This is a genomic window from Thermanaeromonas sp. DSM 22490, assembly GCF_056378755.1.
The window spans coordinates 57,672-164,238 of sequence record NZ_JBJHHE010000005.1; the positions used below are offsets into that span (position 1 = coordinate 57,672).

At 50.6% G+C, this 106,567-nt stretch carries 99 protein-coding genes, 3 tRNA genes, 1 other RNA gene, 1 pseudogene and 1 riboswitch (1 of these 105 running past the window's edge); of the genes and pseudogenes, 83 read left to right on the forward strand and 21 right to left on the reverse strand.

The window, feature by feature from the left end; genetic code table 11:
* From AC1BI1_RS05185 to AC1BI1_RS05410, 46 genes are all read left to right on the forward strand, one after another.
* A protein-coding gene (locus AC1BI1_RS05185; RefSeq protein WP_476716221.1) for an MraY family glycosyltransferase crosses the window boundary here: on the forward strand, positions 1 to 622 show its 3' portion. Its footprint begins 422 nt before the window's first position; only the last 622 of its 1,044 coding nucleotides appear in the window; the start codon falls outside the window, past its left edge; the stop codon is at positions 620 to 622.
* 238 nt (positions 623 to 860) lie between these two features.
* Entirely contained in the window at positions 861 to 1,625 is a 765-nt protein-coding gene (locus AC1BI1_RS05190; protein WP_476716222.1) for a DUF421 domain-containing protein, read from the forward strand.
* Positions 1,626 to 1,637: 12 nt separating this feature from the next.
* Positions 1,638 to 3,044, forward strand: coding sequence for a phosphoglucomutase/phosphomannomutase family protein (locus tag AC1BI1_RS05195; protein ID WP_476716223.1), 1,407 nt, complete (start codon positions 1,638 to 1,640; stop codon positions 3,042 to 3,044).
* Between the two features lie 288 nt (positions 3,045 to 3,332).
* Positions 3,333 to 3,815, forward strand: coding sequence for a glycosyltransferase family 2 protein (locus AC1BI1_RS05200; protein ID WP_476716224.1), 483 nt, complete (start codon positions 3,333 to 3,335; stop codon positions 3,813 to 3,815).
* Between the two features lie 32 nt (positions 3,816 to 3,847).
* On the forward strand, positions 3,848 to 4,957 hold the full coding sequence (locus AC1BI1_RS05205) for a GGDEF domain-containing protein (RefSeq protein ID WP_476716225.1): 1,110 nt from the start codon (positions 3,848 to 3,850) through the stop codon (positions 4,955 to 4,957).
* A gap of 10 nt (positions 4,958 to 4,967) precedes the next feature.
* The gene (locus AC1BI1_RS05210; RefSeq protein ID WP_476716226.1) at positions 4,968 to 6,737 is read left to right on the forward strand and encodes a DEAD/DEAH box helicase; all 1,770 of its coding nucleotides are present in this window, start codon (positions 4,968 to 4,970) and stop codon (positions 6,735 to 6,737) included.
* Between the two features lie 7 nt (positions 6,738 to 6,744).
* The gene (locus AC1BI1_RS05215; RefSeq protein ID WP_476716227.1) at positions 6,745 to 7,455 is read left to right on the forward strand and encodes a ComF family protein; all 711 of its coding nucleotides are present in this window, start codon (positions 6,745 to 6,747) and stop codon (positions 7,453 to 7,455) included.
* Positions 7,456 to 7,776: 321 nt separating this feature from the next.
* Complete coding sequence (locus AC1BI1_RS05220; RefSeq protein WP_476716317.1) at positions 7,777 to 7,974, forward strand: cold shock domain-containing protein; 198 nt, start codon at positions 7,777 to 7,779, stop codon at positions 7,972 to 7,974.
* 124 nt (positions 7,975 to 8,098) lie between these two features.
* Positions 8,099 to 8,626: a ribosome hibernation-promoting factor, HPF/YfiA family gene (gene hpf / locus AC1BI1_RS05225; protein ID WP_476716228.1), complete on the forward strand. Its 528-nt coding sequence runs from the start codon at positions 8,099 to 8,101 to the stop codon at positions 8,624 to 8,626.
* A gap of 176 nt (positions 8,627 to 8,802) precedes the next feature.
* Positions 8,803 to 9,534: a hypothetical protein gene (locus tag AC1BI1_RS05230; RefSeq protein WP_476716229.1), complete on the forward strand. Its 732-nt coding sequence runs from the start codon at positions 8,803 to 8,805 to the stop codon at positions 9,532 to 9,534.
* Positions 9,535 to 9,602: 68 nt separating this feature from the next.
* Positions 9,603 to 12,281, forward strand: a complete 2,679-nt coding sequence (secA, locus tag AC1BI1_RS05235; RefSeq protein ID WP_476716230.1) for a preprotein translocase subunit SecA — start codon at positions 9,603 to 9,605, stop codon at positions 12,279 to 12,281.
* A gap of 25 nt (positions 12,282 to 12,306) precedes the next feature.
* A protein-coding gene (gene prfB / locus AC1BI1_RS05240) for a peptide chain release factor 2 (protein WP_476716231.1) occupies positions 12,307 to 13,411 on the forward strand; the annotation gives its coding sequence in 2 pieces (ribosomal slippage) (positions 12,307 to 12,375 and positions 12,377 to 13,411; 1,104 coding nt in all).
* A 151-nt stretch (positions 13,412 to 13,562) separates the two neighbouring features.
* The gene (locus AC1BI1_RS05245) at positions 13,563 to 14,954 is read left to right on the forward strand and encodes a radical SAM protein (protein ID WP_476716232.1); all 1,392 of its coding nucleotides are present in this window, start codon (positions 13,563 to 13,565) and stop codon (positions 14,952 to 14,954) included.
* A 55-nt stretch (positions 14,955 to 15,009) separates the two neighbouring features.
* Positions 15,010 to 15,702: a LexA family transcriptional regulator gene (locus tag AC1BI1_RS05250; RefSeq protein WP_476716233.1), complete on the forward strand. Its 693-nt coding sequence runs from the start codon at positions 15,010 to 15,012 to the stop codon at positions 15,700 to 15,702.
* Positions 15,703 to 15,868: 166 nt separating this feature from the next.
* Entirely contained in the window at positions 15,869 to 16,714 is an 846-nt protein-coding gene (locus AC1BI1_RS05255; RefSeq protein ID WP_476716318.1) for a YitT family protein, read from the forward strand.
* The gene (locus AC1BI1_RS05260; protein ID WP_476716234.1) at positions 16,671 to 17,546 is read left to right on the forward strand and encodes a transketolase; all 876 of its coding nucleotides are present in this window, start codon (positions 16,671 to 16,673) and stop codon (positions 17,544 to 17,546) included. Before AC1BI1_RS05255 ends, AC1BI1_RS05260 begins: the two co-directional genes overlap by 44 nt.
* On the forward strand, positions 17,539 to 18,474 hold the full coding sequence (locus AC1BI1_RS05265; RefSeq protein WP_476716235.1) for a transketolase family protein: 936 nt from the start codon (positions 17,539 to 17,541) through the stop codon (positions 18,472 to 18,474). The genes AC1BI1_RS05260 and AC1BI1_RS05265 overlap by 8 nt, the downstream gene beginning before the upstream one ends.
* An 89-nt stretch (positions 18,475 to 18,563) precedes the next feature.
* Positions 18,564 to 19,250, forward strand: coding sequence for a cell division ATP-binding protein FtsE (ftsE, locus tag AC1BI1_RS05270; protein WP_476716236.1), 687 nt, complete (start codon positions 18,564 to 18,566; stop codon positions 19,248 to 19,250).
* A complete protein-coding gene (ftsX, locus tag AC1BI1_RS05275) occupies positions 19,240 to 20,127 on the forward strand; it encodes a permease-like cell division protein FtsX (protein ID WP_476716237.1) in 888 nt (295 codons plus the stop codon). The genes ftsE and ftsX overlap by 11 nt, the downstream gene beginning before the upstream one ends.
* Positions 20,128 to 20,169: 42 nt before the next feature.
* Positions 20,170 to 21,309, forward strand: a complete 1,140-nt coding sequence (locus AC1BI1_RS05280) for a murein hydrolase activator EnvC family protein (RefSeq protein WP_476716238.1) — start codon at positions 20,170 to 20,172, stop codon at positions 21,307 to 21,309.
* A 68-nt stretch (positions 21,310 to 21,377) separates the two neighbouring features.
* Entirely contained in the window at positions 21,378 to 22,565 is a 1,188-nt protein-coding gene (locus tag AC1BI1_RS05285) for a S41 family peptidase (protein WP_476716239.1), read from the forward strand.
* Positions 22,566 to 22,621: 56 nt separating this feature from the next.
* The gene (locus AC1BI1_RS05290; RefSeq protein WP_476716240.1) at positions 22,622 to 23,851 is read left to right on the forward strand and encodes a PDZ domain-containing protein; all 1,230 of its coding nucleotides are present in this window, start codon (positions 22,622 to 22,624) and stop codon (positions 23,849 to 23,851) included.
* A 61-nt stretch (positions 23,852 to 23,912) separates the two neighbouring features.
* Positions 23,913 to 25,904, forward strand: coding sequence for an excinuclease ABC subunit UvrB (gene uvrB, locus AC1BI1_RS05295; RefSeq protein ID WP_476716241.1), 1,992 nt, complete (start codon positions 23,913 to 23,915; stop codon positions 25,902 to 25,904).
* Between the two features lie 31 nt (positions 25,905 to 25,935).
* A complete protein-coding gene (gene uvrA / locus AC1BI1_RS05300; protein ID WP_476716242.1) occupies positions 25,936 to 28,791 on the forward strand; it encodes an excinuclease ABC subunit UvrA in 2,856 nt (951 codons plus the stop codon).
* A gap of 398 nt (positions 28,792 to 29,189) precedes the next feature.
* Positions 29,190 to 29,744, forward strand: a complete 555-nt coding sequence (locus AC1BI1_RS05305) for a pyruvate kinase alpha/beta domain-containing protein (RefSeq protein WP_476716243.1) — start codon at positions 29,190 to 29,192, stop codon at positions 29,742 to 29,744.
* Between the two features lie 6 nt (positions 29,745 to 29,750).
* Positions 29,751 to 31,556 (forward strand): excinuclease ABC subunit UvrC, encoded by a 1,806-nt coding sequence (gene uvrC / locus AC1BI1_RS05310; protein WP_476716244.1) that lies wholly within the window; start codon positions 29,751 to 29,753, stop codon positions 31,554 to 31,556.
* Between the two features lie 90 nt (positions 31,557 to 31,646).
* Positions 31,647 to 32,456 carry a Cof-type HAD-IIB family hydrolase gene (locus AC1BI1_RS05315; protein ID WP_476716245.1) on the forward strand — a complete coding sequence of 270 codons (810 nt, stop codon included), beginning with the start codon at positions 31,647 to 31,649 and terminating at the stop codon, positions 32,454 to 32,456.
* Positions 32,453 to 33,355, forward strand: coding sequence for an RNase adapter RapZ (rapZ, locus tag AC1BI1_RS05320; protein ID WP_476716246.1), 903 nt, complete (start codon positions 32,453 to 32,455; stop codon positions 33,353 to 33,355). The genes AC1BI1_RS05315 and rapZ overlap by 4 nt, the downstream gene beginning before the upstream one ends.
* A gap of 5 nt (positions 33,356 to 33,360) precedes the next feature.
* Positions 33,361 to 34,716, forward strand: a complete 1,356-nt coding sequence (locus AC1BI1_RS05325; protein WP_476716247.1) for a gluconeogenesis factor YvcK family protein — start codon at positions 33,361 to 33,363, stop codon at positions 34,714 to 34,716.
* 17 nt (positions 34,717 to 34,733) lie between these two features.
* Entirely contained in the window at positions 34,734 to 35,663 is a 930-nt protein-coding gene (gene whiA / locus AC1BI1_RS05330; RefSeq protein WP_476716248.1) for a DNA-binding protein WhiA, read from the forward strand.
* A complete protein-coding gene (locus tag AC1BI1_RS05335) occupies positions 35,632 to 36,105 on the forward strand; it encodes an acyltransferase (RefSeq protein ID WP_476716249.1) in 474 nt (157 codons plus the stop codon). Before whiA ends, AC1BI1_RS05335 begins: the two co-directional genes overlap by 32 nt.
* Positions 36,106 to 36,194: 89 nt before the next feature.
* Positions 36,195 to 36,833, forward strand: a complete 639-nt coding sequence (locus tag AC1BI1_RS05340) for a DUF1405 domain-containing protein (protein ID WP_476716250.1) — start codon at positions 36,195 to 36,197, stop codon at positions 36,831 to 36,833.
* Between the two features lie 52 nt (positions 36,834 to 36,885).
* Positions 36,886 to 38,271 (forward strand): RNA polymerase factor sigma-54, encoded by a 1,386-nt coding sequence (gene rpoN / locus AC1BI1_RS05345; RefSeq protein WP_476716251.1) that lies wholly within the window; start codon positions 36,886 to 36,888, stop codon positions 38,269 to 38,271.
* Between the two features lie 164 nt (positions 38,272 to 38,435).
* A complete protein-coding gene (locus tag AC1BI1_RS05350; protein WP_476716252.1) occupies positions 38,436 to 39,443 on the forward strand; it encodes an ArsJ-associated glyceraldehyde-3-phosphate dehydrogenase in 1,008 nt (335 codons plus the stop codon).
* Between the two features lie 90 nt (positions 39,444 to 39,533).
* Positions 39,534 to 40,718, forward strand: coding sequence for a phosphoglycerate kinase (locus tag AC1BI1_RS05355; protein ID WP_476716253.1), 1,185 nt, complete (start codon positions 39,534 to 39,536; stop codon positions 40,716 to 40,718).
* Positions 40,719 to 40,768: 50 nt separating this feature from the next.
* Entirely contained in the window at positions 40,769 to 41,590 is an 822-nt protein-coding gene (gene tpiA / locus AC1BI1_RS05360; protein WP_476716254.1) for a triose-phosphate isomerase, read from the forward strand.
* Positions 41,583 to 43,115 carry a 2,3-bisphosphoglycerate-independent phosphoglycerate mutase gene (gene gpmI, locus AC1BI1_RS05365; protein WP_476716255.1) on the forward strand — a complete coding sequence of 511 codons (1,533 nt, stop codon included), beginning with the start codon at positions 41,583 to 41,585 and terminating at the stop codon, positions 43,113 to 43,115. Before tpiA ends, gpmI begins: the two co-directional genes overlap by 8 nt.
* 14 nt (positions 43,116 to 43,129) lie before the next feature.
* Positions 43,130 to 44,422 carry a phosphopyruvate hydratase gene (gene eno, locus AC1BI1_RS05370; protein ID WP_476716256.1) on the forward strand — a complete coding sequence of 431 codons (1,293 nt, stop codon included), beginning with the start codon at positions 43,130 to 43,132 and terminating at the stop codon, positions 44,420 to 44,422.
* A gap of 159 nt (positions 44,423 to 44,581) precedes the next feature.
* Complete coding sequence (secG, locus tag AC1BI1_RS05375; RefSeq protein WP_476716257.1) at positions 44,582 to 44,806, forward strand: preprotein translocase subunit SecG; 225 nt, start codon at positions 44,582 to 44,584, stop codon at positions 44,804 to 44,806.
* Positions 44,807 to 44,840: 34 nt separating this feature from the next.
* Positions 44,841 to 46,859 carry a sodium-translocating pyrophosphatase gene (locus tag AC1BI1_RS05380; protein WP_476716319.1) on the forward strand — a complete coding sequence of 673 codons (2,019 nt, stop codon included), beginning with the start codon at positions 44,841 to 44,843 and terminating at the stop codon, positions 46,857 to 46,859.
* 21 nt (positions 46,860 to 46,880) lie between these two features.
* The gene (locus tag AC1BI1_RS05385) at positions 46,881 to 47,432 is read left to right on the forward strand and encodes an HDIG domain-containing metalloprotein (protein WP_476716258.1); all 552 of its coding nucleotides are present in this window, start codon (positions 46,881 to 46,883) and stop codon (positions 47,430 to 47,432) included.
* A 200-nt stretch (positions 47,433 to 47,632) separates the two neighbouring features.
* The gene (locus tag AC1BI1_RS05390) at positions 47,633 to 48,541 is read left to right on the forward strand and encodes an N-acetylmuramoyl-L-alanine amidase (RefSeq protein WP_476716320.1); all 909 of its coding nucleotides are present in this window, start codon (positions 47,633 to 47,635) and stop codon (positions 48,539 to 48,541) included.
* Positions 48,525 to 49,187 (forward strand): coenzyme F420-0:L-glutamate ligase, encoded by a 663-nt coding sequence (locus AC1BI1_RS05395; RefSeq protein ID WP_476716259.1) that lies wholly within the window; start codon positions 48,525 to 48,527, stop codon positions 49,185 to 49,187. The genes AC1BI1_RS05390 and AC1BI1_RS05395 overlap by 17 nt, the downstream gene beginning before the upstream one ends.
* 112 nt (positions 49,188 to 49,299) lie before the next feature.
* A complete protein-coding gene (gene rnr, locus AC1BI1_RS05400; RefSeq protein ID WP_476716260.1) occupies positions 49,300 to 51,411 on the forward strand; it encodes a ribonuclease R in 2,112 nt (703 codons plus the stop codon).
* A gap of 184 nt (positions 51,412 to 51,595) precedes the next feature.
* A complete protein-coding gene (locus tag AC1BI1_RS05405; protein WP_476716261.1) occupies positions 51,596 to 51,955 on the forward strand; it encodes a hypothetical protein in 360 nt (119 codons plus the stop codon).
* Positions 51,955 to 52,845, forward strand: coding sequence for a CBS domain-containing protein (locus tag AC1BI1_RS05410; RefSeq protein WP_476716262.1), 891 nt, complete (start codon positions 51,955 to 51,957; stop codon positions 52,843 to 52,845). The genes AC1BI1_RS05405 and AC1BI1_RS05410 overlap by 1 nt, the downstream gene beginning before the upstream one ends.
* 145 nt (positions 52,846 to 52,990) lie before the next feature.
* Here AC1BI1_RS05410 and ssrA read toward each other — a convergent pair.
* The 3 genes from ssrA to AC1BI1_RS05425 all read right to left on the reverse strand — a co-directional run bounded on the left by ssrA (position 52,991) and on the right by AC1BI1_RS05425 (position 54,166).
* Positions 52,991 to 53,347: a transfer-messenger RNA gene (gene ssrA, locus AC1BI1_RS05415) on the reverse strand.
* A gap of 16 nt (positions 53,348 to 53,363) precedes the next feature.
* Entirely contained in the window at positions 53,364 to 53,831 is a 468-nt protein-coding gene (gene smpB / locus AC1BI1_RS05420; protein WP_476716263.1) for an SsrA-binding protein SmpB, read from the reverse strand.
* 68 nt (positions 53,832 to 53,899) lie between these two features.
* A complete protein-coding gene (locus tag AC1BI1_RS05425) occupies positions 53,900 to 54,166 on the reverse strand; it encodes a YkuS family protein (RefSeq protein WP_476716264.1) in 267 nt (88 codons plus the stop codon).
* A 114-nt stretch (positions 54,167 to 54,280) separates the two neighbouring features.
* Here AC1BI1_RS05425 and splB point away from each other — a divergent pair, with 114 nt between their 5' ends.
* On the forward strand, positions 54,281 to 55,294 hold the full coding sequence (gene splB / locus AC1BI1_RS05430; RefSeq protein WP_476716265.1) for a spore photoproduct lyase: 1,014 nt from the start codon (positions 54,281 to 54,283) through the stop codon (positions 55,292 to 55,294).
* Here splB and AC1BI1_RS05435 read toward each other — a convergent pair.
* Entirely contained in the window at positions 55,291 to 55,731 is a 441-nt protein-coding gene (locus AC1BI1_RS05435; RefSeq protein WP_476716266.1) for a helix-turn-helix domain-containing protein, read from the reverse strand. The two genes, splB and AC1BI1_RS05435, sit on opposite strands and share 4 nt — an antisense overlap.
* 136 nt (positions 55,732 to 55,867) lie before the next feature.
* Between AC1BI1_RS05435 and AC1BI1_RS05440 the strand changes: the two genes are divergently transcribed.
* Positions 55,868 to 56,095, forward strand: a complete 228-nt coding sequence (locus tag AC1BI1_RS05440) for a helix-turn-helix transcriptional regulator (RefSeq protein ID WP_476716267.1) — start codon at positions 55,868 to 55,870, stop codon at positions 56,093 to 56,095.
* Positions 56,096 to 56,188: 93 nt separating this feature from the next.
* On the opposite strand, the gene AC1BI1_RS05445 is transcribed toward AC1BI1_RS05440, so the two are convergent.
* The 3 genes from AC1BI1_RS05445 to AC1BI1_RS05455 form a co-directional block, all read right to left on the reverse strand.
* On the reverse strand, positions 56,189 to 57,277 hold the full coding sequence (locus tag AC1BI1_RS05445) for a murein hydrolase activator EnvC family protein (protein WP_476716268.1): 1,089 nt from the start codon (positions 57,275 to 57,277) through the stop codon (positions 56,189 to 56,191).
* A gap of 86 nt (positions 57,278 to 57,363) precedes the next feature.
* A complete protein-coding gene (locus tag AC1BI1_RS05450) occupies positions 57,364 to 57,639 on the reverse strand; it encodes a ferredoxin family protein (protein WP_476716269.1) in 276 nt (91 codons plus the stop codon).
* A 1-nt stretch (position 57,640) separates the two neighbouring features.
* Positions 57,641 to 58,951, reverse strand: a complete 1,311-nt coding sequence (locus tag AC1BI1_RS05455; protein WP_476716270.1) for an FAD-dependent oxidoreductase — start codon at positions 58,949 to 58,951, stop codon at positions 57,641 to 57,643.
* 230 nt (positions 58,952 to 59,181) lie between these two features.
* On the opposite strand from AC1BI1_RS05455, the gene AC1BI1_RS05460 reads away from it, so the two are divergent.
* The 6 genes from AC1BI1_RS05460 (at position 59,182) to AC1BI1_RS05485 (ending at position 64,687) form a co-directional block, all read left to right on the forward strand.
* Positions 59,182 to 59,257, forward strand: a tRNA-Ala gene (locus AC1BI1_RS05460).
* A gap of 20 nt (positions 59,258 to 59,277) precedes the next feature.
* Positions 59,278 to 59,352, forward strand: a tRNA-Val gene (locus tag AC1BI1_RS05465).
* A 629-nt stretch (positions 59,353 to 59,981) separates the two neighbouring features.
* Positions 59,982 to 60,365 carry a nucleotidyltransferase family protein gene (locus AC1BI1_RS05470; protein ID WP_476716271.1) on the forward strand — a complete coding sequence of 128 codons (384 nt, stop codon included), beginning with the start codon at positions 59,982 to 59,984 and terminating at the stop codon, positions 60,363 to 60,365.
* On the forward strand, positions 60,362 to 60,847 hold the full coding sequence (locus tag AC1BI1_RS05475) for a ribonuclease toxin HepT-like protein (RefSeq protein ID WP_476716272.1): 486 nt from the start codon (positions 60,362 to 60,364) through the stop codon (positions 60,845 to 60,847). The genes AC1BI1_RS05470 and AC1BI1_RS05475 overlap by 4 nt, the downstream gene beginning before the upstream one ends.
* 679 nt (positions 60,848 to 61,526) lie before the next feature.
* A complete protein-coding gene (locus tag AC1BI1_RS05480) occupies positions 61,527 to 63,668 on the forward strand; it encodes an HD domain-containing phosphohydrolase (RefSeq protein WP_476716273.1) in 2,142 nt (713 codons plus the stop codon).
* Between the two features lie 206 nt (positions 63,669 to 63,874).
* Positions 63,875 to 64,687 carry a response regulator gene (locus AC1BI1_RS05485; protein ID WP_476716274.1) on the forward strand — a complete coding sequence of 271 codons (813 nt, stop codon included), beginning with the start codon at positions 63,875 to 63,877 and terminating at the stop codon, positions 64,685 to 64,687.
* Here the strand turns inward: AC1BI1_RS05485 and AC1BI1_RS05490 are convergent.
* Positions 64,677 to 67,478 (reverse strand): diguanylate cyclase, encoded by a 2,802-nt coding sequence (locus AC1BI1_RS05490; protein WP_476716275.1) that lies wholly within the window; start codon positions 67,476 to 67,478, stop codon positions 64,677 to 64,679. The two genes, AC1BI1_RS05485 and AC1BI1_RS05490, sit on opposite strands and share 11 nt — an antisense overlap.
* Positions 67,479 to 67,813: 335 nt before the next feature.
* Positions 67,814 to 68,626 (reverse strand): DUF72 domain-containing protein, encoded by an 813-nt coding sequence (locus tag AC1BI1_RS05495; RefSeq protein WP_476716276.1) that lies wholly within the window; start codon positions 68,624 to 68,626, stop codon positions 67,814 to 67,816.
* 347 nt (positions 68,627 to 68,973) lie between these two features.
* On the opposite strand from AC1BI1_RS05495, the gene AC1BI1_RS05500 reads away from it, so the two are divergent.
* The 21 genes from AC1BI1_RS05500 (at position 68,974) to AC1BI1_RS05600 (ending at position 90,644) form a co-directional block, all read left to right on the forward strand.
* Positions 68,974 to 70,122, forward strand: a complete 1,149-nt coding sequence (locus AC1BI1_RS05500) for an iron-containing alcohol dehydrogenase (RefSeq protein ID WP_476716277.1) — start codon at positions 68,974 to 68,976, stop codon at positions 70,120 to 70,122.
* Between the two features lie 15 nt (positions 70,123 to 70,137).
* On the forward strand, positions 70,138 to 70,890 hold the full coding sequence (locus AC1BI1_RS05505; protein WP_476716278.1) for an SDR family NAD(P)-dependent oxidoreductase: 753 nt from the start codon (positions 70,138 to 70,140) through the stop codon (positions 70,888 to 70,890).
* A gap of 207 nt (positions 70,891 to 71,097) precedes the next feature.
* Positions 71,098 to 72,120: a zinc-dependent alcohol dehydrogenase gene (locus AC1BI1_RS05510; RefSeq protein ID WP_476716279.1), complete on the forward strand. Its 1,023-nt coding sequence runs from the start codon at positions 71,098 to 71,100 to the stop codon at positions 72,118 to 72,120.
* Between the two features lie 17 nt (positions 72,121 to 72,137).
* Positions 72,138 to 73,175, forward strand: a complete 1,038-nt coding sequence (locus AC1BI1_RS05515) for a zinc-dependent dehydrogenase (RefSeq protein ID WP_476716280.1) — start codon at positions 72,138 to 72,140, stop codon at positions 73,173 to 73,175.
* 13 nt (positions 73,176 to 73,188) lie between these two features.
* A complete protein-coding gene (locus AC1BI1_RS05520; protein WP_476716281.1) occupies positions 73,189 to 73,989 on the forward strand; it encodes a class I fructose-bisphosphate aldolase in 801 nt (266 codons plus the stop codon).
* Positions 73,990 to 74,005: 16 nt separating this feature from the next.
* Positions 74,006 to 75,550 carry a xylulokinase gene (locus AC1BI1_RS05525; RefSeq protein WP_476716282.1) on the forward strand — a complete coding sequence of 515 codons (1,545 nt, stop codon included), beginning with the start codon at positions 74,006 to 74,008 and terminating at the stop codon, positions 75,548 to 75,550.
* Positions 75,531 to 75,998, forward strand: a complete 468-nt coding sequence (locus AC1BI1_RS05530) for a hypothetical protein (RefSeq protein WP_476716283.1) — start codon at positions 75,531 to 75,533, stop codon at positions 75,996 to 75,998. The genes AC1BI1_RS05525 and AC1BI1_RS05530 overlap by 20 nt, the downstream gene beginning before the upstream one ends.
* Positions 75,999 to 76,033: 35 nt before the next feature.
* Positions 76,034 to 76,741 (forward strand): TerC family protein, encoded by a 708-nt coding sequence (locus AC1BI1_RS05535; protein ID WP_476716284.1) that lies wholly within the window; start codon positions 76,034 to 76,036, stop codon positions 76,739 to 76,741.
* Positions 76,742 to 76,940: 199 nt separating this feature from the next.
* Positions 76,941 to 78,377, forward strand: coding sequence for an Nramp family divalent metal transporter (locus tag AC1BI1_RS05540; RefSeq protein ID WP_476716285.1), 1,437 nt, complete (start codon positions 76,941 to 76,943; stop codon positions 78,375 to 78,377).
* A gap of 102 nt (positions 78,378 to 78,479) precedes the next feature.
* Positions 78,480 to 79,748 (forward strand): nickel pincer cofactor-dependent isomerase, group 22, encoded by a 1,269-nt coding sequence (locus AC1BI1_RS05545; RefSeq protein WP_476716286.1) that lies wholly within the window; start codon positions 78,480 to 78,482, stop codon positions 79,746 to 79,748.
* Between the two features lie 293 nt (positions 79,749 to 80,041).
* A complete protein-coding gene (locus tag AC1BI1_RS05550; RefSeq protein WP_476716287.1) occupies positions 80,042 to 80,743 on the forward strand; it encodes a FadR/GntR family transcriptional regulator in 702 nt (233 codons plus the stop codon).
* A gap of 12 nt (positions 80,744 to 80,755) precedes the next feature.
* On the forward strand, positions 80,756 to 81,727 hold the full coding sequence (locus AC1BI1_RS05555) for a sigma-54 interaction domain-containing protein (RefSeq protein ID WP_476716288.1): 972 nt from the start codon (positions 80,756 to 80,758) through the stop codon (positions 81,725 to 81,727).
* 86 nt (positions 81,728 to 81,813) lie between these two features.
* The gene (locus AC1BI1_RS05560) at positions 81,814 to 82,503 is read left to right on the forward strand and encodes an RraA family protein (RefSeq protein ID WP_476716289.1); all 690 of its coding nucleotides are present in this window, start codon (positions 81,814 to 81,816) and stop codon (positions 82,501 to 82,503) included.
* Complete coding sequence (locus AC1BI1_RS05565) at positions 82,484 to 83,533, forward strand: Ldh family oxidoreductase (protein ID WP_476716290.1); 1,050 nt, start codon at positions 82,484 to 82,486, stop codon at positions 83,531 to 83,533. The genes AC1BI1_RS05560 and AC1BI1_RS05565 overlap by 20 nt, the downstream gene beginning before the upstream one ends.
* Positions 83,515 to 83,799 (forward strand): MoaD/ThiS family protein, encoded by a 285-nt coding sequence (locus AC1BI1_RS05570; RefSeq protein WP_476716291.1) that lies wholly within the window; start codon positions 83,515 to 83,517, stop codon positions 83,797 to 83,799. The genes AC1BI1_RS05565 and AC1BI1_RS05570 overlap by 19 nt, the downstream gene beginning before the upstream one ends.
* A gap of 39 nt (positions 83,800 to 83,838) precedes the next feature.
* Complete coding sequence (locus tag AC1BI1_RS05575; RefSeq protein ID WP_476716292.1) at positions 83,839 to 85,689, forward strand: aldehyde ferredoxin oxidoreductase family protein; 1,851 nt, start codon at positions 83,839 to 83,841, stop codon at positions 85,687 to 85,689.
* Positions 85,690 to 85,731: 42 nt separating this feature from the next.
* The gene (locus tag AC1BI1_RS05580; protein WP_476716293.1) at positions 85,732 to 86,880 is read left to right on the forward strand and encodes an iron-containing alcohol dehydrogenase; all 1,149 of its coding nucleotides are present in this window, start codon (positions 85,732 to 85,734) and stop codon (positions 86,878 to 86,880) included.
* Positions 86,881 to 86,997: 117 nt separating this feature from the next.
* Positions 86,998 to 88,029: a TRAP transporter substrate-binding protein gene (locus AC1BI1_RS05585; RefSeq protein WP_476716294.1), complete on the forward strand. Its 1,032-nt coding sequence runs from the start codon at positions 86,998 to 87,000 to the stop codon at positions 88,027 to 88,029.
* A gap of 62 nt (positions 88,030 to 88,091) precedes the next feature.
* The gene (locus AC1BI1_RS05590) at positions 88,092 to 88,580 is read left to right on the forward strand and encodes a TRAP transporter small permease (protein ID WP_476716295.1); all 489 of its coding nucleotides are present in this window, start codon (positions 88,092 to 88,094) and stop codon (positions 88,578 to 88,580) included.
* 1 nt (position 88,581) lies between these two features.
* Positions 88,582 to 89,874, forward strand: a complete 1,293-nt coding sequence (locus tag AC1BI1_RS05595) for a TRAP transporter large permease (RefSeq protein WP_476716296.1) — start codon at positions 88,582 to 88,584, stop codon at positions 89,872 to 89,874.
* Positions 89,875 to 89,885: 11 nt separating this feature from the next.
* On the forward strand, positions 89,886 to 90,644 hold the full coding sequence (locus AC1BI1_RS05600) for a 3-oxoacyl-ACP reductase family protein (protein WP_476716297.1): 759 nt from the start codon (positions 89,886 to 89,888) through the stop codon (positions 90,642 to 90,644).
* A 92-nt stretch (positions 90,645 to 90,736) separates the two neighbouring features.
* On the opposite strand, the gene AC1BI1_RS05605 is transcribed toward AC1BI1_RS05600, so the two are convergent.
* Genes AC1BI1_RS05605 through AC1BI1_RS05620 form a run of 4 tightly spaced genes read right to left on the reverse strand, consistent with a single transcriptional unit; the run spans position 90,737 to position 93,434 of the window.
* Positions 90,737 to 91,480 carry an MBL fold metallo-hydrolase gene (locus AC1BI1_RS05605; protein WP_476716298.1) on the reverse strand — a complete coding sequence of 248 codons (744 nt, stop codon included), beginning with the start codon at positions 91,478 to 91,480 and terminating at the stop codon, positions 90,737 to 90,739.
* A gap of 49 nt (positions 91,481 to 91,529) precedes the next feature.
* Positions 91,530 to 91,931 (reverse strand): hydroxyphenylacetyl-CoA thioesterase PaaI, encoded by a 402-nt coding sequence (paaI, locus tag AC1BI1_RS05610; RefSeq protein WP_476716299.1) that lies wholly within the window; start codon positions 91,929 to 91,931, stop codon positions 91,530 to 91,532.
* 41 nt (positions 91,932 to 91,972) lie between these two features.
* A complete protein-coding gene (locus tag AC1BI1_RS05615) occupies positions 91,973 to 92,248 on the reverse strand; it encodes a hypothetical protein (RefSeq protein ID WP_476716300.1) in 276 nt (91 codons plus the stop codon).
* 43 nt (positions 92,249 to 92,291) lie between these two features.
* On the reverse strand, positions 92,292 to 93,434 hold the full coding sequence (locus AC1BI1_RS05620) for a glycerate kinase (protein ID WP_476716301.1): 1,143 nt from the start codon (positions 93,432 to 93,434) through the stop codon (positions 92,292 to 92,294).
* Between the two features lie 214 nt (positions 93,435 to 93,648).
* Positions 93,649 to 93,815, forward strand: a riboswitch (M-box (ykoK) riboswitch).
* A 72-nt stretch (positions 93,816 to 93,887) separates the two neighbouring features.
* Here AC1BI1_RS05620 and AC1BI1_RS05625 point away from each other — a divergent pair.
* From AC1BI1_RS05625 to AC1BI1_RS05650, 6 genes are all read left to right on the forward strand, one after another.
* Positions 93,888 to 95,612 carry an ABC transporter permease gene (locus AC1BI1_RS05625; RefSeq protein WP_476716302.1) on the forward strand — a complete coding sequence of 575 codons (1,725 nt, stop codon included), beginning with the start codon at positions 93,888 to 93,890 and terminating at the stop codon, positions 95,610 to 95,612.
* A gap of 12 nt (positions 95,613 to 95,624) precedes the next feature.
* Positions 95,625 to 96,374, forward strand: coding sequence for an ABC transporter ATP-binding protein (locus AC1BI1_RS05630; protein ID WP_476716303.1), 750 nt, complete (start codon positions 95,625 to 95,627; stop codon positions 96,372 to 96,374).
* Between the two features lie 69 nt (positions 96,375 to 96,443).
* A complete protein-coding gene (locus tag AC1BI1_RS05635; protein ID WP_476716304.1) occupies positions 96,444 to 96,917 on the forward strand; it encodes an AAA-associated domain-containing protein in 474 nt (157 codons plus the stop codon).
* 252 nt (positions 96,918 to 97,169) lie between these two features.
* Positions 97,170 to 97,245, forward strand: a tRNA-Ala gene (locus AC1BI1_RS05640).
* 624 nt (positions 97,246 to 97,869) lie between these two features.
* A complete protein-coding gene (locus AC1BI1_RS05645) occupies positions 97,870 to 98,112 on the forward strand; it encodes a toxin-antitoxin system TumE family protein (RefSeq protein WP_476716305.1) in 243 nt (80 codons plus the stop codon).
* Positions 98,113 to 98,128: 16 nt separating this feature from the next.
* Positions 98,129 to 98,311 (forward strand): DUF2442 domain-containing protein, encoded by a 183-nt coding sequence (locus AC1BI1_RS05650; protein WP_476716306.1) that lies wholly within the window; start codon positions 98,129 to 98,131, stop codon positions 98,309 to 98,311.
* A 199-nt stretch (positions 98,312 to 98,510) separates the two neighbouring features.
* Here AC1BI1_RS05650 and AC1BI1_RS05655 read toward each other — a convergent pair whose 3' ends face one another.
* The 8 genes and pseudogenes from AC1BI1_RS05655 to AC1BI1_RS05690 all read right to left on the reverse strand — a co-directional run bounded on the left by AC1BI1_RS05655 (position 98,511) and on the right by AC1BI1_RS05690 (position 103,634).
* Positions 98,511 to 98,699 (reverse strand): ferredoxin, encoded by a 189-nt coding sequence (locus AC1BI1_RS05655; protein ID WP_476716307.1) that lies wholly within the window; start codon positions 98,697 to 98,699, stop codon positions 98,511 to 98,513.
* A 59-nt stretch (positions 98,700 to 98,758) separates the two neighbouring features.
* The gene (locus AC1BI1_RS05660) at positions 98,759 to 98,995 is read right to left on the reverse strand and encodes an Ada metal-binding domain-containing protein (RefSeq protein ID WP_476716308.1); all 237 of its coding nucleotides are present in this window, start codon (positions 98,993 to 98,995) and stop codon (positions 98,759 to 98,761) included.
* A gap of 55 nt (positions 98,996 to 99,050) precedes the next feature.
* A complete protein-coding gene (locus AC1BI1_RS05665) occupies positions 99,051 to 101,099 on the reverse strand; it encodes a J domain-containing protein (protein WP_476716309.1) in 2,049 nt (682 codons plus the stop codon).
* A gap of 43 nt (positions 101,100 to 101,142) precedes the next feature.
* Positions 101,143 to 101,538 (reverse strand): thermonuclease family protein, encoded by a 396-nt coding sequence (locus tag AC1BI1_RS05670; protein WP_476716310.1) that lies wholly within the window; start codon positions 101,536 to 101,538, stop codon positions 101,143 to 101,145.
* Between the two features lie 142 nt (positions 101,539 to 101,680).
* Positions 101,681 to 102,616: pseudogene (locus AC1BI1_RS05675) on the reverse strand (DEAD/DEAH box helicase); the annotation flags it as partial.
* A 29-nt stretch (positions 102,617 to 102,645) separates the two neighbouring features.
* A complete protein-coding gene (locus AC1BI1_RS05680) occupies positions 102,646 to 102,822 on the reverse strand; it encodes a hypothetical protein (protein ID WP_476716311.1) in 177 nt (58 codons plus the stop codon).
* 103 nt (positions 102,823 to 102,925) lie between these two features.
* Complete coding sequence (locus AC1BI1_RS05685; RefSeq protein WP_476716312.1) at positions 102,926 to 103,411, reverse strand: ECF transporter S component; 486 nt, start codon at positions 103,409 to 103,411, stop codon at positions 102,926 to 102,928.
* 16 nt (positions 103,412 to 103,427) lie between these two features.
* Complete coding sequence (locus AC1BI1_RS05690; RefSeq protein WP_476716313.1) at positions 103,428 to 103,634, reverse strand: MerR family transcriptional regulator; 207 nt, start codon at positions 103,632 to 103,634, stop codon at positions 103,428 to 103,430.
* A 1,312-nt stretch (positions 103,635 to 104,946) separates the two neighbouring features.
* On the opposite strand from AC1BI1_RS05690, the gene AC1BI1_RS05695 reads away from it, so the two are divergent.
* Positions 104,947 to 105,948, forward strand: a complete 1,002-nt coding sequence (locus AC1BI1_RS05695) for a tripartite tricarboxylate transporter substrate binding protein (RefSeq protein ID WP_476716314.1) — start codon at positions 104,947 to 104,949, stop codon at positions 105,946 to 105,948.
* Positions 105,949 to 106,016: 68 nt separating this feature from the next.
* Positions 106,017 to 106,478 (forward strand): tripartite tricarboxylate transporter TctB family protein, encoded by a 462-nt coding sequence (locus tag AC1BI1_RS05700; protein WP_476716315.1) that lies wholly within the window; start codon positions 106,017 to 106,019, stop codon positions 106,476 to 106,478.
* The last annotated feature ends 89 nt before the right edge of the window (positions 106,479 to 106,567 follow it).

Sequence of the window (106,567 nt, forward strand, 5' to 3'; positions counted from 1 at the left end):
CGTGACCAATGCCCTCAATCTGGTGGACGGCCTGGACGGCTTGGCAGCCGGTACGGCCATAATTGCCGCGCTGACCATGGCCATAGTGGCCTGGCTCCAGGGAGAAATGGTGGTGGCCTTTTTAGCGTTGGCCCTGGCAGCTTCCACTTTGGGCTTTTTACCTTATAATTTTTACCCGGCCAGCATTTTTATGGGCGATAGCGGTTCCATGTTTTTAGGTTTCACTCTGGCTTCCCTAGCTGTACTGGGTTTGACCAAGAGCACTACGGTTATTTCTTTATTTGTACCGGTTCTTATCCTAGGGATACCCATTTTGGATACCTTCTTTGCCATTGTCCGCCGCTTTTTAAATCACCGCCCTATCTTTCAGCCGGATAAAGGACATCTGCACCACTGTTTAATGGCCCAGGGTTTTTCCCAGCGGCAGGCGGTACTGGCCATTTACTTTGTAAATATTTGCTTGGGCGCTAGCGCCATATTATTGACGCGCTTAACTACCGAAAGAGGCATGGTTATTTTACTTTTGCTGGCTGTGCTGGTCATTTGGGGCAGTAACAGGGTAGGTGTTATAGGTCATCGCCTCAAACCTACCAAGAGAAGGCGCAATGTATTCTATTTATAGGACTTTATAGGACGCCGGCCCAAAGGCCGGTGTTTTTTATCGCATTTTTGGCTTCCGGTAGGAGATACTAGACTTAAGACTTGGAAGTACAGGAGGGATGTTGTTTGCGCGAATTATTGATAGAAGGGTTGGCTATTTTAGTATTTGTGGTGGCCGGAATAGGGATTTTATTTTACTTGCATAACCGCGAATTACTTTAATCGTGAACGACGCTACCTATCAGAGGAGGTTACACATCTTGATAACAACTCTAGAGGTTATTCTCCAGACTTTCCTGGCCTTTGTTGCTATTCTCATCTACACGCGTATTTTGGGCAAACAGCAGGTAGGCCAGCTTACGTTTTTTGAGTACATTAACGGCATTACCTTTGGAAGTATTGCTGCTGTGCTGGCTACAGATGTGGATCCCAATCGCACTTGGAACCATTTTTTGGGCTTAACTCTTTTTGCTACTCTTACCTGGCTGGGCGGCTACGTGGCTTTAATAAGCAGACCCGCGCGCAAGCTAATTTCCGGTGAACCCACGGTGGTAATTCATAACGGGAAGATACTTGAACAAAATATGCGCAAGATGCGCTATAATGTAGATGAGCTGTCCATGCAGTTGAGGGAAAAAAACGTCTTTGACATTGCTGATGTGGAATACGCCATTTTAGAGCCGGATGGCAATTTGAGTGTTCTCTTGAAATCCCAGAAGAGGCCGTTGACACCCGCTGATCTCAATGTTCCTACTGAATATGAAGGCGTGCCCACGGAAATTATTGTGGATGGCGAAATTCTGTTTCAAAACCTAAAACAAAATAATTTAGATGAAAAGTGGCTTAAGCAGCAATTGGAGGCCCAGGGGATTCAAGATGTGAGCCAAGTGGATTACGCTGTTTTGCGCAGCAACGGTTCCCTCTATGTCAACCTCAAGAAAGATAATCTTACCAACCCGGTGGATATAACTGACGCTCCCGAAAGCCCAATAAAAGTGGACAAGAAAGACCAGCTCAAGCCTTAAGGGGGGATATTTTTGGCTATTAAATTCGGCACTGACGGCTGGCGAGCCATCATGGCCGACGAATTTACCTTTGCCAACGTGCGTATCGTGGTACAGGCCATCGCCGATTATCTTAAGGAGGAAACCTCTAACCGGCAGCTCATAATCGGTTATGACCACCGTTTCTTAGCCGAGAATTTTGCGGAAGCAGCGGCGGAGGTACTGGCAGCTAATGGGTTTACCGTGTTGTTGCCAGAAAGAGCCTTGCCTACGCCGGTTACTGCCTATGCCATTAAACTGTATAGGGCAGCGGGGGCTTTAATGTTTACCGCTAGCCATAATCCGCCGGAATATAATGGTTTAAAGTTTATTCCTGCTCATGCCGGGCCGGCTACACCTGAAATCACTGGCAAAATAGAAAAAAGGATTGCCGGGCAACCGGCCGTCAAGCGTAAAGACCTGGCCACAGCGCGTAGAGAAGGTCTGGTGCATGCTTTTGACCCGAAAGAGAGCTATTTAAATCACTTGTTGACGTTAATTGATGGTGAAACTTTGCGCCGGGCCCGGTTGAAAATTGTGATAGACCCTCTTTACGGTGCCGGGATAGGCTATTTGGAGCGCTTGCTAGAATCGGTAGGTTGTGAGGTTAAGGTGATCCATAACTGGCGCGATCCGCTTTTTGGCGGGGGTCTCCCGGACCCCAGCGCCCGGGGGCTGGAAGAACTGGCGGAACGAGTACGAGCGGAGGGCGCTCATTTGGGGCTAGCTTTGGACGGTGATGCCGACCGTTTCGGTGTAGTGGATGCCGATGGCAGTTACTTGACAGCTAACCAGGTGCTTTTCCTGGTGTTGGCCCATTTGGTGGAGGGGAAGGGTTTAAGAGGACCCGTGGCACGAACGGTGGCTACTACCCACCTTCTGGATAGGCTAGCCCGGGCCCATGGGTTGGGAGTGGAAGAGACACCCGTAGGGTTTAAGTATATTGGACAAGCCTTATTACATAAGGGTTGCATCTTAGGTGGGGAAGAGAGCGGCGGATTAAGTATCCAGGGACATATCCCGGAAAAGGACGGTATTTTGGCCACTGCCCTGGTAGCCGAAATGCGGGCTAGGTACGGCCGGCCTTTGAAGGAAATACTGGCAGAATTGCTTAAGCGTTATGGCCCCTCGGTGAGTGAACGTCTCGACCTGCATGTCAGCTCTGAGGTTAAAGAGAGGGTTTTACAGGAACTGCCAAGGTATGAACCTGAAAAGCTGGGCGGTCAACCCGTTACCGGCCGTGTGACTGTGGACGGCGTTAAATTTTTGCTGGCCGATGGCAGCTGGGCTTTAATCCGGCCCTCTGGTACTGAACCCCTCTTTCGCCTTTATGTGGAGGCTCCCACCAGAGAGAGCCTCCACCAAATTCAACAGGAAATCAGAGCCGCTCTTAAGATTTAAAGAAAGTAAGAATAATATTCTTCAGGGGACAGTTCCTGGTAACAGGTCGGGCACAGGACGCCTTTTGGGGGGACTTCCACAGGTAGTTCTCCCAAAATCCTAGTTATTAAACTGATGGAGGCACCACAGCGCAGGCAGCTATCCGCAGCAGGTTCCACAGTCGTTCACCACCTTTCCTTGTTTTACTTAAGTATGTGTAGCTTTAGAAGGGGCATACCTCCGGTTGGATGGGAACTGCTGGAGCAGGAGAAAGTATTCCGGCATAAGATGGACCAGGAGGGATGCCCCATGCTACTGGGGGCTTTAAGTGTCATTATTATAGCCGCTCTAGTTTTAATATTCTGGAGCGTGTTTTATGAACTACGCGCCAGCACGAAACAGAACCTGTATTGCTTGCTGCTTCTGGTACAAAATCAGGAGGAGTATATTGAGGGGTTGTTGCGGGAAATTCTGTGTTGGCGCTTCTTAAGAGGTCGCCGGGTGGAAGTTATAGCCATGGACTGGGGTTCGACGGATGCCACTCCTGCTATCCTGGATAAGTTTACTTATTCTTACCGGGCCTGTACTGTACTTTATTTAAAGCGGGAGAGCAATCTGAACTTGGCGGAGTTGCTGGCCCCGTACAACTACGGGAACAGAGTGATTGTATGTGACCTAAGATTAAACAGAAATTTGAATATAATGCGCCAGCAGATTTTCAAGTCACTGGAAAAAATATTATATTTTCCTAAAGAGAAGGAGGAAACAAGAGGACTGGCAGCGAATGTTTGAATGGTATTGCAGTAAAGCAGGGAAGATGGATCATGAAGAATGATCGAAATCCGGCTTTAAAGTTTAGCTGGTTAGTAGTGGGAATAGCGATTCTTTTTTTTGCCATTTCTGCCTTCAGCCTTCCCGCTTTCTTTTTTGGTTTAGCCCTGGCGGCTATACAGGTGCAGGTAGCCTTATTGCCCCGGTCTTTAGGGCAAAATTGTCGGCTGTTACGCTGGACTCTTTATGGAGTAGGCTTGCTCCTGGCTGTCCTCTGGCACCATTATAGCGATGGTGCCGCTGAAGGTATCTATCCTGAAGCGATGTTTTTGGTGCCCTTGATGGCCCTTTTTTGGGAGCAACGTATTGAATCCCTGGTCTTAATTCTAATAGCTATTATATCAGGTGGTGCTTTTTTATTCTTCCAGAGGGATGGCTCTGCTCTTTATGGTTCTATAGCTGAGTTAGGAGGGTGGACGGCCGTCAGTCTGGCCGCCTGGTTTCTATTTGGACTCCTCTGGGAAGAGACAAGGTTGGCTGCTGAACGGGAGGAAACACTACAACTTTTAAGGGAAGAGTACATGAAAACTCTTGCCAGGCTTGCCCAGGCGGAATATCTGGCTATAACCGACCATTTAACCCAGCTTTATAACCATCGCTACTTTGAACAGAGTTTAGAAAAAATGCTGCACGAATTCCACTCGCTGTCAACTTTAACAGTACTTATGATAGATATCGATCACTTTAAAGAAATAAATGATAAGTATGGTCACCTGGTGGGGAATCATGTGCTTATTGAAGTGGGAAATTTACTCAAGCACGAGGTACGGGAAAAGGACGTTGTGGCCCGTTATGGTGGGGAAGAATTTGCCCTGCTCTTGCCCGGAGTGGATTGTAAACGTGCGAAGCAAGTGGCAGAGCGCATCCGTAGAGCAGTAGAGGAACACATTTTTGCGCGGGATAAGGGGCTGGAACTGCACCTGACAGTAAGCATCGGTATTGCTACCTGGCCGCAGGATGCTAGGGATAAGACAGAGCTATTGAGCCGGGCCGATGCTGCCCTTTATAGGGCTAAAAGCACCGGGCGCAATACTGTTTGTGCTTACCAGCTACTGGAGAGGAATCCTGTAAGAGAAAGTACAAAATTTCGGACCTTAAATTAAGGAGTGGGCCATGGGTAATCCTCCTTTTTGCTGGAAAGGCTATTTATATGTAGTTCATGAAGGAGAAAGACAGAGGTTGGGTTTAAGCCATCGCCCCACCTTGGATCGCTGTTTTTGGGAGGCCAACGGTGCTCAATATATGGAACTTATTTCGCCGCCCCTTAATTTAGGTACGGCCTTTTTCTTAAAGGATTATTTGCAGAGCCGGTGGCCGCCTAAAAGTACGCCCGGGAAGGTGGAAGAGGTGCTCAGGGCGGCCAGCCGGCGATGGGGCATAAGTTTGGAAAGGCAAGCGGCACCTCCACCCCTTTCCTTTTTGCCGGATGAGGAAGAACTAAATCTTGTGTGCCAAATCATAACTGGGCGCATCCTTTTGCTGGAAGAAGTGGCCCGGGCCCTCCGGGAAAATAAGGTGACGGTGACTGCAAACTTACCCGACCTGCTTCATTACCTTTACCTCCGGGGCGAATGTGAACTTTGGCCGGCAGTCGGCTTTAATTCTCGGGGACAGCCTTTATGCCGGCGTTGCGGCCAAGGAGACAGGTTATTTAAAGCAACATGTGCAGCCTGTGAAAGTTCTGATTGTTATGTCTGTGAGGGTTGCCTGGAATTGGGGGAGGCTCGTACCTGCCGCCCCCTTTATGCTCGCCCAAGCTCAAGGAGCTATGAAATCGAGAACAGCCGGCCAGTACAGCCCCGCCTTTCCTTTTCCCTCACCCGGGCCCAGCAGGATGCTGCGTTACAAGCCCGGGAATTTGTGGCAGAAGGGAAGGTCTCTAGTTGCCTCCTTTGGGCTGCTTGTGGTGCCGGCAAGACCGAAGTAGCCTATTGGGCCATAGCAGCTGCCTTAAGCCGCGGCCGCGAAGTTCTCTATACCTCCCCACGCCGGGAGGTGGTACGGGAAATATACCCCCGCCTTAGGCAAACCTTCCCCGACGTAAAGATGACCATACTTCACGGAGAGAGCGGCCAGAAATATGCCCCGGCGGAACTCGTAGTGGCCACTACGCACCAGGTCTTGCGGTGCTACCGGCGCTTTGATCTCATAATTTTGGATGAAGTGGATGCCTTTCCTCTGGCGGGCGACCCCCGGCTTTATTACGGGCTGGAACGGTGCCGCAGGCCCTCTGGGCAGGTTCTTTATCTTACCGCTACCCCGCCTCGCGAACTGGCACATCAGGCCCGGCGGGGGCAGATACTTGTAATTTACTTACCTGCCCGCTATCACGGCTATCCCTTACCTGAGCCCCAGCTGATAATAGATAGGGCGCTGCGAAGGCCCGGTGGCAGGCTCCCGCGGCCGGTAGCAGAAGCCTTAAGCCTGAGCATTAATCAGGATCGAGCCGCAGTAATGGTCTTTGTACCTGCGGTGAGCCTGGTGCCTCAGGTGGTAGAATGGTTGCTTAATTCCCTAGAAGTAGAGGGGCAAAAAGAGTGGATAAAGGGTTTACATGCGGGCTCACCAGAGCGGGAAGAAGTTTTAACTGCTTTTCGGCGAGGAGATTTTCCCGTACTGGTGACCACTACTCTCCTCGAGCGGGGGATTACCCTGGCGCGTCTGAACGTAATGGTTCTGTTTGCGGATCACCGGGGTATCTTTGACGAGAATACTCTGGTACAGATTGCCGGTCGGGCAGGAAGAACAGCTGAGTATCCCGGGGGTCGAGTATGGTTTGTAGCCAGCAAAATAACTCCGGAAATGGCGGCAGCTTCTTCCCTTATCCGGCGCTTTAATTACCTGGCGGCCCAAAAGGGTTACTTACGGCCCGGGAAGGACTGACTATGCCATGGGCTTTTGGGACTGGATTTTTGTTAGAGACAATCGGTGTTTTTTATGTCGGCGGCCAGGAGCCCAGGGGTACCTTTGCCCTCCTTGTAATGAGCTACTCAGAGCTTGGCAAAAGGATTGGCGCCCTTGCAGGCTTTGCGGTCGCCTGCTGCGCAAAGTCCAAAGCATAGGGCTCTGCCCTCAATGCCAGGAAGAATTACCTCCCTTTCGCCTGGCCAGGGCAGTAGGACCTTATCAGGGGGAACTGCGTCAAGCCATTTTGGAATTTAAATACCGCGGCCGGCGTTCTTTGGCCCGGCCTTTAGGGTATCTTTTGGCCCGGGTGGTAGCAGGTGAACCCCTTTACGGGAGGCCCCAATTGTTGGTACCAGTCCCCATGGCTCCGCCTAGGTTGCGGGAGCGAGCCTTTAACCAGTCAGAGCTCCTGGCCCGGGAATTGGGTCGCCTATTGGGGATAAAAGTGGTGGACAAGGTGTTAATAAAAGTGCGGAATACGCCAGCTCAGGCTGGCTTAAATCGCCATGCCCGCCTGTTCAATCTGCAGGGCAGTTTTAAGTTAGGGGAAACTTTGACGATAGCGGGGCGAGATGTGCTATTAGTTGACGATGTTTTAACTACCGGAGCTACTGCCACAGCCTGTACCATTGCCCTCCTTAAGGGCGGGGCCCGGTCTGTAGCCGTAGTTACGGTGGCTACCGGCCTAAATTAGAGATAATTCGACTACTGCTCCCTGTTATTTATTGCTGATCCGACAAATTTTTTAACGATCCACACTAAAGTCCACAATCAAAAAGTAGGATTCGCAAGTTATTAACAGACTTATCCACTTTATCCACAGAAAATAAGCTTGACTAGAGGCCTGGAAGAGGGTGTTTTCGACAAGACAGCGTATGACACGCCTAATATGCAGCGGCAAAGGTAAGGGTTTGACTCCCAGTATTTCGTGTGTTATAATGAAGGCACTTCAGGTGGGCTGTGTTTGTCCCTGGAGGGAAAGAATTATTTAGGAGGAAGGTTTACAGAAATGAAGATGTTGGGCAAGGTTAAGTGGTTTAGTCCGCAGAAAGGGTATGGTTTTATCGAGAGAGAGGATGGCAAAGACGTGTTTGTCCATTATTCTGCCATCCAGGAAGAAGGTTTCAAGAGTTTAACTGCGGGCCAGGAAGTAGAGTTTGATATAGTGGAGGGGCCCCGCGGTCCCCAGGCGGCTAATGTGGTAAAACTTTAGTCAAGTGAGCCCCGGCTTTAGGTCGGGGCTTTTTAGTATAAAACGGCAGGAGATCTGATTTTGGGCGGGAATAATATTTGGTAAAAAGATGATTTCTTAAAAGTAGCCAGGGGGTGTGCAGCGGATGCGAATGACCCTTCGGGGGAAAAATTTTCAAGTTAGTGATGCTTTACGCCAGTACGCAGAAAAGCGGCTGGGTAAGTTAGAGAAATTCCTGGGTGACAACGTAGAGGTCCAGGTGAATATGTCTGTATCCAAAGAAAGACATATTGTGGAAGTCACTGTTACTTTGGATGGGTACTTATTGCGCGGTGAAGAAGCTACGGGTGATATGTATAGTTCCATTGATCTGGTCCTGGAAAAATTAGAGAAGCAAATAGAAAAATATAAAACTAAGTTGGCCAAAAGGGTGAAGAGCAATGTTTTTAAAGAATGGGCCGACGCAAGCCCTATGAACGAAGAGACAAATGAGCCTAAGATAGTGCGCACTAAGCGTTTTCCTGTCAAGCCTATGACGATAGAAGAAGCCATCTTACAAATGAATCTGTTGGGGCATAACTTTTTTGTTTTTGCCAATGCAGAGACGGAGCAGGTTAACGTTCTTTACCGGCGAAAAGACGGTAATTACGGGCTGATAGAGCCAGAATTATAAAGTAAAATAGATTTCTAAATTATTAAGGAGAAACTGGCACAAAATGCTTAGTTTCTCTTTTTTTCGGCTTTTCTAGTAAGGTTGGAGGGAAATGTGATTGGAAGGCGAAATAACCTAAGTTAAATAAAGAAAGAAAAAGATAATGAAATAAATTTGGAAAAGGGTGGGCAGCAGAATTGCCAGAAGACAGAACTCAAGAAGCAATAGCCATAGCAGAATATGAACGGGTCATTTGTCAGGTCAAGGGTGTACTTTCCGCTCGCATGGTAACCGGTCCTGATGGTCAAATACAAGAAATTCATGTTCTGGCGACACCCAACCGCAACCCCAAACAAGTAGTGCGAGATATTGAAACAGCTGTTTTGGTCCAGCTGGGCACACCTCTGGATCATAAAAAGATTAGCGTGGCTCAGTTAGAAGATGTAGGAGGACAGATGGCTGATAAGATACACGAAGGTGGTAACTCTTATTTAGTAGCTTGTGGCCGCCTGCGGCTGGCACGCCTTAACTTTTTTTCTCAAGGTATTCAGGCTGAAGTTAATGTGGGAATAGAAATAGGCTGGGACGGCTCTGTTTATGAGGGACGCGCAGCAGGGGCCAATTTGCCCGGTCGCGGATGCCACCTGGTGGCCCAGGCTACTCTGGAGGCTGTGGGAAAATACTTGGGAGAAAATTATGCCCTGGTACTGGAAGACTTGATTCAACTGGAGGTAGCCCACAGCCGGGCCATACTGGCGGTTATCGGTTTGGTCGGTCATTTTGGGCGGGAACGCTTGGCTGGTATTGCCTTCCTGGAAGAAACTCCTGATGAACTCCAGACTGCTGGGAAGGCTGTTTTAAGGGCTTTAGCTGCCGCCTTTGCATACATAAGGCATGATTGCTTTGCAGGAGGGAACATGTTAAAATAAAAAAGGTGATAACGATGGATAAATCGAGGGGGTGGCATTCCCCCTCGATTCATTAAGGGGTGATTCCCATGCTAGGTTTTTTGCGCAATATCCTGGATGATAATGCCCGGGAGATCAAGAAGCTATCTCGTCAAGTGGCAGCTATCAATGCTTTGGAGCCGGAAATTAGCGCTTTAAGTGATGCTGACCTACAGGCTAAAACAGCGGAATTCCGCAGGCGTCTGGACCAAGGTGAAACCTTGGATGAGCTTTTGCCGGAGGCTTTTGCCGTAGTACGGGAGGCTTCCAAACGAGTCCTGGGCTTGCGCCATTATGATGTTCAACTGATGGGCGGCATTGTGCTCCACCAAGGCCGCATCGCCGAGATGAAAACGGGCGAAGGTAAAACCCTGGTGGCTACCCTACCGGCTTACCTTAACGCCCTGACCGGTAAGGGTGTGCACATTGTCACCGTAAATGATTACCTGGCTCGCCGGGACAGCGAGTGGATGGGTAAGATCTATCGCTTTTTGGGTTTGAGTGTAGGCTTGATTGTCCATGGCCTCGATGCCAGGGAGCGGCGCCGGGCCTATGCAGCCGACATTACCTATGGTACCAATAATGAATTTGGATTTGATTACCTGCGGGACAATATGGCCTTGCACCCGGAGGAGCTGGTACAGCGCGAACTCTATTACGCCATTGTAGACGAAGTAGACAGCATTCTTATAGATGAAGCTAGGACACCGCTTATCATTTCCGGCCAAGCGGAAAAGCCTACAGAAATGTATTATACCGTGGCTCGCATCATCCCCCGGCTCAAACCCGAGGAGGATTATCGGGTGGACGAGAAGGCCAAGGTGGTAACCCTGACGGAAGCCGGGGTAGCCAAGGTAGAGAAGTTGCTGGGTATTGATAATCTATATGATGATGCTAATATAGAGCTGGCCCACCATGTGCAGCAGGCTCTGAAGGCCCATACCCTTATGAAACGGGATCGGGACTATGTAGTCAAGGACGGCCAGGTAATCATTGTGGACGAATTTACGGGCCGCCTCATGTTTGGACGGCGCTACAGCGAAGGGTTGCACCAGGCCATCGAGGCCAAAGAAGGAGTAAAGATTGAGCGGGAAACCCAAACGCTGGCTACTATTACTTTTCAGAATTATTTCCGTATGTATGAAAAGCTGGCCGGTATGACCGGTACGGCCGCCACTGAAGAGGAAGAATTTAGAAAGATTTATGGGTTGGATGTAGTGGTTATACCCACCCATAAGCCCATGATCCGGGTTGATTACCCGGATGTTATTTATCGTACGGAAAAGGGCAAATTTCAGGCGGTGGTAGAAGAGATTGCCGAAAGACATGCCAAAGGCCAGCCGGTCCTGGTGGGTACTATCTCCATTGAAAAGTCGGAACGCCTGAGTGAAATGTTGAAAAAGCGCGGAATACCGCATCAGGTGCTTAATGCCAAATACCATGAAAGGGAAGCGGAGATTATAGCCCAGGCCGGCCGCCTGGGAGCAGTAACCATTGCCACTAACATGGCCGGCCGGGGTACGGATATCATGCTGGGGGGAAACCCTGAGTTTCTGGCCAAGGAGAGGATGCGCAAGGCAGGATATACCCCGGAAATTATTGCCGAGGCCACAGGATTTGGGCCTGTTTCCTCCCCGGAAGTGGAGGAAGCGCGCCGTGCCTACCAGCAATTTCTAGCTGAAGCTAAAAAAGAGACGGAGGCCGAGCACCAGAAGGTGGTGGCCTTGGGCGGCCTCCATATTATCGGTACTGAGCGCCATGAATCCCGGCGTATTGATAACCAATTGCGCGGCCGCGCCGGTCGCCAGGGCGACCCGGGTTCCAGCCGGTTCTATATATCCCTGGAAGACGATTTGATGCGCCTCTTTGGGGCCGAGAATATTGCGGGGCTCCTGGACCGCCTGGGTATGGATGATAGCACGCCCATTGACCACCCCTTGGTTTCCCGATCTATAGAGACGGCCCAGAAGAGGGTAGAGGCCCATAACTTCGACCTGCGCAAGCATGTGCTGGAATATGATGATGTCTTAAACCAGCAGCGGGAGATTATTTACCGCCAGCGGCGCCAGGTCCTTACCGGCACTGACTTATCCTCTATAATCGAGGACATGATAACCATGGTGGTGGACCGCACCATTGAACGTTTTGCTGGTGACAGCAAGTATCCGGAAGAGTGGGACTGGCAGGGCTTCTTGGGATATGCCAGTAAACTCTTCCTGCCCGGTTGCGATCTTTCTTTAGCTAATGAGCTCAAGGAAATGGATAAAGACGAAGTTTATGCTTTTTTAAGGGAAAAGGCTCTGGAACTTTACCGTCAGCGGGAAAAGGAGCTGGGTGCAGATACTTTAAGGGAACTCGAAAGGTTAATTCTTTTGAAGATCGTTGATGCTAAGTGGATGGATCACCTGGATGCTATGGACCAGCTGCGCCACGGCATTGGCCTCCGGGCCTACGGCCAACGCGATCCCTTAATTGAATATAAGTTTGAAGCTTACCAGATGTTTCAAGAAATGATTGCCTCCATCCAGGAGGAAGTAGTGCGTTATCTCTACCACGTCAGGGTAGTCCATCCCGAAGAGAGACGGCCGCGAAGACTGATGGAAAACCGCTACCAGGAGGAAGCGGTGCGGCAGCCCGTTCGGCGTGAACAAAAGATAGGCCGCAATGATCCCTGCCCTTGTGGTAGCGGTAAGAAATATAAAAAATGCTGCGGGGCAGCCTCAGCCTGAACACTTAGAAGGGGTGAGTTTCTTTATGCTGGAAAATTTAAGACCGCGCTTAGAGAATTTAAAAGAACTCCTGGAAGAATTGAGGGTTTCTCTTTGACCTGGCAGCGGCTAAAGAAGAGATAGCCCGGTTGGAAGAAGAGATGGGGTCTCCGGCTTTCTGGGAAGACCGGGGAAGGGCCGAAGCCGTGACTAAACGGGTTACAGTCTTAAAGGAAAAAGTTGACCGTTTTGAAAGCTTGGTTAATAAATATCAGCAAATATACGAGCTATGGGAGCTGGCTTTAACCGAAGAGGACGAATCCCTGGAAAAAGAAATAAGTGAAGAACTGGAAGCACTAGAAAAAAGTGTAGAACAAGTGGCTCTGGAGACTCTTCTCTCCGGCCGCTATGACCGGAATAATGCCATACTGTCCCTCCACCCGGGAGCCGGCGGTACCGAATCCCAGGATTGGGCAGCTATGCTCCTGAGGATGTATACCCGTTGGGCCGAGGATCACGGCTATGAGGTGGAGATTCTGGACTACTTGGAGGGCGAAGAGGCGGGGATTAAAAGCGCTACCTTACTTATAAAAGGGGAGAACGCCTACGGATATCTGAAGGCCGAAAAAGGGGTGCACCGGCTGGTGCGCATTTCTCCCTTTGATGCTGCCGGCCGAAGGCATACCTCCTTTGCTTCGGTAGATGTGATCCCCGAGGTAGAGTTTGATAATGAGATAGAGCTCAAACCGGATGAACTTAAAATAGACACCTTCCGTGCCCAGGGGGCCGGAGGCCAGTATGTAAATAAAACAGATTCTGCTGTACGCATTACCCACCTCCCCACAGGTATAGTAGTTACCTGCCAGAACGAGCGCTCCCAACACGCCAATCGTCTGGCAGCCATGAAGATACTAAAGGCTAAACTTCTGGAAAGAAAATTGAAGGAACAGGAAGAAGAATTGGCCAGACTGCGGGGAGAGCAGCGGGAAATAGCTTGGGGCAATCAGATACGCTCTTATGTCTTTCATCCCTATAGTCTGGTAAAAGATCACCGTACCGGCGTGGAAATAGGCAATGTCCAGGCGGTCATGGACGGCTGGTTGGATCCCTTCATTCAGGCTTATTTGCGACAGCAGGTGAGCCGTGCTTAGGGGTTAACCTAGCCCCAATTTTTTCCTTGACAGATTGAAGCGGGTGGGCTAACATGGAATTAGATTTTTGGTTTTTTGGGTATAATTTATTTACCTTTTGGGTATTTTGGGTTTAAGCAGAATTGGAAATAAGGAAAGGGGAGGATGGTCTATGGTTTTACCCAGCAATTGGCAGGCGGCCAGAAAATTTGTAACCGAGAAGGCATTACAGGAGGCTTTCAAGTATATAGAGCGCAATCCTGAGGAGAATTTTCCTCGTCTCTTGAATGTGGCCCGCGTGATTGCCCGGAATAAAGCACACAAAGATCAAATTGATAAAGTTTTAGAAGCTTATCAGCAGAATCCGGCCATCCGGACCTATGTGAACCGCCTCTTTACCGAACTTCATCCCAATGTCAAGAAACGCATGGTCTACAATTGGTTTGTAAATGCTATGCTTTTAGGCATTCCCAGGCAGCAGCAGCTGGAAGAGGCAACAGGGATACACATTCCTAATTTCTTCCTTATTGATCCGACCAGCGCTTGTAATCTCCGGTGTTACGGCTGCTGGGCAGGTAAGTATGCCCAACATGATACCCTGGAGTTTGAACTGGTGGACCGCCTTTGCCGGGAAGCCAAAGAGCTGGGCATTTACTGGCTAGCCATGTCGGGCGGTGAGCCTTTCCTGTGGCCTCATCTTTTTGAACTGGCCGAGCGCCACCCCGATATGGCGTTTATGATATATACCAATGGTACACTGATCGATGATCGGGTAGCCGACCGCATTGTGGAAGTGGGTAATATTTCCCCAGCTATAAGCCTGGAAGGCTGGCGGGAGCGGACCGACGCCCGCCGGGGCCGCGGAGTCTTTGATAAGATCGTCGCTGCTATGGACCGCTTGCGGAAGCGGGGAGCTGTTTTCGGGGTTTCCATAACCCTAACCCGTCAAAATGTAGAAGAAGTTACCAGCGACGAGTTTATAGATTTCTTGATCGATCGCGGTGTAGCTTATGGGTGGACCTTCCACTATATACCCATCGGCCGGGATCCCGATCTCTCTTTAGTGATTACTCCAGAACAGCGGGCTTACCTGGCCGAACGCATCCCTTATATCCGCACTCACAAACCTATTCAGATTGCCGACTTCTGGAATGACGGCGAGCTCACTCTGGGCTGCATTGCTGGCGGCCGCCGCTATTTCCACATTACTGCTAGCGGAGCGGTAGAGCCCTGTGCCTTTGTTCACTTTGCGGTGGACAATATTAAAGAAAAGAACCTCAAAGAGGTCTTAACTTCTCCTTTGTTCCGAGCTTTCCAGCGGCGCCAGCCCTTCAGTGACAATCTCCTGCGGCCTTGCCCCATTATAGATGTGCCTGTGGCCTTACGGCAGATTGTAGGTGAAACCGGGGCCCAACCAACCCACCCGGGAGCCGAAACGGTTTTGAACGGCAGCATAGGGTCTTTCCTGGATGCTCATTCTGCCCGCTGGGCCCACGTGGCCGATGCCCTTTGGCGGCAGAGACACCCTGAAGTTGGGGAAAAGGAATTGACAGCGGGCAAATAGGCATGGTATGCTGAACTACGGGCAATTTCCCTAATCTTTGGGGGAGAGAAACCGTATGCTTACCCAGCGGCGCTTGCAATTCTTAAATAAAATAAAGAAGCTCTACCAGGAAACATCGGCACCGGTTCATTATGTTACGGTGGCGGAAACTCTCAAGGTCAGCAAGTGGACAGCTTATGATCTTTTAAGGGAACTGGAAAAGGAAGGGTTCTTACAGCGGGAGTATGTGGTTAACAGTTTAGAAAAGCTGCCGGGTCGCTCCATGATCATGTTCATACCCACCGATAAAGCTTACCAGATAGCAGAAAGTGAAGCGGGCTGGGTAAATAACTGGCATAGCGACTGGCAAGAGGTTAAGGAGAGGCTGTTAAAAATCTTTAATGGGCTCTCCCCCCATGAGGTTAAAGGAGTAGTACATGAGTTGCTCCAGGAGATGCAGGGCAAAGATCACCCCCTTATTTCCAGTGCTTATACCTTGACCGTTTTACTTATCTACCTTAAGGCCTTAGGGGAAAAAGCCCTTAACCTGATCCGTACCGCTTTGCAGCGGGTGGCCCGGCCGGAGATGGGTCTGGCGCTGGTGACGGGTACAGCGTTGGGACTGGCGGCTAATAATTCTCCCCAGCTTCCTTTTACTGCCCAATTAATGAGGTATATTCATTCCCTGCAGGAGCAAATTGAGCATTTCACCAACCGGGAAAAGAAGCTTTTAGCCGATTTCCTGCGCGAAGCCTTAAATCAGCCTTAAAAAGTAATTTCTTGAGCCTGGGATGGACGCCAAAACCCAGGCCTTTTTTGTTAAGGGCGGGCCGCGATTGGCTAATGTTTCTTTAGTAAGCTATGCTAAATTGCGATTATAATTTTAAAAGAATGCCAGAAACTAATAGGCAGGAGTCTCGGCAAAGGTGTCGAAAATGCTAAAACAAGAAATGCGTTCCTATCTGGGTATAACGGCTGGTTGCGGTTTGACGGGGTTGGGCCTCGTCCTTTTTTTGGTGCCCAACAAAATAGCTGCCGGCGGAGTGAGCGGCCTGGCGACAGTGCTCCATTATGTTTTAGGAGTGCCGGTAGGCCTAACTATGTTGGTCTTAAACATCCCCCTCTTTATAGCGGGACTTAAGTTTTTAGGTTTTCAGTTTGGCTTAAAAAGCCTTTATGGAACCCTGGTTCTTTCCCTTTTCACCGATGTTTTAAGCCTGGTGCTGCGCCCTCCCACTTTTGATCCTCTTTTAGCCTCCATCTACGGCGGCATTCTGACGGGAGTAGGGCTGGGTGTTGTCTTTCGCTTTGGCGGCAGCACCGGAGGTACGGACCTGGCAGCCCTCCTTTTCGGGCGGTTCCTTCCTATCAGTGCCGGAGTAGGCCTCCTTGTCGTTGATGCCCTGGTTATCACCCTGGCAGGGATAGTTTTTAATATGGAGATGGCCCTTTATGCTTTGTTGGCCCTTTTTCTTACCAGCCGGGCCATCGATACAGTTCAGGAAGGAGGTGGCTTTGCCAAGGCAGCGCTCATCATTTCCGACCATAGTGAAGAGATCGCCCAGCGCATCTTAACCGAACTGGATCGCGGGGCTACCGGAATCCAGGGTCGCGGCCTTTATACCAACCGGGAGCGGGAGTTACTTCTGGTGGTAGTTCAACGCTCTGAGGTATCCAGGCTGAAAAATTTGGTGGCCAGTATTGACCCGCGGGCTTTTGTCATAGTTAGTAATGTCCATGAAGTTTTGGGTGAGGGCTTTCGCGAATGGAGGGAAACTTAAATTGGAGTTATTAGAACATTTAAAGGGAAAGGCGCGCCTTATTCGTCAGGACATAATAAGGATGATAGGGGCTGCCGGCTCCGGCCATCCAGGCGGTTCCCTTTCGGGAGTGGAGATCGTTACCGCCTTGTATTTTCATTTGATGCGCCTGGAACCTCAAAATCCTAACTGGCCTGACCGGGACCGTTTCATCCTTTCTAAGGGCCACGCTGCCCCCCTGCTTTACGCAGCTCTGGCCCACAGGGGGTATTTTCCCCGGGAGGAACTTTTAACCCTAAGAAAGCTAGGCAGCCGCTTGCAGGGGCATCCCGACCGGAAGGCTCTGCCGGGGGTAGAGATGTCCACCGGTTCCCTAGGGCAGGGGTTGGCAGTAGCCAACGGAATGGCCTTGGCCGGCCGTTTAGACGGCCGCTCCTACCGGGTTTATGTTTTGTTGGGAGATGGGGAACTGGAAGAGGGTATGGTCTGGGAGGCGGCCATGGCCACCGCCCATTACAAACTAGATCAGGTTACGGCCTTTATCGACCACAATCGCCTCCAGATCGACGGCCCGATAACCGAGGTCATGTCGCCGGAGCTCATAGCTGATAAGTTCCGCGCCTTCGGCTGGGAGGTTTTGTCCATTGACGGTCACGATTTTCTCCAAATAATTCAGGCGGTGGAGCACGCCAAAAAAGTTAAGGGTAGGCCCACAGCTATTGTGGCGGAAACGGTAAAGGGTAAAGGGGTATCCTTCATGGAGAACCAGGTTAGCTGGCACGGTGTAGCTCCCAAGCCGGCAGAAGTGGAGCGAGCCTTGGCAGAGCTGGAAGGGGAGGAGCGTCATGAATAAAGTTGCTACCAGGGAGGCTTATGGACGGGCGCTGGTGGAGCTGGGTCGCCAGAATGACCGGGTAGTGGTCCTGGATGCCGACCTTTCCAAATCCACCAAAACCGAATACTTTGCACAAGAGTTTCCCCACCGCTTTTTTAATATGGGCATTGCCGAGCAAAGTCTGATGGGGACAGCCGCCGGGTTGGCTCTTTGCGACAAGATTCCCTTTGCCAGCACTTTTGCCGTTTTTGCTACCGGCCGGGCCTTTGACCAGGTGCGCAATTCCATTGCTTACCCCAAGCTTAACGTGAAGATTGCCGCCAGCCATGCCGGCATAACCGTAGGCGAGGACGGGGCCTCCCACCAGTCAGTGGAGGATATTGCTCTGATGCGGGCGTTACCTAATATGACCGTAATTGTTCCTGCTGATGCTACGGAGACCCGCCAGGCAGTGTTTGCTGCTGCCGCCCATGAAGGTCCCGTATATATACGCCTGGGCCGGATGAATGTTCCGGTACTTTATGGTGATGATTATCAGTTTGAGCTGGGGAAGGCGCACTGGTTTAAGCATGGCAGGGATGTCACCATTATTGCCTGCGGGTATATGGTAGCCTTAGCCCTTGAAGCCGCCAGGAATTTAGAGGCTGTAGGTTTGTCCGTAGGGGTGGTAAATATGAGCACTATCAAGCCCCTGGACGAGGAGACAGTCTTGGCTGCCGCCAGGGAAAGCAGGGCCATTGTTACAGCCGAAGAACACAGTATTATCGGGGGTTTAGGCAGCGCAGTGGCTGAAATTCTATCAGAGGCATTCCCTATACCCCTAAAACGGGTGGGCCTGCGCGATACCTTTGGGGAGTCAGGCAGCCCAGAGGAGCTTTTGGCGAAATATGGGTTAACAGTGGCAGACTTGGAAAAAGCTGTAAAAGAAGTGCTGGTACAAAAATAGAGCTATAAAGAGGAATTTTGCTTACAATGTCGAAAACAACCCTACGGGGTTGTTTCTTTTTGCTTTGGCTTTTGGAGGTAGAATGAGGGTTGATCCAGTTTTTTAACGTTACCAAGGTATACAACCAAAACATTTATGCCCTAAAAGATATTAATGTAAAAATAGACAAAGGTGAGTTTGTTTTTCTGGTTGGACCGAGTGGGGCAGGAAAAACTACCTTTATTCGCCTCCTCTTCCGGGAAGAGTTACCCACCAAAGGCCAAATTTTTGTGGCTGGCCGTAATATAACCCGTTTGCGTCCGCGGGAAGTTCCTCTCCTGCGCCGCAATATAGGCGTTGTTTTCCAAGATTTTCGCTTACTTCCGGATCGTACTGTTTATGAGAATGTAGCCTTTGCCCTGCAGGTGCTGGAAGTGCCCCCTAGGGAGATAAAGGCCAGAGTAGAACAGGTCTTGGCCCAAGTAGGGCTACTACAAAGGGCTCATCTCTTTCCTCACCAGCTTTCCGGAGGGGAACAGCAGAGAACGGCCATTGCGCGGGCTATCGTCAATAAACCGCGTATCCTGGTGGCCGATGAGCCTACAGGCAATTTAGATCCGGCTACTTCCCGGGAAATCATGGCTTTGCTTTTGGAGATTAATCGTCTGGGTACTACTGTTATCATGGCTACCCATGCTTGGGATATTGTAAACAGCATGAAAAAGCGGGTTATCGCTCTGAATAAGGGTTGTCTGGTGCGCGACGACAGGGAAGGAGTATACGGCTATGAAGCTTAGAACTATATGGTATTTCTTTCGGCAAGCTGGCCTTTCCCTGTGGCGCAATGCCTGGATGAGTCTGGCGGCGGCAACTAGTGTAGCAGTGACCTTATTCATCCTCGGCACCTTTGTCCTGCTAGTATTAAATATTAACTTTATAGCCCATACCTTGCAGTCCAGCGTGGAAATTGCTGCCTTCCTCCGGGTAGATACGCCCCGCTCTCAGGTGCAAACTTTGCAGCAGTCCCTCAAAATTTTGCCCGGCGTTACGGAAGTGGTGTTGGTAACCAAGGAGGAAGGCTTAAAAGCCTTGGCCCAGCAGTTCGGCAGTGAAGAAGAGCTCTTGCAAGCTACTGGTGGAGTAAATCCGTTGCCCGATTATTTCCGGATCAAAGTTCAAGATCCGGCCTATATAGCTGACGTAGCCCGGGCTATTGAAAATCTGCCGGGGGTAGAAAAGGTTAATTATGGACAAGCGGTGGTAGAAAAATTATTGGCGGTGGTCCGGTGGGTTCGCTATCTGGGAATCGGTATAGTGGGTTTACTGGGCCTGGGTTCTTTGCTGTTATTGATGATCACCATTCGCCTTGCAGTTTACTCCAGGCGCCGGGAAATTAACATCATGAAATATGTCGGAGCTACAGATTGGTTTATTCGTGGGCCCTTTTTATTAGAAGGTTTCTTTTTAGGCTTTTTGGGAGGCGGTTTGGCAGCAGGAGCTCTAGTGTGGGGATATTCTTTGCTAATCCAGAAAATTAGCTTGAATTTGGTCTTTGTTCCCTTCCTTAAAGATGAACTTATTTTGTGGTACAGCGCTGTGGGCTTGGTGGGGGGCGGAGCTCTAGTGGGCGCCATGGGTAGTCTTCTGGCCGTCCACCGGTTTTTAAAAGTATAGCCCAAGAATTGGCTACTTTTTAGTGAGGGGGAGGGTATGTTCTTGCATTTTCGTATAGCAGCAGGCCTGATAGCTCTGCTCTTTATCTTAAGCTTGTTCCCTGCTACCACCAACGGCTCCACCCTAGACGATCTACAGCGCCAGCAACAAGAGCTCCAGGACAGGATTAAGGAACAAAATGCCCTTCTTCAAAGCAAAGAAAGTGAGGGGCAGGAGCTTTTAGAGCAGCTGGAGAAGCTGGAGGAAGAGATAAGAGCTAAAGAGCAGGAGATTAGAAGGCTGGATAACGAGCTCCAAGCGGCCCAGGCCCGGGTAGCCGAAGCTGCTGCCGAGTTGGCACAAGCAGAAGCGGTACAGGAAAAGCGCATAAACATTTTCCGCCACCGCTTAAAGGAGATTTATGAAAAGGGCCAGGTCTCTTACCTGGAAGTATTGTTGCAATCTACCAGCTTCAGTGATTTCCTGGTGCGCTTGGAACTTTTAGGCAAAATCGCCGAAAATGATATGCGTTTGGTGGCCGAAATCAAAGCAGAACGGGATAGAATTGCTGCTCAGAAAGCAGCCCTGGAAGCGGAACGCGATCGCTTAGCCAAATTAAAACGTCAGGCCGATGGTGAGCGGGCGGTGCTGGCTTCCCGCCAGGCAGAAAAAAGACAGCTGTTGGCCCGGATAGAGGAGGAGAAAAAGCGCGTAGCCCAGGCTTTGGATGAACTGGAAGCGCTCTCCCGCCAGATTGCCGCCAAAATCCGTGCCATCCAAGCCCAAAACAGGCGACAATTAGGCCCGCGGGGAACAAGCCAGTTGCTGTGGCCCCTACCAGGATATACGAGTATTTCTTCTCCCTTTGGCTGGCGAATTCATCCCCTTTTAAGAACCCAGCGCTTCCATTCTGGCGTTGATATACCGGCACCTTCGGGAGTCGAGGTGATAGCTATTGAAGACGGTCAGGTTATCTCTACCGGCTATTTGGGGGGTTACGGTAACCATATTGTAATTGATCACGGAGGCGGCTTGTCTTCCATGTATGCCCACCTTTCTGGTATCCTGGTAAGGGAAGGCCAGGAGGTGAAAAGGGGGCAGGTAATTGGCCGGGTAGGTTCCACCGGCTGGAGCACTGGACCTCATCTGCATTTTGAAATATTATTGGGCGGTGAGCCCACTAATCCTTTACAGTATTACTAAACCCGAGAGTCCTTACATATAATGGACCATAAATATAAGCAATGCTATAAAGGCAGGCGGTGGCAAGTTTGGGAAGAAGTTGGCTTAAAATTGCTTACGGCTTCCTAATTTTTTGTGTGCTGGTAACTGTGGGTTTGGGAGCAGCGGTTGTCTTTCATTACCACAGAATAGAGCAAGCCCTTAGAGTTTACACCCTTATTCGCTTTCAAGCCTTAAACCCCGTGCCAGTAGATAAGTTGCTGGAGGGGGCCATCAAGGGTATGGTGGAAGCCCTTGATGACCCTTATTCTTCTTTTTTGCCTCCCAACGTATACCGGCGTTTGGAAGAACAGGTGCAGGGAAGTTATGGGGGAGTCGGGCTTCTTATTACCCTCGAGGAAAAGGAGAAGCGCCCGGTAGTAGTATCTCCCTTTAAAGGAACTCCGGCTCAGAAGGCCGGCATTAAAAGCGGAGATTATATCCTGGCCATTGATAATCGGGATACGGCCGGTATGGATCTGGAAACGGCAGCCAGCCTGATGCAGGGTGAACCGGGTACCAGGGTAGAATTAACAGTTTTAAGACCTGGAGAAACGGAACCCCGACGGTTTACCCTGGAGCGGGAAACTATTAAAATTCCTACAGTGGATGGTCAGATGCTGGCTGGATACCCGGGGATTGGCTATATTAGCCTCAGCATGTTTAATGAGCAAACAGGGCGGGATTTGGGCCGCTTGCTGGAAGAGATGCGCCAGCAGGGATTAAAGAGTTTGGTGTTAGATCTGCGCAATAACCCCGGAGGGTCCCTCCAGGCGGCAGTAGAAGTTGCTTCTTATTTTGTACCCAAAGGGCCGGTGGTCTACATTGTAGACCAGAAGAAAACAGAGGCCCTCCAGGCCAGCGGTAAGAATATCAAGATTCCCTTGGTAGTCTTGGTAAACAAGGGGAGCGCCAGCGCAGCCGAAATAGTAGCCGGTGCTATTCAAGATACAGGTTCCGGTGTTTTGGTAGGGGAGACTACCTTCGGCAAAGGAGTAGTACAGACCATCTTCCCCTTAAGGGGAGGGGCGGCGGTTAAGCTGACCACCCACAAATATCTGACACCTGCTAAAAAAGATATCGATAAATCGGGAATTACACCCGATTATCAGGTCAAACTCAACCCTCAGGTGGAACAGGAAGTTTTGGCTCACTCACCAGATGTGGAACGTGACACCCAGCTTAAAAAAGCGCTGGAAATTTTACAACAACAAATTTCCAGAAAGCAAGCAGCTTAAAGCTGAATAATAAACCATAAAATAAAGGTATTATTGATAGGGAGCAGGATGAAGAGTTGATACCTTTAAAGCAGATTATCCCCTTTATCCTTCAGGCTCAGCTAACTTTGATCTTGAGCCCCCTTTTTTGGCTACTGGTCCTCTTGGTGGGCTACCAGTACCGGCGCCTGGCCCGCTTCAAAGAAGAACTTTTTGGGGTGCGGGGGGAGCCGGTCTGGCAGCATACCTTGATGGCCACCTTCCACGGGGTGCTGGGGGGCCTGGGGGGCAGCTTTGTTATGGTTTTGGTCGGAGTTTCTCTGAGCAGTGTTGGTATAAACTATTTATGGGCCCTGGCCCTCCTGCTAATGCTTATTAGTCCCCGTTTCCTATGCTTTTCTTATGCCGGGGGTATCCTTTCCTTGGCTAACTTGCTCTGGGGTTGGCCGCAAGTGGATGTACCTCACCTGATGGGCCTGGTGGCCGTGTTGCACATGGTAGAAGCCGTACTTATTCGCATAAGCGGCCATTTAGGAGCTATTCCCGTCTATACCGAGCATCGGGGACAGGTGGTGGGAGCCTTTAATATGCAGAAATTTTGGCCCATCCCCATTGCTGCTCTGGCCCTGGTTTCGTTACCCCCCTGGCTTTCCCCGGGAACGGCGGTCCCTATGCCCGACTGGTGGCCTTTAATCCGGCCGGTAGCTATGCCGCAACCGGAACAGGCCCTCTTTGTGGTGTTGCCGGTGTTAGCAGGACTGGGTTACGGCGACCTAGCCATTACCTCCTCACCCGAACAAAAGAGTAAAGTCTCAGCCCGCAACTTAGCCCTCTATAGCCTGGTCTTGTTGTTCTTAGCTATTATAGCCTCCTATATCCGGCCGGTGACCTGGGTAGCAGCCCTTTTCGGGCCTTTAGGCCACGAGTATACCATATGGCTAGGGCGGCGGTTGGAAAAAGGAGGGCAACCCCTATACGTGCCGACGGACTTGGGGGCCAAAGTTCTAGATGTTCTCCGGAACAGCGCTGCGGAGAGACTAGGACTTAAAAGCGGCGACATTATTTTAGAAGTAAACGGAATCCTGGTGCGGGGTCGGGAAACTTTAGCCTTGGCCTTGGGTACCGGGGAGGGAAAGGTGGGGGTACGTTTTTACCGGCCGAACAGGGGAGAACAGGTGGCCAGTACTTATAAGGGTCCGGAAGAACCTTTGGGCACTATCCTGGTACCGGAACCCGGTGATAAACCTCAGGTAGAGCTTTTCACCCGCAGCTGGCTTTTACGCTGGTGGCGGCGGCCTAAGGGTTAATCCTCTTAAGGTTGCCGCCACTTGTTTTTGTGGTATAATACTAAGGCAAAGGGGGGGTGGCATGAATCGCTTTGTCTTAAAAGCGGATTTCGAACCCAAAGGTGACCAGCCCCAGGCCATAGCGGCTCTGGTGGAGGGGTTAAAAAAAGGTTATCGCCATCAGACGTTATTGGGAGCTACTGGCACGGGCAAGACTTATACCATGGCCCAGGTCATTCAGGCAGTGCAGCGCCCCACCCTAGTGTTGGCCCCCAATAAAACCCTGGCAGCCCAGCTTTGCGGGGAGTTTAAGGAGTTTTTCCCCCACAATGCGGTAGAATACTTTGTAAGCTATTACGATTATTATCAGCCGGAGGCCTACGTTCCTGAGACGGATACGTACATTGAAAAGGATAGCTCCATCAACGAGGAAATAGATAAACTGCGCCACGCAGCCACCGCTGCCCTCTTTGAACGGCGAGACGTCATTATTGTGGCCAGCGTTTCCTGTATTTACGGCCTGGGTTCTCCGGAAGACTACAGCAAGCTTATGCTTTCTTTGCGGGAAGGCCAGGAATACGACCGGGACGCCATTTTGCGCAAGCTGGTGGATATACAGTATACCCGCAATGACTACGAGCTGCGGCGGGGTACTTTTCGCGTGCATGGGGATGTAATAGAGGTATTCCCGGCCTCTTTTGATGCCAAAGCTATCCGCATTGAATTCTTTGGCGATGAAGTAGAACGTTTGCTAGAAATCGACACCCTAACCGGGGAAATCCTGGGACGGCGTTATCATGTAGCCATTTTCCCGGCCAGCCACTATGTGGTGGAACAGGCCAAGATGGAGCGGGCCTTGGCCAGTATAGAGGCTGAGCTGGAAGAACGCCTTAAAGAGCTAAGGGAGGCGGGGAAGCTGCTGGAAGCCCAACGCCTGGAGCAGCGCACTCGCTTTGACCTGGAAATGATGCGCGAAGTGGGCTTCTGTAAGGGTATTGAAAATTACTCCCGTCACCTTACAGGTCGGGCGCCGGGCGAGCCGCCATACACTTTGCTGGACTATTTTCCGCCCGACTTTCTGCTTTTTATAGATGAATCCCATATTGCAGTTCCGCAGATCGGCGGTATGTATGAAGGGGACTATTCCAGGAAAAAAACTTTAGTAGAATACGGATTTCGCCTTCCCTCGGCCCTGGACAACCGCCCTTTGACCTTTGAGGAATTTATGGCGCGGGTGAACCAGGTGATTTATGTTTCGGCCACTCCAGGGCCCTTTGAGCTGGAGCATTCCCAGCAGGTGGTGGAGCAAATTATCCGGCCTACCGGCCTGGTGGATCCGGAAGTTATAGTGCGGCCGGTGGCGGGACAGATGGACGACCTGTTGGGCGAGATTAGAAAAAGGGTGGCCAAAAACCAGCGGGTACTGGTCACCACCTTGACCAAGAGGATGGCGGAGGCCCTTACCGATTATTTACAGGAAATGGGGGTCAGGGTGCGCTACCTCCATTCGGACATCAATGCTATTGAGCGCATGGAAATCGTCCGCGACCTGCGCCTGGGAGTGTTTGATGTTCTGGTAGGCATTAATTTGCTCCGGGAAGGGCTGGACCTTCCGGAAGTATCCCTGGTAGCCATCCTGGACGCGGATAAAGAAGGCTTTTTAAGGTCAGAACGTTCGCTTATCCAGACCATCGGCCGGGCCGCCCGCAATGCCGAGGGGCAGGTTATTATGTACGCCGACACTATTACCGAATCCATGCGCCGGGCCATTGACGAAACCAACCGGCGCCGCAAGATCCAGATGGAATATAATCGCCAGCACGGCATAATACCCCAGACGGTAGTGAAACCTGTTCGGGATATTATAGAGGCTACCCGGGCAGCGGAAGAGCCGGCGGGCTACCGGGTAAAGCAGCAGCTCCATAAAGTCCCCAAGAAGATGAACCGTAAAGAGCTGCGCTCCCTTATCAGCCGGTTAGAAAAGGAAATGCGGGAAGCGGCCAAGAGGCTGGAATTTGAACGGGCTGCCGAGCTGCGGGATGCCATTCTGGAGTTGAAGCAGCAAGCGGGTTAAAAGGGATAAGGCACGTGGTGAGGACTCTGCTATGTCTAAGGAGAAGATAATAGTTAAAGGGGCCCGAGCCCACAATCTAAAGAATATAGATGTGGAAATCCCGCGGGACCGACTGGTGGTAATCACGGGGCTCTCGGGGTCGGGGAAATCCTCTCTGGCCTTTGATACTATTTATGCTGAGGGCCAGCGCCGCTATGTGGAATCTCTGTCAGCCTATGCCCGCCAGTTTTTGGGACAGATGAACAAGCCGGATGTAGACTATATAGAGGGCCTTTCTCCGGCTATTGCCATAGACCAAAAGACGGCCAGCCATAATCCCCGTTCGACAGTGGGCACTGTTACAGAGATTTATGATTACCTGCGCCTCCTTTTTGCCCGCATAGGCCGGGCTCATTGTCCCCAGTGCGGCCAGCCTATTGCTCCCCAGACGGTTTCCCAGATGGTGGATCGCTTGCTGACTTATCCTGAGGATACCAGGTTGCAGATTTTGGCGCCGGTAGTCCGCGGCCGGAAAGGCGAATACAAGAATCTCCTGGAAGAGATTCGCAAGAGCGGGTATGTCCGGGTGCGCATTGATGGGGAGCTGCGGGAGACCTCCGAGGAGATTAAGCTGGATAAAAATAAAAAACATACTATAGAAGTGGTGGTGGATCGCCTTAAAATCCGGCCAGGAATTGCCAGACGGTTGGCTGATTCGTTAGAGACAGCCCTGAAGCTGGCCGATGATGTGGCCCTGGTGGAAGTAGTTGGGCAGGAAGAACTGCTCTTTAGTGCTAAGTTTGCCTGTCCCGATTGCGGTATCAGCCTGCCGGAGATTGCGCCCCGGCTGTTTTCCTTTAATAGCCCTTACGGCGCCTGTCCGGCTTGCACAGGCTTAGGTACCAGCATGGAAGTGGACCCGGAGCTAGTAATTCCCGACCCTAATTTGACTTTGCGGGAAGGGGCCATCGCTCCTTGGAGCCGTGGGAATAATGGTTACCTGCAGATGCTGGAAGCCTTAGCTGATCGCTATGGCTTTAGCCTGGATGTGCCGGTGCGGGATTTAAAGCCCGAACACCTGCAGTTCATCCTTTACGGCACAGGGCGGGATAGGATTCGCTTCCATTATACTAACCGCTTTGGCGAGCGACGCAGCTATGAGGCGCCCTTTGAAGGGGTAATACCGAACCTGGAGCGACGTTACCAGGAGACCCAGTCGGAATGGTCGCGGGCGGAAATTGAGGAATTTATGAGCAAAAAACCCTGCCCGGTCTGCCAGGGGACCCGGCTTAGGCCTGAGGCCTTGGCGGTCAAGGTGGGGGGGAAGAATATCTATCAGGTAACCAATCTTTCGGTGGCCGAGGCCCAGGAATTTTTTACCAAGCTGGAATTGACAGAGCGGGAGCACATTATTGCCCGCCAGATCTTAAAGGAGATCCGGGCCCGCTTACAGTTTTTGATAGATGTGGGTCTTGATTACCTGACCTTGGACCGGCCGGCGTCTACTCTGTCGGGCGGTGAAGCCCAGCGCATCCGCCTGGCCACCCAGATCGGCTCCCAGTTGGTGGGTGTTCTTTATATTCTGGACGAGCCCAGCATAGGTTTACACCAGCGGGATAATGCCCGCCTTATAGCTACCTTGAAGCACCTGCGGGATCTAGGGAACACGGTTATTGTGGTGGAACATGACGAGGAAACTATACGCGAGGCCGACTACATTATCGATATTGGCCCCGGCGCTGGAGCCCAGGGTGGACAGGTGGTGGTGGCCGGGCCGGTGTCCGAAATTATGGCCTGCCCCCAGTCTCTGACGGGGCAGTATTTAAGCGGGCGACGGCGCATACCGGTGCCGGCTGCCAGGAGAAAACCCACCGATAAGTGGTTGGAAATTTTAGGGGCCAGCGAGCATAACCTTAAAGATATAGATGTCCGCTTCCCCTTGGGGACGTTTATTTGCGTTACCGGGGTTTCCGGTTCGGGCAAGAGCACCCTGGTCAATGAAATTCTTTACGCGGCCCTGGCCCAGAAGCTGAATGGAGCGCGGACGACACCCGGCCGCTTCCGGGAGCTAAGAGGGATAGAGCACTTGGATAAGGTTATTGCAGTAGACCAGTCCCCCATTGGCCGCACGCCCCGTTCCAACCCGGCGACCTATACCGGGGCCATGGACGACATCCGCAGTTTATTTGCTGCTACGCCGGAGGCCCGGGCGAGGGGGTATAAGCCGGGACGTTTCAGCTTTAACGTTAAGGGAGGGCGCTGCGAAGCCTGTAGCGGCGATGGCATCATTAAGATTGAGATGCATTTCTTACCGGATGTTTACGTTCCCTGTGAAGTATGCAAAGGAAAACGCTATAACCGGGAAACCCTGGAGGTCAAGTACAAAGGCAAGTCCATTGCCGATGTCCTGGATATGACTGTGGATGAGGCTGTGGAGTTCTTTTCTGCCATTCCCAGGCTGCACAGGCGCCTGGTCACCCTCCAGGATGTAGGGCTGGGGTACATTAAACTGGGCCAGCCGGCCACCACCCTTTCGGGCGGCGAGGCCCAGCGGGTTAAGCTGGCTACGGAACTGGCCCGCCGGAGCAACGGGCGTACCATGTATATCTTGGACGAGCCCACCACGGGGCTGCATATGGCCGATGTCCACCGCCTGCTGGACGTGTTACACCGGCTGGTGGATGTCGGCAACACGGTAGTGGTTATAGAGCATAACCTGGATGTGATTAAGTCGGCCGATTATATTATTGACCTGGGGCCGGAAGGGGGGGACCGCGGCGGCCAGGTGGTGGCTACCGGAACGCCGGAGGAAGTTTGCCAGGTGGCTGCTTCCTACACCGGCCAGTATCTGAAGCCAGTGTTGGAAAGGGACCGAGCTGCAAAGGCGGAGGTGCGTTATGCCGGTTAGGCCGCCAGAGCCTGCCTCTGAGTTATCCCCAGTTTTTGCTGGGGAAGCCTGCTTTGGCTTGAAAGCGAGCGAGCAAGCCTTCGCGGCTAGCCAAACTTGAGCTTCGGCCGAAAGCACAAGCCGCCCGAGGCCTTAAGAGGCCTAAGGCCGGCAACTGAGGCAGGATGCTTAAATTCTGCCGGGAAGTCCGCCTTAAGCTTTTAGGCCGAACGTTAGTTTGGCCCGCGAGGGAGGCCTTTGCGAGCGGAAGCCAAGCAGGCTTAGAAGTAAAACTGGGGGGACGCCAGAGCCTGCCTTTATTGCCCGCACTTTTCTTCTCTGCTATAATGGTCCCATGGTATATATGGTAATATAAAACTTAACCTATAAGGAGTATCAACGGAGGAGGCCTCAGTCCTATGACCACTTACTGGGACAGCGCGGGTAAAGCCCATACGGCTGCTACCATTGGGCTGGCCGTAAAAAGGGCCCGTGAGCTGGGGCTAAAGCACTTGGTGGTTGCCTCAGCCACGGGATATTCGGCTGAGATGCTCCTGGATTATCCAGACCTGGAGAGGGTATGCGTTACTCACCAGGCGGGCTTTAGCCAGCCAGGGGAGATGGAAATGCCTCAGGAAGTGCGGCGCCGCCTGGAGGAGGGTGGTATCAAGGTGCTGACCACCACCCATCTTATGGCCGGCCTGGACCGGGCCCTGCGCCTGAAGTTTCAGGGGTTGTACCCCTCGGAGATCATAGCCAATACTTTGCGGCTTTTGGGTCAGGGGGTTAAAGTAGCGGTGGAGGTGGCTGGTATGGCTCTGGATGCTGGTCTCATACCTTACGGGGTAGATGTGGTTGCCTTAGGGGGTACTAGCGAGGGCCTCGATACAGCTTTGGTATTACGGCCGGCCCATTCCCAAGACTTTTTTGCAACCAAGGTCAAAGAAATCATCTGCAAACCACGGGAGTTTTGAGGGGCTATGAAACTGGAGGAGAAGCTGGCGCGGCTGCCGGACCATCCGGGCGTGTATCTCATGCGGGATGCCGAGGGTAAAATTATTTACGTCGGTAAAGCAGCTTCCCTTAAAAATAGGGTGCGTTCTTATTTTCATGGCCAGCACCCGCCGCGGGTAGAGGCCATGGTGCGCCAGATCGCCGATTTGGAATATATCCTTACGGATAATGAAGTAGAAGCCCTGATTCTGGAATGCAATTTAATTAAAGAGCATCGGCCCCGTTACAATGTCAACCTCAAGGACGACAAAAGTTATCCCTATCTCAAAATTACGGTGCAGGAGGAATTTCCTCGCCTCCAGGTAACCCGGCGGATAATACGAGACGGCTCCCGTTACTTTGGCCCTTACACCCGGGCGGGAGCTTTAAAAGAAACTCTCAAGCTTTTGAGCACTCTTTTCCCGATCCGTACCTGTCGCGATACACCTTTAAAGCCTCAAAGCCGGCCGTGCCTCAACGCCCATATCGGACGGTGCCTGGCCCCCTGTACTGGCCAGGTTAGCCCTGCAGAATACAGGCAGGCGGTGACTAGCTTGATTCTTTTCTTAGAAGGAAAACAAGAGGATGTAGTGCGGGCGTTGCGGCTTGAGATGGAAGAGGCAGCGGGAAAGCTGGAATTTGAAAGGGCTGCCCGGCTGCGAGACCGGCTGAAGGCTATACAAGAGGTACTGGAGCAGCAGAAGGTGGTAAGCCCCGATCTGGGGGATCGCGATGCCATCGCCCTGGCCCGAGAGCAAGACGAAGCCGTGGGGATGGTCTTCTTTGTCCGGCAGGGTAAGGTAATCGGCCGGGAGCACTTCTTCCTGGAAGGCCAGGCTGGCTTAAAAACTGAGGAAGTCATGGCCGCCCTGGTAAAGCAATATTACAGCCGGGGAGTAGAGATCCCGCCTGAGATTCTCCTGCACGATCCCATAGAAGATAAAGACACTATAGAAGCCTGGCTGTTCCGCCTGCGGGGCCGTAAGGTGAGTATAAAGGTGCCCCGGCGGGGGGAAAAGCTCAAGCTTTTGGCCATGGTTTATGAAAATGCCCTTAACGTCCTGCGGGAGTACTTGCTGGCGCGGGAAAGGCAGGAAACGAGTGCTCAATTAGCCCTGGAGGAGCTAAAAAGATATCTGGGTTTGCCCGGATTGCCTGAGAGGATGGAAGCCTTTGATATTTCCAACCTGCAGGGCAGCGAAGTGGTAGGGTCCATGGTAGTCTTTGAAAGGGGGCAGCCCCAGCCGGCCGCCTACCGCCGCTTCCGCATTAAAAATGTTAAGGGGCCTAATGATTTTGCTTCTTTACAAGAAGTCCTGGAGCGGCGTTTTAAACGTTTGGGGGGAGGGGATCCTAAATTTTCTGTACGGCCGGATTTTATCTTAATCGACGGCGGCAGAGGACAGCTGAGCGCAGTCCGGGAGGTTATGCGCCGCCTGGGAGTTGCTGATATTCCTACTTTTAGCCTGGCTAAAGGAGAGGAATTCCTTTACCGCGAGGGAGAGGCCAGTCCCCTTGAGTTGCCGCGGGATAGCGCCGCCCTACACCTGTTACAGCGCTTAAGGGATGAAGCCCACCGTTTTGCCATCACCTATCACCGCCAGCGGCGGGAAAAAGGGGCTTTTGGTTCTGTCCTGGATGAGATCCCGGGTGTGGGGCCCAAACGCAAGCGGGCGTTGCTTCGGCATTTTGGTTCCGTAGAGAATATTCGGCGGGCTAGCCTGGAAGAGCTCTCCAGGGTGGAAGGTATGAACAGGGCAGTAGCCTTAAAGATTAAAGAATTTCTTAATTAAAGAGGTCCCTGGCAGGGCCTTATAGGGGCCTAAGCCGAGCTAATTACTCAAGATGGGGACACGCTTTTAGCAAGGGAAGGAGAAACCATATTGTCTGAAATTCGCTTAATTGCCTTGGATCTGGACGGCACTTTACTGGATAGCCATTCTAATCTCGAGCCTCGCGCCAAAGAGGTGATTCGCCGGGTGCAGGAAAAAGGGGTGGGTGTTACCCTGGCCACTGGTCGCATGTTTCGTTCAGCTCTTCCCTTTGCCCGTGAGCTAAACCTCCACCTTCCTCTGATTGTCTACCATGGCGCTTTAATTAAGGACCCGGATTCCGGGGAGGTTATCTGGCAGCGGCTTTTGTCTTTGGATATAGTGAGAATCTTGGTGCAGAAGGCTCGGGCTTATGGCTTGCCCTTTAATATTTATCTAAACGATGAACTGTATGTAGAAGATGTCCGGCCAGAAAATGAAGCTTATGCTAGCCAGGCCAGGGTTCCACTGCACAAGGTGGACGATATCCTTACCTTTCTTAAGTCGGAGCCCATTAAATTTGTAGCCGTCTATCATGGCCGGGAACTGGATTATCTGGAGGAGGAGGTGCGAGAGGAATTAGGGGATAGGGTTTATATAACCCGCTCTTTTCCTCATTATTTGGAAATTATAAATCGGGAAGCCAGCAAGGCCAGGGGATTGGCCATTTTAGCCCAAGCTCTGGAAATAAAGCCGGCAGAGATCATGGTTATAGGGGATAGCTTTAATGATCTTGATATGTTCCGTTTTGCCGGTCTAGCCATAGCCATGGGTAACGCGCCGCCTGCTGTCCAGGCGTGGGCCCACTATGTCACCGGTACTAACGACGAGGGCGGTGTGGCCGAGGCCCTGGTTAAGTTTATCTTGGAGAGAGAATTATGAGTGGCCACAAAGAACAGGACCTCCGTCTGGTCATTGTTACAGGTTTGTCGGGAGCGGGCAAGACCCAGGCCATTCGTTCTTTAGAGGACCTGGGGTTTTTTTGCATCGACAATCTACCGCCTTCTCTGGTGCCCGGACTGGTGGAACTTTTAACTAAACAGGCACCTAATACGGGGGAAGGCAAAAAAGTAGCCCTGGTTATGGATATCAGGGGCGGCGCTTTTTTTGAGGGTCTGGAGGAGGCCTTAAGCTATCTCGATAAACAGGGTTTCTCATACGAAATATTGTTTTTAGAAGCTTCGGATGAAATCCTGGTGCGACGATACAAGGAGACCCGGCGGCGCCATCCCCTGGCGGGCGAGAGCATCCTGGAAGGGATTTTAGAAGAGCGCCGCCGTTTGGAGGAGCTTAAAGGAAGGGCCAGCAAGATTATTGATACCTCGGAGCTGACACCCCGGCAGCTAAAGGAACAAATAGTTGAACTTTTTGGTGGCGAACGGCAGCAACTAACTGTTACAGTGGTTTCCTTTGGATATAAATACGGTATACCTCTGGATGCTGACCTGGTAATAGATGTGCGTTTTTTGCCCAACCCCTATTACGTACCAGATTTACGGCCTTTTACAGGCCATGACCGTTGCGTAGCGGATTTCGTCCTGGACTCCCCGGTCACCTGCGAATTTATTTCTAAGTTCATGGATTTATTGCGTTTTCTTATTCCTCACTACCTGAAGGAGGGGAAATCCCACCTGGTTATCGCCATCGGGTGTACCGGCGGGCAGCACCGGTCGGTAACCCTGGCGAATAAAATTGGCGAGCTCTTACAGTCTGAAAGCCTGAAGGTAATAGTTAAACACAGGGATGTAATGCACTATTTATCTGGCCACCGCAGGAGGTGAGGCCCTTGAAAAGCCTCAAATGGTTATACCCGGGTCTAAAAGTAAAGCGCTGGTTGTTACTGGCTGCTCTGGGCCTTTTTTTACTGGTCTCCGGGTTGACCGTAACCTTGGGTGTCACCCTTCTAGCTTCGGCTGAGCGCATTGTTTGGTGGCTGATAGAGCATACTTTGGGGTTTTGGGGACCACCTCTGATAAGCGGTATGCTGGTGGCAGTTGTCGGATTAGTGATTATGGTTATAGGCATAGAACAGCTCACCAGCTCTGTTTTACATGTCCTCTGGCCGACGGAAAAGAGTCCCTGGGAGGTGTTTTACCGGCGACGCCTCCTGGAAAATGGGCCTAAGATAGTGGCCATCGGTGGGGGGACGGGGCTGGGGGTACTGCTGCGGGGTTTGAAAAATTATACGCGCAATCTCACGGCTATAGTTACAGTGGCGGATGACGGAGGGAGCTCAGGACGGCTGAGGGCGGAGCTAGATATGCTTCCTCCTGGAGACATACGCAATTGCCTCGTGGCCCTGGCCGATACGGAAGTTTTAATGGAAGAGCTTTTTAATTACCGCTTTCGCAAAGGCGAAGGGTTAGCAGGTCACAGCCTGGGGAATTTGCTTCTGGCAGCTATGACGGACATAGCGGGAGATTTTGTTAAGGCCATAAGCGAGCTGGGCCGGGTCCTGGCCGTAGGCGGCCGGGTCCTTCCCTCCACCTTAAGCCGGGTAACCCTGGGGGCCGAGAAGGAGGATGGGACCATCGTCTGGGGGGAAAGCTGTATCCCCTCGCCGGGCCAGCGCATTAAAAGGGTTTTTTTGCAGCCGGCAGATTGCCGTCCTCCTGAGGCTGCTCTGGAAGCTATTGCCCAGGCGGATGCTATAGTCATCGGGCCCGGCAGCCTCTATACCAGTGTTCTGCCCAATTTGTTAGTGCGAGGTCTGGCAGATGCCTTAAGGCGGACCAAAGCCCCTGTGTTTTACATAAGCAATGTTATGACGCAGCCGGGAGAAACGGAAGGTTATACCGTGGCTGACCATATACGAGCCATTCAGGCCCATTGTGGTCACGGTATCATCGACTGTGTCATTGCTCACAGCGGTCCTGTTTCCTGGGCAGCCCGGCGGCGTTATAGAGAGAAGGGGTCTCACCCGGTAATAGTAGATGTGGCTGCCATCTCCAGGTTGGGGGTAGAATTAAGGAGGGCATGGCTGATCGACGAAACCCACGTGGTGCGGCACCATCCTGACCGCCTGGCGAAGGTGATTATGGAAGAAATCTATAGGCGCCGCGCCTGGAGGGCACCTGCCAAATTTCACTTTTTCCTGCGGGAGAAGCTGGGAGGCCCTTCCCAGCCTGCCAGGTCAGGTTGAGCTAGAGGTGAGGGAAAATGCAACTCTCATTTTCCGCCCGGGTTAAAGAAGAGCTGTCCCGGGTCCAGGCCAGGCAGAAGTGTTGCCGGCTGGCGGAATTAGCTGCCCTGTGGCATTTTTCGCGCTCCGCTAGGGATGCTGCTTTTTCTGGAAAGGCAGTTTTCTTAAGCACGGAAAGTGCAGCCCTGATGCGCAAGGCTTATTCTCTGGCCAAAGAGGCGGGCTTGAAAGTTAGGGTGGAAACTGAGAAGCAAAAGAGCTGGCGCAAACCTCATATTTATCATCTAGTAAGCCTAAAAGGAGAAGATAAGGAAATTTTGCAAGCCAAGGAACGGTCGTTGCACCCCTGTTGCCGCCCGGCTTATTTGCGCGGCGCCTTTTTAGCGGCCGGTTCCTTGGTCAATCCGGAAGTAGCTCACCACTTGGAACTAGTAATTAATACCCGCGACTTGCGCTTTCTCAAGGGTTTACTAAAGGAGCTGGAGCTCAGACCCGGTATAAACCGGCGAAACCGAGGACTGGTGCTATATTTTAAAGACAGCGAGCAGATTGTACGGATTTTAAGCCTTATGGGCGCGCATGCTGCTGTATTGGAGTACGAGAACGTCCTGGTTTATAAAAATATGCGCAACCACGTCAATCGCCTGGTAAATTGCGAAACAGCTAATTTAGCCAAAGCCATTGAGGCTGGACTGCGGCAGGTGGAGAATATCCGCTTTTTAGCAGAGAAGATAGGTCTGGCTAGTCTCCCACCGGCCTTGCGCGAAGTGGCGGAGCTGAGACTGCGCTATCCGGAGGCTACCCTTAAAGAGCTGGGGGAAATGCTCACCCCCCGGGTGGGTAAGTCCGGTATTAACCATCGTCTGCGACGACTGGAAGCCATGGCTATAGATCTTAAGGGTAAGGAGAGATCGGATGCGCCGGCTACAAATATATCCGGTAAATAGCACCAACTCCATGGCCTGCTGGCGCCAAGTGGCTCCCCTGTGGCGGGTGGCTTGGAATTTTAGCCTCATTCAACTAAGCCGCTATTTGCCCTTTCTGTGGTTAAAAAATTTCCTTCTTCGTCTGGTGGGGATAAAAGTGGCTTCTTCCGCTTCCGTGGGGCTCATGGCCATGTTTGATGTATTACGGCCGGACTTAATTATTATTGGGGAAAATACCATTATCGGTTATAATGCTACTATTTTGTGCCACGAATTTTTGCCCCATGAGTACCGCTTAGGTAGAGTGGAAATCGGCTCCTGGGTGCTTATAGGGGCCAATGCGACCATCTTACCGGGTGTACGCATCGGCGACGGCGCCATTGTAGGGGCAGGAGCAGTAGTAACCCGGGATGTGCCACCGGGAGCCGTTGTAGCTGGGGTGCCCGCCCGGCCCATAAAATAAGCTCAACTCATTCTCGGGCTCAACGCCCCAGTTTGTGACTTTCTTTTTCCAGGTATAGGGATATGCACTCTTATAAGTGGGGACCGGCGATGACTAAGCGGACCAGACGGACAAGGATCACCACCGCTAAAGGCGTCCTTCTTTGGACGAAAGACCTGCTCTGGGACAACCCCTACAGGCCGTGGTTCTTAAAAACCCTTTTAGTCATTAACTTTTTGGGTTCCCTTTATGGTTATTACTGGTATCACGAACAGCTAGCTGCCACTCCTTGGTTTTGGTGGGTTTTTACTCCGGATAGCCCCCTCTCCACCACCCTTTTTGCTACGGCTCTAGCTCTAGCCCTGAGGGGCAAAGAAAATAATTTATTACGCCTGGTAGCCGCTGCATCGGTAATTAAATATGGCCTGTGGGCTTGCGTGGTAATCTTAGATTATTGGTTACAAGGGGCCAAAGTGACTCCGGTAGAAACCATGCTTTTTTTAAGTCACCTCGGTATGGCCGCCGAAGGCTATCTTTTTCTGCGCCATTGGCCCCTAACCTTCAGGCAGGCTCTTTTAACCGGAGGTTGGCTTTTGCTAAACGACTATGTAGATTATGTTTTGGGGTGGCACCCTTACCTTTTTCGTGAAGACCAGGTAGCATTGGCTGCCGTAACTGCTATCCTTTTAAGCGGGGGTTTAATTCTTTACTTTTTAGGCAGGAAAATAATCGGAGAGAAAGAATATTAATATTGTATTAAGAAGTTAGAGCCAGAAGGGATAAAGAAAGGGGTGGAAAAGCATGCGCACCGGCATGGGGCTTCACTTGGAACAGACCCAGAAATTGATTATGACTCCTGAATTGCGCCAGGCCATTGTCATTTTGCAGCTTTCCACCCTGGAGCTGGCTGATTATATTCAGCAGGAATTAGAAGAAAACCCCATTTTGGAGCTGCGGGAAGACCCAGAAAACCTGATGCTTGAAGGCGGTGAAGAGGTAGACGATTTTGATTTTGACTGGACAGAATACTTCGCCGACGGCAGTGATCTGGGTTATGTGCGAGTTCCTTATGAGAAGAAAGAACAGCATTTACAAGAAAATTACCCGGCTGCCGACGGGCAGAGCTTACACGATTACCTGTTATTGCAGTTAAAGCTGGCCTTAAAGGATAGCCTGGACCTGGCCATTGGCTCCTTCCTTATAGGCAACATTGACCAGAACGGCTATTTAAAAATTTCCCTTAAAGAAGCAGCCAGTTGCCTAAAAGTGCATCCGGGCCAGGTGTGGCGAGTACTGGAAATTATTCAGAGGTTTGATCCACCGGGAGTCGGAGCGCGAGATCTCGTAGAGTGTTTGTTGCTCCAGTTACGCCAGTATCGTGATATACCAGCAGGTACAGAAAAAATCATACGGCATTTTTTGGCGGATGTAGCTGAGGGCAGGCTAGCTAAAATTGCCCGGCAACTAGGACTAAGTTTGTCCGAAGTACAGGCAGCCGTCGATTTTATCCGCAAGCTGGACCCCAAGCCGGGCCGCACCTTTGGCAGCCATCGGGACGTGCGGTATATTATCCCGGATGTAATTGTGGAGCGGGTGGGGAACGATTATGTTGTTTTAATTAATGATATAGCTGCCCCTCGCTTGGGGATCAATCCCCACTACCAGGCGCTTTTGCGCCAGGAAGCCTGTGATTCCCAGACACGCAAATTTATTGAGGATAAGCTTAATGCTGCGGCCTGGATCATACGCAGCGTGGAACAGCGGCGCTTAACTCTTTACCGGGTAGTAAGCTGTATCGTCGAAGAACAGAGGGAATTTTTGGAAAAAGGGATAAAATACCTTAAGCCCCTGACCATGCGGCAGGTGGCCGAAAGGCTGGGTTTACATGAGTCCACGGTAAGCCGGGCTACGGCTAACAAATATGTTCAGACTCCCCAAGGCCTTTTTGAGTTAAAATTCTTCTTCACCAGTGGAGTGGCCAAAAGGGATGGCGTGGCTGCAGCGGAAAGTATAAAAAAATTAATTGCTGAAGCTGTAACCCATGAAGATCCTTCCTCGCCTTTAACGGACCAACAATTGACTAACTTTTTGCAGCAGCAAGGTATTCAGATTTCCCGCCGGACTGTCGCCAAGTACCGGGATGAGTTGGGCATTCCGGCGGCTAGCAAGAGGAAGCGTTATAACTAAAATGGCCTGGAAGACGGTGACCTAAGAAGGTCACCTAAATTTCATTTTGGGAAAGAGGATTTTTATGGTGTATGTTGAATACAAGAAGGGGATTGTAACCAAAACCACAATTATAATTTAAACCCGCAAGAGATATACTACTTGGGGAAGGAGGATACATAGATATGCCAGTCAAAGTTGCTATTAACGGTTTCGGCCGTATCGGTCGTCTAGTAATGCGCGCTTCTCTGCAAAACCCGGAAGTAGAAGTAATTGCGGTGAATGATCTGGCCGATGCCCAAACGAATGCTCACCTGTTGAAGTACGACTCTGTTCACGGCCGCTTAAATGTGGAAGTGGAAGCCCGGGGGGACGTTATGGTGGTGGCAGGCCGGGAAATTAAGGTTTTCGCCGAGAAAGATCCGGCCAAGCTCCCCTGGAAGGATTTAGGAGTAGACATTGTAGTAGAATCCACAGGAGTATTTACGGATGCCACTAAAGCAGCTGCTCACCGCCAGGCCGGTGCCAAAAAAGTTATTATTACTGCCCCGGCCAAGAATGAAGATATCACCATTGTTATGGGCGTCAATGAAGATAAGTATGATCCGGCCCAGCACCACATCGTTTCCAATGCTTCCTGTACTACCAACTGTCTGGCCCCTGTAGTTAAAGTCCTGCACCAGCATTTTAAGGTCTTGCGCGGCCTCATGACCACTGCCCACTCCTATACCAACGACCAGAGGATCCTCGACCTGGTACACAAAGACTTGCGCCGGGCCCGGGCAGCAGGTATGTCCATCATTCCCACCACTACGGGCGCGGCCAAAGCCATTGGATTGGTATTGCCTGAATTAAAAGGCAAGCTTAACGGCTTTGCCATGAGGGTGCCTACACCCAACGTTTCTGTAGTTGATTTGGTAGCCGATGTAGAAAAGGCTACCACCGTAGAAGAAGTGAATGCTGCCTTTAAGGCGGCGGCTGAAGGAGAGCTCAAAGGTATCCTTGGCTATTGCGATGAACCTCTGGTCTCCCGGGATTTCAACGGTGATCCTCGCTCGTCCATTGTGGACGCCTTGTCTACCATGGTCATGGATGGCACCATGGTCAAGGTGATAGCCTGGTACGATAACGAGTGGGCCTATTCCAACCGGGTAATTGATCTGGCGGCCTACATGGCTTCCAAGGGACTGTAGATGTAATCTACTGATAGCTTCTACGAGGTAGAGGAGCGGTCGCCTATAAGGCGGCCGCTTTGATTGACCACATACAGGAGGTGTTTGGCGGTGAATAAGCTCACCCTCAAAGATTTGGATTGTGCCCAGAAGCGGGTATTGGTTCGCGTGGACTTTAATGTTCCCTTGGAAAACGGCCAGGTGACCGACGATACCCGTATCCGTGCTGCCTTGCCTACCATAAAATACCTGATAGATCAGAAGGCCAAAGTCATCCTGGTATCTCACCTGGGCCGCCCCAAGGGCAAGGTAAACGAAGCCCTGCGGCTGGACCCTGTGGCCCGGCGCCTGGAGGAACTCCTGGGCCAGTCCGTAAAAAAAGTAAACGACTGTATTGGCCCAGAAGTGGAAAAGGCTGTAGCCGAGCTAAACCCTGGGGAAGTTTTGCTCCTGGAGAATATCCGTTTTTACCCTGAAGAAGAGAAAAATGATCCGGAGTTTGCCAAGAAGCTGGCGTCCCTGGCCGATATTTATGTCAACGATGCTTTCGGTACGGCCCACCGCGCCCATGCTTCTACCGAAGGGGTGGCTCATTACCTGCCGTCGGCAGCTGGCTTCCTCATGCAGAAGGAAATTGAGATCATGGGCCAAGCCCTGGCTAATCCCGAACGCCCCTTTGTGGCCATTATTGGCGGGGCTAAGGTTTCGGACAAGATCGGCGTTATTCGCAATTTGCTGTCCAAAGTGGACACCCTTATCATCGGCGGCGGTATGGCCAATACTTTCCTTAAGGCCCGGGGTTATAACATGGGGAAATCCCTGGTAGAAGAGGATAAAGTGGCCCTGGCGGCGGAACTTATGGCGGAAGCGGAGAAAAGAAAAATCAATTTGCTTCTCCCCGAGGATTTAGTAGTGGCCCGCGAGCTGGCGCCTGAGGCACCTCATCAGGTGGTAGCGGTCAATGCCGTGCCTGAGGAATGGATGGCTGTGGATATCGGCCCGGAAACCAGGCGAGTATTTGCTAAGGCCTTACAGGAGGCCCGGACTGTGGTCTGGAATGGTCCCATGGGCGTCTTTGAAATGGAACCCTTTGCTGCCGGTACGGAAGCCGTAGCCCGGGCTGTAGCGGAGGTTAAGGGGACCACTATCGTAGGCGGTGGCGATTCGGTGGCAGCGGTGGAGAAAATGGGCTTGGCCGATAAGATTACCCACATTTCCACCGGCGGAGGCGCTTCCCTGGAGTTCCTGGAAGGACGGCAACTGCCCGGAGTAGTGGCTTTAAGCGATAAGGCCTAGCTTGCCTCCCCTGCGAAACAGGGGGAGGCGCCAGGGGAACCTTTCTTTCCGTGGAGTTATGGAAATATGTGCCCGCCCAGAAGGAAGGGGGAGTCACTTTGCGCAAGCGTAAACCCATTATTGCCGGCAACTGGAAGATGTATAAGACAGCCAGTGAAGCGCGGCGTCTTATAGAGGAATTGAAGCCTTTGGTGGGAGCAGCCCAAGGGGAGGTAGTGGTTTGTCCACCTTTTACTGCCCTGGCAGCGGCCGTAGCTGCTGCTGCGGGTTCCAATATCAGTGTGGGTGCCCAGGATCTTTTCTGGGAAGATGAGGGACCTTATACCGGGGAAGTTTCCGGCCCTATGTTAAAGGAACTGGGGTGTCGTTACTGCATTATAGGCCATTCCGAACGGCGCCAGTATTTCGGGGAGACCGATGCCGCTGTCCAGAAAAAAGTCCAGGCTGCCTTCAGGTCCGATCTTATACCCATTGTATGCGTAGGAGAAACCCTGGCCGAGCGGGAGGCGGGGAAAACCCTGGAGGTCTGCCGGCGCCAGGTGGAAGAAGGCTTAGGAAACTTAACCCCTGAGCAGGTAGCCCGCCTGGTGGTGGCTTACGAGCCTGTCTGGGCCATCGGCACGGGTAAAAACGCTACGGGCAGGGATGCCCAGGAAGTCATAGCCTTTATTAGGGGATTGCTGGCCGAAATGTACGGCCAAGAAGTAGCCGAGAGCTGCCGCATCCAGTACGGAGGTAGTGTAAAACCCGAGAACATTGCCGAATTCATGGCCCAGCCCGATATAGACGGAGCCCTGGTGGGAGGAGCCAGCTTGGACGCTATATCTTTTGCCGCCATTGTAAATACTGCAGCGGGGGAACGAGATGAATAAACCTTTGATGTTAATGATCTTGGATGGATGGGGGTTTAGCGAACACCGGGAGGGGAATGCCGTGGCTCTGGCCCGGCTACCCCATTTCAGCCGGCTGTGGCAAGAATTTCCTCACACTCTGCTACAGGCTTCAGGGGAAGCGGTGGGGCTGCCACCAGGCCAGATGGGCAACTCGGAAGTAGGCCACCTGAACATTGGCGCCGGCCGTATTGTTTACCAGGAGCTCACCCGCATCAGCCGGGCTATCCGCGATGGTTCCTTCTTTAAAAATCCGGTTTTACTCGATGCTCTGCGGTGGGCTAAAGAGCGAGGGGGAGCTCTGCATCTTTTAGGGCTCCTTTCCGATGGAGGAGTGCATAGCCACCTGGAGCACCTCTACGCTCTTCTGGAGCTGGCCGGACGCGAAGGCATGGACAAGGTGTACATCCACGCTTTCCTGGATGGCAGGGATGTGCCACCGGCCTCTGCGGGCCAGTACATAGAGGCGGTGGAAGAGGAATGCCGCCGGCGAGGCAAGGGAGCCATCGCCACCATTATGGGCCGCTACTACGCCATGGACCGGGACCGCCGCTGGGAGCGCACCGCCAGGGCTTACCGCGCTCTGGTGGCCGGAGAGGGTTATAAATCTGCCAGCGCCATGGAGGCTTTAGAGGCTTCCTATGAACGGAATATTACCGATGAATTTGTGGAGCCTTCGGTGATCGTCCGCGACGGTCGTCCCCTGGCTACTATCAAAGATGGGGATGCAGTCATTTTCTTTAATTTCCGGGCTGACCGGGCTCGCCAGTTGACCCGGGCTTTTGTGGATAGGGACTTTGAGTATTTTGAACGGCCGGGCGGAAGGCTTAATATTAGTTTTGTTTGCCTTACCCAGTACGACGTTACTATTCCCGCACCGGTAGCTTTCCCTCCTCAAGATTTGAGAGATACCTTGGGAGAGATTATCAGCCGGGCGGGGTTGAAACAGCTACGCATTGCTGAGACGGAAAAGTATGCCCATGTCACCTTCTTTTTTAACGGCGGGGTGGAGGAGCCCTTTCCCAACGAGGACCGCCTGCTCATACCTTCACCTAAAGTGGCTACCTATGATCAAAAGCCCGAGATGAGCGCCTATGAAGTCACTTTTGAGGTACTAAAGAGGCTGGACCAATACGATTTTATTGTCCTTAATTTTGCTAACCCCGATATGGTAGGGCACACCGGTGATCTTCAGGCTACCATTAGAGCTCTGGAAGCGGTGGATGAGTGCCTCGGCCGTATTACGGAAGCCATGCTGGATCGCCGGGCACCCCTTATAATTACTGCCGATCACGGCAATGCTGAAGAGATGATTGAACCCAACGGGGAACCCCATACCGCCCATACTAGCAACCTGGTGCCCTTCCTGCTGATCGACGAGAGGTACCGCCAGGTGAAGTTGAGGGAAGGTTCCCTGGAGGATGTGGCGCCCACAGTGCTGTCCTTGCTGGGCCTTGAGCAGCCGGAAGCTATGACTGGCAAGAATTTAATTTTAGAGGTAAAATAGGTGGAGGTGTAACTATGACTATTATTAATGATATTTACGCCCGGGAGATTTTAGATTCTCGCGGCAATCCTACAGTGGAAGTGGAGGTAGTATTAGAAAGCGGGGCCATGGGCAGGGCCGCTGTCCCTTCCGGCGCCTCCACTGGTGCCTATGAAGCAGTAGAGCTGAGGGACAATGACCAACATCGTTATCTGGGCAAGGGTGTGCAAGAGGCCGTAAACAATGTAAACTCGGTAATTGCTCCCGAAATTGTGGGGATGGATGCCCTGGACCAGCGGGCTATCGATCAGCAGCTTATTGAACTGGACGGTACTCCCAATAAGGGTAAACTGGGAGCCAATGCCATTCTGGGCGTATCTCTAGCGGTGGCCAAAGCGGCGGCGGCCGCCCTGGGGCTACCTTTGTATCGTTACCTGGGCGGGGTCAATGCCCATACCTTGCCGGTGCCCATGATGAACATATTAAACGGTGGAAAGCACGCCGACAATAACGTGGACATCCAAGAATTTATGATTATGCCGGCCGGGGCCGAAACCTTTGCCGAAGCCCTGCGCATGGGAGCGGAAATCTTTCATCACCTCAAAGCGGTGCTTAGGGGCAAGGGGCTTAATACTGCTGTAGGAGACGAAGGCGGCTTTGCCCCCAATTTGAGTTCTAATGTAGAGGCCATCGAGGTTATCCTGGAGGCCATCGCCCGGGCCGGCTATGAGCCGGGCAAAGATGTTTTCCTGGCCCTGGATACGGCGGCCACGGAGCTGTACCGCGAGGGCAAGTATGTCTTTGCGGGAGAAGGGGTGACTCGCACTAGCGAAGAAATGGTAGAGTTTTATACTTCTCTGGTAGAAAAATATCCCATTATTTCCCTGGAAGATAGCCTGGCCGAAGACGACTGGGAAGGCTGGCGGCTTTTGACAGAAAGGTTAGGGAACAAGGTTCAGCTGGTGGGCGATGACCTTTTTGTCACCAACACCCAAAGGCTGCGCCGGGGTATTGAGATGGGAGTGGCCAATTCCATCCTGATCAAGGTTAACCAGATAGGCACTTTAACCGAGACACTGGAGGCCATTGAAATGGCCCAGCGAGCAGGCTATACTGCCGTCGTTTCCCACCGTTCTGGCGAGACGGAAGATACTACCATTGCGGATATCGTGGTGGCCACCAATGCCGGCCAGATAAAGACCGGCGCTCCTTCGCGGACCGACAGGGTGGCCAAATACAACCAGCTTTTGCGCATTGAGGAAGATCTGGATTTGGCTGCTACCTTCGCCGGGCTGGGAGCTTTCTATAACTTGAAGAAAGGGAAATAACGGCGACACTTTTATTATTAGAAGATATCTTTTTTAAGGAGGTGGGTTTTTGAGGCCTGCCTCCTTTAATCCTTGTCTATTTTGGCCGTATGTGCTACAATAAAGGCATTCCTAAGGGAAATGTGCTATACTATATTTCCTTCTCCAGGAGGTGATAAGGTGTTACGTAATATCCTGTTGGCTCTTCAAATTCTGATGGCTTTAGCATTAATAGCTTCGGTATTGTTGCAGTCGGGGCGCAGCGCAGGTGTCTCCGGTGCCATTGCCGGCGGGGCCGAAAGCATTTTCGGCAAAAAAAAGGGCCTGGATGAATTTTTAGCTAAAATTTCAGCCGGTCTGGCTGCAGCTTTCTTGCTGCTGACTTTGTTGCTTTCCCTAGTATAGCTTTACAGCATAAAGGGGGTTGACACCTTTGGATTTGCGCTTAATAGCACCGGTAACGGGGATTTTGGCCCTGGTCTTTGCTTTTTATTTAACCAACCGGGTTAACCAGGCTGATCCCGGCACGCCGCGTATGCAGGAAATTGCTGCCGCTATCCACGAAGGAGCCATGGCCTTTCTTATGCGGGAGTACCGTACCCTGATATTTTTTGTATTAGGCATGGCAGCTTTGATCGTAATTACCGGTGTGATGACTAAGGGCGCGGAGAGCATGCAGCCGGTCACGGCCATTGCCTATATTCTCGGTACCCTGTGCTCCATTGGGGCCGGTTATATCGGCATGAATGTAGCCACTAGAGCCAATGTTCGGACAGCCAATGCTGCCCGGAGAAACCTGAATGCCGCTTTAAATATTGCCTTTTCCGGCGGCTCAGTTATGGGCATGTGCGTAGTAGGCTTAGGCTTACTGGGGTTGGGAATAGTTAATCTTATCTTCGATAACCCGAATATAATTAACGGTTTTGCCCTGGGCGCCAGTTCTATTGCCCTATTCGCCCGGGTGGGTGGCGGTATTTATACCAAAGCAGCCGACGTAGGGGCCGATCTGGTAGGTAAGGTAGAGGCAGGTATACCCGAGGATGATCCCCGCAACCCGGCCGTGATCGCCGATAATGTGGGGGATAATGTAGGCGATGTGGCTGGCATGGGAGCCGACCTTTTTGAATCCTATGTAGGCTCCATTGTTTCTGGCATCGCCCTGGGCGCTGCTTTGGGGATTACCAACGGCACTATTGTACCCTTGATGGTAGCGGCCGTAGGAATCGTGGCTTCTATTGTTGGTGCCTTCTTTGTCCGCACTGAAGAAGGCGGCAACCCGCAAAAAGCCCTGAACACTGGAACCATGGTGGCCAGCATTTTGGCCATTATAGGTACCTATTTTGTAACTACGGGCCTTTTGCCCTCCCGTTTCCAGGTGGGAAATGCAACTTATAGCGGGATGGGAGTGTTCCTGGCTACAGTGGCCGGCCTGGTGGCGGGAGTGCTCATCGGGCGGATTACTGAATACTATACTTCCGCCGATTATGAACCCGTGAGAGAAATCGCCAAATCCTCCCAGACGGGTACCGCCACCAATATTATTGCGGGCCTGAGCACCGGCATGCTCAGCACTACTTTGCCCATCATTGTTATTGTTATCGCCATCCTGGTCGCTTATAAATTTGCCGGCCTCTATGGTATTGCCCTGGCGGCTGTAGGTATGCTGTCCACTACAGGTACTACGGTGGCTGTGGACGCTTACGGCCCTATTGCCGACAATGCCGGGGGTATTGCGGAGATGGCCGAGCTGGAGCCCCAGGTGCGTAAGATTACCGATACTCTGGATGCCGTGGGTAACACCACGGCCGCCATCGGTAAAGGTTTTGCCATCGGTTCTGCTGCCCTTACAGCCTTAGCGCTTTTCTCGGCTTATACAGCAGCAGCTAAAATTATGTCCATTGATTTGACCAATCCTAAAGTGGTAGCCGGTCTTTTCATCGGGGGTATGCTGCCCTTCCTGTTTGCCGCCCTGACCATGAAGGCCGTAGGCCGGGCCGCCTTCGATATGATAGAAGAGGTGCGGCGCCAGTTTAAAAATATTCCTGGCTTGATGGAAGGCAAAGCCCGGCCTGATTATGCTCGTTGTGTGGCCATCAGCACTGGGGCGGCCTTAAGAGAAATGCTGGTGCCGGGGCTTTTGGCCGTAGTTGTTCCTCTAGGGGTAGGGCTCCTTCCCGGGTTGGGCAAGGAAGCCCTTGGGGGGCTACTTGCCGGAGCCACGGTAACTGGCTTCCTGCTGGCGGTAATGATGGCCAATGCTGGTGGCGCCTGGGACAACGCCAAGAAGTATATTGAAGGTGGCCAGTTCGGAGGCAAGGGCTCGCCGGCCCACGCAGCAGCGGTGAACGGAGACACGGTAGGCGATCCCTTTAAGGACACCTCCGGCCCGTCCATGAACATCCTCATTAAGCTTATGACCATTGTTTCTCTGGTGTTTGCGCCGTTGTTTATGATGTAAAGTAGTGGAGTGATGATGGAGTTGCAGCGAGAGGAAGCCGTTAAGCTTTTGGAAAAACATATAGCCACTCCCAATCTGCTTAAGCATTGTCTGGCTGTAGAAGCCGTTATGCAAGCCCTGGCCGGACATTTAGGTGAAGATGAGGAGAAATGGGGGCTGGCCGGCCTGCTGCATGATATAGACTATGAGGAGACCAAAAACAATCCGGAACGCCATAGCTTGGTAGGCGGAGAAATGCTGGAGCGGGCAGGGGTGGACCCGGAGATCGTCTATGCTGTCAAAGCCCATAATGAAATCCATGGCCTGCCCAGGAAGGACCGTTTGAGCCAAGCCCTGTATGCCACTGATCCTTTAACGGGGCTCATAGTGGCGGCGGCCCTGATCCGCCCGGAGAAAAAACTGGCCCCGGTAGATGTGCCCTTTTTGCTTAACCGCTACCACGAGAAATCCTTTGCCCGGGGGGCTAAGCGCGAACAGATTGCGGCTTGTCAGGACTTGGGTTTGTCTCTAGAGGAATTTCTCCGGATTGGCCTGGAGGCCATGAAGGGGATAGCTCAGGAATTAGGTCTTTGAAAATTTTGCCCCCTGTAAAATTAAGGCTCCAGAGAGAAGCTCTGGGGCCTTAAATTTACAGGGGCCAAATTATACTCCAGGAGACTAATGCTAGGCTGGTAATACCTGGGGCGAAAAAGAAGGTGGTAATTGAAGGAGGGTTATATTAATACTATAATTTTAGGTAGTTTATATAAAGAAGGTGGAAATAAGTGGTTGAAATGCCTCGTCTTACAAATATCTTTAGCAAGATACAGGAAAAAGAAACTCCTCCGGACGAAAGCTTAGTAGTTATTGAAGCCACTAGCCTTTTTCCTTTTAGGCTGTTCCAGCTTAAGCCTCATCTTTACCAACTTCGAGCCAGTGCAAAGGTTAACATGTACCCGGGAGTTTTAAAGGTAAAAGACGGAATTATCGGGGAAGTGACCATCGAGGAGGAACCGGCAGGAGAAGTTAGTTTTAATATTCACCTGGAAACAGAGACTGAGGTTTTTACCAGTACTCGGGATGGCCTGCCGGCTAGGGTGATATTGCACTTTAGCCGTGAACCCCTAAAGAAATTTTACCAGGGCAAGGGTATCGTCCTTGATCCTGGCCATGGGGGTGCGGACGGAGGCCACCGGGGGCCGGTCAACCTCTGGGAAAAGGATGTAGTATGGACCACGGCCCAGGAATTCCTCAGGGCTTTGCAGCGTCTAGGAGCAGAGGTAATTCTGACGCGGGGAATGGAGGAAAATCCTTCCTGGCAGGAACGGCTTAAGAAGGCGGAGGCCGACACCGCACTATTCATTAGTATACATACACATGGGGTACCAGATCGGAAAGTCAGGGGAGCTGCCGTCCTCTATAATCCCCAGGCTAAAGAGGGTGCAACTCTGGCCTATCTAGCCCTGGAAGAGATAATTAATAAAACCAAGATTCCGGGGCGCGGCGTGGAACCTTGCCCGGATTTGGCTCCCCTGGGTGACAGGTACGGTTTACTATTGGAAACTGTCACTATTACCAACTGGGTAGACGAAGGTATTTTGCGTAACCCTTATTTTCACCGCAAATTGGCGCTTGCTGTTATAAGTAGCTTTTATCACTTTATCACTAAAGGGGCAAAATTAGGCTATGAACAGAAAAGCTGAAGGTTCCAGTATTGCCTTTTCCGGTAAAATTCCTATTCGCACCCACATTATCTCGGAAAAAGATGATATAGTTGAAGTGGCTCGCTATTATACTTCCGGTATTGCGGCCAGGGGAGATGTTATTGCGCTTGCTGAGAGTGTAGTAGCCATCACTCAGGGGCGAGCTGTTTTGCCTGAAACAGTAAGGCCGGGCTGGCTGGCACGTTTCCTTTGCCGCTTTCCGGGCAAAGGAGGTAGTCTGGCTACACCGGCAGCCATGCAACTGGCCATCAACGAAGTGGGCCATGTACGAATCTTAGCCGGATGCGCAGCTGCTGCCGTGGGCAGACTCCTGCGTAAGAAGGGCTTTTTTTACATAGTGGCGGGAAGGCAACTGGCCTTAATCGATGATGTCGCCGGCACTATGTATCCTTACGAACGCCATATTATTCTGGGTCCCAAGGACCCGGCCAAGGTAGTGGAAGCTATAAAAAAAGCTACGGGAGCCGAGGCTGTAATTGCCGATGTCAATGACCTGGGTTGTGTAGATATCATAGGTATTACTAAGAAAGAATATCTGCCAGCGGTCAAGGAGGCTTTGAGGGATAATCCTTTTGGCAACGAAGATGAGCAGACGCCTATAGTGGTGCTTAAACGTGCAAGGTGAGGAATAAATTACGTAGAAAAAGGTCTCTGGTGGGGAAAAATAAAGGGCAATTAGAGGAAAGGTGAGGAAAGGGGGAAAGGCCTAACGCAGGGCCAATTTAGCTGTGGTTTCCTTGGATACAAACAATGTGCTCGACTTAATGCAGCAAAAATCTTATCATCCCATGACGCTGGAGGAGGTCCAGGAAATCCTGGGCGGCAGTCTAGAGGCCTTGAAGGAACTCCTGCAGAAACTGGAGTTAGAAGGCCGGGTAGTACGTACCCGAAAGAACAAGTATGGCCTGCCCGAAAAGATGGGTTTGGTGGCTGGCAAGCTGCAGATGTCGCCTAAGGGTTTTGGGTTCCTGTTACCTTTAAATAGAGAGCAGGAAGACATATACATTAGCCCGACCAATTTAAACGGAGCCATGCACCAGGACCTGGTACTGGCCCGCCTGTTGCCTAACCAGGGTAGCCGGCGCAGGGAAGGGGAGATAATCCGGGTCTTAAAGCGGGCCAATTACCGGATAGTGGGCACCTATGAGCGGAACCGCCGCTCTGGTTTCGTGATCCCTGACGATCCCCACTTGCAGCAGGATATTTTTATCCCGCCGGAGGAGAGCGGGGGAGCTAGCCATAAGGACAAGGTGGTAGTGGAGATCACCCGCTGGCCGGAAGCGCGGCGTAATCCCGAGGGAAGGATAATTGAAGTTTTAGGTCCAGCCGAGGCGCCGGGGGTGGATGTCCTATCTATAATTAAAAAATATAATTTGGATCCGGAGTTTCCCCCAGCGGTAAAACGGGAAACTAAAAAGATTAAGGAAGAAATAGAGCCTAAAGACCTGGAAGGCAGACGGGACCTGCGGGATTGGCGGCTGGTAACCATTGATGGAGCCGACGCTAAAGATCTGGACGATGCGGTTTCTCTGGAGCGCTTGCCCAACGGGCACTACCTCCTGGGGGTACACATTGCTGATGTAAGTTATTATGTCAAGGAAGGCGGGGCCTTGGATAAAGAAGCCTTTCGCCGGGGGACCAGCGTTTATCTGGTGGACCGGGTTATTCCCATGTTACCACCTCGCCTCTCCAACGGCATTTGTAGCTTAAATGCCGGAGCCGACCGCTTAGCCATGTCGGTGGTGATGGAAGTTTCCCCCCAGGGTAAGGTAGTAAACTACGAAATCTTTCCTTCAGTGATAAGGGTGCGGGAACGTATGACCTATGATGCCGTCCGGCGCATCCTGGTAGATCGCGATCCGGATTTAATGGCGCGTTATGCCGACCTGGCAGAAGATTTTCGCCTTATGGAAGAACTTTGCCTTATTTTGCATGAGAAAAGGATGAAACGGGGGGCCATTGATTTTGATTTCCCGGAGGCTAAAGTCTTGTTGGACGAGGATGGCCGGCCGGTAGAGATTGTCCGGGTGGAGCGCAGTATAGCAGAGAGGATTATTGAAGAATTTATGGTACTGGCCAACGAAGTAATTGCCCAGCACCTATACTTCTTGGATATCCCCCTTATCTATCGTGTACATGAGGAACCGGCGCCGGACAAACTGGAAGAATTGAATAATTTCTTGGGTCATTTCGGGTACCATGTGCGCAGGGACAGCGAAGGCCGGGTACATCCCAAAGTGCTACAGCGTATTGTAAATGCAGTACGGGGACGGCCGGAAGAGCGGGTTATCAATACCGTGATCTTGCGCTCCCTTATGCGGGCTCGTTACGCGCCAGGGGCCCTGGGCCACTTTGGATTGGCTTCCCAATATTACTGCCATTTTACTTCTCCCATACGGCGGTATCCCGATTTAGTGGTCCACCGTATTTTGCGGGAAGTTTTAGCCAAAGGTAAGCTCCATCCCCGGCGGGTAGAGAAGCTAAAAGAGTTTGTGGCCCAGGCGGCAGCTCACGCTTCGGAACAGGAAAGGATAGCTGAGGAGGCAGAAAGGGAATCCCTTCTAATGAAGATGGTGGAGTTCATGAAGGAGCGGGTGGGCGAAGTTTATTCGGGCATTATTAGCGGTGTAGTGCCTTACGGCTTTTTCGTGGAACTGGAAAATACCGTAGAAGGGCTGGTACACGTTTCTAGCCTTACAGATGATTATTATCATTACCTTGAGGACCAGATGGCTCTAGTGGGTGAACACCGCCGCAGATCTTTTAAGATAGGCCAGCCAGTAAAAGTACAGGTTGTCCGGGTGAATGTAGAAGCCCGTCAGGTAGACCTAGAGCTAGTTTCGGCATGATCTACGTCTGGATCCCCCTGGTGAAAACGGACAGTTTCTCCCATGTCAGGCGGCCATATACTTTTTTACCTCCACAACTATTAAGTTAAAATAAATTCTGGTCCCAGGCCCGGCGGAGCTTGAAAGCAGGGAAGTTTTTATGCCAAACTGTTGTTAAAGAATTAAGTGAAAGGAGGATTTTTTGATGGAGCGAGCAACTAGCCCTGTTGATACTGAGCGCAAGGCTGAAGTAGCCATAAAGCTTTCGGAATTTGAAATTCCTCCTATGCAAGATGTATTACTGGTGGGCAAGGCCGCACCGGTAGCTCCTGAAGCTATAAGGCGAATGGTGGACGCCGTCTCACCGGAACAATACGAGGTTGTTCAGGTTGACCACGAGGTTTTTGAGGCTGTAGTAGTAAAGAAATCCCTCCTGAAGCTTCTCCCTAAGGAAAAGCTCCTGCCTATCATCGTCGAAGAAGGGAAACGTATAGCCGATGATAGGATGGTAATAAAGGCCCAGGTAAAGGTATCCATTGAGGTGACCAGGTTGGTGACTTTATAGTGTTGACCGTGAGACATCTCTTGAGCGAGAAACTTTATACCATCTGTTCTTCAGCCAGTGTACGCTGGGCAGCAACAATTATGGAGCGTCACGCTATAGGTTGCCTCCCGGTAGTAGACGAGGGCAAACTCGTAGGTATAATAACCTCCAGGGATATTAAGCGTTCTCACCCCAATAGGTTAGTGTCCGATGCCATGACCAGAGACGTTATAACTGTACCGCCTTCAGCTTCCCTTTGCGAGGCACAAAAGTTGTTACAAAAGTATAAAATCGAGCGCCTGGTAGTCGTAGATGAGAAAGGCATTTTGGGTATTGTTACCAAGACGCGGGTCGCAGCCGAATTAGGCAAATATATCGATTCCCTCACAAGCCTGTATAAGGCTGAAATTTTTTACGATAAAGCTGCCCAACTCTTAGAAGAAGGTTATGAAATAGCTATAATCTTCCTGGATATAGATAACTTTGCACTTATTAACAAAGAATATGGCCACGTTTACGGCGATACCATTCTTTACCGAACGGCGGAAATATTAAAGTGCTTAATGGATGAGAAACAAGATACCTTGTGCCGTTATGCTGGTGATGAGTTCGCCATTGTAACTACCAGGCCCCTTGAGAGAGCAGAAGAGTTAGCCTGGCAAATAGTAACACATATTGAAAATGAAAAATGGCCACACGAAATAAAAGTGACCATTTCGGCAGGAATAGCGGGTGGGCGACGTTCGGGTATCCGCAACCTGACCGAGAATCCTGGGTATATTGTCAAGCATTTAGTCAATATGGCCAGCTTGGCGTCGACTAAAGCAAAAAAGCTAAAAACGCCAGTATTAGTTGCAGATAGCGTTGAACTAAAACTGATACCATCAGGTTCTGATGAACCTATATTTTGAGTGGCGTTTCCTCCCATTACTGAAGGTGATACATTGGGTAACGGTTTCAAGGCTTACCCCGAATTTAGATTAAGTCCGCAATATGATCAAGGCTTATCTAAAAATATAAGCAGGTCTTCCTATCCTGAGACCTGCCAATTTTCATTGGTGGAGGCGGGGGGAATCGAACCCCCGTCCGAAGGAGCACCCACAGAAGCTTCTACCAGGATAGTTTCCGTTTTAATCTTACCGCAGGGCCCCCCGGAAACTGGGTGCACCTGCAGCCAGCCTGCTAGCTTTTCCCTCCGGGCCCACAGGCCGAAGCCCAGAGGATAGCCCGCCAAGGTCGACACCCACTCCAGACCCTGCGGGCGGGGTCCGGGTGGATGTGGCTGCTAATCCTTTAGGCAGCCAGAGCTAGTTCTTTGTCGGCACTTATAGAAGTTCCACCGTTTAACGAGCAGGTGGGATCTCGCCTGGCCACTTCTGCCAATGCTTCCCCCGTCGAAACCAGTACGCCCCCCTGAATAACATCCAACTCAATACTTTTGCCGCTCGCGAAAGGCTTTCTCTATTTCCCGTTTAGCATCGCGTTCACGTATAGCTTCGCGCTTATCGTAGAGCTTTTTGCCTCTCGCTAGGGCCAATTCTACTTTAGCTCGGCCCTGGGTATTGAAGTAAACTCTTAGAGGTATGAGGGTCAGCCCTTTTTCTCTGGTTTTACCAATGAGCCGGCGAATTTCCTCTTTATGGAGGAGAAGTTTTCGCGGCCGGCGGGGTTCGTGGTTAAAACGGTTGCCCTGTTCATAAGGGCTAATATGCATATCGTAAAGAAATACTTCACCGTTTTCAACCCGTGCGAAGCTATCTTTTATGTTAGCCTTTCCCCCCCTAAGGGATTTCACCTCTGTTCCGGTGAGGGCTATACCTGCCTCTAAAGTTTCTTCAATAAAGTAATCATGCCGGGCCTTGCGGTTTTCAGTGACAATTTTGATTTGCCGGCCCATGGTATTCCACCCCATAAGTTTTCAGCTTCATTATACCATGGGGAGTGGGGGGAAAGTCAAGAGAAGGGTCAGGACCGCCATTCCACTCTTTGCCTTACCAATTCTGCGACTTCTGCCGGCGTCCTACCTTCAGCCTGGATTACGGGAACTCCAGCAATTATATCTTCCATACCCATTATATTAGAATCTTGGCCGCTGATTACAATGGCTCCGTAGTCTTTCAGCTGGCCAACCGTTAAATTGCTCATGTCCACCTGTTCTACCTCTAATCCCTGTTCTGTTAGATAGTCACCGATGGCGCTGATGGTACGTTCCACAGCTACACGTTTTGGCATTATATACTCCTCCCAATTTGCTTCTTTACGGATATTATGGACGCTGTTGGCAAGCTTTATTCTCATGTTTTTTTATGCTCTCTCGGGGAAAGATAAACATGAGGTGAAGGCTTTATGTCCTCTTTTATCCCGCGCCTGGTAGTCATGCAAAAGGCCGCCCTGAATTATACCTTAGGGCAAGAGCTGATGAAACGGTTTTATAACGAGGGTATCGAAGTGCTCTTCTATACTAAAAACATCCCAGTATTTCCCCATAAATCTTTTAGGGAGGGCTTTTTGTTTTCCAAGCGAATAATGGTTATTTCGGTGTGGAGGAGGAAAGAATTTCAGACTTGTAAGCCCTCTGCCCATTATCAGTTACCTCTGGTCTCTGGGTGTCCCGGACTGTGTGAATATTGTTATCTTAACACGAATCTTGGGCTCAGGCCTTTTGTCAAGGTTTACGTAAATCTAGAAGATATTTTTAGACGAGCTGCAGAGTATGTAAAGGAACGCAGGCCTGACACCACAGTATTTGAAGGAGCTGCTACGTCCGACCCAGTTGCTGTGGAGGACTGGACAGGAGGGCTTAAACAAGCTATCGAATTTTTTGCGGCTTTAACAGATGCCAGATTTCGTTTTGTCACCAAGTATACCGATGTTGATGGATTGTTAGGGATAGATCACAAAGGTAAAACAGAAATAAGATTTAGCCTGAATTGTGATTATGTAGTCGAGAAATTTGAAAGAGGAGTACCCCGTACAAAACACAGGCTAAAGGCCGCCGTAAAGACCTTGCAGGCAGGTTATCCCCTGGGGTTTCTCATTGCCCCCATTTTTATATTTGAAGGCTGGCGCCAAGAGTACAAAAGACTGTTGCAGACGGTAAAAGATTACGTGCCCGGTGACACCGACCTTACCTTTGAGCTTGTTACCCATCGCTTTACTTCAAGGTCTAAAAAGATTATTCGGGAAGCATATCCCGAAACACAACTCCCTTTAGAGGAAGAAGAACGACAATTTAAACACGGGCAATTTGGTTATGGTAAATATGTGTATCCCGAAGACCAGATGGAAGCAATACGGGATTTTTTCACTACAGAAATTGGGGAGGCATTTCCCCGCGCCAAGCTCCTCTATTTTGTTTAATTGCCATCTTCTGTTGAAGTGCCGTTCCTTTGGCGACGTTTTTCTATTAGTCGTAAGGAAGATTCCCAGTGCTGGGCCAACAATTCTTTTTCCTCTGGTGTTAAATCCGGAAGGCGCTTGAGAAGGTTGCGAAAAAGCGGATCGGCAAGGCTGTCCTTAAGCCGTGGTTCCAGTAAAAGTAAGGTGACCAAGTCCTGGGTATCTTCCGTGAGCGTGTACTTTAATCTCTCTCGAGAGTCAGTCCGGCCGAGAAGGTAATCTACTGAAACCTGAAAAAAATCAGCCAGCCTCTCCAGGGTTTCCGGGTCGGGACGGCGCTTGTTTTTTTCGTACATGGCAATGGTGCTCTGTCCCATATTAAGCATTTTAGCCAGCTGAGCCTGCGATATACCTCTCTCTTTACGCAGGGCGGCCAGCCTTTCGCCAAAAGATTGCACAATTATACACCCTGCATCAATGTAACACGCTCTGTGATACTTAGCAACTATTATCACTAAAAGTAATTTTTTGGGCAAAAAATCCTTGACAGCTATCGCATATTGTGATTATATTGGTTAATAATGACAGAAATAAATGGTGATCCCTTTGCGCAATGAGAAGATGTACCGATTGCGTGTAAAGCGCAAGCTTAGCCAAAAACAGGTCGCCGAAGCGGTGGGTATCACCCAGAGCGGGTATGCTATGATTGAGGGGGGCCGGCGGCACCCCCGCAAAGAAATCATGAAGAAACTGGCTGACTTTTTTGGAGTTACAGTAGATGAACTTTTCTTTAGTGAGGACCATAAAGGCCAAGAAGAGTGAGTCCGGACGGCGTGCGCATCACCATATACCTTCCTATCCCCGCGTGGCTACCCTTACGGGTAGCTTTGTTTTGAGGAGCTAAGGTATTCTAGGCTATGGGGAGGGGAGAAGTTCCAGGATCATCATCCCTTGCTGGATTTGCAGGTTATTAAACCTTAAATTAAAGGCTGGCGGAGGCAGCTCAATTGTGAAAATAGGCTGGGGTAAAAGCACATCCCAGGTAGACCTGTCCAGGGGAAAACCGGCTAGCTCTAGGTTCAGGGGTGTAAATACTAACTGGCGGGGGCCGGCTACTGCGAGGGATCCTTGCAGGCGAAATTCAGGGCCCGGAATAATAAGGCCCTCCGGGGTTAGTTCAAATCTTACGCCACGCAGAGAGTCCTGGCCTTGCAGTAGGACGTTATTAAGTTTGCTTTGGCTAAATTCAGCCAGTACGCGACCGCGAGTATAATCTATGTGAATCTTATCAGGATTTAAATTCTCCCAGGGGAAGTTAGGGAATGTGGTAAGTAAGGCTTGTAGAGGTGGTAAAGCTTTCTGCCAGGCTTGCTCCAGGGCTAGAAGGGCCTGCTGGTAGTTGGTAGCTTGCTGGCGTATTTTTGCTAAAGTAGTTTCGCGGGTTTGCCTTAAGGTCAATAATGCCTGTTCGAGATTGGCAGCTTGGGCTGCCGCCATGGCAACTTCCCTTTCCTTGTTCTGAATCTCATCTTTGACTTCCTGAGCTCGGGCGTGGAGGGCCAGTTGGTAGCGCACCCTGCTCCACAAAAAATTTACATAGCGCTGCAATAATTCCCAGCGAATAAAAAAATCAGATAAATTATCACTAAACATAGCTGCTAAAAGGTAAGGGGAGGCACCGTGTCTTTGAAAAAAGCGGAGGCTCTGGTTAAAATTTTCCCGGCTTAAGGCCAGCTCTTCTCCCAGCTTTTTTACTTCTTCTTGGGCTAAAATAAGGTCCTTTTTTAGCTGCTCCTGTTGGGCAGCTAGAGCAACCCTTTCACTGGTTAGCTTTTGGAGACGAGAATCTATCTGGAGTATCTCTTGCAACAGTATGTATTCCTGACTGTTAACTTTTTGTAAGCGTCTTTTTAGTTCTTCTTGCGGGTTGCGGGGATTGGCCCAACTGTGGGTAGCACAGATAAACAAGAACAGGCTAAAGATTAATACAAACCTAAAACGCATGGAGTTTCTCTCCCCATTCCATTCCTTGCAAAACTTATTCGCCATGGTGTTGTTACTTCCTGCTTAGATGGAAAAAATTACAAAATTTAATAGCGATAGATGATGCCATATCCTCCTGGCGGGTACTCCCACATAATCTTAGGGCAGACCTTCATGCAGGCGCCACACTCTACACAACGAGGATAGTTGATTTTTATATTATCCTCTTCCCATTCATAAACTTGGCTAGGGCAGATATACGTGCAGGGTTTATTAACACAGCTAAGACAAGCTCTGGTGTCTCGTAGAGTGATATGGGATTTGTGATTTACTTTAATTTCAATTAGCGGTAAAGGATCGCCGGGAAATCTAGCCTCTACCATTTTAAAAAGGCCCCCAGTGCTGGATGGCTGCCCAGGCATCATTAAAGGTTTTTAAGGGGAATTGTTTGGCTTGAATAATGTGCATAAGACGCGCTTTCTTTTGATGTTCATTTAGCAGATCGACGTTAAAAAACTCCTTCGCTAGCTCATTGATGGTACTGCTGATGAGGTAGTCAGCATCAGACCGTTCTTGGTAATACTGGAGAGTATGGCGATTTGCTTTTATATCCTCCATAAAAAAGGCCTTACCAATTTTTTGTGCATAGTTAGCCAGCATCCTAGTTGAAAAGTCTCCCTTGGCTTTGGCCTGAATTACTGTTTCGGCAGCATACTTCCCTGACAGCATGGCCAAATCAGTGCCCCGGCGACCGCTGATCATAAAGGCGGCATCGCCGGCCACCAGGACGTGATCATTATAGAGTTTGGGGAGAAAGGTGTAGCCACCTTTAGGTATCATATGAGCTTGATATTCCAAGACTTCCGCCCCTTCAATGAGGCGCCTCACTAGGGGGTGTTGTTTTACCCGTTGGAGAAGTAAATAGGGACTTAAACCTTTCTCGGCAAGCTGGTTTAAATAACCGCCGACAACTAGAGAGATGGTATCCTTATTGGTCCAGATGCCTGCTTTCCCGATAGCTGTAGCTGTGGGGAAACCCACCATACCGAGAATGGCTCCTTCATTATCTTCTAACTGGAAACGGTCATTGATCTTTTCTTTGGGTAGGCCCAGAACTTCTTTAACATAAAGTGTATAAGCAAGGGAAGGTGTCTGCTGCTTTATAAGACCTGCCTTGGAGGTCATGAAAGGGAGGACACCTTCAGCTATAATTACCACATTAGACCGTAGAATTTCGCCAGTGTCCAGTTTTACGCCCTGGATGGGGCCCCTAGTAAAAATTCCTTTATCATATATAAATTCGCGCGCATGGGCCTGGGTACGTAAAACAGCTCCAGCAGCTACTGCTTTTTCGGCCAGCCAGCGGTCAAAGCGGGAACGCAAGACAGTAAATTTATTATAAGGAGCGCGGGCGTAACGTAGGTTACTAAAGCCTATGCGCACGGCAGAATCGGTGTGGAGGAACCACAGTTCATCTAAAATCACAGGCCGCTCCAGGGGTGCTGTTTGCCAAAAAGCAGGAATAATCTCGGCTGTGGGCTGGCTATAAATAGTACCGCCAAAAACGTTTTTGCAACCGGGAAATTTGCCGCGCTCTAGTAAAGCCACCGACAGGTTGTTTTGTGCCAAGGTCAAAGCTGCAGTACTGCCGGCCGGACCTGCGCCAATAACAATAGCATCATAGCTGTCAACCATGGTGACCTCCGAAACAGGTGTTTATACTTTTAATCTGTTGTTTATTATGGGTTTGTAGATTAAAATTATACTCGAAAACTAGACTTCCATAGCCCAACACTACCAGGCTGTGCAAAAAACGAGCCAGCGGCTGAGGCAACTCGGTGAGCCAGGGGGGATAGGGCCAATAGCAGCCTCAAACTCTTGACAGGGATTGGCCAGGAAAGGTATAATTATTTTGCACTTAGTAAGGGCGTGTAGCTCAGTTGGGAGAGCGCTAGAATCGCACTCTAGAGGTCACGGGTTCGAATCCCGTCACGTCCACCATCCTTCAAAAATTAAACTGCGGGCGCGTAGCTCAGTGGGAGAGCGCTTGACTCACATTCAAGAGGTCGGAGGTTCAATCCCTCCCGCGCCCACCAGGAAAATCAAGGCCTCCCGGGATGGGGAGGCCTTTAAAACGTGACGGTTTACGACAATCTTACGACAATGCGGGCGGCCCTGGTTCAGCGGTGGGGCCGCTCCCCTTTTTCGTGCGCCCCGCATGGGCCTAGCCTGTCGGGTGAAAGCCCTGAACGGCGAAGGTACCAGTAGTCGCTAATTCAAAGCAAGGGTGTCCGTCGCCAGGCGGAATCCATTGGTGCGCTGGAGGAAGCTTAAAGCCCGACAAGCAGGAATCGCTCCGGGCCAGAAGGGCCCGCACGCTCGCGCACCTTCCAAAATCACTGGGCTATCTGTCAACATATGCCTCACCTCTAGCACTCCACTGTACGACTTCCCCGTTGGTAGTCAAAGACATCCTGGATGCTTACCACAACCTATGGCGGCTGCGGGCGCTAACCGGGCTTCCGGCCGTCAGCCGTTGGTCGGGTCCTGCCACGAGGCTACACCCCTTAGGCAGGTGGCGGGTAATGGTTGTAGGTTCAAGTGACGAATCTGGTGGCTAATAATTCCATGCTGTAATGAGACTGTGGTATACTTAAATTGTGGAACTGCTGGAAAGAGAATAGGGAAGAGGCTGACATTGTTATTTTAAGCAGGGGGGCTAAATATGGGTACCCAACCTGACGATTTGGCTGCTTATTACGCCAGGAAATACCCTTTTACTTTTACCGATGATTTTTCGCAAACTGACCCGTCCCTAACCGAGCGTTATAAGGAAGCCTGGCAAGTTGCTGCCAGAGCTGCGGCCCTCTTAAAAGTGAGATATGGTGCCCAAAAAGTAGTGGCCTTCGGATCTCTTGTTGACCGTTCCCGCTTTACGCGCTGGTCCGATGTTGACCTAGCGGTATGGGGCATCCCGGACGACCGGTTTTACGCCGCAGTAGGGGCAGTGACTGGTCTAAGTGAAAACTTTAAAGTAGACCTTGTTGACCCGGAAGCCTGCCGAGAATCCTTACGCAGGGCCATTGAAAGTGAAGGGGTCGAGCTATGAAAAAGAAGTACCTTGCTCTGGCCGGCCGCATCCGTGAGGAGCTTACTGAAATCCAGCAGGCCGTCGACCGGGCCCGAACCGGGTGGGAACGCTACAAGTTAACAAGCGATGATTTTTACCTGGACAGCGTAGCCTTTAATCTCCACAGTTTCTATACTGGGCTGGAAAGGATTTTTGAACTAATCGCCGTCAATGTGGAGCAAAGTAAGCCGGAGGGACAAAACTGGCATCAGGAGCTCTTGCGCCAGATGGCGGTAGAGATTGAACTGATACGTCCCCCTGTCATCTCTAGGGAAACCAGGATCAGCCTGGATGAATACAGGGGCTTCCGTCACGTTGTGCGCAACGTTTATACCTTCCATCTTTCTCCTGCCCGTATAAAGCCTTTACTGGATAACCTTGCGGAAGTTTGGGAGCGCACAAAAAGGGAACTCGAAAGGTTTCTTTTTTTCATTGAAGCAAGGAGTAACGAAAAGCAATGAAGGCCCTCTTTGCCGCGGGCGCTTCCCGGCCTTCCGGCCGTTTGTGGACGTGACAAAACGTCCCGGCTGGGGAGCCTTGGAATTACTAGATTATTAGGGATTAAAGAAATTCTGGTGGACTGCTTGAAATGACCATAACTTGACTCACATTCAAGAGGTCGGAGGTTCAATCCCTACCGCGCCCACCAGAAACCTAGGGCCGCCGGGGATCCGGGGGCCTAAAATTTTGCCCCGCTCTACCCTAATTTTACCCCAACGGGAACTACTCCGGCGGCGAATTCCCGCTCCGGAAGAACTCCTGCGCCTTGGCCGATGCCTTCCTCTTGAACCGCTCAGTTACGTGGCTGTATGTAAGTCTATGAAGAAGATGTGGCAGTCAAACCTCAAAAAAGCTTTCTCCTTTAGCACCTTCTTGACCATTTTAGCTTCTACGGCAATAGTATCCTTAATGTCCCTGACCAATGAAGACAGAATTACCTTGGAGGAAATTGGTAGTTTGTGTCGAATTAGATAACGTGACTGGAGGACAAGGGCTACCTAGTGGATATAAGCTGCCAGCGGCTAGGAGGCGATGATTAAGGTTAGGTATTTAACACATGCGCTGCCGTACGGCACGCCTTTTCTGGCGAGCACTGCCAGGAGGAGGTATGCGTCTTATTTCATGGAAAGAGGAAAATTGATGCATTACTACGAAGAACTAAAACATATCGGCTTACAAAGACTTCAAGACAGCATGAGCCAGGCCCTGGGGCTGGCAGCTCTGGTCACCTACCCAGATGGGCAACCCCTCACCAAAATCTCCAACTTGTGCCCTTTCTGCGCCTTGCTTAATGCTAATCCAGAAGGAAGAGCCAGGTGCGCGGCTTCACGTGTAATCTCTGTCAGGGCTGCCGTGGACGCAGGGAGAGCGGTTATCGACACTTGCTATGCCGGGCTGGTACACCTGGCAGTACCTCTTCGGGTAGCGGGAGAAACGGTAGCGGTACTGGTGGGCGGCAACGTGGCGCTTAAGCCGCTTGCAGAAGAGGAAGTAGCCGAGCTGGGCCGGGAAACTGGCATTGACCAGGAGGAGCTCTTGGCGGCGGGCAAAACGGTACCCTTGTGGCCTGAAGAACGGCTTTGGATTGCAGCGGAGATGATGCGGGCAGTATCGGAAACCGTGGCCCAGCTGCTGTACACCAGGCAGGAACTCCAGAAAAAGGTAGACGAACTTAGCGTTCTCTTTGAATTCAGCAAAACAGTTTCCGGTAGCCTGCAGGTGGCCGAAGCTGCCCGGCAGGGGCTTAAGGCGGCGCTGGAATTGACCGGTGCCACCAGCGGGTCGGTGATAATGCTCAGCGAAGCGGAGTTAGGGGCGGCAGCTCTTGAAGTGGCGGCTACTTTGGAGCCGTGTAACGAACTAAGGGTCATTCCTGCAGGGGAAATAATAGCCACCGTTGGGCGGGAAGCTATGGCTGCGCACTTTGACAGCCGTCCGGAAGAAAGTATGCCCGAAGAAAAGCGGCCGGCAATTGCGATACCGCTTACAGTTGGGGGCAAGGTAACGGGGGTACTTACCTTAGCAGGCAAGCCAGGGGGGCAACGCTTCACCGAAGAGGAATCCGTCTTTTTGACCACCCTGGGCACTGTTCTGGGGCTGGCGCTGGAAAATGCCCGGCTTTTCCGAAAGGTGCAGGAAAGGGCAAGAATGCTAGAACGGCTAATTGAAGTAGGACAGGTGGTATCGAGCCATCTTGAAGTAGAGCGAGTGCTGGAATCGGCTCTGGCAAGCGTGAGGGACGTGCTTGGCGCACGGTGGTGTGCCCTGCGGGTGCTTGACGAGAATACTGGCGAACTGGTGCTTAAGGCCAGCTTGGGCATGAGCCCTAAACTCCAAGCAAGGGTTGCTCGCGTCCGGCCGGAGGGTAATCTACTGGGCGAGGTGCTCCAGAGAGGGGAAGCCGTGGTGGTGGAGGATCTGGCCGCCGACGGGTCTGGTAGGCACTTGCCCTACTACGCCCTAGAGATGCGGGCCTTGATTGTGATGCCGGTGAAAGCGGGCGGAAAGATTCTGGGCACATTAAAGGTTTATTCTCCCATACCGCGCCGTTGGTCGGAAGAGGAAGTTGAGTACCTGGGTACCGTTGCAGCTCAAATTGGGCTGGCGCTGGAGAACGCCCGGCTTTACTCTTCGCTGCGAGAATACTACTTGAGCACCGTACAAGCCCTGGCAGCTGCACTGGAGGCCAAGGATGTATACACGAGGGGACATTCCATTCGGGTAGCTAAATGGGCACGCTCCTGCGCCCGTATGCTGGGACTTGGCGCTGAAGAACAGGAACAGGTCTACCTGGCTGGCCTTTTACACGATCTGGGCAAAATTGGCGTACAAGAGGACCTCCTTCTTAAATCGGGCCCCCTTACTCCGGAAGAAAGGAAAGAAATGCAGGGTCATCCTGAAGTAGGAGCTAGGATCCTGGAACCGGCCCGGTTTCCTGCGGCGGTCATTGTAGCCGTGCGGCACCATCACGAAGACTATGGGGGCGGGGGTTATCCGGCTGGTCTATCAGGAGAAGAGATCCCGCTTCTTGCGCGCATAATCCGGGTGGCCGATGCTTACGACGCCATGACCTCCGCCAGGCCTTACAGGCAGGCCTTTACCCCGGAGGAGGCGAGGGAGGAACTAAAACGGTGTGCAGGTCGTCAATTTGACCCTCGGGTGGTAGAGGCCTTTTTACGGATACCGCAAGAGGAAATGGAAGATATTGCCATGGGGGGGGGGGGGGGGGGTACCCTGATAGCTTTGCTTGGCGAAATACTTTTTTTACTCGAGCGGCGCTGACCCGAGCCGGGCATACCATGCTAGAGACGGCAAGGACCGCTCGGGATAAATTAATTTCTAACACTCTGGCTGAAGAAGGTTGTGTTTTGGAAGCTGGGGGGATACAGCTCCAGCCTTGGTCCCAAAGATAGAGGGATAACACATTATCATAAATTTAGGGCGGGTTTCCGCTATTAGGAAAAAACTTTGGAAAGGGGCATGAGCCGTTGTTAGCTCAGGTAGAAAAGAGTATCTTGCTGGTAGAAGACTCGGCCCTTACCAGATTTTCTTCCAAGAGGGCATTGGAGGAGAGAGGCTACTTGGTGGAAGAAGCCTCCAGCGGCCAGGAGGCCCTGGCCAGAGCCAGGGAAAAAGGGGAACCGTACGACCTGGTGATCCTGGATATCCATCTCCCGGGTATGGACGGTCTCACAGTCCTGGAGATCCTTAAGAGGCTTCCCGGGTACAGGTATGTACCGGTCATGGTGGTAACAGTTGACAGCAACCTTTCAGTGGTAAAGCGGGCCATAGAACTGGGAGCGGTAGAGTATCTCTGCAAACCCTACTCCTTTGAGGAGTTAGTGCGCCGCGTAGAAAAACTGATAGGGCCTGGTGCCAGGGGAGAGTTGACGCCTGCCGAGTTACTGCAGAAAGTGCTCAAGAACGAAATAAACCGGGCCAACCGGGGCAATCTCAAGCTAGCTCTGGTCCTAGCCCGGTCCCAGGATCCCGGCAAAGGGAAAATAAGCGAATTTGCCAGGCAGACGCGGCGTCGCTTGAGGGAAATAGACACTGTTATAGAGCTTAGCAAGAGCACTTTGGCCCTTGTCCTTCCCATGACGGGCAAAGAGGGGGCGGAGGTGGTAATTAAAAAAATGGAGGGGTTTCTCTCAGGTAGCTGGGGTTACGGCATTGCGGTATACCCTGACAATGGAAAGGACGGGGAAGAGCTTTTCGCCTACGCCGAGGGTTCTCTTAAAGAGAGCTGGGAAGGGAAAGGGTCAGGTGGGCCAATGCGGCAGCAAGCTCCTAATGCGTAATAATTTCTTCCACGACGTGGGAGATAAAGACCTCGACCAACCGCGGGTCGAACTGGCTTCCTGCGCACCTTTGAAGCTCTTCTATAGCCTCTTCTTTGCTCTTGGGCTTCCTGTAAGGCCGCTCGCTGGTCATAGCGTCAAAGGCATCAGCAATAGACAGGATGCGACATTCTACAGGTATTTCTTCCCCTTTTAGCCCCAGGGGATATCCTCTTCCGTCCCACCTTTCATGGTGCTTTAAGATTAAGTCCGCCACTCCGGCAAGGTCAGGAGAAGAAAGGGCTATGCGATAACCCTTCTCGGAATGCTGGCGCATTACCTGCCATTCTTCCTCGCTAAGGGGGCCTTTCTTGAATAAAATGTCGTCCGGCACGGCAACCTTGCCCAGGTCGTGGACCTGGGACAGCAGGGCCAGGTCAGCCATCTGCCGGGGAGAAAGCCCCAACTTTTCCCCCATTTTCAGACAGATTTTCTGCAGCCTTTCAGCGTGCCCCGCGGTAATGTAATCCTTTTCCTTCAGGGCTGCCCGCAGGGCGCCAACAATCTGGTTTCGCGCGCTGGCCCTGTGCACAAGCTTATGGCGGTACATGAGGTCGTCGGCTTTCTTAAAGGTATCCTCGAGGGATTCGTCCCCGCCTTGGGAAGTGGCACAACCTATAGATATATGCAGGGGTAACTCGGGGTGTTCCTTGTTGTAGTCATTCACACATGAACGTATCCGCTGGGCAATATCCTCACCGGCCTTTTCGTCGGTTCTGGGCAAGATTGCGGCGAATTCATCGCCCCCTATGCGGGCCAGGATATCGGAGCGGCGCAGGGAAGCCCTCAAAACATCGGCGCAGGCCTTTAACATCTCATCACCTTTGGCATGGCCCAGGGTATCGTTGACCAGTTTCAGGCCGTCCAGGTCCGCCACCAGGATGGTTATCGGGTACTCCCGGCTGGCAGATAAGCGCCTAAGCTCTTCTTGGAAAAAGGCCCGGTTGTAAAGGCCTGTCAAGGGATCATGCATGCTCAAATATTTCAACTGTTCCTCGTAGCGCTTGCGTTCGGTGATATCCAGGGTGGCTTCCACGGCCCCTCTGACGTTCCCCTTTTCGTCTTTAACAGGGGAAGCAGTAATACTCCAGACGCGGCCGTTAGGGGAAGCCACCTCTCCCGTGCAAACTTGGGCGGTCTCCATAGCGCGGACCACCGGGCAGCCTGGGCAGGGAGCACTCCTGCCGTGCCATATTTCGTGGCATTTCGCTCCAAAAAGGTCCTCGGGGCTCCTGCCGACGGATTGGCCGGCTGCCCGGTTGGCCCAGATCACGTGCATGTCACGGTCTAGAAATACAACCAGCTCTGTGAGGCTGTCGAGAATTAGCGATTTTTCTGCCATTAATCTGTGGAGCTCTTCTTCCAGAATTTTGCGCGGGGTGATATCGGTTAAAAAATGCAGGGTAGCGGGCTGCCCTTCCCACTCGATGACCACGGAGTTGGTCTCCACCCATTTGGCGCTCCCGTCCTTGGCCAATACCTTGAAAGGGCAGGAGTATACTGGGCTCTTTTTCTCCAGCAATTCCCTGTAGTGCTTTATAGCACTTTCCCGGTCTTCGGGATGTATGAACTCCAGGAAAGGCCTGGATAGAAGCTCTTCAACTGTATAGTCCGTGTGTTTTACAGTCGCGCGGTTGACAAAGGTGATTACGCCGTCCCGGACCACTATGATGGCTTCCGCGGCGTTTTCTACCAGAGCCCGATATTTTTTCTCTTTCGCGCTTATCTCCCTCCGGTACTCCTCTAGCCTCTCCAACATTTTGCTGATTTCAGAGGAAAGAAGGGCAAGCTCATCCTTTCCCTCCAGAACCGGGACCTTCGGGGACAAAGACAAGTCGTGGCCCGTGGTGGTGACAGCGGCGGTAAGCTTTAGCAGCCGGGACACAATAGCTCTGTCCAGCCAGAAAAAGGCCAGGGCGCAGCATAAGGCCGCCGCCAGTGCAAGAAAGAGGCCGAAGGCTTGTCTTGCGGACAGTAACGCCTGAGCGGCGTGCCTATAGGAGTTCACCTGAAGGATTAAGGCGCTTTCACCCTGCAAATCCTTAATGACGGCAAAGCCGGCAATTTCCTCAGGGGAAATAATACTGGCGTATAAGGGTTCTCCACTTTTAAGGAAGCCCGCGGGCTTGAGCTCGCGAAAGTCTATGGCCCCCGGCTGGTGAAGGGAGAGGGGGAGGCGGGTAATCTCCGAGAGCTCTTTTAAATCCTTGTCCTTTAACGTGCGGCCGAAGATAAGGGTTCCCCGGGCGGGGCCGCTGCCATCGCTTTTTAAAACGGGCCTGGCGGCCACCAGCACCGGCCCTTGGGACGTTACCACCAGCCCTTTAAGGCCGCCTGTTTGGTTATGGGCGGTAAAAACAATACTGGGTGGTATGGGTATTTCTTCGTCCCCTTCAGGGTCGTATCCTCTGGCATATACCATTTCTCCCCTGGTATTTAGGAAAACTGCATAGTTAAGCTTTAAAATCTCAAACACGTTATCAACCAGGTTTTTTTCTATATATTCGCGATCCCTGTCCTCTACGAAGATATACGTGTCGTCCCAGGTAGCCCAGTCTGCAGCAGATTTATCCAGCGCCGCTATTTCCCTCTCCAGGGCCTGCAGGGCTCGTACAACATTCTCTCGGATGCTATCTCTTTCCAGCTTACCTGCAATATTCCCTGCTATAACATGAGAAACCACAAAAAAAATAAGGGCAAGAAAGGCAAAGACGGCGCAGAAAACAAGAAGTACTCTGGTTTTTAAGGACATCCCCATATCTCTCCTAAAGTCACAACGGGTTATAGTGGTCCCCGGTACTATAGCTGCTATTTATCAATCGCATTTTGAAATTGCTGATAGGAATTCGACATTTACCTTCATATACCTGCAGGCAAAGGGAATTTTTCGCAGCGCCTCCGGGGGAAGTGGTGAAGGACCTGGCCTTTGGTCTTTCCTAAAACGTGGCCACAGAGTGTGTCCATTCGGCCAGAAGAAACTACGAGCTGACGATATGCGCCCTATGCAGGGAAAATGGATGGGGGACGGGGGTAGTCACCCCTCCTACTAGATTGTGTGTCACGGCGGCTTAGGGGGAATGTGAATATTCAGTTGGGTTTATACCCGCTAATTCCCAGCAGCGCACGGAACATTCTGGCATTCTGCACTGCCTGGGCTCCGAAGTGGTTGTTGAAGGCCACGAACACCCGGGAGGCCTGGCGGGATAGCCAGGAAACTCGCGGCACCCACTCTGCGAGTTCCTTCTCCGAATAAAGATAGTCGTAGCGCTCGTAAGCCTCTTTATGATCCCACCACTTAAGAACATTGCGGCCGTGAAAGCGGGCGTAGGCGACACTGGAGGTAATTTTTACTATGCTAGTCACTAGTTTGCCCAACCGCGGCCCGTCTACACAAACGTAGCCCATGTCCAGGGAGTTTAACAGCTGCCAGATACTTTCCTTAAGCCAGCTGCTGTGCCGGAACTCCACCACCAGCGGCTGGTCTGGAAACAGCTCCCGCAGGAATCGCAGGTAGGAGCGGTTGACGTGGTCGTTATGGAAGGAATAAGGGAACTGGAGCAGTATGGCTCCCAGCTTGCCTTCTTCTACCAGGGGCTGCAGAGCTGCGCGGAATTTCTGAGCGTCCGCGGGTACAGAGTCCCCGCGCTGGTGGGTCAGGCTCTGGTAGGCCTTAATGGTGAACAGAAAATTCTTCGGTACTTTACGTGCCATGCCGGCCAGGGTTCTTGCCTCAGGCAGGCGGTAGTAAGAGAAGTTGATCTCATTAAAGGCGAATTCCTGCGCATAATAGGCCAGCATATCTTCTTGCCGGAGGCCGGAAGGGTAGAAGGGACCTATCCAGTCGCGGTAGCTATATCCAGAGGTGCCTATGAGAATTTTCCCTGATTCCATTTTACCCATAATGTCCTTTCTGTGGGATTAGGCGTGAGTTTGCGGTGGAAAGTCAGCTATACAATACATTTATTATTATACTGCGCGAGTCCTCATTGTTAACCGGCACTTTTTCAGCCTTATCCGTATGGTTCTTAGTTTCGTGTATTTTGGCTCCCAATCCCTCCGGAGGCGGAGTACCAGCCGGTTACGTCGTGGTAGTTGATAAATGGATTGAGAAAAACAAGAGAAATCCTTGAAAAACATATTGCTCAGAATAGAGGAGTAACCTTGAAAATCAATCGAATTAGGGATTGGCATAGAATGTGCTAACGATAAAGAAGGCAGGTTTTCATTTTATATTGGGGGGAAGGGTTATGCTTGGAGTGTATAAGCTTCCAACGGAAATCTTTTTTGGTTGTGGAGCGGCAAAACATACAGGAGAGAAGCTTAAAGAATTGGGGTATAAAAAAGTTTTTATAGTTAGCGATCCGGGAGTGAAACAAGCAGGGTTACTTGAGGGTATACTTTCTTCCATTCAGGAAGCCAGTTTGGAGTACTTTGTCTACGATAACATCAAATCGGATCCCACCAGCGACATCATAGAGCAGGGGACAGAAGTTTTAAAGAATAGCGGTTGTGATGTGGTGTTAGGGGTGGGGGGAGGAAGTGCCCTGGACTGTGCCAAGGCCTTTGCGGCTATGGCCACTAATGAAGGTAAAATTACAGATTATACCGGTATTGGCAAACTTAAGAACAAGCCTCTTCCGATTGTAGCTATTCCCACTACGGCCGGTACAGGTAGCGAAGCAACCATGTTTACTGTTATTACCAATGCCGAAACCAAATTGAAGGCCCCGGTCGGAAGTTACTTAATTATGCCTGTACTGGCAATTTTAGACCCAGAATTGACCATAAGTTTGCCTCCCCACTTAACTGCTTCCACGGGAATGGATGCCCTTACCCATGCTATTGAATCGTACGTCAATGTTAACAGTCATCCCATTTCTGAAGCCTTAGCCATACACTCCATAAAACTTATTGCCCGGAGCCTGCGCAAGGCTGTAGCTAAAGGTACTAACCTTAAAGCCAGGGAAGATATGCTTTTGGCCAGTACCATAGCCGCCCTAGCTTTTAATTCCACCCGGCTTGGTCTGGTGCATGCCATGTCACAACCTGCCGGAGCGCATTTCGGTATTCCTCACGGGTTGAGCAATGCTATATTGCTGCCCTATGTGATGGAATATAACCTTATGGGTAACCCGGAAAAATATGCTGAAATTGCCGCTCTTTTTGGTGAGCAGGTTGAGGGGTTACCCATTATGGAAGCTGCTGCTAAGTCGGTAAAAGCGGTTAGGGAGCTAATGCAGGACATCGGAATATGTGATCGTTTGAGTGATTTTGGAGTGGAAGAAAGCGATTTGGATATGCTGGCGGACGAGGCCTTAACCAGCGGGAATGTTCCCCTTAATCCGAGACAGCCTTCCAAGGCGGAGATCATTGAGATCTACAAAAAGGCTTTGTAATAAAGGGTGGTTCTCATGGGGGAGTTTGAAGGCAGAGTCGCGATAGTTACCGGGGGAAGTAAGGGAATTGGCCGGGCTACCGTATACCGGTTTTGCCAGGGAGGGGCTACCTGTGTTATTGTTAATCGCTCCGAGGCCGAGGGTCAGGAGTATGCGCGGGAGCTGGTGCAGCAGGGCTATAGCGCTGTAGCGGTAGCTGCCGATGTTTCCAAAGTTGAGGACATCAAGCGGATGGTAGAGACGGTGATAAACCAATTTAATAAGATTGACATTCTGGTTAACTGCGCAGGAGTAAACATACGGAAACCGGCTATAGAGTATACCGAGGAAGACTGGGATTTTATGGTGGATATCAATCTCAAGGGAACCTTTTTTACCTGCCTGGAAGTGGGCAAGCACATGATTGAGCGCGGAGAAGGTGTGATCATCAACCTGGCCTCCTTGCAGAGCGAGGAAGTTCTGCCCGAGCGCTCGATATATGCGGCCACTAAAGGCGGTGTGAGACAACTCACTAAAGCCTTTGCTGTAGAATGGGCTAAATACGGCATAAGGGTTAACGCGGTTTCGCCTGCTTTCATTAAGACACCAATGGTAGAAAAAGTGCTGGTAGACCCGGAATGGCAGCAGCTGATTGCTTCCCGAACCTTGTTAGGCAGACCAGGGCTGCCCGAGGAAGTAGCAGAAGTCATTCTCTTCTTGGCTTCGCGTCGAGCGAGCTACATTACAGGAGCCAACATAATGATAGATGGTGGCTGGACCGCGGGATGAAGGAACTGTGAGAAATTCAGCGAGAAGAGTATGAGAAATCTATGCAAAAAGAGTTCCTACACAGTAAATAAAGCAGCTGGAAGTATGACCAGGGAAGGGATGGCATGAAGTATGCATTAAGTAGATGTGTACAAGGTGCTAAGGTGTATGACAACTTACCAATCCGTTCTTCAATAACAAGAGAAATATACGGTAGGTGGCCAGCGGATGAAAGCAGCTGTCTTGAAAAGCATAAAAAATATCGCAATCGAGGAAAGGCCCGAGCCGAAACCAGGACCGGGCGAAGTCTTAATTAAAGTCAAGGCCGTAGGCATATGCGGCAGTGATCTTCACCTTTATGCTCATGGCCGTATAGGCAACACCATATTAAGCAAGCCGCTAGTACTAGGGCATGAAATTGCGGGCGAAGTAATAGAGCCGGGCCCAGGGGTCAACAGGCATCTGGTGGGAAGCCGAGTAGTAATTGAGCCTGGATACTCTTGTGGGCACTGCGAATATTGCAAAGAGGGGAGATACAACCTTTGCCTGTCTCAGCGGTTTAAGGGGGTCGGGGAAGAAGACGGGGGAATGGCCGAACTCCTTATTTGGCCGGTTACTCACATATATAAAATACCAGAGGGTTTGAGTTTTCAGGGAGCTACTTTGATAGAACCGCTGGCCATAGCCTGTCAGGCGGTATCCCATAGTAGGGCGCGGCCGGGGATGACTGCCGGAGTAATAGGCTGCGGGCCCGTGGGGCTGTTAACAGTTCTTGTTGCCCGCACTTTCGGTTGTGAGGTCCACGCAATAGAGGTATATGCTAAAAGGCTAAACAGAGCTAAAGAAATGGGTGCAGAGTACTGTTATAGCGCTCAGGACTCTGTAATAGAAGAAATCAAAGGGAATACCCTGGGCAAAGGATTGGATATTGTCTTCGAAACCTCCGGGAGCAGGGCAGGCGTCGAACTGGCCTTAAAAGCCGTCAAGCGGGGAGGACGGGTAGTTTTTGTCGGTATAGGAGCAGGAGAAGTTCCGCTGAACATAGACATTATAACCCGTACAGGTTTATCCCTAATAGGGAGCTTCAGATATGTTAATCAGTTTCCCGCTGCCCTTAGTTTGAGCCGGCAACATATAGATAAGCTGGAGGGCCTCGTAACCCACGTGTTTGAATTGATGAAGGTCAAGGAAGCCCTAGAATTTACCATTAACAACAAAGAAGAAGTTATTAAAAGTGTGATAGTACTATAGGAGGCGCAAAAAATCTAATGTTAGCGGCAGTGCTTTACGGCCCAGATCGCCTTGAAGTTACAGACTATCCAAACCCTAGCATTGGAGAGGAAGAAATTCTTGTCAAGGTAAAAGCGGCTGCTATATGCGGGACAGACTTGCGTATCATTGCCGGAAAGAAGACACGGGGTGTGCACTATCCTTCAGTCATAGGGCATGAGTTTTCCGGTGAAATAGTAGCTGCGGGGAAAAAGGTGACGCAGTTTAAACCTGGTGAAGGGGTGGCCATAGCGCCTATAATACCCTGCCGGAACTGCTTCTATTGCCGGACGGGCCTGGAAAACGTTTGCGCCAATCGGCAGGCTATAGGATATGAATTTGATGGCGGTTTTGCTGAATATGTGCGGATACCGGCGATAGCGTTGGCGAGCGGGAATGTATTTCATCTCCCTCCTAAAGTAAGCTTTGAAGAGGCTGCCCTGCTAGAACCCTTTTCCTGCTGCCTGAACGGCCAGAGGAAAGTAGGGGTGGGTGCGGGAGACACAGTGCTCATAATCGGTTCCGGCCCCATAGGGCTTATGCATCTTATGCTGGCCAAGGCTAAAGGAGCAAGAAAAATAGTAGTGAGCGAGCTATCCGAAAGACGGCGCCGGCTGGCTTTAGAGGCGGGCGCAGATATAGTGATAGATCCGAGGGCGGAAGCTCTCACTGAGGTAGCCCGGTGCGAGACAGAAATGGGATTTGATGTTGCCATAATGGCCGTAGGGGTGCCAGGCCTGGTTAATGATACCTTGAAAGCTGTGCGCAAGGGGGGCAGAGTGAGCCTGTTTGCCGGTTTTCCTGAAGGCGAAACAAGCATAATTGAGGCCAATACCATCCACTACAACGAAATAATAGTCACCGGAGCTAGTGCCTCTACCCGGCAAGATTTTATTCAGGCTATGCTCCTGATCGACAGCGGCAAGATTAACTTAAAGCAGCTTATATCCCATCGCTTTGCTCTAAAGGATATAACTCAAGCTCTGGAAGTGGCCCGCTCGGCGGAAGGCCTTAAAGTAATAATCGAACCCTACTAAGGAGGAAATGTCCATGTATTTAGGAAAACAAATTCGCCTGGAACGCCTGCTTAATAGTAAATCTAAACGGATATTCGTGGTGGCTTTCGATCACGGCGTCAATCGAGGAGTACTCCCGGGTATAGAGAATATAGGCGCCAAGCTGAAGGCAGTTGTGGAGGCGGGAGTGGATGCTGTAACCCTTAATAAAGGTATAGCAGCACGATTATTCTTTCCCTATGCAGGCCAAGTAGCCCTTATAATGAAGGCTTCGGCATTTTCACCCTTTCACAAGAATTACGATGTAACCTACGCCGACGTAGAAGAGGCCGTGAGATTAGGAGCCGACGCCATATCAGTAGGCGTTATGCTAGGGGATGAAAGGCAGCCGGAGATGCTGAAAGAACTCGGCAGGATTTCCAAAGAAGCTACTAGTATGGGCCTGCCGCTGGTGGCCCACATCTATCCAGGGGGCAACCTCATACCCGAAGAAGAACGTTACAAAGTTGAACACATAAGCTACTGCGCACGGGTAGGGGCGGAACTGGGAGTGGATATTATAAAGACCTGGTACACCGGTTCGCCGGAAAGTTTTGCCCGGGTAGTGGAGGCCTGTCCCGCCAGGGTAGTAGTAGCAGGAGGGCCCAAAATGGAAAGTGCCCTGGAACTATTCCAGATGACCTACGATGCCCTAAGCGCAGGGGCTGCCGGAGTGACCTACGGCCGCAACATTTGGCAGCACGACAACATTCCGGGCATCATAAAGGCCTTAAAAAGCATTATCCACGAAGGCAAGACACCCGAAGAAGCCATGGCCATCCTGGAAGGAAAATAAAGAGGAAGTGCACAAAGTGGGGGAAAAGGAACTTCTCCTGGGCATAGACGTGGGGGGCGGAGGCATTAAAGTAGGAGCCTTTAACATTGAGGGCCAGCTTATAGCCCTGGCCACAGAGCCCCTTGACTTGTCCTTTCCCAGCCCGGGGTGGGCCGAATCCTGGCCTTATGACTGGGTGGAAAAAATAAAAATCTGTATGGCGAAAATAAAAGAAACAATACAAGATAAAGAAATCTTGAGTATAGGCCTAAGCAACATGTGTCCCTCCCTAGTGGCCCTGAACGAGGCCGGGGAGCCCCTGCGTCCGGCCATTCTCTACCTCGACACCCGGTCCTGGCAGGAAGCTTTAACCATACAGCAACTACAGCCCCTGGAATGGTTCGTAGAGGAGAGCGGCAACCGGGTAGCTGCGGGCACTATTTCCGGCACCAGCATGCGTTGGCTAAAGTACCATGAGCCGGAAATTTACCGGTCTGCTAAAGTTTTTGGGCACGCTAACACTTACCTGGCCAGAGCCCTCACGGGGAAATTTGGCATGGACTATTCTAACGCCTCCCTTACCGGGTTATTCGACCAGGGAAATACTCAAAGGTGGTCTCCGACACTGTGTGAGGTCTACGGAGTGGACATAGATAAGTTGCCCGAACTCATACCCTCCCACCAGATCGTGGGCCAACTGGACGAACAAGGAGCTGAAATACTGGGACTAAAAAAAGGTATACCTGTAGCCATGGGGGGAGCCGATAGCGCCTGTTCAGCCTTTGCCGCAGGAGTAATAGAAGAAGGCGACGTTTTCGAAACGTCAGGGACTTCGGATGTGCTGGCAGTATGCTTTGCCAGGCCGCGCTTTGAATCCCGGTTTTTAAACCGCAGCCATGTAGTTCCTCAAAGATGGCTGGGTATGGGGGCCATGGTGGCGGTAGGGGCGGCCTTCCGGTGGGCCCGAGACGTTCTAGGTTTTGCGGAAAAATGCGTAGCTGAATTAAGCGGGCTGGATGCCTACGACCTGTTATGTGCGGAAGCTGCTCGTTCCCGGCCGGGAGCAGGTGGTGTAGTATTTTTGCCCTATATGTCTGGGGAGAGGAGCCCCATATGGGACCCTCATGCTCGAGGAATATTTTTTGGTCTAAACCTCAAGACCACCAAAAACGACCTTATCCGGGCAGTCCTTGAAGGTGGAAGCTACGGATTGAAGGCCAACCTGGAAGTGGCGGAAGAATTGCTGGGGAAAGAAGTAGACTCTATAGCGGTTGTAGGGAAGGGGGGTAAGAATGATTTTTGGGCCCAGCTTAGGGCCGATATTACCGGTAAAGAAATACGAGTCCTGGAGTTTCATGAAACAGCTGTTCTGGGGGCAGCCTTGCTGGGTGGAGTAGCTGTCGGCGTATATGCCGACTGTAACGATGCCATGCGGGCAGCGGTGAAAGGGTATAAAACATATTTTCCCAATTACCAGAATAAGGATATATATAAAGCTACTTATAACTTATATAAAAACCTATACCCTTCTCTTAAAGACCGTTTCTGGGAGTTGAAGGAAATTGTGGCGCAGTACTTCTAGACAAAAACCGCGAGGACTAGTGATAGCTAGAAGTTTGGCCTTCGCTAGCTTTGCCGGGTTGGCTGTAAGCACACTTACAGAGGGAAATTACCTTTTATCCTCCCTTTTTCTGGTGTTATCTCTGTATTACTTGAAAAAACTTATCTGGCACCGCGAATCTGAGCCCAAGCAGATTCCCCAAACCCCTGGGAAAACCAGGGACCGTGAGGTTGCTGTGGCGAGAGCAGAGCTAGCTAGTATGCTCTCTGACTACCGTCGCTTAGCCAAAGGTTGGAAGATAATCACAGTAGCCGGCTGGGCGGCAACTGCGTTGATGCTTGGGTTTTTCCGGACACCTTTTATCGTTGTAATCTTGGTGTTGGCCGGATATGCCACGTATGCTTTTTTAAGGTGCCAGAAAGCCGTTAATCTTATCGAGGGAACGGTAGGCCGGGGTAGGGGAGACTAATTTGCGAAGGTCCATTTGGAGGTGGACAAGCGTTAATGGGAGACGCGTTAACAAACGTAGGATCCTTCTTTTATGCTGTGCTGGCCATAGTGATAATAGATTTAGCTCTATCCGGCGATAATGCTGCCGTGATCGGCCTGGCTATAAGGGACCTCCCGGTAGAACAGAGGAAGACAGCAGCAGTAATAGGGGCGGGCGGGGCCATTTTATTGCGAGTGATTTTTACAGTTATAGCCACCTTGCTTTTAAAGATACCTTACCTCAGTGCCATTGGTGGAGTTATCCTGCTTTTTATCACCTGGAAGTTAGTTAAGCAGGAAGAAGGGGAAGAAAAGGTGGCCTCAAGCACGCGTTTCTGGACTGCGGTAGCTACGATAATTGTGGCTGACCTCTCTATGGCTTTTGACAACGTTATGGGAGTAGCAGGAGCGGCTCACGGAAATGTCTGGCTGGTTATATTTGGGCTGGCGTTGAGCATACCCATATTAGTTGCGGGGAGCAACTGGCTGGCGGGCTTGATGAACAAATACCCGCTTGTAATTTACGTCGGTGCAGGTGTACTGGCACATACGGCGTTTAAGATGATCTTTCATGATGGGGGACTAGCGCTGGCAGAGCACATAGGGGTTATGCTGTCCGGGGTTATTCCAGCTCTGGCGGGCATTATGGTTGTAGCGTGGGGGGTGGTAGAGATCAAGAGAAAACAGCGGGGGAACCGGACGGTGTTCTCCAGACACCCTTAAGCTTCGGCAAACGGTTTAACGCAGAATCTTTATAACATTGCACCTTGGAAGGAGGGATGTAAGGATTATACAAGGCATCAGGTAGTAAGGGGGGTGATGAAACCCTTAGAGGGCGTGGCGGTGATAGCTGTATAAATTTTACCATGAACTATGTAATTCCCACAAAAAGTAAACCCAAAAATCTTAGGAGGTGTGTGAATTGGCTAATAGCCTGTTTAAGTATCCGGAGCCCGATCCCAGACTTAAGATGGGATGGAAAGGCTTGTTGGCTTTTCTTGGTCCTGGCTTTATCTTAGCCTCTGCTACGGTGGGCAGTGGCGAAACCTTCTTTGCTCCCCGCGGAGGGGCTATCTTCGGGTACGCTGTGCTCTGGTGTCTTATGTTCGGAGCACTGTCTAAAGGTTTTATGGCCTATAGTGGCACTCGTTATATTGTTTTAACTGGCGAGCACCCTATGACGCGCTGGGGACAGATTTTCCCTGGTCCTAAAAACTGGTTTCCCATCATGATGGGTGTACTGACCATAGTCTGTTTTCCTTCCTGGGTAGGGGGTCTGGCCAACCTTCTAGGTGGAATCACTACCAATTGGACTGGCGCTCTAAACGTTAAATGGTGGGCTACAATCTACATTCTCGGTACCCTGATCATTGTGCTCATAGGTAGCTACGACTGGGTGGAGAAGACCCAGACTGCCATTGTTGTGACCATGGTAATAGCTTTCCTCGTGGGAGTCTTTGCAGCGAGGCCGGACTGGGTCCAGGCTTTCCTGGGACTTTTCCCTAGCGTTCCTTCGGGCTATGAGCCTTGGGTGATTTCCAAATATCCCGACGTGGCCAGCCGCAAAATATGGGTAGAACTTGTGGGGTATGTAGGGGCCATCGGCGGAGGCACCTACGACTATATCGGATACGTTGGGCTTTATCGCAACAAAGGATGGGGCGCTCTGGGCCTTCCCAACTTAAAAGAAATCGAAGAAAAACTTTTAGCTGTTGACCCTAACCAGAAATTTGCCTTGCCCTTGGAACAGGAAGAAGTAGAAAAAGCCCGGACCTGGCTCAGGGCTCCTTCTGTGGACACCCTGGTAAGCTTTGCTGCGCTATTGGTAATTACAGCGGCGGTCACGATCCTGGGCGCGACCTTGCTCCACCCGGCGCAGCTTGTACCCTCGGGTACCAAACTTATGGAGTACCAGGCCCGTTTCCTGACCCAGCTCCATCCCTCTCTGCTTTACCTGTACTACCTAGGCATATGGTGCGCCCTGTGGGGCACGCTTTACAGTGTTTTTGAACTCTATCCGGCCACCACTTATGAATCCTTCGCTCCCGCCTTTAAGGCCGTGCGGGAGGCGGGCAAAGAGGGTATAGCTAAGTGGGTTTGGGCATATATGGTAATAGCTGGGCTCACTTATAACTGGCTGGGCTGGACCTTTGTAAAGATGGCCACTTACGCCACCATGATAGGTGGCAGCCTCACTTGTGGGATTTGGGCTCTGGTCCAGGTGTGGACGGAGAGGAAGGTGCTCCCCAAGGAGTACCAGATGGGTCCGGTGCTGACTATCTGCGTTATACTCTCAGGCCTGTTCCTTTTAGGAATGGCTGTAATTTCTATTATGCAGCAATTTGGTATCATTAAGTAGGTAGCGCAGTAACACCGGCTCTAAAGAAAAGGGGGTTAATGTTAACCGCCTACAAAGGCGGCAACATTAACTCCCTCCTTTCCTGAGGATGGGGGTTCTCATATGCGAATAGAGGGCTTAGAGGACGTAGTTTTACCGGAGATGTACCGGATAAGGCAGCATTTTCCTGATCTGGCTTTGCCGGATATACCGGGGAAGATCAGGGAAGAGATGGCCCGGACCAGAATTGGGGAGAAAGTGGCTGGCGGGAAGAGAGTGGCAATAGCCGTAGGGAGCCGGGGGATTAACAACATAGCCCTGATAGTAAAGAGCGTAGTAGAAGAAGTAAAGAGATATGGGGGTAAGCCGTTCATAGTTCCGGCCATGGGGAGTCACGGTGGGGCCACGGCGGAGGGGCAAAGGGAAGTATTGGAGAGCTACGGCGTTACCGAAGAATATACAGGGGCGCCCATAATTTCCTCCATGGAAGTAGTATCCTTGGGGAAGACAGCCAAAGGCGTAGAGGTATTCATGGACAAGGAGGCCTATAGAGCAGAGGCCATTATAGCTATAAACCGGATAAAGCTGCACACAGACTTTCGTGGGGAAATAGAGAGCGGGGTGCTAAAGCTTTTAGCCATAGGGTTAGGGAAGCACAAAGGGGCGGCAAACATACACCGGTATGGGGCCTGGGGGTTAAAGGAGCATATTCCCGAAGTGGCGAAAGTAATGATAGAGAAGGGGCCGGTAGCCTTAGGGATAGGGATAGTAGAAGATGCCTATGACCACACCGCCATAATAGAAGCGATGGAACCGGAAGAGATAGAGGAGAGGGAGAAGAGGCTACTTAAGACCCAGCGGGAACTGATGCCTTCACTACCTTTAGAAAAGATAGACGTGCTTATAGTAGAGGAGATGGGGAAAAACATAAGCGGGTGTGGGATGGACACCAACGTAATAGGGAGGATAAAGATAAAAGGGGTACCGGAACCGGAGAAGCCGGACATACAGGTAATAGTAGTGCTGGACTTGACGGAGGAGAGCCATGGGAATGCGGTAGGGGTAGGGCTGGCGGACCTTACCACCAGGAGGCTAGTAAACAAAATAGATTTTGAACAGATGTATGCCAACTGCATAACTTCCACCTTTCCGGAGAGGGGCAAAATACCGGTTACATTAGAGACAGACGAACTGGCTATAAAGACGGCCTTCATGTGGATAGGGCGGGTGAGGAGCGAGGAGGCCAAAGTTATCCGGATAAAGAACACTTTGGAACTGAGCGAGATGTATGTTTCCGAGGCTGGCCTTAAGGAACTAAAGGGGCGTCCTGGCATAGAAGTCCTGGAAGGCCCCGTAGAAATACAATTCGACGGCGAGGGAAACCTCCGTTAAAGGAGACAGGGGAGTGCTCCTGTGGAGAGGAGGAGCACCGGGTATGACCGAAGTCACATGGGAAATCCAAAGGGGTTGGCAGAGAGCAATTAAAACTTAAAAGGTCAGGCAGCAGCTTGGGTTCTACCTCAGGGGTTTGACACTCCGAATTGTGGTCTTTATTCCTAATTAATGAGTACCCGTTTCCATCGACAAAAAAATTTGAAGTAGAAGAAGGAAAAAAGGGAAAAAGGTAGAATAGTTAAATAATAATAGTGAGTGGTATAGACACCAGATAATAAGGAGACCAAGAAGTGAGTATTGCCGCGCGCAAAGTGAAAAGAACAAAATTATATGAACAAATAGTACAGAGCATTAAAGAACAAATATTATCCGGCCAATTACAGCCGGGGGAGAGAATACCACCTGAGCGGGAGCTGGCAAGGCTTTTTGGAGTTAGCCGTTTGGCAGTTCGAGAAGCGTTGAGCGCTCTAGTGGCCATCGGGCTAATTGAAGTAAAACATGGTGTGGGCTGTTTTGTAAAAAAACTGCAGGCAAATCCTGGGCTCACAAACGGCCGTATAACCCCGGAAGAGAAAGACGTGGCCATGGACTTGCTCATTTTTCGCCGGGGTTTTGAACCTGAGGCCGCGCGACTGGTGGCATTGAATGCAACTCAGACAGAACTGGAACACCTCTGTCGCCTTAACGAGGCCGTGCGCGATAATATATTGGCCGGAGGAACTGCTGAAAAGGAAGATTTTTACTTTCATATGGGAATTATTCGAGCCACCCATAGTCCTATTTTCACTCAAGTAGCCAATGCTATCGAACATTACTGGGCAGAATGCTTTAAACTCTGTAAAAAACACACGTTGGGGGTTCCCAGCAGGTTACCCGTAATGTTGGAAGAACATGAGATTATTTTACGTTACCTTCTCCACAGGAATGGGAATGGGGCCTATAAGGCTATGAAACTGCATATTGAGAATGCTATCCGCAAACTGGACACCTGAGGTGAGAGAGCCTTGGACGGGCGGAAGGCAAAGTACTATTTGAAGGACATTAAAACCGTGAATCCCAGGATGCAAGAGATAAAACTTTTAATACAGCGAATTGCCAAATCAGAGGCCAGCGTACTTATCATAGGTGAAAGCGGCGTAGGAAAAGAATTAATTGCTTCTGCCATACACAACGAAAGCTGCAGAAGGGGAGAGTTTGTGGCTGTCAATTGTGCTGCCGTTCCTGACAGCTTATGGGAAAGTGAATTTTTGGGGTATGAACCAGGGGCTTTTACTGGGGCCTCCAGGAATGGCAAGGCAGGAATCATAGAAAGGGCTCATGGGGGCACTTTGTTTTTGGATGAAGTGGCAGAAATACCCTTTCACCTGCAGGCTAAACTGCTGAGAGTACTGCAAGAAAAAGAGGTTGTGCGCGTGGGAGGCAATGTGCGTCGGCCGGTGGACGTAAGGATCGTAGCTGCTACTAATAGGGACCTGGCCAAAATGGTAGAGGAGGGCACTTTTAGACGCGATCTTTATTATCGCCTGAACGTTATTCCCATTTGGGTACCGCCTTTAAAAGAGAGACCGGATGACATTTTATACCTGGCAGACTATTTTTTAAGGTTATATGAGCAAAAAGTGGACAAAAAATTCGTGGGATTAACTAACCGGCTTAAAGAGTTTTTCCTGCAGTATAGTTGGCCGGGAAATGTAAGGGAGCTCCAGAATTGCATAGAATACGCTGTTAATATTGAAGATCGCAGCCGTATAGATATAGAGAGCTTGCCCTACCATCTTAAAGCAGCAGCAGAAGCTTGGCAAAACAACAAGAAATCTCAAGGCAATAATTGTTATAACGACTGTGAAGAAAAGCTACAAATCCTAAAACTTCTTAATAAGCACGGCTGGACTGTGGAGGGAAAAAAGAAAGCCGCCCGAGAATTAGGGATAAGTCTAGCTACTTTTTACCGGCGTTTAAAGTGCTATAACATTTAAAAACCTTTGTGGGGGCCTTTTACCGTACAGCCAATTCTTGGAATTATAGCTTAGATAACATTTTCAACTATAAGGAGGAAGAGCGTATGCCCATCGGTCTAAGAATCTATGCCCAAATTAAGAGGCCGCCTCTCTCTCTGGCTGATGCTTTCTTGCCCTATGCTACTCCTAACATAGCAGACAATATGGGGAGAATGTTCTGTATGGATGCCGGGATAAAACCCGTGCGGGAAGATAGCAAGCTAGTAGGCATAGCGTTTACCGTGAAAACGAGACCGGGTGATAATTTGCTGGTACATAAGGCAATGGATATGGCTTTACCAGGAGATGTGATTGTAGTAGATGCTCAAGGTGATATGACCAATTCCATTTTAGGAGAAATTATGGTTCGTTACGCCATGAAGAAGGGTCTAAGGGGCTTTGTTGTAGATGGGGCTATACGAGATTGGGCGGGGATAAAGCAACTGGACTTGCCGGTATTTGCCAGAGGAGCTACACCTCGTGGCCCTTATAAAGATGGTCCGGGAGAAATAAATGTTCCTGTATCCTGCGGCGGGGTAGTAGTTTATCCTGGTGATATTATCGTGGCAGATGCAGACGGCGTGGTGGTAATACCGGCGCGGGATGCTGAAGAAGTCCTGCGCAAGACAAAGGAAATTGCTGAACGAGAGCAACTCATCTTAAAGCAAGTGGAAGAAGGGACCTGGGACAGGCGGTGGATAGATGAAACCTTGGAGAAAAAAGGGTGTGAAATAATTGAACAGATATGGAGCTGAAGACTTATTAAATTTTTGTACCAGCATATTCGTCAAATTGGGTGTGGAAGAAGAAAAGGCCCGCTTATTGTCAGATACCATGGTACAGGCCAATCTCCGGGGTGTAGACTCCCATGGCGTTACCCGGACGGGCATTTATGTAGAAAGAATCCGGCGGGGGTTGGTGGACCCTAAAGCAGAACCGGAAATAGTAAAAGAAAGCCCGGCGATGGCTTTGATTGACGCCAAGAGCGCTATCGGACAAGTGGTTTCCTATGAAGCCATGAAATTAGCTATCAAAAAAGCCCGCGAAGTTGGTACAGGCCTGGTGGGTGTGCGGGGCTCCAATCATTTTGGCGCGGCAGCTTACTATACCATGTGTGCCTTAAAAGAAGATATGATAGGCATAGCCATGTCCAACGCCCCTGCTACCATGGCTCCTTGGGGTGCCCGGTCACCCTATATGGGAACGAATCCCATTTCCGTTGCCGTACCTGCCAAAAACAGACTGCCCATTGTTTTCGACATGGCTACCAGCATTGTAGCTCGAGGTAAAATCATCCTGGCAGCTCAAAAAGGCGAAAGTATACCGGAAGGTTGGGCCATAGATACTGAAGGGCGTATCACTACCGATGCCCAAAAAGCCCTGGAAGGAGCAGTATTGCCCTTTGGAGGAGCCAAAGGATCGGCCATTGCTATTTTGATAGATGTTTTTTCCGGCATTCTGACCGGTGCGGCCTTCGGCCCCCATATAGGCGATTTATACCGTAATTTCCAGGACCGGCAAAACTTGGGCCATATTTTTGCTGCAATAGATCCCGGTTACTTTGGTGACGTGGAGAGTTTCAAGGAGCGGGTAGACCAGATGATTGATGAGGTTAAGAGCCTTCCGCCCGCCTATGGCGTAGAGGAGGTACTGTTGCCGGGAGAAATAGAGTTTAGGACGGAAGAAACAAGAAAGAAAGAAGGCATACCTCTGGAGCCTGAGGTGGAGGAGATGCTCCAGAGGTTAGGTAAGGAGTTCAATGTACCATGGATAAAGACTTTATAAGGGTTATCCTATTTTCTCCCTTTCAGGAAATCACAGGTTGTAAAAGCCTGGAACTTGCAACTCAAGAGCCTCTAACGGTGGAACAGGTTCTGGGACGGATTGTACAACAATTTCCGGCTCTAAAAAGATTTGTGCCCCAGGTTAAAGAAGAGGTTATATTTTGGGGTAACATCATACCTATCAAGGACGATACCATTTTAAAACCTAATGCTGAAGTGCGGCCCGGAGAGACTATATATCTTTATCCACCGTTAAGCGGCGGGTAGGCAAAAGTAGGCAAAATATATTTCAGGAGGTAAAAAAAGATGTACGGGTACCAAGGGAAAATTGGGGTTATTGACCTGACGTCGCGCAAGGTGGAAGAAAAAGAGCTTACGCCCAGCGAGGCCAGGAAGTTTATAGGTGGTAGTGGATTAGGAGCTTATTATTTGGCCTCCGGCAGTAAACAAGTAGGTTTAGATCCTTACAGTCCGGAAAACCCCCTCATCATTACCGTAGGTCCCTATACAGATACCTCCGTTCCCTGCAGCGGGAGACACGCAGTAGTGACCAGATCGCCTCTGACCGGTATATTTGCCGAGTCGGATATCGGCGGGTCCTGGGGTGTGGCCTTTAAGCGGACCGGATATGATGGCTTAATTATCAAAGGAGCGGCTGATTCGCCGGTATACATTTTGGTAGAAGAGGACGGTATTACTATCCATGATGCGGGCCAGTACTGGGGACAAGACACCTTCAGAACCTACGAGGAATTAAAGAAAGCCACAGGTGGAGAAGTAACCTGTATAGGCCCGGCTGGAGAAAAATTAGTGAGGTATGCTTCCATCATGAGCGACGGTAAGGATGCGCGGGCTGCGGGCCGCTGTGGCGTAGGTGCTGTTATGGGTTCTAAGAAGTTAAAGGCTATAGTGGCCAAGGGGAATAAGCGCACGGCTGTAGCCGACAGAGAAGCCCTGCTTCGTTGTGTCAAGTCCCTCATCCCCCAAATCCGCCAGGGAAATGCGGGAATGACGCGCTTTGGCACCTCGGGAGGAGTTATTACCCACGAAAGCTACGGCAACTTTCCCTTACAGAACTGGTTGTTGGGCAGATGGCCTGAAGGAGTGGAAAAAATATCGGGGCCCAGGATGGAACAAACAATTTTGGTGGGCAGGTACTACTGCAAGGGCTGTGTAATAGGGTGCGGAAGGAAGATCTCCATCAAAGAAGGGAAATATGCGGGAGTAGAAGGTGCAGGGCCGGAATATGAAACCCTGGGCTGCCTGGGTGGCATGTGCCTGATAGACGATCTCGAGGCTATAGCCTATGCCAACGAACTATGCAACAGGTATGGGATAGATACCATTTCTGCGGGAAATGCCATTGCTTTCGCCATGGAAGCTTTTGAAAAAGGTTTAATCAATGAGCGGGACACAGGTGGAATAAAGCTAAACTGGGGCAATGCCGAAGCCATGATCGAAATGGTGAGGCAGATAGGTGAAAGGGTAGGTCTAGGGAAACTTTTAGGTGAAGGAGTGAAGCGGGCAGCCGAAACCATAGGTGGGTTGGCTTGGGAATTTGCCCATCACGTTAAGGGGTTGGAATTTCCCGCCCATGATCCTCGCGCCTTTAACGGGGTAGCCCTGGCGTACGCCACTTCCAACAGGGGAGCCTGCCACCTCCAGGCCTTTACCCACCCCTTTGAGCGGGTGGTCAAGATTCCCGAATTAGGGTATGAAGAACCCCACAACCGCCTGGCTGTGGAGGGCAAGGGCGAATTTGTAGCCAAGTTGCAAAACTTGATGTCTATGGTTGATTCCCTTAAAATATGCAAGTTTGTTTTCAACGGTGGCATTCAGGTGAGTCACCTGACTTCCTGGTTAAACTCCATTACTGGCTGGGACATGAGCCCAGAAGAATTCATGAAAACAGGAGAACGCCTATTTACCCTCAAGAGAATGTTCAACGTGCGTTATTGTGGTATCAGCAGAAAAGATGATACTCTGCCCCCCCGTTCTCTAACTTACAAGCGGAGAGGCGAGGGTGTAACAGTCAACTTGCCCCCTCTGGGCCGCATGCTGAGCGACTATTATGAGTACCGGGGATGGGATGAGATGGGGTTACCTACCTGGGAAAAACTGGAGACACTGGGGATAGCCGATCTTTTTGAAGCTTAAATTAGTTAAATTAAGTTTAAATCAAAGCTGGAGGTTGTTAAGATGTTATATACCTATAAACTTCCGACGGAAATTATATTCGGTGTAGGAAGCTTAAAGGTTGTACCTGAAAAAGTGCGGGAACTGGGTAAAGAACATGTTTTTGTGGTTACTGATAAAGGAGTTAAGGCTGCGGGGGTTTTGGAGAAGGTACTAAAAGTCTTAGAGGAAGGGCAATTTAAGGTTTACGTTTACGATGCAATAGAAGGGGAACCTACTACCGATTTAGTGGAACAGGTAACGGAGGAAGTTAAGAAATCTGGTGCTCAAGTAGTACTGGGCGTCGGCGGAGGCAGTGCTCTGGATACAGCTAAAGCTGCCGCTGCCATGGTGACCAATGAGGGAAAGATATTCAATTATACCGGGATTGGCAAAATAAAGAATCGGCCCCTCCCCATCATTGCTGTGCCTACTACCGCCGGGACCGGCAGCGAGGCTACCATGTGGGCGGTAATAACCGATAAGGCGACAAAAATAAAGACCGGTATCGGAAGCTTCATGTTGATGCCCACCTATGCCATCCTTGACCCTGAGTTGACATTGACCATGCCGCCGCGGGTAACGGCTGCTTCAGGCATGGATGCCCTCACCCATGCGGTGGAATCCTACGTTTGTACAGCAACTCAGGCCATATCAGAAGCCTTAGCGCTCCAAGCCATTAAACTTATTGCCCGAAGCCTGCGCAAGGCTGTAGCCAACGGTCGTAACTTAAGAGCAAGGGAAGATATGCTTTACGCTAGTACCATTGCTGCTTTAGCCTTTAACGTAACCAGACTGGGTATAGCCCATGCCCTTGCTTCCCCTTTAGGGGCTCACTTTGGTGTACCCCACGGCATTGCTAATGCTATCCTTTTACCCCATGTTATGGAATACAACTTGATGGGAGCGCCGGAGAAGTTCGCTGAAATTGCTGTTATTTTTGGCGAAAATATCTCTCATCTGCCCTCCATGGAGGCGGCCCGGAAATCAGTGGAAGCAGTTAGTAAACTTCTGGAAGACATAGGTATCACAGATAAATTGAGCAGTTATGGAGCCACCGAAGAGAAGCTGCAGCCTGTAGTGGAAGAAGCCATAACCAGCGGGAATATCGCTGTTAACCCCCGCCAGCCCAGTAAAGGAGATCTGTTGGAAATATGCAAAAAGGTCCTCTAAGACGAACTAAGGTGTAAGCGAAAAGTCTATACTTTAAACCTGAAGGGGGTGAGAAGCACCAAGTGATATAAGGCTTGTTCCATTTTTAGGACATATATTGAAAAAAGGAGGTAAATTATGAGGACTCGGTTATTACGAAAAGCAGTTATAGGGCTGGGGATTTTGTTGCTTTTGGCACTGGCCGGTTGCGCTGGAAAAAAGGAAACACCCTCTCCTGCCGCCCCCAAGGGGACAGAGGGGCAGAAAAATTATAAAATAGTATTTGCTTTGCACAGCCAACCTAATACAACTGAACACGAGGCAGCCAAGAAATTCAAAGAAACGGTGGAAAGCAAAAGTGGCGGAAAAATTACTGTGGATATTTTCCCGGGGTCTACTTTGGGGGGAGAAAAGGATCAGTTAGAGCAAATTAAAGTTGGCGAAATCCAAATGAGCATATTCGGGGATCTCCTACCTTCGCAACTGGCCCCGGAGTATGCAGCTACTATTATTCCCTTTGTTTTCCCCAATATAGATTCGGTGTACACCTACTGGGATAGCTCCACAGGCAAGCAGATGAAAAAAGCCATCGAGGAAAAAGGTAATATATTGGTTGTAGGTTTGCAAAGAAGAGGGGCTCGCAATTTAACTGCCAATAAACCGGTCCGGACGCCAGAAGACTTACAAGGTTTGAAATTGCGCGTGCCTGAGATACCGAGCTGGGTAACAGTATGGAAGTCTATGGGGGCTTTACCTACTCCCATTGCTTATAACGAACTTTATAACGCCCTGCAAACTAAGGTAGTAGATGCGCAGGAGAACCCCTATGAGAACATATACAGTTCCAAACTATACGAAGTACAAAAGTACTTGATTAAGACCGAACACCTGTTTAATGTCTTCCATTGGGCTATGAGTAAAAAGTTTTACGATTCTCTGCCTTCCGACCTGCAAAAGCTTGTACTTGATGCAGCGAAAGAAGCCAGCGAATGGGGAGATAGGGAAGCCGCTAAGAAAGACTCGGAGATATTCAATAAGCTAAAGGAAAAGATGGAAGTAATTGAAGTTAATAAAGCAGATTTCCGCAAAAAAGCACTTCCTGGGATTAAAGAAGTAGCTAAGACCTGGGCACCAGGTGTATATGATGCGGTGAAACAGTATATCGAGTAAACGCTTTAAGGGCAGTAGGGTATTTTATATTCCCTACTGCCCTTAAATGGAGGTGGGAATAAGTGGGAGAACCCCAAAATTCCTGGGACTTATTACGAAAGGCCATTGAAGTTACAGTGGTTGTTTTATTTGCAGTTCTCATATTATGTGTGTTCTCGCAAGTAGTGTTCCGCTATTTACTTAAAATTTCAGTTCCTTGGACTGAAGAGATGGCAAGGATAATTAATATTTGGATGGTGTTTATAGGGTTAGCAGCTGTGGAAGCTTATCGTGAACAAATTAGAACAACGATTTTGCTGGAAAAACTTCCGACCAGAATACAGTTAATACTTGAAGGAATATTTGTTTTAGGTGCTTCTGGTTACCTAATTTCAGTTCTTATTGGCAGTTGGCAGATGGTTCAGCAAACCAGTAATTTGAGCCTCGGCTCCATACCTTGGATAACGTCAGCCATAATCTACTGGGCTAGTTTCCTGGGTATTCCTCTGTCCATATTGTTCATGGTCCGGAACTGGGTATTCGACTGGAAGGAGCGAGGAGGTACAAAGTAGTATGCAGCTAATTTTATTCTTAGGATTGCTCTTACTTTTCTTCATAGTCGGAGTGGGTGTTCCCTACGCCATTGGCCTTACGTCGTTAAGCGTACTTATAGCAGACCGCGGTATCTTTGACCTGCCGTATCAAATTATTTCCCAAAGGATGCATTATGGCATAAACAATTTTACCCTCCTTGCCATTCCCTTTTTTCTTTTAGCAGGCAACTTAATGAATACAGGTGGAATAACGAAGAAGGTTTTTAACTTTGCTAACGAGTTGGTGGGCTTTTTACCTGGAGGGCTAGGGCATGCCAACGTTGTTGCTAGTATGATTATTGCAGGGATGACCGGTTCCGCGGTGGCGGAAACTTCTGGGTTGGGTACCATAGGAGTAAGCGCTATGGTTCAAAGAGGTTTCGACAAACCTCGTTCGGCAGCCCTTATAGCTTCTGCTGCGACCATTGGTCCTATTATTCCTCCGAGTATACCGCTGGTAGTTTATGGTGTTTCGGGTGATGTCTCTATTGCGGCTCTCCTGGTAGGAGGTATCATTCCCGGTGTATTGATGGGATTATCGCTAATGATCATGTGGTTCTATTATGCTAAAAAGTATGATTATCCCCGTTCACATAAACCTACCCTTCGGGGTTTATGGCATGCCTTCTGCGAAGCTTTTTGGCCTCTTCTGACCCCAATCATTCTTATTGGGGGTATGCTGGGAGGTGTATTCACCCCTACTGAAGCTGCGGTTGTTGCAGTTGTGTACGCCTTTATACTTTCTGGAATTGTGTACCGGGAATTAAGCCTGAAAGATCTTTATCATGTCATGTTGGACACGGCTAAACAGACTGCTGTGATCATGATCATTGTAGGTGCTTCGGCAGTATATGGTTGGCTGGTAATGAAGGCTCGCATTCCTATCGTGTTTATGGAAAAAATTTTTGCGCTGACCAAGGAGCCGCTGGTAATACTTTTTATTATCAACGGTTTTCTCCTCATTGTAGGTTGTTTCATGGAAACGAACGCAGCTATTTTAATTCTTACTCCTATAATGTTGCCTTTGGCCAGCCAGGTTGGTATTAATCCTGTCCATCTCGGCCTGGTAATGGTCCTTAACCTGATGATAGGGCTACTTACACCGCCCATTGGTATGTGTTTGTACGTAATGAGTCGGGTTGCCAGAATTGAGCTGGGCGAACTCATTAAAAGGGTGGTACCGTTTTATATCCCACTTTTAATCGTATTGATACTTATTACCGTCTTTCCTCAATTGGTACTCTTTTTACCCAGACTACTTCTTAAGAGCTAGGGGTGATAAACTTGCGCCTGCCAGATTTACAAGGCAAAATTGCTTTAGTTACAGGGGGTTCCAGGGGTATAGGGCGGGAAATTTGTTTAACCCTGGCTGAACAAGGTGCCCTTATTGCGCTAAATTACCTGACTTCGTCTAAAGACGCGGAGGAAGTAAAGGCAGAGATAGAGGCCCAAGGGGTAAGTTGTTTGCTTTTGCCGGGCGATGTAAGTGTGGGGCCTGTAGTACAGGAAATGGTAGAAAAGGTAGTGGCCCAGTGGGGCGGCATCGATATTTTGGTAAACAACGCGGGTATTACGGGACCCAAATTTTTCACCGAAATCGACGAGGCAGAGTGGGACAGGATGATCGCTGTACATCTTAAAGGGACGTATAATTGCTGCCGCTATATAGTTCCTCTAATGTTGAAAAAAAGAAAAGGAAAAATAATTAATATGTCTTCTGTTGTAGGGAAAAGCGGCGGGCTGGGGGCAGGGGCCCATTACTGTGCGGCCAAAGCCGGGATAATAGGCTTTACCAAAGCTCTGGCTTATCAGCTGGGCCCCTATAATATCCAGGTTAACGCGGTAGCACCGGCCATGATAGATACAGAGATGATCAGGTGGCGAAGCAAAGAGTTGTTGGAGGAGCATCTCAAGCTTGTGCCGCTAAAGCGACTTGGCACCTGCCGGGAGGTGGCCAGCGTTGTGGCCTTTTTGGCTTCAGAAGAAAGCGATTATATAAATGGGGCTACCATAGACGTGAATGGCGGTATGTATATGGATTAGCCCGAGTATGGTAAATTTAACAAGTTATTTACCACCTATTTACCACCGGCCTGGCCATGGAATACATTGGCCGTGGCCTTATTTGCTTATTTTTAAAGGCTTCCAACCTCTAATACGCCCCGTTCCACGGCTATTTGAGAGGCGGGGAATATAGCCTTGGCTTCAGCCAGCAATTCTTCCGGCTTGTACCAGGAACGAAGATGGGTTAAAACCAATCTTTGGACACCTGCTGCCCGGGCTATCTCTGCGGCTTGCCCGGCAGACATATGACCTGTGGCCCCCGCTTCAATATCTGCCTTCAGATAGGTAGCCTCAGCTAGAAGCAGGTCAGCCCCGGTGGCAAAACCTACTAGGTCCTCGAAATACTCAGTATCACCCGTGTATACCAGAGTTTTCTGCCCATCGCTGATTCGCATAGCCAGGGAAGTTAGCGCGTGCCTTGTGGTAATAAAGCTAGCGGTGAACTCGCCAATGATTATGTCCTGTCCCGGTTCCAGGGCTTTGGCTTCCAGGGCTTCTTTATATGTAAGGTTATGGAACACATCGGCCGGCTGGGTAGGAGCCCAGATGGATACCGGTTTTTTGCGTTTTCCTTCCTGGATGGCCTGGTCTATCGCGTAGCGGTAAACCCAGAGGTCGCTCATGTGGTCCCCGTGCAGGTGGGAGAGAAAGACTGCTTCTACTTCCCAATAGGGGACATATTCTTGCAGGCGGGCCATAATACCGCTACCAAATTCCAGCATTACCCGCGTCTTATCACCCTCAAGAAGGTACCCTAAACAAGCTCCTCCAGGTGGAGGATAGGGCGTATAACAGCCGAGTACGGTCAATCGCATATACTTCTCTCCTTTCACCACCTGCGGCGCACTCGTTTTATACCTGGGATTACAGCTCTTGCGGTCGAAAAGTAGTGCCCCGAGCTATGGCAATAACCTTTTCTGTTTCGTCTGTGATGGTTACATCATAAATAGCGGTACGCCTAGTGATATGTTGTTCTCGGGCAGTAGCTATCAGTTTGCTACCCGGTTGAGCTGGAGAAATATAGTTAATAGTGACAGTTAAAGCCACTGCTTTTTTACCATGGGAATTACTGGCCAACCCCAAGGCAGTATCAGCGAGGGTGAAGATTGCGCCTCCATGGCCGATGCCATGGAAGTTTAGCATGGCATCAGTCAAAGTCATGGCAACTCTAGCGAAGCCCGGGGCCAGGTCTAACAATTCGACGCCTAGAGACCGGGGAAAGGTGTCAGATAGAAACTTTTCTCTAATGTTCTGTATAGGCTCCACCGGTTCCCCTCCCCACCTTTATGCAATTCAGGTGTTTATAATTATTCGCGTTTAGGTCTACTGGCAACTATATGATAGGTTTTGCCATCACTATCTCCCCTGCTCTGGTAGTCAAATCCTGAAAGGTCCAGGAGCTCTATTATGGAATCGATCTGGTGGGCATCGGCTGCTTCCAGAGAGATGGTTAGGTGTTCTCCTGCCTGGATCCGGGGTAAAGCATCACGGACATATTCGAGATCTTTAGATGTAATAACCGGTCCCAGCCATAAGGTTATATCGGGCGTAACAACTCCTCCCTTCCTTACTTCCTTTTTCATCTTTAGTTTAGCCCGGGAGGAGCTTTTATTATTTATTGCCAAGTCATTTCTGCAGGGCCATAAGTAAGCGTATCAGACGTTCAGCCGCGTCGGTCAAGAGATTAGCAGCGTTTTCTAGACAGAAGGACAGGGTTACCGGCCGGGGGACGATGCTCATGAAGCCTTTAATGCCGTGCTCAAAAACTGTGTTCGCACCCTCCCCGATAGATCCTACTAGGGCTACCACGGGAATACCGTATTTACTGGCGAGCCGGGCGACTCCTACCGGCACTTTGCCATGGGCGGTCTGGCTATTTATTTCACCTTCACCAGTAATAACTAGATCGGCTCCTTTGGCAAGGATGCCTTCGAGATTTACAGTTTCCATTACCAACTCGATACCGCGGCGTAGGACGGCTCCCAGGAAAGCCACCAGCCCTGCTCCCAGGCCTCCGGCGGCACCAGCGCCAGGAAGATCTCGCACTTGTTTACCCAGATCGCGGGCAATGATATCTGCTAAACGGGCTAGGGCAGCATCCAGGCGCGGTATCATTTCAGGCGTAGCGCCTTTCTGGGGGCCGTAAACAGCAGCGGCACCGCGCGGCCCGCATAAAGGGTTATCGACATCGCAGGCCACCATTATTTCTGCTTCTTTCACCCGGGGATCGAGATTTTGGATATCGATACGATCCAGCTGTTCTAGCCCCATGGCGCCGGGTGGAATATCCTGTCCATTAGTATCTAGTAGCCGGACGCCAAGGGCCTGGGCCATGCCCGCACCTCCGTCATTGGTAGCGCTACCTCCGATGCCGACTACTAAACGGCGGCAGCCCGCATCTAAAGCATGGCGGATGAGTTCACCGGTGCCGTAGGTAGTGGTGAATAGCGGGTTTCGCTTTTCGCGGGGTACCAGGGGCAGGCCGGAGGCCTGTGCCATTTCCACTACGGCTGTCTTGCCGTCGCCGAGAATGCCCCAGCGTGCAGTTACCGGTTCTCCCAGGGGACCGGTGACAGTGGCAGTCATTAATCTTCCGGCTGTGGCTGCCACCAGGGTGGAGGTTAGTCCTTCGCCACCGTCGGCCAGGGGTACCTCTATTGTTTCTGCTTCAGGTAGAGCCCTCTTGATACCGGCTGCTATGGCCGCTGCTACCTGGGGTGCGTCCAAGCTTTCCTTGAAGGAATCAGGGGCGATCACAATGCGTTTCATAATTCCCCTCCTATGGAAATTGACTTATGGATATACTAAATTTTAATTAAATAAATTTCGCTACCTTGGAATAAAAACCTTTTTTGTAGAGCATTTTATAGAGCAATAAACTAAACTTTATTTAATCGGCCTTCCCGGAGTTGGATTGTAATTTTACCTTGACTGGAGAATTTATCTTCACTATAATGGGAGCGACAAGACAAAAGAATAGCTGGCAGTCCTTCGTTAGGTGAGGCTACTGCATAGACAGACGCCACTGCCCGGAAACGTCGAAAGACGCCAATGGGTCAACAGGTATTACCGGCGTAAGGTTTTACCTAATGTGGCTGAGAGGAATTCTCTAGCTATGCATGTGCCAAAGCTCAACGAGTGGGGGACAGTACAAAGGTCTGTTGGAGATAAATTATAAGGTGTGCCTTGCTAAAGTCTCCCTGCTCGGGGAGGCTTTTTTTAATGCATTTTACAGGAGGTGAGAAGGTGGCACGGTTTACTAATTTAGCTATAACTGTGCTGGTAGGGGCTTTTCTGGCGGCCTTTGCGTATTTTGCTTACCAGGGCCACCGAGTAACAGAATTGGCCGGTCCAGCGGCTATTGTAACCGATATTAAAGCTTTGCCCTATTATGCTTTTCGTTCTTTTTTGCGCATGCTGGCCGCTTATATTCTTTCTTTAGTGTTTTCCCTTTTTTATGGGTATAAAGCGGGAACGGACCAGCGGGCCGAGAAAATCCTGCTACCGGTATTGGATGTTTTACAATCGGTTCCCATTTTAGGGTTTTTCCCCGCAGCTGTGTACTTTTTTATAAATCTATTCCAGGGGAATGTGGTGGGGATAGAGCTAGCGTCCATTTTTCTTATTTTCACCAGCCAAGCGTGGAATATAACCTTCGGGTTTTACGAGTCTTTAAAGACTATTCCCAAGCCCTTGGCCGAAGCCTGTACAGTTTATGGTCTGGATGGATATTTGCGTTTAAAACGGCTTTATCTCCCGGCTGGAATCCCCAAGCTGGTTTATAATAGCATTCTCTCCTGGGCGGGCGGCTGGTATTTCCTGATCGCAGCCGAAATTATAGCCTTGGGTCCTATAGAGTATTCCCTGCCTGGCCTGGGCAGCTATTTAATTCGTACAGTGGAAAAAGGTGAACTAGGGCTGACTTTAGCAGGATTAGTAACTTTAATCCTTATCATAAGCTTGATGAATATTTTTGTCTGGCGACCACTTACTTTCTGGAGTGAAAAATTTAAATACGAATTTGACGGCGGCGGAGGACAGCGGCTGCAAAGGGGTCTGGGCTATCGACTTTGGTGGCAGGCGCCCGTGTTTAGCTGGCTAAGGACAAAAGCTGTTGTTGGACTGGGAGCTTTAATCCTGGCTATAGAAACTCACGGAGTGAAATTTTACGGGCTAATAAAGACTGCCAAAATGTTGGGCCGAGTTTTTTCCTGGGGGGCAGGGCTGCTTCTGCTTTATGCCCTGGTTCGCGGTTTTTGGGCTTTAGTTATGCTTTTATCTTCTCCCTGGCAGCCGGAAGTTTTGGCTATTCCCAAGGCTATGTTTTATTCTTTCCTGCGCCTGGCAGTAGCGTATTTATTGTCTCTGGCTTGGACCTTACCGGTAGGTATATGGCTGGGCCACAATGAAAGAGCATATGAGATTTTAACACCCGTATTTGAAGTCCTGGCCTCAGTTCCGGCCACGGCTTTGTTCCCCATCATTATTTTTGCTGTTATCCAGTTGACTGGCGGAATGGATGTGGCGGCTATTCTGTTACTTTTAACCGGTATGCAATGGTATCTTCTTTTTAATTTAATGGCGAGTGTCAAGAACATTCCCGGGGATATAAAACAGGCAGCAGCGGCCTTTGGTGTTAGAGGAGTTCTCTACTTGCGGCGGGTTGTGCTTCCAGCCATGATTCCTTCTTTAATTACAGGGAGCATTACTGCCTGGGGTGGTGGCTGGAACGCCCTTATTGTAGCGGAATACATTGTTTATGCTGGACAAACCTTTGCTGTCTTTGGTATCGGTTCTCTTTTGGACCAGGCTACCTATGGGACAGGTAACTTCCAGGTTATCTGGAGCAGCCTGATCGCTATGATGGTAACTATTATTTTGATGAACCGTTTTGTATGGCGTCCCCTTTTTGCTTGGGCAGCATCCCGGTATAAGATTGAGGGTTAGGGGGTGTAGGTCATGGCTTTATTGGAAGTAAGGAATGTATATAAAACCTACACTGACAGCAGTCGGTCTCTTACTGTTCTTAAGGACGTCTCTTTTCAAGTGGGTGAAGGCCAGTTTATTTGCTTGATCGGGCCTTCCGGCTCCGGCAAGAGCACCTTATTACGGATGATTGTGGGTCTGGACCGGCCTTCTCAGGGAGAGATCCTTTATCGAGGTCAGCCCGCCTTTAAGGCCAGGGATAAAATGGCCCTTATTTTTCAATCTTTTGCTTTGCTTCCCTGGTTGACGGTGATGGATAATATGGCTTTGGGATTAGAAGCAAGGGGTATACCGCGGCAGGAGAGGATACGTCGAGCCAGCAAATATATTGATAAAGTGGGTTTGGACGGTTTTGAGGAAGCTTATCCTAGAGAGTTATCCGGGGGGATGAAGCAGAGGGTAGGTATTGCCAGGGCTTTAACCATGGAACCGGAACTTTTATGTATGGATGAACCCTTTTCAGCCTTGGATGCTTTTACGGCCCAGAACTTACGTGAAGAGGTACTTGACCTATGGCTGGATCCCAGCGTGCCGGTAACATCTATTCTTATGGTTACTCACGGTGTAGAAGAAGCAGTATTTATGGCTGACAGGATCATTGTGCTTTCCAAAAGACCGGCCAAAGTTTTAGCAGAAGTGGAGGTGGATTTACCACGGCCCCGCAATATGAGGGATCAAGCCTTTATACAATTGACGGATAAAATTTACTCGCTTCTTTTCTAAAAGGCTGGTATAATTATTTTAAAAAAGAAAAACACAGAGGGGACAGAAAAAAGGGAGGTCAAAGCAACCGTGGACGTTGCGCCTCTACCCCCCGTGGGTATAGGGATGGTTTTAGGTCTTTTAGAAATGTTGGAGGACGCTAAAGGAAGGGAGGATATTTTCAAGCTAGCCAGTAGCCTTTCCCTGGAACTGGATGATATCGGTCCAGTTATCGAAGCAGCCACTCTATTGGGTTTTATTGAAACTAGTAATGGCGATATCAGCTTGACGGAGCTAGGAAAACGCCTGCTCGCAGCAGACATTAACGGCCGCAAAGCTATTCTGGCCCAACAGCTCAAAACCTTGGATGTCTTTCAAAAGGTCTTGCAGTTGCTGAATTCGACACGCAAGCGCAGTATTCGAAGGGAGAAAGTGGTAGACCTATTCGAACAAAGCATGTCGGATGAAGATGCGGAGCAGCTTTTTAAAACCATTGTAGACTGGGGAAGGTTTGCGGAGGTTATTGCTTACGATCCACAGGGCGAACGGCTTTATTTAGAATAATTTCCAGGCCTTATGAAAAGGTTTAAGGTCTGGTTTTTTGTTTGGCTTATACTTTCTGACAAAAACCTTGCGCAGATCTCATGGCACTTTAGCCAGAATCTTGCATCCAGTAGACAGGAAGAGGTTAGCGTAGATATCCCCGGGTAAGATTTCACCGTGAGTGAGCCAGTACCTCTTCGGTAATATTCTAACTGAGTGATTGCGAAATCTTGACAAACAGGAGAGGGAGTCGGTATAATTAATTCTGCACGTGGGGCTATAGCTCAGTTGGGAGAGCGCTTGAATGGCATTCAAGAGGTCAGGGGTTCGAATCCCCTTAGCTCCACCAGCAGAATCAAGGCCTCCCGGGTTCCGGGGGCCTTAAAATTTTCCCCATTTGACCCCTATTTGACCCCTACACGGAAGGCACTAAACTACGACAAGAGCGCACAATGGCAGTCAACCGGAGGGAGTTCCCGCTCCCCTACGGCCGCTCGGGACCCTCTCCGTTCTGGATCCTGCCTAAAGTCACCTCTTCCACTTTTGCGGACACCTTCTTCTTCAGCCTCTCCGTCACCTTGGCGTAGAGGTGTCATTTAGCACAATAAATTAACCGTCATTTTTCAGGATAAAGTAACCCAGCCAGCTAGCGCAACTTGCAAGATTAGCAAATTAGGATTTCCCAGCTTTGCGGGTTTTGCAGATTAGCACATTAAACCCCCAAAAGAAGAAAGCCGCTAACGCGGCCTGAAATAGAGGACCCGACGGCGTCCTGACAGGTTTTTAGCATGGGCATGCAGGCTCTTTCCTCGGAAATTAAACTCAGCCTGCTCTCCGGTTTGGCCCGGGCATTTACGCTAAACTCCACCGGTTTAGCCACGCCACCTCTTTACCAGCTACAAAGATTAAGACCTTATCCAGTTTATCCGGGTCAAAACACACTTCCAGCCTCGGCTGGAAGCAGGTGAGGCGGTTGCTTCACTGGGAGAGGCGGCACGTTGACGGCAAACTGTACCGATTCGACAACGCCCCTCACCACTCGGAGGTCAGGACATTCCCCCACCACTTTCACAACGGGAGCGAAGGAGAAGTCGCCGATTCTTGGATAAGCCCGCATCCGGAGCGGGCGGTGTTTCAGGTTATGGACTTTGTGAGGAGCAAGCTGGGCAGGCTGGCCGAAGACGCCGCCAGGGAGCCCTCAGGAGACAGAAAGTGAGGCCGTAGGAACCGCTTTGCACGAAGTTCGCAGCGCGTACCCTGTCGGTGACCGCTACCTGATACTGGAGTTCGAGACCAGGGAGTACCGGCTGATCGATATGCGTCCCTTCCTGGAGGGGCCGGTGTTTGAGCCGCTGAAGGATCCCGCCTTCTTCCGCCTGGTACGGGTGGACCCCGACGCTGGCACCGTGGTCTAGCCCAATGGGACGGATATATGCCCCGACGTGCTGTACGCCAAGAGCGTCCCGCTCAGACTCCCAGAAGAAAGCGGCACACAAACGGATAGATGAACCATCAGGTTTTTAGGAGCAGCGACTGGGCAGAGACACCAGGCCCTTCTGTCTCGACGGCCGTACCGCGGAAATACGGGTAGCCGCCCGCAGGGGTTTGGTCGAGCTATACTTCCCTTATCGCCCCGCTCGGGCACGTATCGATGGCTTCTCTGGCGCACTCCTCCAGGTCCTCGGGCACCTCGTCCACGGTCACACGAGAAGAACCCTCATCGTCCCAGTCAAAAACTCCGGGACATAGATCTATGCAGGGCCAGCAACCTGTACAGAGGTCCTGGTCAATGTAGACTCGCACTTTATGATCCCTCCCTCTAAAGAGAATTTCCGGCCAAACCGCCAAGGACACAGGATGCTTTACGGCTTGCACACCTTGCACGGCCTGTACCTCGCGCTTAGGGCTTCTTCCCTGCTCCCGAATCCCACCCGGTTGTGCGGCGCTATCTTCTGCGCCCACTCGCACGCGGGCAGGTGGAAGACCTTCGACCAGGCGTTGCCTATGTAATCGACCGACGCGGGCCCGCCTGCGGAGGAGGGTGCCACCGCAATTCCCAAGAGCGAAGACTCCTCCGGTGGCCGTGCCTTCGGTGGCACATTTGCCTAGCCTTATTCAGAAGATGGAAAAGGTGCGAATCCTTTTCGGTAGAGGTCACTCAACAACAACAGTGAAGGTGGGCTGTGGGGTTTCTCCTAACAGTAGCTTTTCTACCATCTCTTGCTCCTCATCCTGGGTCAACAGCTTGAAATGGACAACTCCAGACTGTTCGAAGGTATAGAATGTTTCCTTCAGGTGGTTCGCTTCGCAGACGGTTAATGGAGGGCCGTTCCAGGCATCGGTGTAAATCTTAAGACCATGTTGAGTAAGCTCGGCTTCCGCTTCAACGTCCGAAGGAATGAAGACCACAGTCTGCCCTACCTTCGCTCTCAGGACCGCACGCTGAGCAGGAACTACTCTTCTAATTCCTCTATCATTTATGACTGTAAACCTCGCCTCAACAGCAGAAGCAATGCCTTCCGGCCGATATTCCATAAGCGATACCCGTTGTACGGAGCACCTGCCATGTTGCAGGGCAAATCGGTACACCTGGTAGCCTTTGGGATGTTCCTCCCAACTTACCTCGATAACACCGGCCCTTTGCTTAAATAGGGTGACATAGCCAAAGCGCATAAACTCAAGCATCGCTTCTCCGCTTCTGTTAACGGTGAAGGCAACGATATGCGACTCTGGGTGGTTGCCCAAGTTTCCCAGCTTGGCGACCACCAGTGCGGTTTTTTCTTCTTTGGTGCTCAGGATTTCGAGCAACTCCTGCGGCCGCGCGCTTAACACCTGAGTTTCAAGGGGTGTCAGTCGCCAGAGGGTAACCCACCTGTTCCCGTTCCAACCAACTACTATTAGGTGGAGGTTTCCGTATACAACCTCACCCTGATATGACTTTGTTGGTTCGAGGCCGACAGTGACAACTAGGGATCCTTCGAAAAGGGGCACCGACTGGCAGTATCTCAGGTCTGGGTAAAGCTCGCTCAATGCGACTTTATCAAAATTTGGTGCCGGAAGGTGGGAGTAGGCTTCTCCTAGGGTAACTGTGTTCGCAAAGTACTGCTCCGCCGTACTTGTGGAGGTGGTGGTCTGTTTGCCGTCTTTCTCGGTAAGGTATTTCGTTGTGAACTGCGAACACACAGGCCCTACTTTCCGGGCGTAACATACCATGCTGCATTCTTCGAAGATATTGTAAGATCCACCTGGTTGCTTGGATCGGGAGCGGATCTTCTTTTCCACTACAAGGCAGTCTTCAAATTCTTTCCCGCTTACTATTACCTTTGCAAAGCCGACAGCTTTCGTTGTGGTCGTCTCAGAAAGAACGTCCTCGACCTCCACCGCTCGCAAGACGTACTCCCGGGCGATTTCCATTCTTCCAGGAAGAATCAGTCTGGTTTGACGCTCCCATTTAACCTTGTTGGCCCTTGCTTGCCCTACCCAATAAATATCCTGGTTTTCGTTCATTGAGTATAGGGTGTACTCGAAATCGCCAATCTTGTCATTGGAGACATAAGCCTCCGCGACAACGTAAACCTCCCTGCCTTCTAGAACCTGCTTTCCCAAGTAGTGCTGCAAGCGGGTCGCCTGAAGGGAACCCAAACGGGTCGTGGTTACGGTTAAGCTATGCATCGTATCCAAGGGGAAATATTCAAGCGTATTCACCGCCTTAACCGGCGAGGCAACGGGCTCGATCGTTGCCACTTTCGGCGCGTTACTTTCCCCTGGGATTGTCCGCACGGGCTCTAGCTCTCGAGGTTTTCCGCTTTTCAGGCACGACGCGAATGCAAAAGCGACAACGGAAACAATAACCGCGACCATGATGGTACCGAACCTTCGCCTGCCGGTAGCCCCCGTCCTGGTGTTATGGCTACCAGCACTAGCTTTGTATTGAGCATCTTCCTTTGAAGGAGGTTTGGCGGAATCCCCTCCGCGGTCGTTTTGATGGTTTGATGTCTGAGAGGTCCTAGAGGCATCATACTGCTTCCTCAACAGAGGGTCCTTTAGTACCCTATATGCCTCGTTTAACATCTTCATCATTTCCTCGTCACCACCCGCGTCAGGGTGGTATATCTTCGCCAGGCGCCTGTAGGCGGCATCTATTACTTCCCTGCTCGCATTAGGACTAACTTGAAGAATTTCGTAATAATCGATTTTCCTCATCGTGTTCCCTCGCTTTAGCCCTCCCTTTTTACTGAGGAAAATCTTAGGGCACAACCTGGTGCCAACCCCAAGCGTCCTTAACCGTAATTTTGCTCTCGCTCACCTGGTAGTCGATTTCAAAAAACTGGCGGCAGTAGGTAGCCGGATCACCGTGGGGAGCAAATACCTTCTGTATCGCCCACCTTTTTTCTAGGGCGAGTAGAAGTCGGGCGTTGAACACCTTCGCCCGGACTGCTTCTTTGAAAGCAGAGAAGGGCGGCTCCAGCCACACGTAGGCCAGCATGCGGCCGTAGTTGTCCCTCTCCTGGACGTCGAACTCCAGCCAGACCTTTTTCCCTGAGAGCTGCTTTTCGGTGTACACCTTCGCTTCTCGGCCGTAGGGCTCCTCCTTTATGCCCAGGTCGTGGTGGCTCAGCTCCGGGCAGTTGACGCCGATCATCCGCACCCGCTCGTCGCGGCCGTTCAACTTCACGTGCACGGTGTCGTCGTCGGAGAAGGAGGTGACGGTGGCTTGGATTGTGGGTATACCGCCCTGGATCTGTGCCCCAGGGGCTGGCGTAGCCGATGGCGACACCTGAGTTATGGTGGAAAGCTACCAAGTCTAAGATTACTAGGTCAGCCTGCGACCCTTGGAACCTATGCACGGTAGATGCACGGCAACGACTTAATGGTGAGTCTCCTTCCCTAGGGAAAAGATCACTGATCAGTGCTCGGAGTAGACGTGCCTGTGCAACGTAGGGGGTTATAATGGCGATACTAGTCTTGGCTGGAGCACCTGAGGCTAGGGTTACACAGGCCAGAGCGGAAATAAGGCTAAATCGCGAATTATCCGGCTGGATCACGCTACTGATGGCGAGTTGGGATAAGTCAAGCAATATAAGTGGTTCTTTCGGAAAAGGATCACTATCAACTATGTAAGCCACGTTTTCCGCCATACCAGGAGCATCTCTTAATTGACCGCCATAAAAACGTACGCTGGCAAAGCCCGCTATACGCGGATGCATACGATGCTGCACATCCAGCATAGTCATACAAGGATGAGGTTCACGTTGTTCAACGGCACCAACTATTCCGGCTTCGTCAAAAACATCGCGCCGCAACCACCGGTCTACTGGAGCGCCCGGTACCAGGGCTATGGGAGCCAGCTGGCGAAAATCGCCTACTACCACAATACGGTTGGCCGCTAGGCTCGCCGCGTGAGCCACGTGAGGTATGTACGCCATACTCGCTTCATCCAAAATCCCCGTGTCCCACCGGTGTAAGAACACCGCTTCGTCTACCACTGCTTTGGACAATGTAGTACCCACCACTTCCGCCTCTTCGATAACATGAGATTCAGCCGCACGAATTTCCCGGCGATAATTGCTCAACTCCTTTTCCAACTTCGCCAGCAGGTCATTACGCCCGCTTTGCCGGAGCGCTTCTCGCTCGGCAAGCAGCTGCTCGTATCGTCTCTTAAGTTCGGGGTGCCTCTTGGCCGCAAGGTAAAATGAGGTGAGATGTCGGTGTTTTTGCATAAACTGCGGTTGCGCAAATCCATAACGTACTAGCTTGCCCTCTTTGGTTCGCCTTTCCTTTCTTGCCGAATCACGTAGTCGATACCCTGGTCATCCACGAGCGTCTGGTAGACGTCGAAGCCCCGGCGGAGCAGTTCAGCTATAACAACGTACTCATGCCGCTTGCCGAAAGAAGCGGTGCTGCGAAAAGAGCAGCTGCTCTGCACGGTCTCCCTCCTTATTAACGACACAATCATCACATCGTTACTAATGAGCTGAGGATCCTGCGCTATTTAGCTCCCTTGTTGGTCGTAGGGACGGCGATGTTAACTACAACGGCCTCTTGTATCGTTCGGGCAGGGCTTTATGTACAAGAATCGCTATAACCCCTCCCGCTAGGGCCGTAAGCAATTGAGGGACCTGGAAAGCCTGCGCCAGTTTGGGAGGCAAAACCAAAATAAACTTCAGGACCAATACGAAAACTCCGTACTTGCACAAAGCCGCAACAAGGACGGCAAGCCAGGGGCTAAGCCTTGCCAGCAGGCCGAAGACTATTACTAATGTGGCGTTGGCTATCATTATAAACGGCGTCATGGATTGGGCGAGCGGGGGCAGGATGCCCCTTATGAGGGCGACCCATGGTGTCAATGCACCTATGAAAACTCCGCCGGCGATGCCTACGGTTAAAGTGGCCAGGACCAGCATCGCATTTACCAGCGGACCTGTCACCGGCTGCGGTAGTCCGACCACCTGGACCGCCACGGTCAAAGCCAAAAGCAGGGCGGTCGTCGTCAGAAACCTGATATTTCGCCACATGCTTTACCTCGCCTCCTCAGGTTTTCTCCGGCAGCCTCCCCTTTCCCACTGAAGCCTGCAGCAACGCCTCCACATCCTCTCTTCTGTACCGTTTCTGCCCCGTGGGCAGGCGAACGGGGATCAAGACGCCTTTATGTTCCCAGTTCCACAGGGTGCGCTTGGTGACCCGAAAGATAGCGGTCACCTCGCGGGGGAGCAGGAGTTCGTTGCGGCCTGCGGACATAATTCGCCCCTTTTGAAACTATGTTTATTCTACAAGTTTCTACCATCTTCCTGCCTGTGGCGGGCAGATTCTGGGCACTAGAACCGAAAGGCACTTCTACACGGCGATTTTCCAAACTGCTTAGGGGGCTAAAGATCTATCGTCAACTGCCAGTATTAGCCGGGCTGAGGAGAATGCAAAAAATGCCACGATAACCTGGCGTTAGTTTTCGGTCGGAGGTGTCTACTCTGTCCGCCAGCAAGACCGTGGTTTGGCACCTGGGGGGTGAGCTTTGGGCGCTCTATACCGGCAACCCGGCGGTAGCTGAGGCCGCGGAGAGAAGCGGCCTCAGCACGATGGCGGAGTACTATAATATAACCTCCGGGAAGAGGGCAAGCCGGTCACTTGGCAGTTCGTGGGGCCGAAGGAGTAGGTCCTGGCCGTGGTGGGAGGTGCTGCTCCCTCTGCTACCGAAGGAGGGGGAGAGGGAGGCGAGGGGTCGTCCGTCCCTGAAGGGGCCTGGATCCGGACTCCCAAGCGACGGAGGGGACAGGGGAAAGGCGCCGGTGCGCCGCAGCAGCTTCGTCTCTTCTGAACAAGCAGGGCCTGCGCCATTCGGTCCGGGACTATCGGCACGACCATACCTTGAAATTACCGCGTTTTACGTTAGCGGACGTCAGCGCAAGAACGCTTCCCCCAAATGGCATGTTTAAGAAGTCAGCAATTCGACTTCTTTTAGCTCTACCAATCGAGTTAAAGCTTCCGGATTTTAGCGGGACCTTTTTGTTTTTTCGTAGACATTTAGCGATGAGCTGATAATATGTAATTCACGTTTACGCCATGGAAACGTAGTTCTTAAAGAATATCGCGGAGTACTGGAAAAGTTAGGGAAACCATAATTATTGATAAGATTAAGGAATACCTCAGTAATTGTTAGAATTCTAAGGCCATGAAAAATTCAGTGAGAAATGATTAAGAAATGGCGAGAATGAATAATGCTGGATTAACGCAAGCAATAAACAACTATAATAACATGAAGCAATGGCACAGGACTTGCTAAGGAAAACATAATGGCAAAAACGATTGCGAACAGGGAAGCACCCATTATTATGCCTTTGGCGGTAGGTATGGCTGCCTCCAAAGATGGTTTGGGGTAAGGGGTCTCCTCCAACGCTGAGGCGAAGTGGATGCATTCATGTTAGACCTATACGGCTTAAAGCGGACATTTTTTGAGAATCCTTCTGGGAAAGGGGTGAGAAAAAGGTAATTAGTTTCCGCTAAAACTATTGGGAGTTGAACTGGAAAAATGAATTTGCAAAAGGGGAGATGGGAAATGAACAAAAGATTAATTTACCTGGGCGTAATAATAGCTTTACTAGTAGCTACTTTGCTAACAGGGTGCTCAAAATCTACACCTGAATCTGGGTCTGCAGACAAGAAAGAATCGAAGAAGATCGATTATCCCAATCGTAACATAACCCTTATGATCGCCTATGCTGCAGGTGGTGGAACTGATGTAGGTGCACGAATTTTGATGCCTTATGTTGAAAAAATTTTAGGTAAACCTATCGTGATAGTTAACAAACCTGGCGGGGGCGGCTGGGTTTGCTGGAGCGAGCTGGCCTCGGCTAAACCGGATGGGTACACTATTGGTTACATCAATACGCCCAATTTTATGACGGGATACCTGGATCCCAGCTTGAAGAATCCACATAAGTTGCAGGATTTTGTGCCCATAGCTAACCATGTACTGGACCCGGGGGCAATTGCCGTTCGTAAGGACAGTCCCTACAAAGATGTTAAGGATATCATTGAGGCCGCCAGGAAGAATCCAGGAAAAATAACCGTAACTTCCACTGGTGTAGGTAGCGATGATCATCTGGCTGCCATCCAGATTGAAAGGGTTACAGGCGCAAAATTCAATGTGATTCATAGCAAGGGCTTCGCCGACAACCTCACGGCCGTCATGGGTGGGCATGTAGATGTTTTATTCGGTAATCTTGGTGAGGTTCTTGGACCGTCAAAGGCTGGAGATATTAGGGTCTTGGCCCTGATGGATAATGAGCGGGCTAAAGATTTGCCCGACGTTCCTACACTTAAAGAACTGGGTATAAACGTTGCTTCTTACTCTGCCAGGGGTATTGCCGCTCCCAAAGGAACGCCTAAAGAGATTATTGATATTCTGGCCAAAGCGTTTAAAGAGGGAATTGAAAATCCGGAACATATAAAGAAAATGGCCGAAGTAGGTTTACCGGTTAAATACATGGGACCGGAAGAATATCAGAAGTTTCTGGAAGAAGATGAGAAAAAGGTTAAGCAAATTATGGGCTGGTAGAGGTAGATATTTTAACGGGGGGCAGGGTGCCCCCCACCCTCTTACAACACGTGGATGGAGGGGAGAAATTGTTAAAGATAAGGTATAATGACAAATATTTTCTTGCTATCGTATGCTTTATTATTGCCGCTATTACCCTTTGGGATTCTACAAATTTTAAAGGCTACGGCGAGTCGGCACAAGATATTATAGGTCCAAATGTATTTCCCAATATTCTGGCTGTTGGTTTGATCCTTTGCGGACTTATCCTCATCTATAAAGGCTTTCGTAATTCTGACAAACTAGAAGCTACCTTGGAGTTCAAAAGCGAGTTTTTTATTTTTCTGGTAGCGATGTTTATTTATTATCTATCCCTGAGTTTCCTTGGCTATATCATTGCCAGCCTGACCTTTATGGGATTTATGGTATGGTTGTTGGGAGTGAAAAACTTCAGGATAATTATTCCGGTTAGCGCAGTGGCAGTAGGCATTATTTATATTATTTTCCAGATATTGCTGAAGGTGCAATTACCAGGAGGGATACTGTTATAATGTTTGATCTAAAAGTGATGTGATAAACCCCTTAAATCAAGGCTAATTGCAGTCGAAAACACGAGATAAATAATAGGTGATGTTTAAAC

Excerpts from the sequence above, each read along its gene's own strand:
- AC1BI1_RS05695 (WP_476716314.1), top strand. The coding sequence starts at position 104,947 with ATGAACAAAAGATTAATTTACCTGGGCGTAATAATAGCTTTACTAGTA.
- gpmI (WP_476716255.1), top strand. The coding sequence starts at position 41,583 with ATGAATAAACCTTTGATGTTAATGATCTTGGATGGATGGGGGTTTAGC.
- AC1BI1_RS05250 (WP_476716233.1), top strand. The coding sequence starts at position 15,010 with ATGCTTACCCAGCGGCGCTTGCAATTCTTAAATAAAATAAAGAAGCTC.
- AC1BI1_RS05390 (WP_476716320.1), top strand. The coding sequence starts at position 47,633 with ATGCCTCGTCTTACAAATATCTTTAGCAAGATACAGGAAAAAGAAACT.
- uvrC (WP_476716244.1), top strand. The coding sequence starts at position 29,751 with ATGAAACTGGAGGAGAAGCTGGCGCGGCTGCCGGACCATCCGGGCGTG.
- AC1BI1_RS05625 (WP_476716302.1), top strand. The coding sequence starts at position 93,888 with ATGCATTTTACAGGAGGTGAGAAGGTGGCACGGTTTACTAATTTAGCT.
- secA (WP_476716230.1), top strand. The coding sequence starts at position 9,603 with ATGCTAGGTTTTTTGCGCAATATCCTGGATGATAATGCCCGGGAGATC.
- AC1BI1_RS05570 (WP_476716291.1), top strand. The coding sequence starts at position 83,515 with ATGGATAAAGACTTTATAAGGGTTATCCTATTTTCTCCCTTTCAGGAA.
- AC1BI1_RS05450 (WP_476716269.1), bottom strand. The coding sequence starts at position 57,639 with ATGGTAGAGGCTAGATTTCCCGGCGATCCTTTACCGCTAATTGAAATT.
- AC1BI1_RS05490 (WP_476716275.1), bottom strand. The coding sequence starts at position 67,478 with ATGTCCTTAAAAACCAGAGTACTTCTTGTTTTCTGCGCCGTCTTTGCC.
- AC1BI1_RS05260 (WP_476716234.1), top strand. The coding sequence starts at position 16,671 with ATGAAGTTTTGGGTGAGGGCTTTCGCGAATGGAGGGAAACTTAAATTG.
- AC1BI1_RS05205 (WP_476716225.1), top strand. The coding sequence starts at position 3,848 with ATGAAGAATGATCGAAATCCGGCTTTAAAGTTTAGCTGGTTAGTAGTG.
- AC1BI1_RS05575 (WP_476716292.1), top strand. The coding sequence starts at position 83,839 with ATGTACGGGTACCAAGGGAAAATTGGGGTTATTGACCTGACGTCGCGC.
- AC1BI1_RS05665 (WP_476716309.1), bottom strand. The coding sequence starts at position 101,099 with ATGAGGAAAATCGATTATTACGAAATTCTTCAAGTTAGTCCTAATGCG.
- AC1BI1_RS05215 (WP_476716227.1), top strand. The coding sequence starts at position 6,745 with ATGGGCTTTTGGGACTGGATTTTTGTTAGAGACAATCGGTGTTTTTTA.
- eno (WP_476716256.1), top strand. The coding sequence starts at position 43,130 with ATGACTATTATTAATGATATTTACGCCCGGGAGATTTTAGATTCTCGC.
- AC1BI1_RS05605 (WP_476716298.1), bottom strand. The coding sequence starts at position 91,480 with ATGCGATTGACCGTACTCGGCTGTTATACGCCCTATCCTCCACCTGGA.
- AC1BI1_RS05495 (WP_476716276.1), bottom strand. The coding sequence starts at position 68,626 with ATGGGTAAAATGGAATCAGGGAAAATTCTCATAGGCACCTCTGGATAT.
- AC1BI1_RS05515 (WP_476716280.1), top strand. The coding sequence starts at position 72,138 with ATGTTAGCGGCAGTGCTTTACGGCCCAGATCGCCTTGAAGTTACAGAC.
- rapZ (WP_476716246.1), top strand. The coding sequence starts at position 32,453 with ATGAGTGGCCACAAAGAACAGGACCTCCGTCTGGTCATTGTTACAGGT.
- ftsX (WP_476716237.1), top strand. The coding sequence starts at position 19,240 with ATGAAGCTTAGAACTATATGGTATTTCTTTCGGCAAGCTGGCCTTTCC.
- AC1BI1_RS05470 (WP_476716271.1), top strand. The coding sequence starts at position 59,982 with ATGGGTACCCAACCTGACGATTTGGCTGCTTATTACGCCAGGAAATAC.
- AC1BI1_RS05305 (WP_476716243.1), top strand. The coding sequence starts at position 29,190 with ATGACCACTTACTGGGACAGCGCGGGTAAAGCCCATACGGCTGCTACC.
- uvrB (WP_476716241.1), top strand. The coding sequence starts at position 23,913 with ATGAATCGCTTTGTCTTAAAAGCGGATTTCGAACCCAAAGGTGACCAG.
- AC1BI1_RS05425 (WP_476716264.1), bottom strand. The coding sequence starts at position 54,166 with ATGCCAAAACGTGTAGCTGTGGAACGTACCATCAGCGCCATCGGTGAC.
- hpf (WP_476716228.1), top strand. The coding sequence starts at position 8,099 with ATGCGAATGACCCTTCGGGGGAAAAATTTTCAAGTTAGTGATGCTTTA.
- splB (WP_476716265.1), top strand. The coding sequence starts at position 54,281 with ATGTCCTCTTTTATCCCGCGCCTGGTAGTCATGCAAAAGGCCGCCCTG.
- whiA (WP_476716248.1), top strand. The coding sequence starts at position 34,734 with ATGCAACTCTCATTTTCCGCCCGGGTTAAAGAAGAGCTGTCCCGGGTC.
- AC1BI1_RS05630 (WP_476716303.1), top strand. The coding sequence starts at position 95,625 with ATGGCTTTATTGGAAGTAAGGAATGTATATAAAACCTACACTGACAGC.
- rpoN (WP_476716251.1), top strand. The coding sequence starts at position 36,886 with ATGCGCACCGGCATGGGGCTTCACTTGGAACAGACCCAGAAATTGATT.
- smpB (WP_476716263.1), bottom strand. The coding sequence starts at position 53,831 with ATGGGCCGGCAAATCAAAATTGTCACTGAAAACCGCAAGGCCCGGCAT.
- AC1BI1_RS05220 (WP_476716317.1), top strand. The coding sequence starts at position 7,777 with ATGTTGGGCAAGGTTAAGTGGTTTAGTCCGCAGAAAGGGTATGGTTTT.
- AC1BI1_RS05210 (WP_476716226.1), top strand. The coding sequence starts at position 4,968 with ATGGGTAATCCTCCTTTTTGCTGGAAAGGCTATTTATATGTAGTTCAT.
- AC1BI1_RS05455 (WP_476716270.1), bottom strand. The coding sequence starts at position 58,951 with ATGGTTGACAGCTATGATGCTATTGTTATTGGCGCAGGTCCGGCCGGC.
- AC1BI1_RS05340 (WP_476716250.1), top strand. The coding sequence starts at position 36,195 with ATGACTAAGCGGACCAGACGGACAAGGATCACCACCGCTAAAGGCGTC.
- AC1BI1_RS05480 (WP_476716273.1), top strand. The coding sequence starts at position 61,527 with ATGCATTACTACGAAGAACTAAAACATATCGGCTTACAAAGACTTCAA.
- AC1BI1_RS05405 (WP_476716261.1), top strand. The coding sequence starts at position 51,596 with ATGGAGCGAGCAACTAGCCCTGTTGATACTGAGCGCAAGGCTGAAGTA.
- AC1BI1_RS05520 (WP_476716281.1), top strand. The coding sequence starts at position 73,189 with ATGTATTTAGGAAAACAAATTCGCCTGGAACGCCTGCTTAATAGTAAA.
- AC1BI1_RS05255 (WP_476716318.1), top strand. The coding sequence starts at position 15,869 with ATGCTAAAACAAGAAATGCGTTCCTATCTGGGTATAACGGCTGGTTGC.
- AC1BI1_RS05670 (WP_476716310.1), bottom strand. The coding sequence starts at position 101,538 with ATGATCGGCGTCAACTGCCCGGAGCTGAGCCACCACGACCTGGGCATA.
- AC1BI1_RS05585 (WP_476716294.1), top strand. The coding sequence starts at position 86,998 with ATGAGGACTCGGTTATTACGAAAAGCAGTTATAGGGCTGGGGATTTTG.
- AC1BI1_RS05265 (WP_476716235.1), top strand. The coding sequence starts at position 17,539 with ATGAATAAAGTTGCTACCAGGGAGGCTTATGGACGGGCGCTGGTGGAG.
- AC1BI1_RS05535 (WP_476716284.1), top strand. The coding sequence starts at position 76,034 with ATGGGAGACGCGTTAACAAACGTAGGATCCTTCTTTTATGCTGTGCTG.
- AC1BI1_RS05580 (WP_476716293.1), top strand. The coding sequence starts at position 85,732 with ATGTTATATACCTATAAACTTCCGACGGAAATTATATTCGGTGTAGGA.
- AC1BI1_RS05350 (WP_476716252.1), top strand. The coding sequence starts at position 38,436 with ATGCCAGTCAAAGTTGCTATTAACGGTTTCGGCCGTATCGGTCGTCTA.
- AC1BI1_RS05475 (WP_476716272.1), top strand. The coding sequence starts at position 60,362 with ATGAAAAAGAAGTACCTTGCTCTGGCCGGCCGCATCCGTGAGGAGCTT.
- AC1BI1_RS05510 (WP_476716279.1), top strand. The coding sequence starts at position 71,098 with ATGAAAGCAGCTGTCTTGAAAAGCATAAAAAATATCGCAATCGAGGAA.
- AC1BI1_RS05685 (WP_476716312.1), bottom strand. The coding sequence starts at position 103,411 with ATGTGGCGAAATATCAGGTTTCTGACGACGACCGCCCTGCTTTTGGCT.
- AC1BI1_RS05440 (WP_476716267.1), top strand. The coding sequence starts at position 55,868 with ATGGTGATCCCTTTGCGCAATGAGAAGATGTACCGATTGCGTGTAAAG.
- AC1BI1_RS05505 (WP_476716278.1), top strand. The coding sequence starts at position 70,138 with ATGGGGGAGTTTGAAGGCAGAGTCGCGATAGTTACCGGGGGAAGTAAG.
- AC1BI1_RS05445 (WP_476716268.1), bottom strand. The coding sequence starts at position 57,277 with ATGCGTTTTAGGTTTGTATTAATCTTTAGCCTGTTCTTGTTTATCTGT.
- AC1BI1_RS05245 (WP_476716232.1), top strand. The coding sequence starts at position 13,563 with ATGGTTTTACCCAGCAATTGGCAGGCGGCCAGAAAATTTGTAACCGAG.
- uvrA (WP_476716242.1), top strand. The coding sequence starts at position 25,936 with ATGTCTAAGGAGAAGATAATAGTTAAAGGGGCCCGAGCCCACAATCTA.
- AC1BI1_RS05500 (WP_476716277.1), top strand. The coding sequence starts at position 68,974 with ATGCTTGGAGTGTATAAGCTTCCAACGGAAATCTTTTTTGGTTGTGGA.
- AC1BI1_RS05200 (WP_476716224.1), top strand. The coding sequence starts at position 3,333 with ATGCTACTGGGGGCTTTAAGTGTCATTATTATAGCCGCTCTAGTTTTA.
- AC1BI1_RS05615 (WP_476716300.1), bottom strand. The coding sequence starts at position 92,248 with ATGAAAAAGGAAGTAAGGAAGGGAGGAGTTGTTACGCCCGATATAACC.
- AC1BI1_RS05560 (WP_476716289.1), top strand. The coding sequence starts at position 81,814 with ATGCCCATCGGTCTAAGAATCTATGCCCAAATTAAGAGGCCGCCTCTC.
- AC1BI1_RS05620 (WP_476716301.1), bottom strand. The coding sequence starts at position 93,434 with ATGAAACGCATTGTGATCGCCCCTGATTCCTTCAAGGAAAGCTTGGAC.
- AC1BI1_RS05595 (WP_476716296.1), top strand. The coding sequence starts at position 88,582 with ATGCAGCTAATTTTATTCTTAGGATTGCTCTTACTTTTCTTCATAGTC.
- AC1BI1_RS05395 (WP_476716259.1), top strand. The coding sequence starts at position 48,525 with ATGAACAGAAAAGCTGAAGGTTCCAGTATTGCCTTTTCCGGTAAAATT.
- AC1BI1_RS05690 (WP_476716313.1), bottom strand. The coding sequence starts at position 103,634 with ATGTCCGCAGGCCGCAACGAACTCCTGCTCCCCCGCGAGGTGACCGCT.
- AC1BI1_RS05545 (WP_476716286.1), top strand. The coding sequence starts at position 78,480 with ATGCGAATAGAGGGCTTAGAGGACGTAGTTTTACCGGAGATGTACCGG.
- AC1BI1_RS05335 (WP_476716249.1), top strand. The coding sequence starts at position 35,632 with ATGCGCCGGCTACAAATATATCCGGTAAATAGCACCAACTCCATGGCC.